Annotated in this window: 93 protein-coding genes, 11 pseudogenes and 1 other annotated feature (2 of these 105 running past the window's edge); of the genes and pseudogenes, 56 read left to right on the plus strand and 48 right to left on the minus strand. The window is 63.9% G+C overall.

Annotation, left to right across the window (positions count from 1 at the left end; all coding sequences use genetic code 11):
• From CBP34_RS09195 to CBP34_RS09205, 3 genes and pseudogenes are all read right to left on the minus strand, one after another.
• Positions 1-158: the 5' end (the start) of a chemotaxis protein CheW gene (locus tag CBP34_RS09195; RefSeq protein ID WP_086912353.1), read on the minus strand. The gene continues 2,407 nt to the left of window position 1, outside the view; 158 of the gene's 2,565 nt are visible here — the first part of the coding sequence; its start codon is at positions 156-158; the stop codon falls past the left edge of the window.
• A gap of 185 nt (positions 159-343) precedes the next feature.
• Complete coding sequence (locus CBP34_RS09200) at positions 344-895, minus strand: NUDIX hydrolase (protein ID WP_086912354.1); 552 nt, start codon at positions 893-895, stop codon at positions 344-346.
• 93 nt (positions 896-988) lie between these two features.
• Positions 989-1,683, minus strand: a pseudogene (locus CBP34_RS09205) (fumarylacetoacetate hydrolase family protein).
• 145 nt (positions 1,684-1,828) lie between these two features.
• Here CBP34_RS09205 and CBP34_RS09210 point away from each other — a divergent pair.
• From CBP34_RS09210 to pgeF, 3 genes are read left to right on the plus strand one after another with little or no spacing between them, the layout of a single operon-like run.
• A complete protein-coding gene (locus CBP34_RS09210) occupies positions 1,829-2,323 on the plus strand; it encodes a MarR family winged helix-turn-helix transcriptional regulator (protein WP_086914061.1) in 495 nt (164 codons plus the stop codon).
• Positions 2,320-2,988: a maleylacetoacetate isomerase gene (gene maiA, locus CBP34_RS09215; protein WP_094097838.1), complete on the plus strand. Its 669-nt coding sequence runs from the start codon at positions 2,320-2,322 to the stop codon at positions 2,986-2,988. Before CBP34_RS09210 ends, maiA begins: the two co-directional genes overlap by 4 nt.
• Positions 2,985-3,854 (plus strand): peptidoglycan editing factor PgeF, encoded by an 870-nt coding sequence (gene pgeF / locus CBP34_RS09220; RefSeq protein ID WP_094097839.1) that lies wholly within the window; start codon positions 2,985-2,987, stop codon positions 3,852-3,854. The genes maiA and pgeF overlap by 4 nt, the downstream gene beginning before the upstream one ends.
• On the opposite strand, the gene CBP34_RS09225 is transcribed toward pgeF, so the two are convergent.
• Complete coding sequence (locus tag CBP34_RS09225) at positions 3,762-4,121, minus strand: hypothetical protein (protein WP_094097840.1); 360 nt, start codon at positions 4,119-4,121, stop codon at positions 3,762-3,764. The two genes, pgeF and CBP34_RS09225, sit on opposite strands and share 93 nt — an antisense overlap.
• A gap of 107 nt (positions 4,122-4,228) precedes the next feature.
• Between CBP34_RS09225 and CBP34_RS09230 the strand changes: the two are divergent.
• From CBP34_RS09230 to phbB, 5 genes and pseudogenes are all read left to right on the plus strand, one after another.
• A pseudogene (locus CBP34_RS09230) lies at positions 4,229-5,928 on the plus strand (PHA/PHB synthase family protein).
• An 89-nt stretch (positions 5,929-6,017) separates the two neighbouring features.
• Positions 6,018-7,195: pseudogene (locus tag CBP34_RS09235) on the plus strand (acetyl-CoA C-acetyltransferase).
• A gap of 172 nt (positions 7,196-7,367) precedes the next feature.
• Positions 7,368-8,816, plus strand: coding sequence for a methyl-accepting chemotaxis protein (locus CBP34_RS20295; RefSeq protein WP_208616385.1), 1,449 nt, complete (start codon positions 7,368-7,370; stop codon positions 8,814-8,816).
• A 40-nt stretch (positions 8,817-8,856) separates the two neighbouring features.
• Complete coding sequence (locus CBP34_RS09245; RefSeq protein ID WP_094097841.1) at positions 8,857-9,639, plus strand: EAL domain-containing protein; 783 nt, start codon at positions 8,857-8,859, stop codon at positions 9,637-9,639.
• A 214-nt stretch (positions 9,640-9,853) separates the two neighbouring features.
• Positions 9,854-10,591 carry an acetoacetyl-CoA reductase gene (gene phbB, locus CBP34_RS09250; protein WP_094097842.1) on the plus strand — a complete coding sequence of 246 codons (738 nt, stop codon included), beginning with the start codon at positions 9,854-9,856 and terminating at the stop codon, positions 10,589-10,591.
• A 378-nt stretch (positions 10,592-10,969) separates the two neighbouring features.
• On the opposite strand, the gene CBP34_RS09255 is transcribed toward phbB, so the two are convergent.
• The 6 genes and pseudogenes from CBP34_RS09255 to dapC form a co-directional block, all read right to left on the minus strand.
• Complete coding sequence (locus CBP34_RS09255) at positions 10,970-13,039, minus strand: ABC-F family ATP-binding cassette domain-containing protein (protein WP_094097843.1); 2,070 nt, start codon at positions 13,037-13,039, stop codon at positions 10,970-10,972.
• Positions 13,039-13,968 (minus strand): 50S ribosomal protein L3 N(5)-glutamine methyltransferase, encoded by a 930-nt coding sequence (gene prmB / locus CBP34_RS09260; protein ID WP_094097844.1) that lies wholly within the window; start codon positions 13,966-13,968, stop codon positions 13,039-13,041. The genes CBP34_RS09255 and prmB overlap by 1 nt, the downstream gene beginning before the upstream one ends.
• Positions 13,965-15,170, minus strand: coding sequence for a succinyl-diaminopimelate desuccinylase (dapE, locus tag CBP34_RS09265; protein WP_094097845.1), 1,206 nt, complete (start codon positions 15,168-15,170; stop codon positions 13,965-13,967). Before dapE ends, prmB begins: the two co-directional genes overlap by 4 nt.
• Positions 15,171-15,193: 23 nt before the next feature.
• Entirely contained in the window at positions 15,194-16,354 is a 1,161-nt protein-coding gene (locus CBP34_RS09270; protein ID WP_086912366.1) for a PilT/PilU family type 4a pilus ATPase, read from the minus strand.
• Positions 16,355-16,420: 66 nt separating this feature from the next.
• The gene (gene dapD, locus CBP34_RS09275) at positions 16,421-17,254 is read right to left on the minus strand and encodes a 2,3,4,5-tetrahydropyridine-2,6-dicarboxylate N-succinyltransferase (protein WP_086912367.1); all 834 of its coding nucleotides are present in this window, start codon (positions 17,252-17,254) and stop codon (positions 16,421-16,423) included.
• A 4-nt stretch (positions 17,255-17,258) separates the two neighbouring features.
• Positions 17,259-18,463 (minus strand): annotated as a pseudogene (gene dapC, locus CBP34_RS09280) (succinyldiaminopimelate transaminase).
• A gap of 159 nt (positions 18,464-18,622) precedes the next feature.
• On the opposite strand from dapC, the gene CBP34_RS09285 reads away from it, so the two are divergent.
• Entirely contained in the window at positions 18,623-20,110 is a 1,488-nt protein-coding gene (locus CBP34_RS09285; protein WP_094097846.1) for a methyl-accepting chemotaxis protein, read from the plus strand.
• Between the two features lie 55 nt (positions 20,111-20,165).
• Here CBP34_RS09285 and rsxB read toward each other — a convergent pair whose 3' ends face one another.
• The 3 genes from rsxB to CBP34_RS09300 all read right to left on the minus strand — a co-directional run bounded on the left by rsxB (position 20,166) and on the right by CBP34_RS09300 (position 23,818).
• Entirely contained in the window at positions 20,166-20,861 is a 696-nt protein-coding gene (rsxB, locus tag CBP34_RS09290) for an electron transport complex subunit RsxB (protein WP_094097847.1), read from the minus strand.
• Positions 20,861-22,519 (minus strand): polyhydroxyalkanoate depolymerase, encoded by a 1,659-nt coding sequence (locus tag CBP34_RS09295; RefSeq protein ID WP_094097848.1) that lies wholly within the window; start codon positions 22,517-22,519, stop codon positions 20,861-20,863. The genes rsxB and CBP34_RS09295 overlap by 1 nt, the downstream gene beginning before the upstream one ends.
• Before the next feature lie 228 nt (positions 22,520-22,747).
• Positions 22,748-23,818 (minus strand): GTP pyrophosphokinase, encoded by a 1,071-nt coding sequence (locus tag CBP34_RS09300; protein ID WP_094097849.1) that lies wholly within the window; start codon positions 23,816-23,818, stop codon positions 22,748-22,750.
• A 255-nt stretch (positions 23,819-24,073) separates the two neighbouring features.
• On the opposite strand from CBP34_RS09300, the gene CBP34_RS09305 reads away from it, so the two are divergent.
• Positions 24,074-26,839, plus strand: coding sequence for a bifunctional diguanylate cyclase/phosphodiesterase (locus CBP34_RS09305; protein ID WP_094097850.1), 2,766 nt, complete (start codon positions 24,074-24,076; stop codon positions 26,837-26,839).
• 167 nt (positions 26,840-27,006) lie between these two features.
• Here the strand turns inward: CBP34_RS09305 and dusA are convergent.
• Both dusA and CBP34_RS09315 read right to left on the minus strand, forming a co-directional pair.
• A pseudogene (gene dusA / locus CBP34_RS09310) lies at positions 27,007-27,962 on the minus strand (tRNA dihydrouridine(20/20a) synthase DusA).
• A 223-nt stretch (positions 27,963-28,185) separates the two neighbouring features.
• Positions 28,186-30,048 carry an AMP-dependent synthetase/ligase gene (locus CBP34_RS09315; RefSeq protein ID WP_094097851.1) on the minus strand — a complete coding sequence of 621 codons (1,863 nt, stop codon included), beginning with the start codon at positions 30,046-30,048 and terminating at the stop codon, positions 28,186-28,188.
• 268 nt (positions 30,049-30,316) lie between these two features.
• Between CBP34_RS09315 and CBP34_RS09320 the strand changes: the two genes are divergently transcribed.
• Complete coding sequence (locus tag CBP34_RS09320; protein WP_094097852.1) at positions 30,317-31,651, plus strand: ferredoxin reductase family protein; 1,335 nt, start codon at positions 30,317-30,319, stop codon at positions 31,649-31,651.
• 32 nt (positions 31,652-31,683) lie between these two features.
• Here the strand turns inward: CBP34_RS09320 and CBP34_RS09325 are convergent, their stop codons facing one another.
• Positions 31,684-32,319: a GntR family transcriptional regulator gene (locus tag CBP34_RS09325; protein ID WP_086912376.1), complete on the minus strand. Its 636-nt coding sequence runs from the start codon at positions 32,317-32,319 to the stop codon at positions 31,684-31,686.
• 128 nt (positions 32,320-32,447) lie between these two features.
• Here CBP34_RS09325 and scpA point away from each other — a divergent pair, with 128 nt between their 5' ends.
• The 6 genes and pseudogenes from scpA to bioB all read left to right on the plus strand — a co-directional run bounded on the left by scpA (position 32,448) and on the right by bioB (position 41,390).
• A complete protein-coding gene (gene scpA, locus CBP34_RS09330; RefSeq protein ID WP_094097853.1) occupies positions 32,448-34,616 on the plus strand; it encodes a methylmalonyl-CoA mutase in 2,169 nt (722 codons plus the stop codon).
• Between the two features lie 23 nt (positions 34,617-34,639).
• Positions 34,640-35,641 (plus strand): methylmalonyl Co-A mutase-associated GTPase MeaB, encoded by a 1,002-nt coding sequence (gene meaB / locus CBP34_RS09335; RefSeq protein ID WP_418134721.1) that lies wholly within the window; start codon positions 34,640-34,642, stop codon positions 35,639-35,641.
• Positions 35,642-35,678: 37 nt separating this feature from the next.
• A pseudogene (locus CBP34_RS09340) lies at positions 35,679-37,210 on the plus strand (acyl-CoA carboxylase subunit beta).
• 149 nt (positions 37,211-37,359) lie between these two features.
• On the plus strand, positions 37,360-39,414 hold the full coding sequence (locus CBP34_RS09345) for an acetyl-CoA carboxylase biotin carboxylase subunit (RefSeq protein WP_094097855.1): 2,055 nt from the start codon (positions 37,360-37,362) through the stop codon (positions 39,412-39,414).
• A 71-nt stretch (positions 39,415-39,485) separates the two neighbouring features.
• The gene (locus CBP34_RS09350; protein ID WP_086912381.1) at positions 39,486-39,962 is read left to right on the plus strand and encodes a VOC family protein; all 477 of its coding nucleotides are present in this window, start codon (positions 39,486-39,488) and stop codon (positions 39,960-39,962) included.
• Between the two features lie 360 nt (positions 39,963-40,322).
• Positions 40,323-41,390: a biotin synthase BioB gene (gene bioB, locus CBP34_RS09360; protein WP_094097857.1), complete on the plus strand. Its 1,068-nt coding sequence runs from the start codon at positions 40,323-40,325 to the stop codon at positions 41,388-41,390.
• A gap of 157 nt (positions 41,391-41,547) precedes the next feature.
• On the opposite strand, the gene CBP34_RS09365 is transcribed toward bioB, so the two are convergent.
• The 9 genes from CBP34_RS09365 to CBP34_RS09405 form a co-directional block, all read right to left on the minus strand.
• Positions 41,548-41,904, minus strand: coding sequence for a carboxymuconolactone decarboxylase family protein (locus tag CBP34_RS09365; RefSeq protein WP_094097858.1), 357 nt, complete (start codon positions 41,902-41,904; stop codon positions 41,548-41,550).
• Between the two features lie 102 nt (positions 41,905-42,006).
• The gene (locus CBP34_RS09370; protein ID WP_086912385.1) at positions 42,007-42,198 is read right to left on the minus strand and encodes a YgaP family membrane protein; all 192 of its coding nucleotides are present in this window, start codon (positions 42,196-42,198) and stop codon (positions 42,007-42,009) included.
• Between the two features lie 87 nt (positions 42,199-42,285).
• A complete protein-coding gene (locus CBP34_RS09375; RefSeq protein ID WP_086928704.1) occupies positions 42,286-42,666 on the minus strand; it encodes a rhodanese-like domain-containing protein in 381 nt (126 codons plus the stop codon).
• 47 nt (positions 42,667-42,713) lie between these two features.
• Positions 42,714-43,013, minus strand: coding sequence for a rhodanese-like domain-containing protein (locus CBP34_RS09380; protein WP_086912387.1), 300 nt, complete (start codon positions 43,011-43,013; stop codon positions 42,714-42,716).
• 25 nt (positions 43,014-43,038) lie between these two features.
• Complete coding sequence (locus CBP34_RS09385; RefSeq protein ID WP_236748548.1) at positions 43,039-44,412, minus strand: TolC family protein; 1,374 nt, start codon at positions 44,410-44,412, stop codon at positions 43,039-43,041.
• A 14-nt stretch (positions 44,413-44,426) separates the two neighbouring features.
• On the minus strand, positions 44,427-44,636 hold the full coding sequence (locus CBP34_RS09390; RefSeq protein WP_086912389.1) for a YgaP family membrane protein: 210 nt from the start codon (positions 44,634-44,636) through the stop codon (positions 44,427-44,429).
• Between the two features lie 48 nt (positions 44,637-44,684).
• Positions 44,685-45,974: an NAD(P)/FAD-dependent oxidoreductase gene (locus CBP34_RS09395; RefSeq protein ID WP_094097860.1), complete on the minus strand. Its 1,290-nt coding sequence runs from the start codon at positions 45,972-45,974 to the stop codon at positions 44,685-44,687.
• Positions 45,975-46,024: 50 nt separating this feature from the next.
• Positions 46,025-49,321 carry an efflux RND transporter permease subunit gene (locus CBP34_RS09400; protein WP_418134710.1) on the minus strand — a complete coding sequence of 1,099 codons (3,297 nt, stop codon included), beginning with the start codon at positions 49,319-49,321 and terminating at the stop codon, positions 46,025-46,027.
• A gap of 10 nt (positions 49,322-49,331) precedes the next feature.
• Positions 49,332-50,375, minus strand: a complete 1,044-nt coding sequence (locus tag CBP34_RS09405; protein WP_472231558.1) for an efflux RND transporter periplasmic adaptor subunit — start codon at positions 50,373-50,375, stop codon at positions 49,332-49,334.
• Positions 50,376-50,529: 154 nt separating this feature from the next.
• On the opposite strand from CBP34_RS09405, the gene CBP34_RS09410 reads away from it, so the two are divergent.
• A complete protein-coding gene (locus CBP34_RS09410) occupies positions 50,530-50,877 on the plus strand; it encodes an ArsR/SmtB family transcription factor (protein ID WP_086912392.1) in 348 nt (115 codons plus the stop codon).
• A 217-nt stretch (positions 50,878-51,094) separates the two neighbouring features.
• Positions 51,095-51,448 (plus strand): annotated as a pseudogene (locus CBP34_RS09415) (SDR family NAD(P)-dependent oxidoreductase); the annotation flags it as partial.
• Between the two features lie 126 nt (positions 51,449-51,574).
• Here CBP34_RS09415 and CBP34_RS19415 read toward each other — a convergent pair.
• The 3 genes from CBP34_RS19415 to CBP34_RS09430 form a co-directional block, all read right to left on the minus strand.
• Positions 51,575-51,742 carry an antitoxin VbhA family protein gene (locus CBP34_RS19415; RefSeq protein WP_157896454.1) on the minus strand — a complete coding sequence of 56 codons (168 nt, stop codon included), beginning with the start codon at positions 51,740-51,742 and terminating at the stop codon, positions 51,575-51,577.
• A gap of 347 nt (positions 51,743-52,089) precedes the next feature.
• Complete coding sequence (locus tag CBP34_RS09420; protein ID WP_094097862.1) at positions 52,090-52,461, minus strand: hypothetical protein; 372 nt, start codon at positions 52,459-52,461, stop codon at positions 52,090-52,092.
• Positions 52,462-52,832: 371 nt separating this feature from the next.
• Entirely contained in the window at positions 52,833-53,879 is a 1,047-nt protein-coding gene (locus CBP34_RS09430) for a DNA-binding protein (RefSeq protein WP_094097863.1), read from the minus strand.
• A 115-nt stretch (positions 53,880-53,994) separates the two neighbouring features.
• Here CBP34_RS09430 and CBP34_RS09435 point away from each other — a divergent pair, with 115 nt between their 5' ends.
• The 11 genes and pseudogenes from CBP34_RS09435 to CBP34_RS09485 all read left to right on the plus strand — a co-directional run bounded on the left by CBP34_RS09435 (position 53,995) and on the right by CBP34_RS09485 (position 64,788).
• A complete protein-coding gene (locus tag CBP34_RS09435; protein ID WP_094097864.1) occupies positions 53,995-55,164 on the plus strand; it encodes a tyrosine-type recombinase/integrase in 1,170 nt (389 codons plus the stop codon).
• 127 nt (positions 55,165-55,291) lie between these two features.
• Positions 55,292-55,567 carry a metal-sensing transcriptional repressor gene (locus tag CBP34_RS09440; protein ID WP_094097865.1) on the plus strand — a complete coding sequence of 92 codons (276 nt, stop codon included), beginning with the start codon at positions 55,292-55,294 and terminating at the stop codon, positions 55,565-55,567.
• Entirely contained in the window at positions 55,564-56,052 is a 489-nt protein-coding gene (locus tag CBP34_RS09445) for a hypothetical protein (protein WP_094097866.1), read from the plus strand. Before CBP34_RS09440 ends, CBP34_RS09445 begins: the two co-directional genes overlap by 4 nt.
• A 253-nt stretch (positions 56,053-56,305) precedes the next feature.
• A pseudogene (locus tag CBP34_RS20470) lies at positions 56,306-56,731 on the plus strand (efflux RND transporter periplasmic adaptor subunit); the annotation flags it as partial.
• Positions 56,732-57,090: 359 nt separating this feature from the next.
• Positions 57,091-57,258, plus strand: coding sequence for a hypothetical protein (locus CBP34_RS20475; protein ID WP_472231559.1), 168 nt, complete (start codon positions 57,091-57,093; stop codon positions 57,256-57,258).
• A 1-nt stretch (position 57,259) separates the two neighbouring features.
• Positions 57,260-60,381 (plus strand): annotated as a pseudogene (locus CBP34_RS09455) (efflux RND transporter permease subunit).
• Positions 60,374-60,676: a DUF3240 family protein gene (locus CBP34_RS09460; protein ID WP_094097868.1), complete on the plus strand. Its 303-nt coding sequence runs from the start codon at positions 60,374-60,376 to the stop codon at positions 60,674-60,676. Before CBP34_RS09455 ends, CBP34_RS09460 begins: the two are co-directional and overlap by 8 nt.
• Positions 60,673-61,911 (plus strand): TolC family protein, encoded by a 1,239-nt coding sequence (locus CBP34_RS09465; RefSeq protein WP_094097869.1) that lies wholly within the window; start codon positions 60,673-60,675, stop codon positions 61,909-61,911. The genes CBP34_RS09460 and CBP34_RS09465 overlap by 4 nt, the downstream gene beginning before the upstream one ends.
• Before the next feature lie 74 nt (positions 61,912-61,985).
• Positions 61,986-62,786, plus strand: a complete 801-nt coding sequence (locus tag CBP34_RS09470; protein ID WP_094097870.1) for a HupE/UreJ family protein — start codon at positions 61,986-61,988, stop codon at positions 62,784-62,786.
• A 25-nt stretch (positions 62,787-62,811) separates the two neighbouring features.
• Complete coding sequence (locus tag CBP34_RS09475) at positions 62,812-63,162, plus strand: DUF6488 family protein (protein WP_094097871.1); 351 nt, start codon at positions 62,812-62,814, stop codon at positions 63,160-63,162.
• Positions 63,163-63,579: 417 nt separating this feature from the next.
• Positions 63,580-64,788 (plus strand): MFS transporter, encoded by a 1,209-nt coding sequence (locus CBP34_RS09485; RefSeq protein WP_094097873.1) that lies wholly within the window; start codon positions 63,580-63,582, stop codon positions 64,786-64,788.
• Between the two features lie 156 nt (positions 64,789-64,944).
• On the opposite strand, the gene istB is transcribed toward CBP34_RS09485, so the two are convergent.
• Both istB and istA read right to left on the minus strand, forming a co-directional pair.
• The gene (istB, locus tag CBP34_RS09495) at positions 64,945-65,766 is read right to left on the minus strand and encodes an IS21-like element helper ATPase IstB (RefSeq protein WP_087745763.1); all 822 of its coding nucleotides are present in this window, start codon (positions 65,764-65,766) and stop codon (positions 64,945-64,947) included.
• Entirely contained in the window at positions 65,756-67,300 is a 1,545-nt protein-coding gene (istA, locus tag CBP34_RS09500) for an IS21 family transposase (RefSeq protein WP_087748263.1), read from the minus strand. The genes istB and istA overlap by 11 nt, the downstream gene beginning before the upstream one ends.
• 199 nt (positions 67,301-67,499) lie before the next feature.
• Between istA and CBP34_RS09505 the strand changes: the two genes are divergently transcribed.
• The 11 genes and pseudogenes from CBP34_RS09505 to CBP34_RS09555 form a co-directional block, all read left to right on the plus strand.
• Positions 67,500-67,823, plus strand: a complete 324-nt coding sequence (locus CBP34_RS09505) for an ArsR/SmtB family transcription factor (RefSeq protein WP_094097874.1) — start codon at positions 67,500-67,502, stop codon at positions 67,821-67,823.
• A 10-nt stretch (positions 67,824-67,833) separates the two neighbouring features.
• On the plus strand, positions 67,834-68,313 hold the full coding sequence (locus CBP34_RS09510) for an ArsI/CadI family heavy metal resistance metalloenzyme (RefSeq protein ID WP_094097875.1): 480 nt from the start codon (positions 67,834-67,836) through the stop codon (positions 68,311-68,313).
• Between the two features lie 10 nt (positions 68,314-68,323).
• Entirely contained in the window at positions 68,324-68,827 is a 504-nt protein-coding gene (gene arsN2 / locus CBP34_RS09515) for an arsenic resistance N-acetyltransferase ArsN2 (RefSeq protein WP_094097876.1), read from the plus strand.
• Positions 68,820-69,329 (plus strand): arsenate reductase ArsC, encoded by a 510-nt coding sequence (locus CBP34_RS09520; protein WP_094097877.1) that lies wholly within the window; start codon positions 68,820-68,822, stop codon positions 69,327-69,329. The genes arsN2 and CBP34_RS09520 overlap by 8 nt, the downstream gene beginning before the upstream one ends.
• Positions 69,326-69,814 (plus strand): arsenate reductase ArsC, encoded by a 489-nt coding sequence (locus CBP34_RS09525; RefSeq protein ID WP_094097878.1) that lies wholly within the window; start codon positions 69,326-69,328, stop codon positions 69,812-69,814. Before CBP34_RS09520 ends, CBP34_RS09525 begins: the two co-directional genes overlap by 4 nt.
• A gap of 45 nt (positions 69,815-69,859) precedes the next feature.
• Complete coding sequence (arsB, locus tag CBP34_RS09530) at positions 69,860-70,876, plus strand: ACR3 family arsenite efflux transporter (protein ID WP_094099122.1); 1,017 nt, start codon at positions 69,860-69,862, stop codon at positions 70,874-70,876.
• Positions 70,866-71,579, plus strand: coding sequence for an arsenical resistance protein ArsH (arsH, locus tag CBP34_RS09535; RefSeq protein WP_094097879.1), 714 nt, complete (start codon positions 70,866-70,868; stop codon positions 71,577-71,579). Before arsB ends, arsH begins: the two co-directional genes overlap by 11 nt.
• 15 nt (positions 71,580-71,594) lie before the next feature.
• Positions 71,595-72,773 carry an MFS transporter gene (locus tag CBP34_RS09540; RefSeq protein WP_094097880.1) on the plus strand — a complete coding sequence of 393 codons (1,179 nt, stop codon included), beginning with the start codon at positions 71,595-71,597 and terminating at the stop codon, positions 72,771-72,773.
• 91 nt (positions 72,774-72,864) lie between these two features.
• Positions 72,865-75,891: a Tn3 family transposase gene (locus tag CBP34_RS09545; RefSeq protein WP_094097881.1), complete on the plus strand. Its 3,027-nt coding sequence runs from the start codon at positions 72,865-72,867 to the stop codon at positions 75,889-75,891.
• Complete coding sequence (gene tnpC, locus CBP34_RS09550; protein ID WP_094097882.1) at positions 75,888-76,238, plus strand: Tn3 family transposase post-transcriptional regulator TnpC; 351 nt, start codon at positions 75,888-75,890, stop codon at positions 76,236-76,238. Before CBP34_RS09545 ends, tnpC begins: the two co-directional genes overlap by 4 nt.
• 83 nt (positions 76,239-76,321) lie before the next feature.
• Positions 76,322-76,777: pseudogene (locus CBP34_RS09555) on the plus strand (SDR family NAD(P)-dependent oxidoreductase); the annotation flags it as partial.
• A gap of 82 nt (positions 76,778-76,859) precedes the next feature.
• Here the strand turns inward: CBP34_RS09555 and CBP34_RS09560 are convergent.
• The 3 genes from CBP34_RS09560 to CBP34_RS09570 all read right to left on the minus strand — a co-directional run bounded on the left by CBP34_RS09560 (position 76,860) and on the right by CBP34_RS09570 (position 79,937).
• Positions 76,860-77,888 carry an IS30 family transposase gene (locus CBP34_RS09560; protein ID WP_094097883.1) on the minus strand — a complete coding sequence of 343 codons (1,029 nt, stop codon included), beginning with the start codon at positions 77,886-77,888 and terminating at the stop codon, positions 76,860-76,862.
• Between the two features lie 73 nt (positions 77,889-77,961).
• A complete protein-coding gene (locus tag CBP34_RS09565) occupies positions 77,962-79,368 on the minus strand; it encodes an MATE family efflux transporter (protein WP_094097884.1) in 1,407 nt (468 codons plus the stop codon).
• A gap of 68 nt (positions 79,369-79,436) precedes the next feature.
• Positions 79,437-79,937: a MarR family winged helix-turn-helix transcriptional regulator gene (locus CBP34_RS09570; protein WP_094097885.1), complete on the minus strand. Its 501-nt coding sequence runs from the start codon at positions 79,935-79,937 to the stop codon at positions 79,437-79,439.
• Positions 79,938-80,010: 73 nt separating this feature from the next.
• On the opposite strand from CBP34_RS09570, the gene CBP34_RS09575 reads away from it, so the two are divergent.
• The gene (locus CBP34_RS09575) at positions 80,011-80,562 is read left to right on the plus strand and encodes a PaaI family thioesterase (protein WP_094097886.1); all 552 of its coding nucleotides are present in this window, start codon (positions 80,011-80,013) and stop codon (positions 80,560-80,562) included.
• On the plus strand, positions 80,559-80,972 hold the full coding sequence (gene gloA, locus CBP34_RS09580; RefSeq protein ID WP_086927243.1) for a lactoylglutathione lyase: 414 nt from the start codon (positions 80,559-80,561) through the stop codon (positions 80,970-80,972). Before CBP34_RS09575 ends, gloA begins: the two co-directional genes overlap by 4 nt.
• A 112-nt stretch (positions 80,973-81,084) precedes the next feature.
• On the opposite strand, the gene CBP34_RS09585 is transcribed toward gloA, so the two are convergent.
• Positions 81,085-81,621 carry an OmpA family protein gene (locus tag CBP34_RS09585; RefSeq protein WP_094097887.1) on the minus strand — a complete coding sequence of 179 codons (537 nt, stop codon included), beginning with the start codon at positions 81,619-81,621 and terminating at the stop codon, positions 81,085-81,087.
• Between the two features lie 59 nt (positions 81,622-81,680).
• On the opposite strand from CBP34_RS09585, the gene CBP34_RS09590 reads away from it, so the two are divergent.
• The 4 genes from CBP34_RS09590 to CBP34_RS09605 all read left to right on the plus strand — a co-directional run bounded on the left by CBP34_RS09590 (position 81,681) and on the right by CBP34_RS09605 (position 84,993).
• Positions 81,681-82,274 carry a gamma-glutamylcyclotransferase gene (locus CBP34_RS09590; RefSeq protein WP_094097888.1) on the plus strand — a complete coding sequence of 198 codons (594 nt, stop codon included), beginning with the start codon at positions 81,681-81,683 and terminating at the stop codon, positions 82,272-82,274.
• Positions 82,275-82,342: 68 nt separating this feature from the next.
• Positions 82,343-83,326, plus strand: coding sequence for a calcium/sodium antiporter (locus CBP34_RS09595; RefSeq protein WP_094099123.1), 984 nt, complete (start codon positions 82,343-82,345; stop codon positions 83,324-83,326).
• 91 nt (positions 83,327-83,417) lie between these two features.
• Complete coding sequence (locus CBP34_RS09600; RefSeq protein WP_094097889.1) at positions 83,418-84,302, plus strand: universal stress protein; 885 nt, start codon at positions 83,418-83,420, stop codon at positions 84,300-84,302.
• A gap of 169 nt (positions 84,303-84,471) precedes the next feature.
• Positions 84,472-84,993 (plus strand): superoxide dismutase family protein, encoded by a 522-nt coding sequence (locus CBP34_RS09605; protein WP_094097890.1) that lies wholly within the window; start codon positions 84,472-84,474, stop codon positions 84,991-84,993.
• Positions 84,994-85,005: 12 nt separating this feature from the next.
• Here CBP34_RS09605 and CBP34_RS09610 read toward each other — a convergent pair whose 3' ends face one another.
• The 3 genes from CBP34_RS09610 to CBP34_RS09620 are packed head-to-tail and all read right to left on the minus strand — an operon-like array spanning position 85,006 to position 88,333.
• Positions 85,006-85,578 (minus strand): nucleotidyltransferase family protein, encoded by a 573-nt coding sequence (locus tag CBP34_RS09610; RefSeq protein WP_094097891.1) that lies wholly within the window; start codon positions 85,576-85,578, stop codon positions 85,006-85,008.
• Positions 85,578-87,863 carry a xanthine dehydrogenase family protein molybdopterin-binding subunit gene (locus tag CBP34_RS09615; RefSeq protein WP_094097892.1) on the minus strand — a complete coding sequence of 762 codons (2,286 nt, stop codon included), beginning with the start codon at positions 87,861-87,863 and terminating at the stop codon, positions 85,578-85,580. Before CBP34_RS09615 ends, CBP34_RS09610 begins: the two co-directional genes overlap by 1 nt.
• Positions 87,864-87,874: 11 nt before the next feature.
• Positions 87,875-88,333 (minus strand): (2Fe-2S)-binding protein, encoded by a 459-nt coding sequence (locus CBP34_RS09620; protein ID WP_086912403.1) that lies wholly within the window; start codon positions 88,331-88,333, stop codon positions 87,875-87,877.
• Positions 88,334-88,509: 176 nt separating this feature from the next.
• Here CBP34_RS09620 and pdxH point away from each other — a divergent pair, with 176 nt between their 5' ends.
• The gene (pdxH, locus tag CBP34_RS09625; protein WP_094097893.1) at positions 88,510-89,148 is read left to right on the plus strand and encodes a pyridoxamine 5'-phosphate oxidase; all 639 of its coding nucleotides are present in this window, start codon (positions 88,510-88,512) and stop codon (positions 89,146-89,148) included.
• A 6-nt stretch (positions 89,149-89,154) separates the two neighbouring features.
• On the opposite strand, the gene CBP34_RS09630 is transcribed toward pdxH, so the two are convergent.
• From CBP34_RS09630 to CBP34_RS20275, 5 genes and pseudogenes are all read right to left on the minus strand, one after another.
• On the minus strand, positions 89,155-90,102 hold the full coding sequence (locus CBP34_RS09630; protein WP_094097894.1) for an AEC family transporter: 948 nt from the start codon (positions 90,100-90,102) through the stop codon (positions 89,155-89,157).
• A gap of 126 nt (positions 90,103-90,228) precedes the next feature.
• Positions 90,229-91,460: pseudogene (gene chrA, locus CBP34_RS09635) on the minus strand (chromate efflux transporter).
• Positions 91,461-91,477: 17 nt separating this feature from the next.
• Complete coding sequence (locus tag CBP34_RS09640; protein WP_094097895.1) at positions 91,478-92,425, minus strand: sensor domain-containing diguanylate cyclase; 948 nt, start codon at positions 92,423-92,425, stop codon at positions 91,478-91,480.
• An 81-nt stretch (positions 92,426-92,506) separates the two neighbouring features.
• Positions 92,507-93,388, minus strand: a complete 882-nt coding sequence (locus CBP34_RS09645; protein WP_094099124.1) for a hypothetical protein — start codon at positions 93,386-93,388, stop codon at positions 92,507-92,509.
• Between the two features lie 232 nt (positions 93,389-93,620).
• Positions 93,621-93,749, minus strand: a complete 129-nt coding sequence (locus tag CBP34_RS20275) for a hypothetical protein (protein ID WP_257789675.1) — start codon at positions 93,747-93,749, stop codon at positions 93,621-93,623.
• 251 nt (positions 93,750-94,000) lie between these two features.
• Between CBP34_RS20275 and CBP34_RS09650 the strand changes: the two genes are divergently transcribed.
• Positions 94,001-95,232, plus strand: a protein-coding gene (locus CBP34_RS09650; RefSeq protein ID WP_157896455.1) for an IS3 family transposase whose coding sequence is annotated in 2 segments (ribosomal slippage) — positions 94,001-94,292 and positions 94,292-95,232 — 1,233 coding nt in all. Because the reading frame shifts where the segments join, the coding sequence is not laid out codon by codon here.
• Positions 94,279-94,395 (plus strand) — a sequence feature (AL1L pseudoknot). It overlaps the preceding gene by 117 nt.
• A gap of 893 nt (positions 95,233-96,125) precedes the next feature.
• Here CBP34_RS09650 and CBP34_RS09655 read toward each other — a convergent pair.
• The gene (locus CBP34_RS09655) at positions 96,126-96,806 is read right to left on the minus strand and encodes a hypothetical protein (RefSeq protein ID WP_094097896.1); all 681 of its coding nucleotides are present in this window, start codon (positions 96,804-96,806) and stop codon (positions 96,126-96,128) included.
• Entirely contained in the window at positions 96,797-98,800 is a 2,004-nt protein-coding gene (locus CBP34_RS09660; RefSeq protein ID WP_094097897.1) for a M14 family zinc carboxypeptidase, read from the minus strand. The genes CBP34_RS09655 and CBP34_RS09660 overlap by 10 nt, the downstream gene beginning before the upstream one ends.
• 2 nt (positions 98,801-98,802) lie before the next feature.
• Between CBP34_RS09660 and CBP34_RS09665 the strand changes: the two genes are divergently transcribed.
• A complete protein-coding gene (locus tag CBP34_RS09665; protein WP_094097898.1) occupies positions 98,803-100,068 on the plus strand; it encodes an IS256 family transposase in 1,266 nt (421 codons plus the stop codon).
• 1,089 nt (positions 100,069-101,157) lie between these two features.
• On the opposite strand, the gene CBP34_RS09670 is transcribed toward CBP34_RS09665, so the two are convergent.
• The 4 genes from CBP34_RS09670 to msrA form a co-directional block, all read right to left on the minus strand.
• Complete coding sequence (locus CBP34_RS09670; protein WP_157896456.1) at positions 101,158-104,064, minus strand: alkaline phosphatase family protein; 2,907 nt, start codon at positions 104,062-104,064, stop codon at positions 101,158-101,160.
• A gap of 395 nt (positions 104,065-104,459) precedes the next feature.
• Complete coding sequence (locus tag CBP34_RS09675) at positions 104,460-106,556, minus strand: TonB-dependent receptor domain-containing protein (RefSeq protein ID WP_094097900.1); 2,097 nt, start codon at positions 106,554-106,556, stop codon at positions 104,460-104,462.
• Positions 106,557-106,771: 215 nt separating this feature from the next.
• Positions 106,772-107,167 carry a hypothetical protein gene (locus tag CBP34_RS09680; protein WP_236748392.1) on the minus strand — a complete coding sequence of 132 codons (396 nt, stop codon included), beginning with the start codon at positions 107,165-107,167 and terminating at the stop codon, positions 106,772-106,774.
• Between the two features lie 136 nt (positions 107,168-107,303).
• Positions 107,304-107,843 (minus strand): peptide-methionine (S)-S-oxide reductase MsrA, encoded by a 540-nt coding sequence (msrA, locus tag CBP34_RS09685; RefSeq protein ID WP_094097901.1) that lies wholly within the window; start codon positions 107,841-107,843, stop codon positions 107,304-107,306.
• Positions 107,844-107,938: 95 nt separating this feature from the next.
• Between msrA and CBP34_RS09690 the strand changes: the two genes are divergently transcribed.
• From CBP34_RS09690 to CBP34_RS09715, 6 genes are all read left to right on the plus strand, one after another.
• A complete protein-coding gene (locus tag CBP34_RS09690; protein ID WP_094097902.1) occupies positions 107,939-108,619 on the plus strand; it encodes a TetR/AcrR family transcriptional regulator in 681 nt (226 codons plus the stop codon).
• Between the two features lie 4 nt (positions 108,620-108,623).
• Positions 108,624-109,808 carry an efflux RND transporter periplasmic adaptor subunit gene (locus CBP34_RS09695; RefSeq protein WP_094097903.1) on the plus strand — a complete coding sequence of 395 codons (1,185 nt, stop codon included), beginning with the start codon at positions 108,624-108,626 and terminating at the stop codon, positions 109,806-109,808.
• Positions 109,809-109,814: 6 nt separating this feature from the next.
• Positions 109,815-113,042: an efflux RND transporter permease subunit gene (locus CBP34_RS09700; protein WP_094097904.1), complete on the plus strand. Its 3,228-nt coding sequence runs from the start codon at positions 109,815-109,817 to the stop codon at positions 113,040-113,042.
• 23 nt (positions 113,043-113,065) lie between these two features.
• Complete coding sequence (locus CBP34_RS09705) at positions 113,066-113,779, plus strand: protein-L-isoaspartate O-methyltransferase family protein (RefSeq protein WP_086927266.1); 714 nt, start codon at positions 113,066-113,068, stop codon at positions 113,777-113,779.
• A 21-nt stretch (positions 113,780-113,800) separates the two neighbouring features.
• On the plus strand, positions 113,801-114,142 hold the full coding sequence (locus CBP34_RS09710; RefSeq protein ID WP_086927267.1) for a rhodanese-like domain-containing protein: 342 nt from the start codon (positions 113,801-113,803) through the stop codon (positions 114,140-114,142).
• Positions 114,143-114,203: 61 nt separating this feature from the next.
• A protein-coding gene (locus CBP34_RS09715; RefSeq protein WP_094097905.1) for a TolC family outer membrane protein crosses the window boundary here: on the plus strand, positions 114,204-114,719 show its beginning. The gene runs 813 nt beyond the window's last position; the window shows 516 of its 1,329 coding nt (coding positions 1-516); it begins with the start codon at positions 114,204-114,206; its stop codon lies off the right edge, out of view.

Below are 114,719 nucleotides of genomic sequence, written 5' to 3' on the forward strand. Positions count from 1 at the left end.
ATGCTGTGGGCCTCCTCAGGACAGTTCATCTTGGCCGACGATTCAATCAGGCGCCACATCAGGTTGAGCTCACGCAGCGAGTTTTCGCAGCGCAGCACATCGCGCATGAAGGGCATGAACATATCGGTGTCGACGCTGGTGTTGGTTGCCACGCTCATTGTTATTCCTCCTTTGGGCACGAAACTGCAAGGTCAGGTCTTTGCCCTGGTTACTTGTTGATGCATTTCAAGCAATAACCAGGCCTGAGCGTTGCCGATCGGCAAGGAGTCATGGCCAATGAAAACGGCCGCTGTATGCACAGCGGCCGTTGACGCACCAGGAGGCGTTGCCTGGCGCGGCGGAACTACTCCACGTCGATGCAATGCAGCCCGAAGCTGCCACGGCGCCGGTCGGCAAAGTAGGCCTCAAGCGTTTCCTTCACGGTGCGAAACGCCAGCTCGTCCCAGGGCACGTCGGATTCGGTGAACAGGCGCGCCTCAATGGTTTCATAGCCGGGGTTGAACTGGTCGCTGAGCAGCGTGGCACGGTAAAACAGGTGCACCTGGCCCACACGGCGCACGTTCAGCAGGCTGAACAGCGGGCCCATCTCGATCTGGGCGCCGGCCTCTTCGTCGGTTTCGCGGGCCGCGCCCTGGGCCGTGGTTTCATCGAGCTCCATGAACCCGGCGGGCAGCGTCCACTTGCCCCAGCGCGGCTCGATGTTGCGCTTGCACAGGAGCACGCGGCCATCGGCGAACTCCGGCACGGTGCCCACCACGTTCAGGGGGTTTTCGTAGTGCACGGTGTGGCAGGCAGGGCACACGGCACGCTGCTTGGTGTCGCCGTCGTCGGGCAGGCGGTAAACCACGGCCGTGCCGCAGGCGCGGCAGTGTTTTATGGGGCTGCGCAAGGTCATGCAGTAAATATAGTTCAAAAAGGCCGCTGGAGCTTATGGGTAATGCGCTAGCAGCTATGAAAAGTGAAGTGAATGCGGGCGCTGTCTGGGCGGCTACACCACGCTCAGGCGCAGTGTGGGCAGGCCGTCCACGCCGCCTTCCAGGGTGTCGCCGCGCACCACGGCGCCCACGCCTTCGGGGTGCCGGTGTAGATCAGGTCGCCGGGGGCCAGCTCCCAGGCAGCAGACAGGTGCTCGATGGTTTCGCCAATGTTCCAGATGAGTTGGGACACGGTGCTGCGCTGGCGGTCGGCGCCGTTGACCTGCAGCCAGATGGCGGCCTGGGCGATGTCGCCTGCCTGCTCGGCCGGGGTGATGGGGCCGATGGGGGCGCTGGCATCAAAGCCCTTGCCGATGCACCACGGGCGACCCTGTTTCTTCATGTCGTTTTGCAGGTCGCGGCGCGTCATGTCCAGGCCCACGGCGTAGCCGTAGATGTGCTGCAGTGCGTCGGCGGCCTTGATGTTTTTGCCACCCTTGCCAATGGCTACCACCAGTTCGATCTCGTGGTGCAGGTTGCTTGTGAGGCTGGGGTAGGGCAGCAGGCCGGTTTCGCCGGCGTTGACCACCACGATGGCGTCGGCTGGCTTCAGGAAGAAGAACGGCGGCTCGCGGCCGGTGAAACCCATTTCCTTGGCGTGTTCTTCGTAGTTGCGGCCCACGCAATAGATGCGGTGCACCGGAAAACGGTCGCCAGAGCCCACAACGGGCACGCTGGCCACGGGCGCGGGAGAAAAAACATAGCTCATGTTTGGACTTTCTTCTACAGGATGGAGCAAGGGTGCAGGGGCGTTGGCGCGATGGCATGCGGTGTTGCCGCTGCGTTGTGGTTCGGCCCTGCCGCAGTGTGCCACGGGGCCGGCGCGTCTGCAGAGCGGCGCTACACTCGCGCCCATGGCACAGAGCTTCGATTTCCATCAGGCGCCAGGCCACCTTGTCCGGCGTGCGCACCAGCGCGCCGTGGCGCTTTTCATGGAAGAAACCGTCGGTTTTTACGTGACCCCGGTGCAGTTCGCCATCCTGAACGAATTGATCGACCAGCCCGGTGCAGACCAGGTCACGCTGGCAGCCTGCGTGGCACTGGATGCCGCCACATCGGGATCGGTGATCGGCCGCCTGGAGGCGCGTGGCTGGATCCGGCGGGTGCCCGACTCGCGCGACCGGCGGCGCAAGCTCATGTGGGTTACGCCGGCAGGCGAGGCGGCAGCGCTGCAGTTGCGCACTGCGGCCCAGCGGGTGCAGGAGCGCCTGATGGCGCCGCTGTCGCAAGCCGAGGTGACGCAGCTCAAGGCCTTGCTGGCCAAGCTGGTGTGCGGCCCGGCCGCGCCAGGCAACACCAGTGCTCCTCACCCGCCGTTTTCTGCTTTACCTTCGCTCTCCAGCCCATGAAACTCTTCAACTATTTCCGCTCGTCGGCCTCGTTTCGAGTGCGCATCGCGCTGCATTACAAGGGCCTCGATTACGACTACATCCCGGTGCACCTGGTGCGCGGCGAGCACCACGACCCGGCCTACACCGGCCGGGTGGGCGATGCGCTGGTGCCCACCTTGGTGACCGACGATGGCGTGGCGCTGTCCCAGTCCATGGCCATCATCGAATACCTCGATGAAACCCATCCCGCGCCGCCCTTGCTGCCCGCCGAGCCGCTGGCCCGCGCCCAGGTGCGGGCATTGGCGCAGATGGTGGCGTGCGAGATGCACCCGCTGAACAACCTGCGGGTGCTGAAATACCTGGTGCACGAGCTGAAGGTGGACGAAGCCGGCAAGAACGCCTGGTACATCCACTGGGCGCGCAGCGGGCTCGAGGCGTTCGAGCACCAGCTGGTGCTGCTGGCGCAGCAGCGCGCCACGCAGGGACTGGCGCCTTCGGTGTATTGCTGGGGTGATGCGCCCACGCTGGCCGATTGCTGCCTGGTGCCGCATGTCTTCAATTGCCAGCGCTTCAACGTCAACCTGGAAGGGGTGCCGCACACCATGGCGGCCTTTGCTGCCTGCATGGCGCTGCCCGCGTTCCAGCAGGCACAGCCATCGGCCTGCCCGGACCACCAGCCGTGAACCAGCCCCCGGGCATTGGCCACGCCGACTGGGTGCAGCCGCAATGGCCAGCGCCTGCCGGTGTGCGCGCCCTGTGCACCACGCGGGCCGGCGGTGTCAGCAGCGGCCCTTATGCCAGCCTGAACCTGGGCAGCCATGTGGGCGATGCGCCAGCGGCCGTGCAGGCCAATCGGCAGCGGCTGCAGGCGGTGGTGCAGGGCGCCACACCAGGCGCCCGGGCGGTGTTTCTGAACCAGGTGCATGGCACGGTGGTGGCCGATATCGGCCCTGCCACGCCCGATGGCACCGAGGCTGACGCCTGCGTGGCCACGCAGCCCGGCGCGGTCTGCACCATCATGGTGGCCGATTGCCTGCCCGTGCTGCTGGCGCATGGCTCGGGCGCCATGGTGGGCGCGGCCCACGCGGGCTGGCGCGGGCTGGCGGGGACGGACGGGATGGGCGTTCTGGAAGCAGTTATTGAGCAATTTAAGGCTCTAGCCCTTGCGGATAAAGCGCTATTAGCTATCGAAAAAGAAGCAAATGACGCCCTCGCCGCCAACACCATGGCCTGGCTGGGCCCCTGCATCGGCCCCACTGCCTTTGAGGTGGGGGCCGAAGTGCGCGAAGCGTTTTGTCAGCACCATCCGGCGGCCCAGGCCTGCTTTGCGCCGCAGGGCCAGGGCAAGTTTCTGGCCGATCTGGCAGGGTTGGCGCGGCTGCGGCTGCGCGCGCTGGGCGTCACGCAGATCTATGGCAACGACAGCACCGCGCCCTGGTGCACCGTGGGCAATGCCTCACGGTTCTTTTCGTACCGGCGCGACCAACGGGCCCTGGGTGGCAGCGGCCGCATGGCCGCCTGCATCTGGCGCGACGGAAGCAGCAGCTGACGCAGCTTCAGGCGATGGCTCCACTGGCGATGCCATAGGCGCGGGCGCCTGCTGCGCGTCATAGGCAGCTTGCTGCGCCTGCTCGCGCGCCTTGATGGCCCGCTTGCGGCCGGGCGTGCCCAGGATGTACGCCACGATGCCCATCGGCAGCAATCCATACAGCACAAACGTGACCAACGCACCGAGCAGGCTGCCGGTGCTGCTGGTGGCCTCGGCGACGGCCATCATGAGGGTGACATACAGCCAGGTGATGATTACGAGGTACATGAGCAAAAGAGAGAAAGATGCGGGTGAACGTTGCCATGCAGCACCTTGTGGGCAACAATGGTGCCAAAGCCCATGCAGTGCACCCGACCCACCATTGAGGAGACAACATGAATTCTGAAGCACTCTGGGCCCAAGGTGCCCAGCAATTCCAGCAGATTTTCGGTGAAAGCTGGACGAAGGCTTTGCAGTCTTTTCAGTACGCCGATGCGGCGGGTCGTGTGCCGGGGGTCGCCCCTGTGCAGTTTTCCTCGACCAAGCTGCAGGCGCTGCAGCAGCAGTATCTCCAGGATGCCAAGGAGCTGTGGGCCCAGGGCCTGCAGGCCGCACCCGAACTCAAGGACCGGCGTTTCTCGGGCGAGGGCTGGGCCGCCAACCCGGTGGCGGCTTTTTCGGCGGCAGCCTACCTGCTCAACGCACGCACCCTGATGGGTCTGGCGGAAGCGGTGGAGTCGGACGAAAAGACCAAGGCGCGCATCCGTTTTGGCGTGGAGCAATGGATGGCCGCCATGGCACCCAGCAACTTCCTGGCGTTCAACGCCGAAGCTCAGAAAAAGGCCATCGAGACCAAGGGCGAGAGCATTGCCTTGGGGCTCAAGAACCTGCTGCACGACATCACCCAGGGCCATGTGTCGATGACCGACGAAAGCCTGTTCGAGGTGGGCCGCAACGTGGCCACCACCGAAGGCGCCGTGGTGTTCGAAAACGAGCTGTTCCAGCTGCTCGAATACAAACCCCTGACCGCCAAGGTGTACGAGCGGCCCTTCCTGCTGGTGCCGCCCTGCATCAACAAGTTCTACATCCTCGATCTGCAGCCAGAAAATTCGCTGATCCGCTATGCCGTCGAACAAGGCCACCGCACCTTTGTGGTGAGTTGGCGCAACCCGGATGACAGCCTGGCCCACAAGACCTGGGACGACTATGTGGAAGATGGCGCCATGGCCGCCATCGATGTGGTGCAGAACATCACCGGCGCCGAGCAGATCAATGCCCTGGGTTTTTGCGTGGGCGGCACCATCCTGAGCAATGCCCTGGCGGTGCTGGCCGCACGCGGCGACGAGCCGGTGGCCAGTGCCACCTTTTTGACCACGCTGATCGACTTCACCGACACCGGCATCCTGGATGTGTTCATCGACGAAGGGATGGTGAAGTACCGCGAGATGCAGCTGGGCAAAGGCGGCCTCATGAAAGGGCAGGACCTGGCCTCGACCTTCAGCTTCTTGCGCCCCAATGACCTGATGTGGAACTACGTGGTGGGCAACTACCTCAAGGGCGAAACTCCGCCCCGTTCGACCTGCTTTACTGGAACAGCGACAGCACCAATCTGCCCGGGCCGTTCTATGCCTGGTACCTGCGCAACTTTTATCTTGAAAACAACCTGGTCAAGCCCGGCAAGCTCATCGTGTGCGGCGAGAAGATGGACCTCGCCAACCTCACGCTGCCGGTCTATATCTATGGCTCGCGCGAAGACCACATCGTGCCCATCAACGCCGCCTATGCCTCCACCCAGGTGCTGCCCGGCAAAAAACGCTTTGTGATGGGCGCCTCGGGCCATATCGCCGGTGTCATCAACCCGCCCGCCAAAGGCAAGCGCAGCCACTGGATTCGCGCCGACGGCAAGCTGCCCGCCACCCTCGAACAATGGCTGGAAGGCGCCACCGAGCATCCCGGCAGCTGGTGGACCGATTGGTCCGGCTGGCTCAAGGGCCATGCCGGCAAGCAGATTGCGGCGCCCAAGGCCTACGGCAAAGGCACCCGGTTCAAGGCCATCGAGCCGGCGCCGGGCCGCTACGTCAAGCAAAAGGTCTGACTGAAACGCTGCAGACGGCTGCGAGAATCTCAAAAAACCGCCGGGGCTCGAAACGGGCCCTGCACCGATCCACCTCGAAAGGACTTTCCATGGAAGACATCGTCATTGTTTCAGCCGCTCGCACCGCCGTGGGCAAATTTGGTGGCGCACTGGCCAAGACGCCGGCCACCGAACTGGGTTCCATCGTGATCCGCGAGGCCATCGCGCGCGCGGGGCTGGCCTCCGACCAGATTGGTGAAGTCATCATGGGCCAGGTGCTGGCAGCCGGCGTGGGCCAGAACCCGGCGCGCCAGGCCTCCATGAAGGCGGGCGTGGCCAAGGAAACACCGGCCCTCACCATCAATGCCGTGTGCGGCTCGGGCCTCAAGGCGGTGATGCTGGCGGCCCAGGCCGTGGCCTGGGGCGACAGCGAGATCGTGGTGGCCGGTGGCCAGGAAAACATGAGCCTGGCACCCCATGTGCTGAACGGCTCGCGTGACGGCCAGCGCATGGGCGACTGGAAGCTGATCGACTCGATGATCGTCGATGGCCTGTGGGACGTGTACAACCAGTACCACATGGGCATTACCGCCGAAAACGTGGCCAAGGCCTACGGCATCACCCGCGACATGCAGGACGCCCTGGCCTTGGGTAGCCAGCAAAAGGCCGCTGCTGCGCAAGACGCAGGCAAGTTTGCCGACGAGATCGTGGGTGTCAGCCTGGCCCAGAAGAAGGGCGACCCCATCCTGTTCAATGCCGACGAATACCTGAACCGCAAAACCAATGCCGAAGTGCTGGCGGGTCTGCGCCCGGCGTTCGACAAGGCCGGCACCGTGACGGCGGGCAATGCCTCGGGCATCAACGATGGCGCTGCCGCCGTAGTGGTGATGAGCGCAAAGAAGGCCGCTTCCCTGGGCCTCAAGCCCTGGCCCGCATTGCCGCTTTTGGCACCAGCGGTCTGGACCCGGCCACCATGGGCATGGGCCCCGTGCCTGCCTCGCGCAAGGCCCTGCAGCGCGCGGGCTGGAACGCCGCCGATGTGGACCTGTTCGAACTGAACGAGGCCTTTGCCGCGCAAGCCTGCGCCGTGAACAAGGAACTGGCCATCGACCCCGCCAAGGTCAACGTGAACGGCGGCGCGATTGCCATTGGTCACCCCATCGGCGCCTCGGGTTGCCGCATCCTGGTGACGCTGCTGCACGAAATGCAACGCCGTGATGCCAAGAAGGGCCTGGCTGCGCTGTGCATTGGTGGGGGCATGGGCGTGTCCCTGGCGCTGGAGCGTTAAAGGCTTCAACGAAGTCAGACACGTTCAAGACACCCGTGCGCTCGACAGGCGCCTCCCAAGAAAAAGCCGCATTTGATGCGGCTTTTTTTTCGGCGACGTCTTGATTGAACTCAATGGATGCATTGCTACCAAAGAGTTACAATAAAAACATATTGGTGCAATTCAGAAATCTATGCCGTATCTCTCCCACTCCCCACAGTCCGAAAAGCCCGTATCGCAGCGTCTGGACAGCGCCTTGCTGGGTGACCGCGTCATGCTGGTGGCCATTGCGCTGAGCGCCATTGCCGCGGTGGTGCTGGGGCTGCGGTTTGTGGATTCGGCGCTGGCTCTGGTGGCCTCGGGGGGGCTGGTGCTGATCGCTGGCGCTGCTTATGCCTTGGCGCGTGGCACGCTGGGGTCCCGTCTGGTGCTGGCGTTTGTGCAGGTGGGCCTGGTGGCCCTGCATATCCAGCTCGCGCAGGGCATGCTGGAGTTCCACTTCGGCGTGTTCGTCACACTGGCCTTGCTGCTGGTGTACCTGGACTGGCGCCCCATTGTGTGGGCGGCATTGCTGTTTGCCGTGCACCATGTGCTGTTCGACCGCCTGCAGGCGGCGGGCTTTGGTGTGTACTGCATGACCAGCCCTGACTTCGCCCGGGTGGTGCTGCACGCGGTGTATGTGGTGATCCAGACGGTGCTGGAAGTGATCCTTGCGGTGAACATGGGACGCACGGCCCGGGAGTCGCTGGAGTTGCAGCGCCTGTCGGCGGCCATGGTGCGCGGCGACCAGATTGCGCTGGACGTCACCCATATTGCCGTGGAGACGCCCGGTGGGATGGCCCTCAAGCAGGCGCTGGAGCGCATGCACGAAACCGTGGCCACTGTTCAGGAGGCGGCCACCAGCATGGCGCTGGCCTGCCAGGAGATCGCCATGGGAGCGCAAGACCTTTCGGTGCGCACCGAAGACACCGCCGGCAGCCTGCAGGCAACGTCCGCCAACATGGAGCAGCTCACCGGTACGGTGCGCCAGTCCGCCAATGCGTCCGAACAGGCCAATGCCCTGGCGGTATCGGCGGCAGACGTGGCCCGGCACGGCGGCGACGTGGTGGGGCGCGTGATCCACACCATGCGTGAGATCAACGAAGGTTCGGCCCGGATTGCCGACATCACGGGCGTGATCGACTCCATCGCCTTCCAGACCAACATTCTGGCGCTCAATGCTGCCGTGGAAGCGGCCCGTGCGGGTGAGCAGGGGCGCGGTTTTGCGGTGGTGGCTACCGAAGTGCGCAGCCTGGCCCAGCGCTCGGCCCAGGCGGCCCGCGAGATCAAGTCACTCATCGAAAGCTCGGTGCAAAAAGCCTCGGCCGGTGGCCAGCTGGCCGATGACGCCGGCCGCACCATGTCGGAGATCGTGGGCTCGGTGCAGCAGGTCAGTGCAATGATGGGCGAGATCCACGCGGCGGCGCGTGACCAATCGACCGGCATCGCGCAGATCAACCAGGCAGTCGGCCAGCTTGACCAGATGACGCAGCAGAACGCAGCGCTGGTGGAGCAATCCGCCGCTGCCGCAGGGACGGTGACGGAGCAGGCCCAGCGGTTGGCACAGGTGGTGGCTGTCTTTGCGCTGGCGCGCAACGCATGAGCGGGCACTGCCACGGGTGGGGCACCGATATCATTGCCCCATGAAACCAACTGTATTCGCCCAACCCTTTGAGCCCCTGGGTTGCGCTGCCTGCCGCAACAAGACGCAGCTTCCGTTCGACTTCACGATGGCGTTCCAGCCCATCATGGACCTGCAGACCGGACGCCCGTTTGCCTACGAAGCGCTGGTGCGGGGCGTCGACGGGCAGTCGGCAGCTACCGTGCTGTCGTGGGTGGATGAATCCCACCGCTACCGCTTTGACCAGGCTTGCCGGGTGAAAGCCATCGAACTGGCATCGCGCCTGGGGCTTGCCGCCTTGCCGGGGTGCCGCCTGAGTATCAACTTTCTGCCCAACGCCGTGTACCGGGCCGAGACCTGCATCCGGGCCACCATGGAAGCGGCCAAGGAATTTGCTTTTCCGCACGATCGAATCATGTTTGAGGTAACCGAAGGTGAGCAGGTGACCAACGGCGCACACCTCAAGTCCATCTTCAACGAATACCGCCGTCAGGGCCTGATCACGGCGATCGATGATTTTGGCGCGGGCTACGCCGGGCTGAACATGCTGGTCCAGTTCCAGCCCCATGTGCTGAAGATCGACATGGAATTGATCCGCAACATTGATCAGGATCCCGTGCGGCAGGCCATCGTGGCCGGCATTGCGCTGGTCTGTGATCGCCTGGGCATTGACATCGTGGCCGAAGGCATCGAGACGGCGCAAGAGTCCGAGCACCTGCGCTCGGCGGGGATTCATTACCAGCAAGGCTATCTTTTTGCCCGGCCGGGCTGGGAGACTTTGCCACTGGCCAGCGGCAGCGCCTGAAGCGGGCGGGCGTGTTGCGTCCGACCCCAACCCCTGGGCTCGGCTGCGGCGGATGGTCGCGCTCTGCGCTCGCTCAATACCGCGCGGTACACGCGGGTATGGGTTGACCGGGGCGGTCTTGCAGAAAAATGGCCGCTTCAGTGTTTTCCTTCACTGCGTTGCCTCAATTCTTGGGTAGAGTGGTGTGGAGCACTTTACAACCAGGAGAAATCACATGAGCAAGAAAGTAGCGTATGTCACCGGCGGCATGGGCGGCATCGGCACCGCCATCTGCCAGCGTTTGCACAAGGACGGGTTCACCGTCATCGCCGGCTGCGGCCCCACGCGCGACTTCACCAAGTGGCTCGACGAGCAGAAGGCCCTGGGCTACACCTTCCATGCGTCGGTGGGCAATGTGGGCGACTGGGACTCCACCGTGGAAGCTTTCACCAAGACCAAGGCTGAACACGGCCCCATCGATGTGCTGGTCAACAATGCCGGCATCACGCGCGACCGCATGTTCCTCAAGATGACCCGCGAGGACTGGGATCAGGTGATCGAGACCAACCTCAACAGCATGTTCAACGTCACCAAGCAGGTGGTGGCCGACATGGTGGAAAAGGGCTGGGGCCGCATCATCAACATCAGCAGCGTGAACGGCGAAAAGGGCCAGGCAGGGCAAACCAACTATTCCGCTGCCAAGGCCGGCATGCATGGCTTTTCAATGGCGCTGGCGCAGGAGCTGGCCACCAAGGGCGTGACCGTGAACACCGTGAGCCCGGGTTACATCGGCACCGACATGGTCAAGGCCATTCGCCCCGATGTACTGGAAAAGATCGTGGCCACCGTGCCGGTCAAGCGCCTGGGCGAGCCCAGCGAGATTGCCTCCATCATCGCCTGGCTGGCATCGGACGAGGGTGGTTACGCCACCGGCGCCGATTTTTCCGTCAATGGCGGCTTGCACATGGGTTGATACCGCCCGAAGCAGACAACAAAAAACCCCGCAATGCGGGGTTTTTTGTTGAGAGGAACATAGATGGATGAAGGGGCTGCCGCCGCCATTTGGTGTGGGCGGCTGCCGCGCCCTCAAAGGCGGGCCGGTGCGCGCTTGCGGTCGCGTTCGTCTTCGGGCCAGGCGGACAAGATTGCGGTGGTATTCATACTGGAAAACTCCTGTGATGTACCAACAACGCGCTCGCTTGGGGCTTGGTTGACGTCCAAACGCAAAAAAATGCAACCAAATCACCCGATATTCTTGCGAAAATTTTGCTTCAGAATTTATAGCAACCAGCGCTCGTTGCTATTGGCCAGAAGGCCAAAACAATCGCAAGGAATTACAAGATTTTACGTATCAGGCGCTAGCGCTCACGCCCATTTCTTCCAGCTCGGCAGAAATTTCCAGCCAGCGTTCTTCCAGCCGCGCAGTCTCGTCGTGGCCGGCTTTCAGGCGCCGGCCCAGGTCGGCGATGTCTGCCGGTGGCAGCGGCTGAGTAAGGCGCTGTTCCAGGTCGGTCCGTTCGGCCAGCAGGGCGGACAGGCGCTTGTCGATCTGTTCGAGTTCGCGTTTCAGGGGCCTGGTTCGCTCTGCCAGTTGCTGGCGTGCCTGGGCATCCTGCTTGCGCTGCTCCTTGGCGTCGACAGCAGGTTTGGCATCATTTTGGCCTTTTACGCTTGACTGGTCTGCGCTAGCAGCTATTGAAACAGGAGCGATAGTCGCGGCGGCTACGGTTGCGACGGGCGCCAGTGCTGCACCGGCCTTGAGCGCTGCGCTGTCGGCGGCGGCCTCCAGCTTGGCCAGTTCACGCTGGCGCTTGGCTTCTTCGAGCAAATAGCGCTGGTAGTCGTCGAGGTCGCCGTCAAACGGCCCCACGGCGCCGCGGCCCACCATCCAGAACTCGTCGCACACGGCGCGCAGCAGGGCGCGGTCGTGGCTGACCAGCATGACGGTGCCTTCAAACTCGTTGAGCGCCATCGACAGCGCCTCGCGCGTGGCCAGGTCCAGGTGGTTGGTGGGCTCGTCGAGCAGCAGCAGGTTGGGGCGCTGCCAGACGATCATGGCCAGCACCAGGCGGGCCTTTTCGCCACCGCTCATGCTGCCCACGCTCTGTTTGACCATGTCGCCGGTGAAATTGAACGTGCCCAGATAGCTGCGCAGGTCTTGCTCGCGGCTCGGCTCGCGGCTGTTGGGGCCCAGCTCGCGGGCCAGGCGGATCATGTGCTCCAGCGGGTTCTCGTGCGGGCGCAGCACGTCCAGTTCCTGCTGGGCAAAGTAGCCAATCGACAGGCCCTTGCCCTCGGTTACCGTGCCGGCCAGCGGCGCCATGGTGCGGGCAATGGTCTTGACCAGCGTGGATTTGCCCTGGCCGTTGGCGCCCAGAATGCCTATGCGCTGGCCGGCCAGCACGCTGCGGCTGACGTTTTCCAGAATGGTGGTTTGCGCACCGTCTTCCGAGCGGTAGCCGAACGCCGCATCGCTGATGGCGAGCATCGGGTTGGGCAGGTTCTGCGGCTCCTTGAATTCGAAGGTGAACTCGGCATCGGCCAGCACGGGCGCGATCTTTTCCATGCGGTCCAGCGCCTTGACCCGGCTTTGTGCCTGCTTGGCCTTGCTGGCCTTGGCCTTGAAGCGGTCGATGAACTTCTTGAGGTGGGCGATCTTTTCCTGCTGCTTGGAAAAGCTGGCCTGCTGCAATTCGAGTTGCTGGGCGCGCAGGTCCTCGAACTTGCTGTAGTTGCCGCCGTAGCGGGTGATCTGCGCGTTGTCGATGTGCATGGTGACGTTGGTCACGGCATCGAGGAACTCGCGGTCATGGCTGATGACAATCATCGTGCCTTCATAGCGCTTGAGCCAGGCTTCCAGCCAGACCAGGGCATCCAGGTCCAGGTGGTTGGTGGGCTCGTCGAGCAGCAGCAGATCCGAGGGGCACATCAGCGCGCGGGCCAGCTGCAGGCGCATGCGCCAGCCGCCCGAGAAGCTGTTGACGGGTTTGTCCAGCTCGGACACCTTGAAGCCCAGGCCCAGGATGAGGGCCTGCGCGCGGGGCTCGGCATCGTGCGCGCCGGCATCGGCCAGGTCGGTGTAGGCATGGGCGATGGCCATGCCGTCGTCCGCGGCCTCGGCTTTGGCCAGCTCGGCCTGCAGGTCGTTCAGCCGCGTGTCGCCAGCCACCACGAACGCGGTGGCGGGCTCGTCGGTTTCGGGCATGTTCTGTGCGACCTGCGCCATGCGCCACTGCGTGGGGATGTAAAAATCACCACCGTCTTCGTGCAGGGTGCCATTGAGCAGGGCAAACAGGCTGGATTTACCAGCGCCGTTACGCCCCACCAGGCCGACCTTCTCGCCGGGATTGATGGTGGCGTTGACGCCATTGAGCAGCACCTTGGCGCCGCGGCGCAAGGTGACATTTTTAAGAGTGATCATCAGGAAGAAAAATAGGCAACCAGGGCCTGGCGTGTGGCCAGAAGCACCTGGTCTTCGCCCGCGCTGGTGTCTATCCAGTACACGGGCAGCTGCCCGAAGGCGGCTTCAAAGTGGGAACGCTCGTTGCCGATTTCGAGCACGAGCACCGCATTTTCGCTCATGCGGGCGGGCGCGTCCTGGAGCAGCTGGCGAATGAAGTCCATGCCATCGGCACCGCCCGCCAGCGCAAGGGTGGGTTCAGCCCGGTATTCGGCAGGCAATTGCGCCATGCTGGCTGCATTGACATAGGGCGGATTGCAGAGAATCAGGTCCCAGGGGCCGGGCAGTTGGGCCAGGCCATCCGACAACTGCAGCGTAATGCGGTCTTGCAGGCCATGCCGGTCCACATTGATGCGGGCCACGGCCAGTGCATCGGGCGAGATGTCGGCGCCCGTGACTTCGATGTCGGGCCAGGCCATGGCCGCCAGCACGGCCAGGCTGCCGTTGCCGGTGCACAGGTCGAGCACGCGGTGCGTGTGCTCGCCCAGAAAATCATCGATGCTGCCATCGGCCAGCAATTCGGCGATGAAGCTGCGCGGCACGATGGCGCGTTCATCCACGTAGAACGGCACGCCTTGCAGCCAGGCCTCGCGGGTGAGGTAAGCGGCAGGCTTGCGGGTGCGAATGCGCTCATCAAAAAGTGCAGCTGCCTGCGCAAGCTCATCGGGCGCTACAGGCCGATTTGCCACGGAATCGGGGCCATCGCCCAGGTCACTGTCCAGGGGCAGCCCCAGGCGCCACAGCACCAGCCAGGCGGCTTCGTCATGGGCGTTGGTGGTGCCGTGACCGAACGCAACGCCCGCGGCGGTGAGCAGATCGGCGCCGGACTGCACCAGCGCGGCCACGGTGCCGCCCTGCAGGGCGGGCAGGGCGGTGACGGTGCCGGTCATGCTGCGGCTGCCTGCGTGGCCGCTGGTGTCTTGCTGGCCTGGCAGTGCAGGTTTTCGAGGGTGCGGCGGTAGATGTTTTTGAGGGGCTCGATGTCGGCCACCACCACATGCTCGTCGATCTTGTGGATGGTGGCGTTGGGCGGGCCCAGTTCAATGACCTGCGGGCAGATCTGCGCGATGAAGCGGCCGTCGCTGGTGCCGCCGGTGGTGGACAGCTCGGTGGTGATGCCGGTTTCGGCCAGGATGGCCTGCTGCACGGCCGTGACGAGCTCGCCCGGCGTGGTCAGGAAGGGCTGTCCGCCCAGCGTCCACTGCAGGTCGTATTCGAGACTGTGGCGGTCGAGCAGGCTGTAGACGCGCTGCTTGAGCTTTTCGGCGGTGGACTCGGTGGAAAAGCGGAAATTGAAGTCCACCACCACCTCGCCCGGAATCACGTTGGTGGCGCCGGTGCCGCCGTGCATGTTGCTGATCTGCCAGCTGGTGGGCGGAAAGAAGGCATTGCCCTGGTCCCACACGGTGGCCGCCATTTCGGCGAGTGCGGGCAGGGCCTGGTGAATGGGGTTGCGCGCCAGTTGCGGGTAGGCGATATGGCCCTGGATGCCGCGCACGGTGAGCTTGCCGCTGAGCGTGCCGCGCCGGCCGTTCTTGATCATGTCGCCCGTCTTTTCGACGGACGTGGGCTCGCCCACGATGCAGTAGTCCAGCGTCTCGCCGCGCGTGCGCAGCTGTTCCACCACCACCTTGGTGCCATCGACCGAGGGGCCTTCCTCGTCGCTGGTCAGCAGGAAGGCGATGGAAACCTGCGGATCGGGGTGGGCGGCCAGAAACTCTTCCACCGCCACGACGAAGGCGGCGATGGAGGTTTTCATGTCACTGGCGCCACGGCCAAAGAGCTTGCCGTCCTTGTGCGTGGGCGTGAACGGGTGGCTGCTCCACTGTGCCAGCGGGCCGGTGGGAACCACGTCGGTGTGCCCGGCAAATACTATGGTTTTTATAGCTTGCTGCGAAGGTGAAACAAGCGTTGCAGGCCGTTTTGCCCACAAATTGCTGACACGGAACCCGTCGGGCCCGCTGTCCAGGCGCTCGCAAATAAAACCCAGCGGGGCCAGGCGTGCCGCAAGCAGCTCGAGGCATCCTGCGTCCTCCGGCGTGATGGAGGGCAGGGAGATGAGCTGTTCGGCCAGGTGCAGGGTGCGGGACATCGGAAAGTTCAGGGGAAAACGGGTCAGGCGGCTTTGACGTCCAGCACGATTTCGGTAAAGGAAGGCTGGTCGTCGGGAGTGTCCCGCGCCTCTTTTTGGGCCTTGGCCGCGTTGGCTGCCAGGGCAAAGTCGTTTTGCAGGCGCCACATGAGGTTGGTGGGCGAGTCGGCATGGGCCAGGCCTTCCTTGCGTTCGACCTTGCCTTCCATGATGTGGTGGGCCAGGGCTTCCTCAAAGGTCTGCGAGCCTTCAGCCATGGATTTTTCCATGGCCTCCTTCACGCCCGAGAAGTCGCCTTTTTCCACCAGCTCGGAAACCAGCTTGGTGTTGAGCATTATTTCCACCGCTGGCACGCGGCCGCCGTCCACCGTGCGCACCAGGCGCTGGGACACCACGGCTTTGAGCGCCGATGCCAGGTCGCCCAGCATGGTCGGGCGCACCTCGACGGGATAGAAGCTCAGGATGCGGTTAAGCGCGTGGTAGCTGTTGTTGCCGTGCAGCGTGGCCAGACACAGGTGGCCCGACTGCGCGTAGGCAATGGCGGCCGACATGGTTTCGCGGTCGCGGATTTCGCCGATCAGGATCACATCCGGGGCCTGGCGCAGTGCATTCTTGAGCGCCGTCTGCAGCGACTGGGTGTCACTGCCGATCTCGCGCTGGTTCACGATCGATTTCTTGTTCTTGAACTGGTATTCGACCGGGTCTTCGATCGTGAGGATATGCCCTGTCAGCTGTTCGTTGCGGCTGTCGATCATCGATGCCAGCGTGGTGCTCTTGCCCGAGCCCGTGGCGCCCACCACCAGGATGAGGCCGCGCTTTTCCATGATCAACTCACGCAACACCGAAGGCAGGCCCAGCGAGTCGAGCTCCGGAATGTGCTGCGAGATGAAGCGGATCACCACGGCGTAACTGCCGCGCTGGCGCATGGCGCTGACCCGGAAGCGCCCCACACCACTGAGGGGCACGCCCATGTTGAGCTCGCCGGTTTCTTCCAGCTCTTCGATGCGGTCTGGTGGCACCACCTCGGACAGCAGGTTGCGCGGCGCGTCGGGTGGCAGGATCTGGTTGTTGATCTGCACGCATTCGCCGTTGATCTTGATCAGCGCGGGTGCGTTGGCCGACAGATAGACGTCGGAGGCCTTTTTCTCTGCCATCAGGCGAAGAATTCGTTCCATCGTGCTCATGGTGTTTCCCTCTCTTGTCCGTATCGGTTGCGGCGCTGACGTGCGGGCGTGGCTGGTCAGCCGCGCTCAGTCGCGCAGCAGGTCGTTGATACTGGTCTTGGAACGCGTCTGTGCATCCACCTGCTTGACGATGATGGCGGCGTACATGCTGTAGGGCGCGCCATTGGCGGCGGTCTTGGGCAGGTTGCCGCTGACCACCACCGAGCCCGATGGCACGCGGCCATAGCTGATCTCGCCCGTGGCGCGGTTGAAGATGGGGGTGCTTTGACCCAGATAAACGCCCATGCCCAGCACTGAGTTTTCTTCGACGATCACGCCTTCGACCACTTCGGAGCGGGCGCCGATGAAGCAGTTGTCTTCGATGATGGTGGGGTTGGCCTGCAGGGGCTCCAGCACGCCACCCAGGCCCACGCCGCCCGAGAGGTGCACGTTCTTGCCCACCTGCGCGCAGCTGCCCACGGTGGCCCAGGTGTCGACCATGGTGCCTTCATCGACATAGGCGCCGATGTTCACATAGCTGGGCATCAGGATCGCGCCCTTGGCGATGAAGCTGCCACGGCGGGCCACGGCGGGCGGCACCACGCGCACGCCGGTGGCGGCGAGTTCCTGAGGGCTCAGGTGGGCAAACTTGGTGGGCACCTTGTCATAAAAGCCCAGGTCGCCGGCCGACATGATTTCGTTGTCCTTCAGGCGGAACGACAGCAGCACGGCCTTCTTGATCCACTGGTGCACGGTCCATTGGCCCACGCCTTCGCGGGTGGCAACGCGCAGCTTGCCGTTGTTCAGTTCGGCAATCACATGTTCGACGGCGTCCAGGATTTCCTGGGGTGCGGCGGCAGGCGAGAGGTTGGCGCGGTTGTCCCAGGCGTTGTCGATGAGGGTCTGGAGTTGTTGGGTCATGGTGTCAGGCAGTACGGGATTGGATGAATTGGACGATGCGCAGCGCGGCTTCCACGCATTCTTCGGTGTCGGCCACCAGGGCCATGCGCACGCGCTGGGCGCCAGGGTTGCTGCCCTGAACCTCGCGGGCCAGGTAGCTGCCGGGCAGCACGGTGACATTGTATTGAGCCAGCAAGGCCCGGGCGAACTCGGTGTCGGTCAAGCCCAGGGCCTCGGGGACCTTGGCCCAAAGATAAAAGCCGGCGTCGGGCAACGAGACTTCCATCACGCCGGCAAGCAGTGGCGTGACCTGCGCGAACTTCTTGCGGTATAGCGTGCGGTTTTCCACCACATGCTGCTCATCGCCCCACGCAGCAATGCTGGCAGCCTGCACCACCGGGCCCATGGCGCTGCCATGGTAGGTGCGGTACAGCAAAAACGCCTTCATCAGCGCGGCATCACCGGCCACGAAACCGCTGCGCAGCCCTGGCACGTTGCTGCGCTTGGACAGGCTGGTGAACGACACCAGGTTCTTGAAATCGCTGCGCCCCAGTCGGGCGGCCGCCTGCAGACCACCCAGCGGTGGCTCATCGCGGAAGTAGATCTCGCTGTAGCACTCGTCGGAGGCGATGACGAAGCCATGGCGATCGCTCAGTTCAAACAGCTTTTTCCATTCAGACAGCGGCATCACGGCGCCCGTGGGGTTGCCGGGCGAGCAGACAAACAGCAGTTGGGTGCGCTGCCACACGGCATCAGGGACGGAATCCCAGTCCACCGCGAAGTTGCGGGCCGGATCGCTGGCAACGTAATGGGGCGTGGCGCCGGCCAGCATGGCCGCACCCTCGTAGATTTGGTAGAACGGGTTCGGGCAAACGACCAAGGGCTGCCCCCGGAGGGGTCGATCACGGTCTGGGCAAAGGCAAACAGTGCTTCGCGTGATCCGTTCACGGGCAAAACCTGGGTAGCGGCGTCCACGGCCAGGTCGTAACGTCTGGACAGCCAGGCCGAGAAAGCCTCGCGCAGGCGCAATTCGCCCGCCGTGGCTGGATAGCTGGCCAGGCCGCCCAGGTTGGCGCTGATGGCATCCTTGATGAATTGCGGCGTGGGATGGCGCGGCTCACCCATGCCCAGGCTGATGGGGCTGAAAGTCGCTGGGGGCGTGACCCCCGCAAAAAGTTGCCGCAGCCGCTCGAATGGGTAGGGCTGCAGGTGGGAAAGCAGGGGATTCATGGGGCTGCATTATGGGCGATGCCATGCCCGCGCCGGCCGGCCCACTGCGCTGCACAAACGATCGGCCCATGGAAAACCCTTGCAGGCCGCATTTGTCAATCCGGCGTAAGGGGCTATTCCTAGCATGGTTGTAACTATTTAAAACAGATCGGAGACACCATGTCTGGATTCTCGTTGCTGCGGCCTGGTCAGCGGCTCATGCGCTGGCTCCACCTGCCGGGCAAGCTGGTGATCCCCGGCGCCGTGTTGCTGGCCACCGTGGCGGCCGCCGGTGTTTCGGCGCCATGGTGGTTGGTGCTTGCGGGCGCTGCACTGGGTCTGTATCTGCTGCTGGCGCTGTATGCGAGCCTGTCGGCCGATATGGCGGGCCTGGCTCATGCCATGCAGCGCACCACGGGCGGGGATCTGTGTGCCCAGGCGGGTGTTTATGGCCAGGACGAGGTGGGCGGCATGGCCCAGTCGCTGGACCATATGGTGCTCACGCTGTCGTCCATGGTGGCTGATATACGTAGCAACGCCGCACTGGTGGCCCACGCCGGAAAGACATTGGCGCATGGCAACCGCGCGCTGGCGGACCGCACCGAGCAGCAGGCGGCCAACCTGGAGGAAACCGCGGCGAGTGTGGAGCAGTTGTCGGCGGCTGTGCAAAGCAATGCGCTGACCGCGCAAGGGGCCGACCAGCGTGCAGCGCAGGTTCGGCAGGCGGCCGATGCCGGTGCGCAGGCCATGGCGAGCGCCGTGCAATCGGTGCAGGCCATCCAGCAAGGCGCACGCCGCATGACCGAAATCATCGGTGTGATCGACAGCATTGCCTTTCAGACCAACATCCTGGCGCTCAACGCGGCCGTTGAAGCGGCCCGTGCCGGCGAACAGGGGCGCGGATTTGCCGTGGTGGCCGGGGAGGTGCGCACGCTGGCCAAGCGTTCGGCCGACGCAGCCCAGGAGATCCGGCAGCTGATCAACGCGTCGGTGAGCCAGGTGGAGGCGAGCGCAGGTCTGATCCGCACGGCCGGAGATGGGATCGCTGAAATGGCGGGCGGCATACGAAGCGTGGCCGCCAGCATGTCGGAGATATCCGGCTCCAGTGCCGAGCAGAGCACGGGGCTGCGCGAAGTCAGCGCCGCCGTGCAGCAGCTCGACCAGATCACCCAGCACAACGCCCAGATGGTGGGCCATGCCGTGCAGCAGGCAGAGGCCCTGCAAAGCCGTGCATCGACCCTGTCGCGTGCGGTGTCGGCCTTTCGGCTGCAGCAGGGCACGGCCGAGGAGGCGGTGACGCTGGTGAGCAAGGCCGTGGCGCTGCACAAGACCACCTCGCGGGATGCGTTCGTTCGAACCATCACCGACAAAAGCCAGCCGTTTCACGACCGCGACATGTATGTGTTTGCGCTCGATACGGCAGGCACCTATCGGGCATTTGGCGGCAATCCGGCCAAGGTGGGCACGCGGGTGCAGGACATTCCCGGCATAGCGGGGGACAAACTGGTCAGCGACATTGTTGCGCAGGCCGACCGTGCACCGGGCTGGGTTGAATACGACATCACCAACCCGGCCACCGGCGCGGTGCAGACCAAGATGTCGTTTGTGGCGCGGGTGGGCGATTTGTACCTGGGATGTGGCGTTTACAAGAGTCTGGCAGCCCGCTGAAGCGTTGCCGTTGCCCGCGCCCTGACGGAGGGCGACGCGGTGCGCAACGCACTACTTATTGTGAGGGCGGGTTGCGCCGCTGGCGGGCGCGGGCCATGGCAGCGGCGATAGCAGCCTGGCGCGCCTCATGGGCCGTTGAGGCGGGCGACGCCAGAGCGGTGCCGGCTGCAGGCCCAGTGCGCGCTTCGGTGCTGGGCGTGCCCGCATCGGAATCAGTCTCTGGCGTGTCGGCACGGTGCTTGGCCAGCCGTTGCTGGCGCGCGGCGTAGCGCTGTCGTGCATTGTTGGCCTGGGTCGGGGTCCAGGCGGCCCAGCCGGTAGCGCTGCCACTGGTGTTTACCAGCTCAATGCAGTCCACCGGGCACACCGGAATGCACAGCTCGCACCCCGTGCAATGGTCAGCCATCACGGTGTGCATGAGCTTGTTGGCCCCCACAATGGCGTCCGTCGGGCAAGCCTTGATGCACAGGGTGCAGCCAATGCACCAGTTTTCATCGATCACGGCCACCGTGCGAGGAGCTTCCAGCCCATGTGCAGGGTTCAGTGGCTGTACGGCCTGGCCCGTGATGGCGGCCAACCGGACCACCCCCTCCAGCCCGCCGGGTGGGCACTGGTTGATGGGCGCAAGCCCCTCGGCAATGGCCTGGGCATAGCTTGCGCAGTCGGGGTAGCCGCAGCGGGTGCACTGCGTCTGGGGCAGAGCGGCGTTGATGCGCTCTGCCAACCCGGTCCCGTGCAGCAAGCCTGGCATCAGGCCTTGCGTGCTGCGGGGCGCTTGGCGCCCGGTGTTGCCGGTGCCGTGCCACGCGCCGTACCGGTGGTTTTGGCCGCAGCCGCCGTGCTCGGGGCTGTGCTGGCGGCATCAGAGCCTGCGGTTTTCACCCATCGCGTTGCCACGCCAGTCGGTGCCGGGTTCGCGCGGGCTGGCTGCACGATCTTGGGCTTTGCCACGGCGGGCACAGCGGCCTTGGCAGTGCGCTTTGCCGGGCTGACGCTGGCGTTGGAGGTCTGCTGGACGACCGGGGCGGCTGCTTTGGCTGGTGCCGGGGCTGCAATCACGGGCGCTATTGGCGCTGGTGCTGCGCTGACAGCGGCCAGCGGTTCACTGGTGGCCGCGGCCGCAGTCGTGAAAGACCCGGCCGACGGTTTCTCGTGCTGCAGGATGAAGGCTCGCACCTTGGGATACACGATGTCGCGCCAGCGGCGGCCGCTGAAAATGCCGTAGTGGCCCGCGCCCTTGGCTTCGAGGTGATGCTGCTCCTTGCGCACGATACCCGTGCACAGGTCGTGCGCGGCCTCGGTCTGGCCCGAGCCCGAGATGTCGTCGAGTTCGCCTTCCACCGTGAACAGCGCGGTAGTGGTGATGTCCTGCGGGCGCACACGCTCGATCTTGCCCTCGGGCGAGCGCACATCCCAGGTGCCATGAACCAGTGCGTAGTCCTGGAACACGGTCTTGATGGTTTCCAGGTAGTAGTCCGCATCCATGTCCAGCACGGCGTTGTATTCGTCGTAGAACTTGCGGTGGGCTTCAGCGCTGGCGTCGTCTCCCTTGATCAGGTCCTTGAAGTAGTCGTAGTGGCTGCTGGCATGCCGGTCGGGGTTCATGGCCACAAAGCCGGTGTACTGCAGGAAACCGGGATACACCAGGCGGCCCGCACCCGGACAGTTGTCCGGCACGCGGAAAATCACATTGTTTTCAAACCACTCGTAGCTGCGGTTCGTGGCCAGGTTGTTCACCGTGGTGGGCGATTTGCGCGCGTCGATGGGGCCGCCCATCATGGTCATGGTGATGGGCGTGGTCTCGCCACGGCTGGCCATCAAGGACACCGCAGCCAGCACCGGCACGGTGGGCTGGCAGACGCTGATGACATGGCAGTTGCCATAGATGCCTTGCAGGTGGCGGATGAATTCCTGCACGTAGTTGACATAGTCATCGAGGTGGAACTCCCCCTCGGACAGCGGTACCAGGCGGGCATTGCGCCAATCGGTGATGTAGACCTTGTGGTCCTTGAGCATGGTGCGCACCGTGTCGCGCAGCAAGGTGGCGTAGTGGCCTGACAGCGGGGCCACGATCAGCACCACGGGCTGGCCCTTGAGCTTGGTCAGCGTGGCCGGATCGTCGGAAAAACGCTTGAAGCGGCGCAGTTCACAAAAGGGCTTGTTGATTTCGACGCGCTCATGGATGGCCACGCCGACGCCATCCACATCCACCGTCGGGATGTCGAAGGCGGGTTTTTCGTAGCCCTTGCCCAGGCGATACAGCAGGTCGTAGCCGGCGGAAACGCGTTGCGCGAGCGGAAGTTGGCTCAGGAGCGATGCGGAGTGGCTGTACAGCTTCGATGCGGCCAGAGCAAAGTCGGCAAAGGGCTCCATCAGGGAGCGTTGGGTTTCGTAGATCTGGTAGAGCATGGGGAGAAACTCCGTTATGTTGCAGTGCAATATAACAGCATCTGGTTACGAGCGTCTGGAGTGAAAACACCAATCAGAAGTCACCTGGGCGACAGACTGGTGACTTTGGTACCGGTCCGTTACCGCGTTCCGAATGCTATATAAATAATAGCTTTTAGCGCAATCCTGTAAGGGGCTAAATGCTTTTTTCATGCCCAAAATTTTTTCATGTACCGGCCTTGCCCTGGGTCACGTTCTGCCGTGTTCCTGCAGCCAGGCCTCAAAAGCTTCCCGTGCCACGTTGCGCAGGGCCGGGCGGAAGGCAATATTGTTACTGAGGTACAGGCAATGGCGGATCACGGTGTAGGGGTTGAAGCTGCCCTGCGGGTTCTGTTCCTCGAAATGCAGCTTGTAGCGCTTGACCACGGCAATGGTTTCGCGCAGCAGCGCATTGAAACGGGAGCGGGTCATGCCCGACGACCAGCTCTGGATGTCGTCCACAAAGCTGTCCACCTTGGAGGGTTCGAACTCAAAATCCTTGAAGAAGTGGTTGGCAATCTTGAGGAAGGTGAAGGCGTTGAGTTCGCTGCCTGCGGTGGGCGTCTTCTCCACCACCTGCACACCGGTTTCGGGCAGGGCTTCGGCGGTTTCGTCAGGGGCCTGCAGCAACTCGGCCTCGGTGGCGTCCCGGATCTGGCGGAACTCGCGGTCGGCCAGCTCGAACAAGGCCGAAAGCACGTTGATGCGGCGCTTGAGCTGGCCGGGAATCGACTTTTTGTACTTGATCTTGTGGTCCAGCACGCTCCACGAATCCTGGATGATGGTGCGCACCTGCAGCTCGAATGCATGGTCAGCGTACGCGGCATGCTCGGGCAGCGCGCGCTCGGTGGCGTTCAGCCGCAAGTCCAGGTGCAGGCCCTTGTAGCCGAACGATGCCTCGGTGTTCTCCACGGCGGCCACCTTGTCGGTGACGTCCATCACGTCAAAGTGCGAACGCACCAGGTGCGCAACTTTTTCGAGCTCGTCTTCATACAGGCAAACCACGCGCACCCCGATCAGGTCGGTGATGTAGGGGGCAATCTCGTAGGGCTCGTTGGCCTCCTCCAGCGCCGGCCGGTACTTGCGGGTGAACTTGCGAATGGACTCTTCCTTGTCCTTTACGCGCCCCTCCACCTTGGCCACATCCACCGGCCCCGATGGTGTCAGCAAGGCGGTGAGCAGGGCGATGAAGGATGCGCAAGCCTCCTGCAGGCGCGGCAGGTTCTGGTCGTGGAAGGCACGGAAACGGGCTTCCTCCCGTTCGAAGTCAAGCGATGGCATGGGGTAGTTCTCGAATGCACCTGTGGCCTGGATCGTAAGGCCTGCGCCGGCATGTGCAGTGAACGGACGGCGGGTGCAGGGCGCAATTTTGGTACTCCGTACCGCCAGTGCTGGGGGGAGCGGGGCCGCATAACTACTTAGGGCCGGTGGCCAGGACCTTGTCCATAATGGTGGCAGGCCGTCTTGGCGCTTGCGCGCCACCCGATTAGTTTAGACTGCCTGTCGCGACCCGCAACCATCCACTTTTGTGAACCCATGAGCCAAGCCTGCCCGCATGAGGAGCTGCCCGCCCCGGAAAGCCGCTGGCGCCCGCTTGCTCTGTTGGGCCCGGTGCTGGCCGTGTTCCTGCTGGGGCTGACCTTCCTGTTCTGGCAGGCTGCAGAGCGGGAGGCCGGTGCCAAAAGACGCCAGGAGTTCACCGCCTCGGCGGACCGCATCGTTGACAGCCTCAAGGACCGGATGGCCGCCTTCGAGCTGGTGCTGCGGGGCGTGAAGGGCTATCACGACGGCTCCGACAGCATTGATCGCAATGAGTTTCGGGCCTACGTGGAGGCGCTGCGCCTGCCGGAAACCCGGCCCGGGCTGCAGGGCGTGGCCTACGCGCTGAACCTGCCTGCCGACCAGCTGGACGCCCACATGGCGCAAATGCGCGAGCGGGGCTTTTCTTCCTACACCGTGCACCCTCCAGGGGTGCGCGCGCGTTACACGCCCATCACCCACATCGAGCCCCAGTCCACCGACAACCTCAAGGCACTGGGGTTTGATATCTCCACCGTGCCGGCCGCCCGTGAAGCGCTCGACCGCGCTCGCGACACCGGACAGCTGGCGCTGACCTCGCGGCTCCGGCTACAGCAGGACATCGGCCGCAATTCCGTCAGCGGGCTGGTGATGTACCTGCCGATCTATAAGAAGGATGCCGACCTTGACTCGCTCGAAGGCCGCCGCCGTGGCATGGTGGGCTGGGTGTCGGCGCCTTTTCGCATGCCTGATCTGCTGCAGGGAATGGCACAGCAGCTCGATGCCGACATCGACCTGGCCATTTATGACGGCAACCCGCAGGCGGGTGGCAGCCTGTTGCATGGCAACACCAACCTGCCCACCGCCCCGCAAGGCGCATCGCATGGCTTGCGCACCACGCAGCAAATGCATCTGGGCGGGCGCACCTGGACCCTGGTGATGCAGCCGCTGCCGGCATTCGAGCGGCGCTTTGACGACACCGACAACGGCCTGTTTGCCGCCATGGGCGCGGCCCTGAGCCTGCTGGTGGGCGGGCTGATCTGGGTGATGGCCACGGGCCGCGAGCGCGCCGTGGGCCTGACCCACCGCATGACGCAGGCGCTGCGCAGTACGCGGGACGATCTGGAAAGCACGCTCAATGCCATTCCGGACCTGTTGTTCGAGGTCGGTCTGGATGGGCGCATCTACCACTACCGCTCGGCGCGCTCGGAGCTGCTGGCCGCGCCGCCCGAGATGTTCCTGGGCCGGACGATGGATGAGTTCGTGCCGCCCGAATCGGTCGCCGGGTTGCGGGCCGCGCTGCAGGCGGCCCACGACACGGGCTATTCGATCGGCCACCAGTACCGCCTCGAACTGGGGCACCAGACCCACTGGTTCGAGTTGTCCATTGCCCGCAAGGAAAGCGCCACGCCGGGGCAGGAGCTGCGTTTCATTGCCTTGTCCCGCGACATCACCGAACGCAAGCTGGCCGAGGCCCGCACGCACCAGCTGGCCTACTTCGACGCGCTGACCGGCCTGCCCAACCGCCGCATGTTGCTGGACCGCCTGGAGCATGCCCTGGCCTCGGCGCACAACTCGGGGCAGGTGGGGGCGTTGTTGTACATCGATCTGGACAATTTCAAGCAGATCAATGACGCCCGCGGCCACCCGATCGGCGATGTGCTGCTCCAGCAGGTGGCGCAGCGCCTCTCGCAATTGCTGCGCCCCGGCGACACCGTCGCGCGCATTGGGGGCGACGAATTCGTGCTGCTCGTCAACGACATTGCCACCGACATGGAATCGGCCGGACGCAGAGCATTGCTGGCAGCCGAAGCCGTGCGCACGGCGCTGGAGGCGCCCTACACCATCGACACCCACCTGTACAGCAGCACCGGCAGCATCGGCATCACCCTTTTTCCCAAGCGCGGCGAAGCGGTGGAGGACCTGCTGCGCGAGGCCGACACCGCCATGTACCGCGCCAAGGACCTGGGGCGTAACCGCATCCGCTTTTACGAAGCTGACATGCAGGCCGATGTGCAGGAGCGCCTGGCGCTGGAGCAAGACCTCAAAAAGGCCGGCTCCGAGGGCCAGCTGCTTGCGTTCGTGCAGTCGCAGGTGGATGCGTCCGGAACCGTGATCGGCGGCGAACTGCTCATGCGCTGGAACCACCCGGTGCGCGGCAGCGTGCCGCCCAGCCGCTTCATTCCGGTGGCGGAATCGTCGGGCCTGATCCTGCGCATGGGCGACTGGATGATCCGCCAGGCCTGCGAGACGCTGGCACGCCTTCACGCAGCGGGGCAGGATCTGTCGATCTCGGTGAACGTGAGCGAGCGCCAGTTTCGCCAGGACGATTTTGTCGAACGCATACGCGACATGCTGACGCAGACGGGTGCGCCGGCGGCCCAGCTCATCCTCGAGGTCACCGAAAGCCTGCTGATCGAGAACCTGGACGACACCATCGCCCGCATGACCGAACTGCGGCAGATCGGTGTGCGCTTTTCGATCGACGACTTTGGCACCGGCTATTCCAGCCTGGCCTACCTCAAGCGGCTGCCGCTGTTTGAGCTGAAGATCGACAAGAGCTTTGTGCAGGACACGCCCGACGACCCCAGCGACACCGCCATCGTGCAGTCCATCATCTCGGTGGCCAGGCACCTCAAGCTGCGCGTGGTGGCCGAGGGCGTGGAAACACGCGCCCAGGCCGACTTCCTGGTGGAGAGTCAGTGCGACTGCCTGCAGGGCTATCTTTTTTCCAGGCCCGAGCCGTTGCAAGGCTGGGTGACGCGCCAGCTGGGTCAGGGGTGATGCAGGGCTGCGGAACGGGCTTCCAATCCCATTCAGGCTGTGAGCCCTTCAACCTCAGTGCGAACGGGGTTTACTTCAAGGCGAAAGGGCTTTTTTGCATCCCAAACGGGCCCTATTGGCCACATGGCCCAGATGCGTTGCCCCATCGGTTGGTCGGCGCATTCTGATCAGGCCTCGACCGGGCTGGCGTGCGCCAGGGTCATCACTTCATGGGGGGCAGGCCCTTGAGGCGGTGGTCGCTCCATACCTGGCGCCAGCGGCGTGAGCCCGCCAGCCCGTGGCGCAGGCCCAGCATGTGCCGCGCGATGCTGGCCCAGGGCGTGCCGTGTGCGGCGGCCTCGCGCGCCATGTAATCCACCATGGCGGCTTCCACGTTTTCGCGGGTGAGCGTGCTGGGTGGGGCGCCGTAATACAGCGCATCCCAGCGCGCCAGCCACCAGGGGTTGTGATAGGCCTCGCGGCCCACCATCACGCCATCGAGCCCGGCCAGCTGCTCCTGCACGGCCGCATCGGTGTTCAGGCCGCCGTTGATGGCAAAGGTCAGGTGCGGAAAATCAGCCTTGAGCTGGCGCACCACGTCGTAGCGCAGCGGTGGCACTTCGCGGTTTTCCTTGGGCGACAGGCCCTTGAGCCAGGCATTGCGCGCATGCACGATGAACACCGTGCAACCCGCATCGGCCACGGTGCCGACAAAGTCACGCACAAAGGCGTAGCTCTCGTCCTTGTCGATGCCAATGCGGTGCTTCACCGTGACGGGCACCTGCACCACATCCACCATGGCCTTCACGCAGTCGGCCACCAGCTGGGGCTCGTTCATCAGGCACGCGCCAAAGGCGCCGCGTTGCACGCGCTCGCTGGGGCAACCGCAATTGAGGTTGATCTCGTCATAGCCCCACTGCTCGCCCAGCCGCGCGCAATGCGCCAGATCGGCCGGTTCGCTGCCGCCCAGCTGCAGGGCCACCGGGTGCTCTTCGGCGTTGAAGCGCAGGTGGCGCTGCACATCGCCATGCACCAGCGCGCCCGTCGTCACCATCTCGGTGTAGAGCAGGGTGTGCCTGCTCAGCAGCCGGTGCAGGTAGCGGCAGTGGCGGTCGGTCCAGTCCATCATCGGGGCGACGGACATGCGCCAGGGGCTCAGGGTAGGTTCCACAGATAAACCAAGAAGCAGGATGGAGAGGTGGCCGCGGTGGTTGGCAAGAAAAAATCGCCGTCGCAACGCTGCAGCCGAAAGAAGGCCGCAATTATCCCACCGGTGCCATGCAGGTGTCCGACAGGGGATATATGCGAAAAATGCCGCCAGCGCTTATGTATCAAGCGCCAATAGCTATCAAAACAGAAGCATTGACTTAGCGTGCGCCCGATTTCAGGTACATGCCCTCGATGGCTTCTGAAAAATGCGCCGTCAGGTTATTGCGCTTGAGCTTGAGCGTGGGCGTCATGAAGGTGTTTTCAATCGTCCAGGGCGTGAGCGTCAGGTGCACCGCGCGCGGCACGGCGTAGCGGGGGAAGCTGGCGGTGTTTTTTTCCATGCGCGCCAGCACGGCCCGGTGCACGCTCGCGTGGTTCAGGCTGCCGGCCTCTTGCGGGTTCAGGCCCAGGTCGGCGGCAAGGCGCTGCCATTCGTCGTATTTCAGCACCGCCACGCAGGCGATGAAGGGGCGGTTTTCGCCCACCACAAACGCCTGCTCCAGTGCCGGGTCGGCCAGCAGCGCCAGCTCGAGATCGCCCGGGGGCACTTTTTCGCCGGTGGAGGTGACGATGATTTCCTTGATGCGTCCTCGGATATAGATGCGGCCATTGGCGATGTCGGCCTGGTCACCCGTGCCCAGCCAGCCGTCGGGGCTCAGGATTTTCGCGGTGTCCTCGGGGCGCTTCCAGTACCCCTTCATCACGATGGGGCCGCGCACCTGCAGTTCGCGGTTTTCGCCAATGCGCACCTCCACGCCGGGCAGGGCACGGCCCACGCTGGCGGGGTCGTTGTCGTCCAGCGAATTGACCGACACCACGGGTGCGGTTTCGGTCATGCCATAGCCCTGCACCAGTTGCAGGCCCAGGCCCAGAAAGCATTTCGCAATGGTCGGTGACAGCGGCGCGCCACCGCTGACGGCAACGCGCACACGGCCACCAAACTGCGCCAGCAGCGGCTTGCCCACCAGTGCCTGCAGCAGGGGCCAGGGCAGGGCGGCCATCCAGCCGGCAGCCTTGCTGCTGTCGTCCGGCGTGGGAGCAGGCAGACCCTGGGCGGCACAAAATCGTGCCCAGCCCTTGTTCTGTGCCGCTTCATACAGCTGCATCTTCCAGGGCGTGGGCGAGAGCTTTTCGAGCAGCTTGGCGTGGATGCGTTCGTAAATGCGCGGCACCGACACCAGCACCGTGGGGCGCACCGTTTTCAGGTCTTCGGCCAGCAGCGGCACCGAGCGTGCATAGGCCACGCAGCTGCCAGCGGCAATGGGCAGGTAGTAGCCGCCCGTTCGCTCGAACGTGTGCGACAGCGGCAGGAACGACAGGAACACGTCGTCCACCGTGGGCACGATGCGTTCGAGCACCGCCTTCACATCGCTGACCACGTTGCGGTGCGTGAGCATCACGCCCTTGGGCTTGCCGGTGGTGCCCGAGGTATAGACCAGGGCGGCCAGGTCGTCGGGGCCGGGCGGCGTGGGGGCGGCTGCCTGGCTGGCCTGGGCCGCGCCAGCCAGCCACTGCGAAAGGGTGCCCACAGCGGGGCCATCGCTGCTGGCAGCCGCAGACGGCGCCAAAGCGGCGTCTTCGTCGGTGATGACGACGGCGCGCAGCGCAGGAAACGGCGTGCCCACGGCCCGGATCTTCTCCCACTGCGCTGCCTGTCCCACGATGAGCATCGAGGCTTCGCAGTCGTCCAGGATGTAGGCAATGCTGCCGGGGTTGTCGATGGCGTGCAGCGGCACCGGCACGCAGCCCGTGGCCAGCGTGGACTGGTCGGCGCTCATGGCGTTCAGGCCGTTGGGCAGCAGGATGGCCACGCGCGCGGCGGTGGGCAGCTGCATGGCAGCCATGGCCCGCGACCATTGCGCCACACGCTGTGTGGTCTGCGCCCAGGTCAGGCTGATCCAGGCCTGCGTGGCGATGTCAAACGCACGGTAGGCTTCGGCGTCGGGGGTGCGGGCAGTGCGATAGGCGAGAAGCTGGGGCAGCGTTTCGACGCTGGCGAGGTCGGACGAAATAGAAGTCATCAAATGATGTGTTGGATCGCGGGTGTACCGCTTTGGTGCATGTCTGCGGGAAAACCCGGGCAATGATACCGACAGGGATTCGCGCACCGCGCAAGGGGGTGGGGCGCCACGGGGATGCGAATTCGGTGGTGGGGAATATGCCGCGACCGTCGCCCAAGGCTGCCGTTGCATGGCACCGTAGAGCATGCGCAATTACGGGGCAGATACGTTTGCGTCAATACTGCTTCACGCAGAACGCCTACAGTGAAAGCGTATACGGGGGAGCTCAATGCGCAACATCAAACGTTTTTTCTGGACCTTTCTCTGCCTCCTGACGGGGCTGTGGCTGATTAGCGATCTGATGAACTGGTCGGCGCCCGCCAACTTTTTTGCCTGGCGGTCGGTGCTGATGCAATACAGCGGGGTGCTGGGCATTGGCGTCATGAGCGTGGCCATGGTGCTGGCTGTGCGCCCGGTGGTGTTCGAGCCCTATCTGGGCGGGCTGGACAAGATGTACCGCCTGCACAAATGGCTGGGCATTTCGGGCCTGGTGATTTCGGTGGCCCACTGGCTGCTGGCCCAGGGCACCAAGTGGATGGTGGGCTGGGGCTGGCTGCAGCGCCCCGCGCGCGGCCCGCGGCCGCAATTGCTGGATGCGCCCATCCAGCAGTTCTTTTTGAACCAGCGCGGCCTGGCCGAGAGCATTGGCGAATGGGCCTTTTATGCTGCCGTGCTGCTGATGGTGCTGGCGCTGGTCAAACGGTTTCCCTACCGGTATTTCTTCAAGACGCACCGCCTGCTGGCCGTGGCCTATCTGGCGCTGGTGTGGCACTCGGTGGTCTTGCTGAAGTTTGATTACTGGAGCGGCGTGCTCGGCCCGGTGATGGCGGTGCTGATGGCTGTGGGCACGGTGGCTGCGCTGATGGTGCTTTTCCGGCGGGTGGCGGTGGGCCGCCAGGTGGTGGGCGAGGTGACCGGCATCCGGCGCCATGAATCGTTGGACGTGATCGCGGTGGACATCCAGTGCAAGGGCCGGTGGGCGGGGCACGAGTCGGGCCAGTTTGCCTTTGTCACGCTGCATGCCGACGAGGGGCCGCACCCCTACACCATTTCGTCCGCCTGGACGGGCGACGGGCGCATCACGTTCATCATCAAGGCGCTGGGCGACTACACCCGCACGCTCAGCGAGAGCGTGCACATTGGCGATGTGGTCAAGCTGGAAGGGCCTTACGGCCAGTTCACCTTCCAGGGCGCGCATCCGCGGCAGATCTGGGTGGGTGCAGGAATTGGCATCACGCCGTTCATTGCCCGCATGAAGGCGCTGGCGGCAGCGCCGGATGGCAAGACCATCGACCTGTTTCACCCCACCGCGGTTTACGACGAGCATGCCATCGGCCTGATGACCCGCGACGCCGAGGCCGCCGGTGTGCGTCTGCATGTACTCTGGAGCCAGCGCGACGGCCAGCTCAACGCGGCGCGACTGACGGGGCAGGTGCCCGACTGGCGCGATGCCGATATCTGGTTCTGCGGTCCGGCGCCCTTTGGCCAGTCGCTGAAAAAAGACCTCGTGGCGATGGGGCTGCCCGAAGGGCGCTTTCACCAGGAGTTGTTTCAAATGCGGTAATTCGCCGCGGCGGGTGTGGCGTTACTGCGGTGTCAGGCCGCCGCTTCCAGCCCCTGCGCAAAATGCGCCTGCATGGCCTTCACCGTGGCCTTGCCATCGCGCGCCACCATGGCCGCCAGGATGGCGCGGTGCTCGTTCAGTGAATCTTCGATGCGCCCCTGCTTGAGCAGCGAGTTGTGGCGGTTGAGCTTCATCACCTTGCGCAGGTCGGCCACCATCTGGCTGCGCCAGCGGTTGTCGGCCAGCTCCAGCAGCCGCATGTGAAAACGCTCGTTCACGGCAAAAAAGCGCTCGCGCTCGCTGGCGGCGGCTTCCAGCTCGTCATGCAGGTCCTGCAATTCTTTCAGTTGCGCTGGTGTGGCGGTGGTGGCCACCACGCCGGCCGCGTCGCTCTCCAGCAGGCTGAGCAGGTGGTAAACGTCGCGCAGGTCTTTGTCGCTCATCTCGGTCACATAGGCGCCACGGCGCACCTTCATCGTGACCAGGCCCTCGGCCGCCAGCACCTTGAGCGCTTCGCGCAGGGGGGTGCGGCTGATGCCGAATTCCTCTGCAATCTTCAATTCATCAATCCAGCTGCCGGGTTCGAGCTCGCGGCGGAAAATGCGCTGGCGCAACTGCTCGGCCACTTCAACATAGAGGGCGCGGGGCGTGAGGGTGAGGGCAGACATGGGGCAGATTGTAAGCCGGCAAGAATATTTTGAATGAATAATTATGAATGATGTAAACTCGCCGCCACATCGGGATCAGCCCTAGCGCCCTTTCACGTCCCAACGCCATCTTCGGAGAAGCCTTCGCCATGAGTGACAAGCCCCATAAAAATTCCCCCGAGTTCGCTGCCGCTTCGCTGGAAGCCTGGACCAAGGCCGCTGCCAAGTCGGCCCCCGGTGGCGATGTGAACGCCCTCAATTGGGTTACGCCCGACGGCATCACCGTCAAACCGCTGTACACCGCCGAGGACACGGCCAACCTGCCCTACGCCAACACCTTGCCCGGTTTCGAGCCCTACCTGCGCGGCCCCCAGGCCACCATGTACGCCGTGCGCCCCTGGACGATTCGTCAATACGCAGGCTTTTCCACCGCCGAAGAATCGAACGCTTTCTACCGCAAGGCGCTGGCCGCAGGCGGGCAGGGCGTGTCGGTGGCGTTCGACCTGGCCACGCACCGTGGCTACGACAGCGACCACCCGCGCGTGACCGGCGACGTGGGCAAGGCTGGCGTGGCGATTGATTCGGTCGAGGACATGAAGATCCTGTTCGACCAGATTCCGCTCGACAGGGTGAGCGTGTCCATGACCATGAACGGCGCCGTGCTGCCCGTGCTGGCGGGCTATGTGGTGGCGGCCGAGGAACAGGGCGTGAGCCAGGACAAGCTCTCCGGAACCATTCAGAACGACATTCTGAAAGAGTTCATGGTGCGCAACACCTATATCTACCCGCCCAAGCCCTCGATGCGCATCATCGGCGACATCATCGGCTACACGGCCAAAAACATGCCCAAGTTCAACTCGATCTCGATCTCGGGTTACCACATGCAGGAAGCCGGTGCCAACCAGGCACTCGAACTCGCCTTCACGCTGGCCGACGGCAAGGAGTACGTGAAGACGGCCATCGCCACGGGCCTCGATGTGGACGAATTCGCCGGGCGGCTGTCGTTCTTCTGGGCGATTGGTATGAACTTCTACCTGGAAGTCGCCAAGATGCGGGCTGCGCGCCTGCTGTGGTGCCGCATCATGAAGGAGACCGGCGCCAAGAACCCCAAGAGCCTGATGCTGCGCACGCACTGCCAGACTTCGGGCTGGTCGCTCACCGAGCAAGACCCGTACAACAACATCGTGCGCACCACCATCGAGGCCATGGCGGCGGTGTTTGGTGGCACGCAAAGCCTGCACACCAATGCGCTCGACGAAGCGATTGCGCTGCCCACCGAGTTCTCATCGCGCATCGCCCGCAATACGCAGCTCATCATCCAGGAAGAGACGCACATCACCAACGTGGTCGACCCCTGGGCCGGCAGCTACATGATGGAAAAGCTGACCCAGGAAATGATGGACGCCGCCTGGAAGATCATCGAAGAGGTCGAAGCCATGGGCGGCATGACCCAAGCCGTGGACAGCGGCTGGGCCAAGCTCAAGATCGAAGCGGCTGCCGCTGAGAAGCAGGCGCGCATCGATAGCGGCAAGGACGTGATCGTGGGCGTCAACAAATACAAGCTGGCCAAGGAAGACCCGGTCGATATCCTGCAGATCGACAACGTGATGGTGCGCGATGGGCAGATTGCCCGCTTGGAGAAAATCAAGGCAAATCGCGATAAGGCCAAGGTGCAGCAAGCGCTGGATGCTCTCACTTCTGCAGCAGAAGACGGCAGCGGCAACCTGCTGGACCTGTCCATCAAGGCCATGCGCCTGCGCGCCACGGTGGGCGAGGTGTCGGATGCGCTGGAAAAGGTTTATGGGCGCCACCGCGCCGATACGCAAAAGGTGACCGGTGTGTACGCTGCCGCTTATGACTCGGCCGAGGGCTGGGACAAACTCAAGACCGAGATCAACGAATTCGCCGAAACCCAGGGCCGCCGCCCCCGCGTGATGATCGCCAAGCTGGGTCAGGACGGCCACGACCGCGGCGCCAAGGTGGTGGCCACGGCCTTTGCCGACCTGGGCTTCGACGTGGACATGGGCCCGCTGTTCCAGACGCCCGAAGAATGCGCCCGCCAAGCGATTGAAAACGACGTGCACGCCGTGGGCGTGTCGACCTTGGCCGCCGGCCACAAGACGCTGGTGCCCGCCATCATCCAGTCGCTCAAGGACCAGGGCGCCGACGACATCATCGTGTTTGTCGGCGGCGTGATCCCGGTGCAGGACTATGAGCACCTGTACGAAGCGGGTGTGAAGGGCATCTACGGCCCAGGCACACCGATTCCCGCCAGCGCCAAGGATGTGCTGGAGCAGATTCGCAAGGCGGTGGCGTGAGCCCAGGCGCGTTGCTGGAGGGCATGTTGCATGGCAATGCTGCCGTGCAGCGCCGCGCCATGTCCAAAGCCATCACGCTGCTCGAATCGACCCGCGCCGACCACCGCGCGCAGGGCGACGAGCTGCTCACCCAACTCCTGCCCCACACCGGCAAGGCGTTTCGCTTAGGGATCAGCGGCGTGCCCGGTGTGGGCAAGTCCACCTTCATCGAAGCCCTGGGCCTGTACCTGATCGGCCAGGGCCACCGCGTGGCCGTGCTCACCATCGACCCGTCCAGCACCGTCTCGGGCGGCTCCATCCTGGGCGACAAGACGCGCATGGAACACCTGTCGATGCACGAAAAAGCCTATATCCGCCCCAGCCCGTCGAGTGGCACGCTGGGCGGCGTGGCCGAGAAAACGCGCGAGGCCATGCTGGTCTGCGAGGCCGCAGGCTACGACGTGGTCATCGTCGAAACCGTGGGCGTGGGCCAGAGCGAGATTGCCGTCAATGGCATGACCGACATGTTCGTTTTGCTGCAGCTGCCCAATGCGGGCGACGATCTGCAAGCCATCAAGAAGGGCGTGATGGAGATTGCCGACCTGGTGGTCATCAACAAGGCCGATATTGACAAGAACGCCGCCACGCGCGCCGAGGCGCAGATCACCTCAAGCCTGCGCATCCTGAGTCAGCATGGCAACCCCGAAAACGCCCACCACAACGAAACCCTGTGGCACCCCAAGGTGGTGCAGATCAGCGCGCTGCTGGGGCAGGGCGTGGACGCCTTCTGGGCCGCCGTCACGCAGTTTCGCCAGTTGCAAACCGCCAATGGCCGCCTGGCCTCGCGGCGCGAAAAGCAGGCGCTGGCCTGGATGTGGGAGCGCATCGACGCGGGCCTCAAGCTCGCGTTTCGCCAGCATCCACAGGTACGCCAATTGCTGCCGCAAATGCAGGCCGATGTGGCGGCGGGGCGCATCGCGGCCTCCACTGCAGCACGAAATCTGCTGCTGGCGCAATCCAGTCAAGCGCAAACAGCTATCAAATAAATAGTAAACAATAAACCGAATTCACCAAAGGACGACCATGCAAGACATCCTGGATCAACTGGAGAAAAAGCGTGCGCTGGCACGCCTGGGCGGCGGGCAAAAGCGCATTGATGCGCAGCACGCCAAGGGCAAGCTCACCGCGCGCGAGCGCATCGAGCTGCTGCTGGACGACGGCACGTTCGAAGAATGGGACATGTTCGTCGAGCACCGCTGCACCGACTTCGGCATGGAAGACAACAAGATCCCGGGCGACGGCGTGGTCACGGGCTACGGCATGATCAACGGCCGCCTGGTGTTTGTGTTCAGCCAGGATTTCACGGTGTTTGGCGGCGCCTTGAGCGAAACGCACGCCGAAAAGATCTGCAAGGTGATGGACCAGGCCATGAAGGTTGGCGCACCCGTGATTGGCCTCAACGACTCGGGCGGCGCGCGCATCCAGGAAGGCGTGGCATCGTTGGGCGGCTATGCCGACGTGTTCCAGAAGAACGTGCTGGCCAGCGGCGTGATTCCGCAGATCAGCATGATCATGGGCCCGAGCGCCGGGGCGCCGTGTACTCGCCTGCGATGACCGACTTCATCTTCATGGTCAAGGACAGCAGCTACATGTTCGTGACCGGCCCCGATGTGGTCAAGACCGTGACGCACGAAGAAGTCACGGCCGAAGAACTGGGCGGCGCCATCACCCACACCACCAAGAGCGGCGTGGCCGACCTGGCGTTCGAGAACGATGTGGAGGCGCTGATGATGCTGCGCCGCCTGTACAACTACCTGCCGCTCAACAACCGCGAAAAAGCCCCGGTGCGCCCGAGCAACGACCCGGCCGACCGCATGGATCGGAGCCTGGACACGCTGGTGCCCGAGAACCCCAACAAGCCCTACGACATGAAGGAGCTGATCCTCAAGACCGTGGACGACGGCGACTTCTTCGAGCTGCAGCCCGAGTACGCGAAGAACATCCTGATCGGCTTTGCCCGCATGGAAGGCCAGACGGTAGGCATCGTGGCCAACCAGCCGCTGGTGCTGGCAGGTTGCCTGGACATCAAGTCGAGCATCAAGGCCGCGCGCTTTGTGCGCTTTTGCGATGCCTTCAACATCCCCGTGATCACGTTTGTGGACGTTCCCGGCTTCATGCCTGGTACCTCGCAAGAATACGGCGGCATCATCAAGCACGGCGCCAAGCTGCTCTATGCGTATGCCGAGTGCACCGTGCCCAAGATCACCGTCATCACGCGCAAGGCCTACGGCGGCGCCTATGACGTGATGAGCTCCAAGCACCTGCGCGGTGATGTGAACCTGGCCTGGCCGAACGCCGAGATTGCGGTGATGGGCGCCAAGGGCGCGGTGGAAATCATCTTCCGCGAGGACAAGAACGACCCCGTCAAGCTGGCCGCCCGCGAGGCGGAATACAAGCAGCGCTTTGCCAACCCGTTCGTGGCCGGTGCACGCGGATTTATCGACGACGTGATCCTGCCGCACGAGACACGCAAGCGCATTTGCCGTTCGTTGGTCATGCTGCGGGACAAGAAACTCGAAAATCCGTGGCGCAAGCACGGGAACATTCCACTCTGAGCGGACGAGGAGAACAAGAACATGTTTACGAAGATTCTGATCGCCAACCGTGGCGAAAACGGCTGCGCAGCAGACGTTTCGACAAATTGCCTGCCGACGCCCGTACAGCGGGCAACTACACGCAACCCCAACGCCTAAGGAGTCAATGAATGTTTACCAAAATCCTGATCGCGAACCGGGGCGAGATTGCGTGTAGGGTCATCGCCACCGCCCGCAAGATGGGCATCGCCACCGTGGCCGTCTACTCCGATGCCGACAAGGAAGCGCGTCATGTCAAGCTGGCCGATGAAGCCGTGCACATTGGTGCTGCGCCTTCGCGCGAGTCGTATCTGCTGGCCGAAAAGATCATTGCCGCCTGCAAGCAGACCGGCGCCCAGGCCGTGCACCCCGGCTATGGCTTTCTGTCGGAAAACGAAGCCTTCGCCAAGCGCTGCGAAGACGAGGGCATTGCCTTCATCGGCCCCAAGGCGCATTCGATTGCGGCCATGGGCGACAAGATCGCGTCCAAAAAGCTGGCGAATGAAGCCAAGGTCAACACCATACCCGGCTACAACGACGCCATTGCGGGCCCCGAACAGGCCGTCGAGATTGCCAAGGGCATTGGCTACCCCGTGATGATCAAAGCATCGGCTGGCGGCGGCGGCAAGGGCTTGCGCGTGGCGTTCAACGACAAGGAAGCGTTTGAAGGCTTTGCCAGCTGCCAGAACGAAGCCCGCAACAGCTTTGGCGACGACCGCATCTTCATCGAGAAGTTTGTGCAGGAGCCGCGCCATATCGAGATCCAGGTGCTGGGCGACAGCCACGGCAACGTGATCTATCTGAACGAGCGCGAGTGCTCCATCCAGCGCCGCCACCAGAAGGTGATTGAAGAGGCGCCATCGCCCTTCATTTCGGACGCCACGCGCAAGGCCATGGGCGAGCAGGCCGTGCAGCTGGCCAAGGCCGTGAAGTACCAGAGCGCGGGCACGGTGGAGTTCGTGGTTGGCAAGGACCAGGACTTCTATTTTCTGGAGATGAACACCCGCCTGCAGGTGGAGCACCCGGTGACGGAATGCATCACCGGCCTGGACCTGGTGGAGCTGATGATCCGCGTGGCGGCGGGCGAGGCGCTGCCCCTCACGCAAGCCGACGTGAAGCGCGACGGCTGGGCCATCGAGTGCCGCATTAACGCTGAAGACCCGTTCCGCAATTTTTTGCCGTCCACCGGCCGTCTGGTGCGCTTTCAGCCACCGGAAGAGTCGATGTTCCAGTCCGACACGACCAAGAAGCTGGGCGTGCGCGTGGACACGGGCGTGTATGAAGGCGGCGAGATCCCCATGTATTACGACTCGATGATCGCCAAGCTCATCGTGCACGGCACCGACCGCAACGACGCCATCACCAAGATGCGCGCGGCGCTCAACGGCTTTGTGATTCGCGGCATCAGCAGCAATATCCCGTTCCAGGCGGCACTGCTGGCACACCCGAAGTTTGTGACCGGCGATTTCAACACCGGCTTCATCGCCGAAAACTACAGCAAGGGCTTTGCGGCCGAAGACGTGCCGCATGAAGACCCGCTGTTCCTGGTGGCGCTGGCCGCCTACATGAACCGCCGCTACCGTGCGCGCGCCTCGGGCATCAGCGGCCAGTTGGCCGGACACGAGGTGAGGGTGGGCGAAGAATTTGTGGTGGTCACGCTGGGTGCCGAGGGCAAGAATCAGCACCACGACGTGACGGTGACTGATTTCGAGATGGAAGGCAAACTGCGCTCCAGTGCAGTGGCCGTGGGCGGCAATAGCTATCAGATCAGCAGCACGGCCACGCTCGGCCAGATCCGCGTGCAGGGCGCCTGCAACGGCCAGGGCTTCACGGCCCAGGTGGAGCGCGGCGTGGGCAAGAACCCGCTGGCGCTGCGCATTGCCCACAACGGCACACAGATCGAGGCGCTGGTGTTGTCGCCGCTGGGCGCGCGCTTGCACAAGCTGATGCCCTTCAAGGCGCCGCCGGACCTGTCCAAGTTCCTGCTCTCGCCCATGCCTGGCTTGCTGGTCGACGTGGCGGTGCAGCCCGGCCAGAAGGTGCAGGCCGGCGAAAAGCTGGCCGTGATCGAAGCCATGAAGATGGAGAACATTTTGTTTGCCGCCCAGGATGGTGTGGTGGGCAAGATCACGGCAGGCAAGGGTGAATCGCTGGCGGTGGACCAGGTCATTCTGGAATTTCAATGAAATATGGCGCTAGCGCTTTATGGATAAGTGCTGGCAGCTATTGAAAAAAGAGTAATCGAGGACATTGCACCATGGCAAGCACGAACACACCACGCCCCTTCAAGGTGCTGGGCATCCAGCAGGTCGCCATTGGCGGCACCGACAAGCAGCGCATGAAGACCCTGTGGGTGGACATGCTGGGCCTTGAACAGACCGGCACGTTCCAGAGCGAGCGCGAAAACGTCGATGAGGACATCCTGGCCATGGGGCAGGGCGCTTTCAAGGTGGAGGTGGACATCATGCAGCCGCTCGACATCGACAAGAAACCTGCCGTGCACACCACGCCACTCAACCACATCGGCCTGTGGATCGACGACCTGGCCGCCGCAGTCGAGTGGTTGACCGCGCAGGGCGTACGCTTTGCGCCGGGCGGCGTGCGCAAGGGCGCAGCGGGTTACGACATCTGCTTTTTGCACCCCAAGAGCAACGATGAGTTTCCGATTGCGGGCGAGGGCGTGCTCATCGAACTGGTGCAGGCGCCGCAGGATGTCATTGCGGCTCTGGGCTGAGAGGCTCAGGCGCCGCCCGGCAGTGCTGCCGGGCGGTTGCGCCAGGGTTTGGGATACCCCTTTGGATGGATTGGGAAAATGGATCGACGTCAGAATACCGACCGACGCAGCGGACAAGACAGAAGGCAGCAAGAGCAAGGACCACCGGACCGCTATGAGCGGCGCCGCAGCATCGAGCCGCGCCAGCCGGAATTGACCGAGCTTGAGCTGAGTGACGAAGAGTTGAGAGCCTTGGGCTTCGTCCCAGATCAGCCCATCCAACCCGACCAGTCGAAAAAGCTTCGGTAAGGCCTTTGCGCACTGGCCGTCATTTTTTTCTTCTTCGCGCGCATTTCTTTGCACCCCTTGAGAGATCCATTCATGCCCTCATCCGCTACCCCCACTACCAGCCAGCCCCTGCATTTGCACCGCCGCGTTACCCCTGCTGTGGCCCAGGGCCCCTGGACGGTCGATGCTATTCAGGCACTGCTCGACAAGCCCTTGATGGACCTGCTGTTTGAAGCGCAGACCGTGCACCGCCAGCACTGGCCCGAAGGCGACATCGAGCTGGCCACGCTGCTTTCCGTCAAAACCGGTGGCTGCCCCGAAAACTGCGGCTACTGCCCGCAGTCGGCCGAGTTCGACACCGGCGTGAAGGCCGAAAAACTGATGGAGGTGGACGAAGTGGTGCGTGCCGCCCAGGCTGCCAAAGACGCGGGCGCTACCCGCTTTTGCATGGGCGCCGCCTGGCGCGCCCCCAAGGACCGCGACATTGAAAAGGTCAGCGCCCTGATTGGCGCCGTGAAAGGCCTGGGCCTGCAGACCTGCGCCACGCTGGGCATGCTCGAGTCGCACCAGGCGCAAGCGCTCAAGGACGCGGGGCTCGACTACTACAACCACAACCTGGACACTGCGCCCGAGTACTACACCGACGTGGTGAGCACCCGGGCCTACCAGGACCGGCTCGATACCCTGCAGCATGTGCGCAGCGCCGGGATCAGCGTGTGCTGCGGCGGCATTGTGGGCATGGGCGAGGCGCCGGTGCACCGTGCGGGCCTGATTGCCCAGCTGGCCAACCTGCAGCCTTACCCGGAATCGGTGCCCATCAACAGCCTGGTGCGCGTGCCTGGCACGCCGCTGGCCGACAGCGAGCCCGTGGATCCGTTTGACTTTGTGCGCGTGATTGCCGTGGCCCGCATCACCATGCCCAAGGCCCGCGTGCGCCTGTCAGCCGGGCGCCAGCAGATGGGTGAGGCGGTGCAGGCACTGTGCTTCATGGCCGGAGCCAACTCGATCTTTTATGGCGACAAGCTGCTGGTGACCGGCAACCCCGACGTGGAAGCCGATGTGCAGCTGCTGGCCAAGCTGGGCCTGAACGGCCACCGCACCACTACCACCGAAGCGGATAACCTGCATGCCCATGCGCAACCGCAAGGGGTATGCGCCTGATCCCTGCGCACCCCATGTGTGCAGACGGATGGCGGCGTTGGTGATGGATGGTTGCTATTCAATAAATAGCTGCTTGCGCTTTATCCATAAGCGCTAGCAGCTTTTTTATGCGACTTCAGTGAATTGTGCCTTGAGGGTGGCACTTTGGGTTTCAACGTCAGGCGACGTGGACCTCGGCCATGGTGTCCCAGGCTTTGAGGGCTTCGGCGGCGTACATCAACGATGGCCCGCCGCCCATGTACACGCTCACGGCCAGCATTTCTTCGAGCTCGGCGCGGGTGGCGCCCAGTTTCAGCAGCGCCTTGACATGAAAGCCGATGCAGCCCGAGCAGTGCTGGCTTACGCCAATGGCCAGGGCGATCAGTTCCTTGTGCTTGGCGCTGATGGCGCCTTCGGCCATGGACGCCTGGGCCAGCTGGGCAAATCCGCGCATGGCTTCGGGCTGGGCCTTGCGGAAAGTGGCCAGGCTTTCGTTGATGTTGTGGATCAGACCGACATGGTCAAAGGTGCTCATGACTGGATTTCCAAAAAAAGGGGCAATCGATAAAACCGATCAGAAAAAAGCTCCGCCAGGGCCGCGGGCTGGCGCGGCCCCAACCCACGGCATCAGCGCCAGTTACTTCTTCATGGGGCAGGTGTTGACGCCCAGCAAGGTGTAGGCCGGGCAGAAGCGAAACAGGCCGGTGGCCAATGGCACCACGCCCAGCCAGCCCCACCAGCCCACAGTGCCGGTGGCAGCCAGGGCGATCAGCACCAGACCGGCCACGATGCGCAATACACGGTCAATGGTTCCAACGTTGATGTTCATGGTTTTTCCTTTGTTTTGGGTGGTTTCAGCCCTTGTGCGGGCCGGGTTGCAAAATAGGCAGAGCGGCCCCGCGGCCGCTTCACCCGGTTACTCGAACGAGGGCGCCACGGGCTTGACCACGGGCTTGCCGGCGGCCTGCCAGGCATCAAACCCGCCGGCAATCGACTGCACCTGCAGATAGCCCATGTCCTGCATCGCGCACGCAGCCAGCGCGGCGCGACCACTGGTCTTGCAATAGAGAACCACCTTGAGGTCGCGCGATGTCAACGCCGGTGTGCTGCTGAGCTTGAACTCCAGCAGGCCGCGCGAGGCATGGATGGCGCCAGGCAGGTGGCCGGCCTGGTATTCGTCGGCCTCGCGCACATCGATCAGCACGTCGGCTTCGCGAATGGCCTGCTCGGCCTGGTCCACGGGGATTTCCTGGACCCGGGTCTTGGCAGCGGCCACCAGGTCGTGGGCGGTTTTCATGGCGATTCCTTGTGATGCGTGAAGATGGAAAGTGAAAACAAAAAATATCAACCGCGGCGTATGGGCCGCTGCAGTTGCAACGAAACGCTGCCCACCGAGCCACCATTGCTCACCTGCTGGTAGCCCTGCTGCCGCAGCCACTGCGCCGCCATGCCCGAGCGTGCACCCGAAAGGCAGCAGAGCACAAGCGGCATGGATTTGTCGGGCAAGGCCTGCGCGCATTCGGTGCCCAGGCGGTCCAGCGGCAGGTTGATGGCGCCGTCTACGTGGCCAGCCTCAAATTCGCCGGGCGAGCGCACATCGACCACCAGGGGCGCGGCGGGCTGTGGGAAGGTGGTGGGTTCCATGGTGTCTTGTGGGAGATGAATGGGGTTACTTTGCGGCCGGGGCATCCACGGTGGCCGTGTGCAAGGCGCGTTCGTCCAACTGGCCCGTCAGGGCCAGCAAGCGCAAACGCTCCAGCGTGAGGGTGGTGCGCAACTGCGCCAGGGCCAGCTCGGCTGCGGCCGCATCGTTCTGGGCATTGAGCAGATCCAGCGTGGTGCGATCGCCCACCTGGCGGCCCAGTTGCGTTGCGTCCAGGCGGGCCTGGCTGGCGCGCAGGGCGGCGTCCTGTGCCTCGGTGCGCGCTGCGCCGGCCTGCAAGCGCAGCCACGCAGCGCGGGTTTGCTGCGCCACCTGCTGGCGGGCGCGGTCGAGTTCTGCTTCGGCCTTGGCTTGCAGATGCAGCAGCTCTTGCTGGCGCGCGCTGCGCTGGCCACCGGTGTACAGCGGCACGGTGATCTGCACGCCCACCAGGTGCTGCCGGGCGGTGTTGCTGCCCTGGCCGTAGCGGCCCGAACCACTCAGGTGCTCGCGGCTGGCCTGTGCAACCAGGTCCACCGTTGTGCCTGCCCCGCGCGCGTATTGGGCGACGTCCTGGCGCGCCACCTCGACGGCCAGGGTTTGCTGGCGCAGGCCGGGGTTGGCCGCTGCCGCCTGGTCCAGCCACTGGGGCAGGGCAGGCAAGGGGGCAGTTGCCAACAAGGCAGGGGCCGGCGCCACCTGCAGCGCATCGGCCGGCCAGCCGGTGGTGTCGGCCAGGGCGCGCTGGGCAATCTGCAAATCCACTTCGGCTGCCAGCACCTGCGCATCGATGGCGCGGGCACGGGCGGCGGCTTCATGGGTGTCGGTCACCGGGGCGTCGCCCAGCGCAAAGCGGTCTTTCGCCTCCACCAGCGCCTTGTTCACCGCCGTTTGCTGGCGCTGCAGCAGGAGCAGTGCGTCCTGCGCAAGCGCCACGGCAAAGTAGCGCTCGGCGGTCTGCAGCATGAGGGCCTGTTCGGCGGCCTGCCACTGCACATCGGCCAGATCGGCGGACAGCGTGAGCTTGCGGCCCTGGGCTGTGCGTTCGGGGCTGTAGACGGGCATGCGGGCACCGATGCTCCAGCGCCCGCCCAGGCTGTTGTCCACCGAGGTGTTGAACCCGACATTGGTCGAGGTACCAAAGCCCGGCGCGGAAAACGACGCACCGGCAGTGGATGTCTGCGAGCCCATGGCCCCACCGGCAGCCGTGGCGGCCACCGTGGGACGCCACAGCGCGCTGGCCTGGTCCCGCCGCGTCTGGCCGGCCTGCAGCGCAGCCTGCGCCACGGCCATTTCGGGGTCGTGCTGGCGCGCGGCCTGCCAGGCTTGCAGCAAGTCGGCCGCGTGGGCGCCCGTGATGCCCAGCGCCAGCAGTGCGGCCCACAGGGGCTTCATTCGCATGGTGCGATCTCCGCTCAGTTGCCTGCCGCCGCACCCAGCTTGCGCATGATGGTCTCCATCAGGCACCACCGGGTGAAGCCGCTTTGCAGCAGGTTGGCGCCCACAAAGGCGGTGAACCACAGCCAGTTGGCGCTGTGAAAGATCGGGCTGCCCGCCACGCCAAGGGCCAGCGACAGCAGGATGAATGAGCCGCCGATGATGCGAACGAGTTGCCAAGAGGTCATGATGAAACTCCGAAGTTGAACGATGGAAAAAACAATAGATATGCAGGTTTACTTGGGCCCGGAGGGCTCTTGCAGGCGCTCGATGCCCAGGATCTTGAGCACGTATTTCTCGTAGATCGGGTCGGTGTTGCCGGATTTGATCTTGCCGAGGAAATATTTCTCGAATGCGATCTTGCCCAGGTGCACCCATTTGCCCTTCTTGAACCAGTTGACGTTGCGCGGCGGAATCTGCGGCAGCGCCACAAAGGCCGCGCCGGTGTCGCCCATGTCGGCCAGGCAGATGGCGTTCCAGGTGGCGGTGGCCGTGGCGGGGTGGCCCGCAAGGTCGGCCGCGATGTTGTGCACGATGGCCGAGACCATGGTTTCGATCATGTAGCCGGTCTTGGGGGCGCCGGTGGGCACAGGAGTCACCTCCACGGGCGGTATCGCCACGCACACGCCCGCGGCAAAGATGTTGGGGTAGGCCTTGCTGCGCTGGTGCTCGTCGATCTGCACAAAGCCACGCGGGTTGCACAGCTTGGGCACGGCCGCTACGGCGTCCACACCTTTGAAAGCGGGCAGCATCATCGAGAGCTTGAACGGCAACTCGTGCTGCTTGAGCAGGTTGCCCTGCTCGTCGAGCTGGTCCACCATCATCGTGCCGTCTTCCACGCGCGTGGTGCGGGCGTTGGTGATCCACTTGATGTCCTGGCCGCGCAGCTCGCTCTCGAGCATGCTCTTGCTGTCGCCCACGCCGCCGAGACCCAGGTGGCCGATGTAGGGCTCACTGGTGACGTAGGTGAGTGGCACCTTGTGGCGCAGCTTGCGCTTGCGCAGGTCGGCGGAAACGATGAAGGCGAACTCGTAGGCCGGGCCGAAACAGCTGGCGCCGGGCATGGCACCGATCACCATCGGGCCGGGGTTTTCAAGGAACTTTTCGTAATCTGCCCAGAAGCCCAGGGCATGGTCCACCGTGCAGATGGAGTGTGTGTGGCCATCGATCGGGCCTGCGCCCGGCACCTCCTCGAAGGCCAGGCGCGGGCCGGTGGTGATCACCAGATAGTCGTATGGCACGGTCTGACCGTTGGCCAGCGTGACGCTGTTACCAGGGGCGTCGATGGTCTGGACAGCGCTGGCAATGAAATCAATGCCCTTGCGCTGCAGCAGCGGGGCGATCTGCAGCACGATATCGTCGCGCTGGCGCCAGCCCACCGCAATCCAGGGATTCGAGGGCACGAACTGGAAGTAGTCCACCGCGCTGATCACGGTGACGCGATGCTGCGCAGGCAGCTTGCCGCGCAGCTCGTAGGCTGCGGGCATGCCGCCGATGCCGGCTCCGATAACGACGATATGGGCCATGGTTTGTCTCCTGTGGTGCCTGGTTGAAAATCAGTGCATAACTCAGTGAGTCAGTGCGGCGCAGCCTCTGTCGGGCCACTGCCAGCGGGGGAAACGGACGGCCCGGGTGCGGTCTGGGCGTCGCCGGGGTGGAGGTGTTGCTTGCGGTAGGCCGCGTAATACAGCGTGGGGATGACCACCAGCGTGAGCACGGTGGAGACAAAGATGCCAAAGATCAGCGAAATGGCCAGGCCATTGAAGATCGGGTCATCCAGGATGAAGAACGCGCCAATCATGGCCGCCAGCCCCGTCAGCACAATAGGCTGGGCCCGGGTAATGGCCGAGTGCACGATGGCGTCCTTGAGCGGCGAGCCCTCACGCACCTGCAGATTGATGAAATCCACCAGCAAGATGGAGTTGCGCACGATGATGCCGGCCAGCGCGATCATGCCGATCATGCTGGTGGCCGTGTACTGCGCGCCCAGCAAGGCGTGGCCCGGCATCACGCCGATGATGGTCAGCGGAATCGGCGCCATGATGATCAGCGGCGTGAGGTAGGAGCCAAATTGCGCCACCACCAGCAGGTAGATGAGGATCAGGCCCACGGCGTAGGCGGCGCCCATGTCGCGGAAGGTTTCGTAGGTGATCTGCCATTCGCCATCCCATTTGATGGCGTAGTCGCGCAACGCATCCGAGGGCTGGCGTACAAAATACTCCACCAGCGGGCCGCCGCCCGGCGTCTCGATCTGTGCGATGGCGCTGCGCATCTGGAACATGCCGTAGAGCGGACTGTCCACCTTGCCGGCCATGTCGGCCACCACAAAGTTCACCGGCAGCAGGTCCTTGTGATAGGCGGGCTGCTCGCGCACGGTATCGCTCACCGTGACCAACTCACTGATGGGCACCTGCTTGCCCGAGGCGCCGCGCACGGTCAGCTGCAGCAGCGCGGCCAGGTCGCCATGGCTTTCCTCGGGCAGCTGCAGCACCACGGGAGCGGGGTATTTGCTGGCATCGTGCAGGTAGGTGGTGGTTTCGCCCGCCAGGCCTGCGCGCAGCGTGCCCACGATGGCCTGCTGGGGTATGCCCAGCAGTGCGGCCTTGCGCCGGTCGATCAGCAGCAGCTTGCGCGGCGCGCTGGCAATGCTGCTGTCGTCCACATCCACCAGACCGGCGGTCTGGCTGAACACGGCGCGCACGGCCTTGGCCACCTGGCGGCGGCCCTCGGCTTCAGGGCCATAGATTTCGGCCACGATGGGCGACAGTACCGGCGGCCCTGGCGGCACTTCGACCACCTTCACATTGGCACCCATGCGCTGCCCGAGCTGCTGCAGGGCAGGGCGCACGCGCGTGGCAATGGCGTGGCTCTGGTCCTTGCGGTGCGATTTGTCCACCAGGTTCACCTGGATGTCGCCCACGTTGCCCCCGGCGCGCAGGTAGTACTGGCGCACCAGTCCGTTGAAATTGATGGGGGCGGCTGTGCCTGCGTAAGCCTGGTAGTCGGTGACCTCGGGCACCGTGGCCAGGTAGGCACCCAACTCATGCAGCACCGCAGCGGTCTGCTCCACCGGTGTGCCGGCCGGCATGTCCACCACCACCTGAAACTCCGACTTGTTGTCAAACGGCAGCATCTTGAGCAGCACCAGCCCCGTGGCGGGCAGGGCCACCGAAAGCGCAATCAGCACGGCCACGCCCAAGCCCAGTAGCCGGCGATTGCGGGGACCGCGCTGGTCGTCGAGCAACGGCGTGAAGATGCGCGTGAACAGGGGCGTTATGCGAGCCGCCATGCCAGTGGGCGCGACATGCGCCGCTTCGCCGCCATGGTGCGCCTTCATCCACAACCGCGCCAGCCAAGGCGTGACCACGAAGGCAATCGCCAGTGACAGAAGCATGCCCATGCTGGCGTTGATGGGGATCGGGCTCATGTAAGGGCCCATCAAACCCGACACAAAAGCCATGGGCAGCAGTGCGGCGATCACCGTGAACGTGGCCAGGATGGTGGGGCCGCCCACTTCGTCCACCGCGCCTGGGATGATCTGCGCGAGTGTCTTGCCCGGAAAGAGCTGCTGGTGGCGGTGGATGTTCTCGACGACCACGATGGCATCGTCCACCAGGATGCCGATGGAAAAAATCAACGCAAACAGCGATACGCGGTTGAGCGTGAACCCCCAGGCCCACGAGGCAAACAGCGTCACGGTGAGCGTCAGCACCACGGCTGTGCCCACAATGGCGGCCTCGCGCCGGCCCAGAGCAATGAACACCAGCGCCACCACCGAAGCCGTGGCAAACAGCAGTTTCTGGATGAGCTTTTGCGCCTTGTCGTTGGCCGTGGCACCGTAATTGCGCGTTTCGGCTACTTCAACGCCATCGGGAATGACGGTGTTGCGCAGCTGCTCCACCCGCTGCATGACGGCGTTGGCCACATCGATGGCGTTTTCACCCGGTTTTTTGGTGACAAACAAGGTGACAGCGGGGTATTCGCCGCCGCCGCTGGCTTCGGCTTTGCCATGCCACACATAGCGGCTGGGGGGCAGGGGGCCGTCGCTGACTTCGGCCACGTCTTTCAGGAAAAGCGGTTTGCCCCCACGCACCCCCACCATCACCTCAGCCACGTCGCTGGCCTGCGTGAGGAACGGGCCTGCCTCTACTGCCACCGACTGGTTGCCGGTAATGAGCTCGCCCACGGGCATGCCCATGTTGGCGGACTGCAGCGCGACACGCAGATCCTGCACGGTGGTGCCGGTGCTGGCCATGCGCGCCGGATCCAGGCGCACCATCACGGCCCGGCCGGGGCCGCCCACCGTCTGCACTTCGCGCGTGCCCGCCACGCGTTTGATTTCAGCTTCCATGCTGTGGGCCACGCGCTCCAGCGCAAATGCGCCGGTGTCTGCGTTCTTGCTGAAAAGTGTGAGGGTGACGATGGGAACATCGTCAATGCCCTTGGGCTTGATGATGGGCTCCAGCACCCCCAAGTCGCGCGGCAGCCAGTCGGCGTTGCTTCGCAGGGTGTCATGCAGACGCACCAGGGCTTCGGTGCGCTCCACGCCCACCTTGAACTGCACGGTGAGAACGGCCACGCCCGGGCGTGAAACCGACGTTACATGCTCTGTGCCTGCCATTTGCGAGAGCACCTGCTCAGCCGGCGTGGCCACCATCTGTTCCACATCGACCACCGAGGCTCCGGGAAACGGAATCAGCACATTGGCCATGGTCACGTTGATCTGCGGCTCTTCTTCGCGCGGCGTCACCATCACGGCAAACACGCCCAGCAAAAACGCCACCAGCGCCAGCAGGGGGGTGATCTGTGCACTCTGGAACAAGGCCGCAATGCGGCCCGAAATGCCCAGAGCTTTCGGGAGGGAGTTTTGCATGTCGGCCATCTCAACGCACCTTGGCGGCAGCCTGCGGATCGGTGGCCACCTTGTCACCCGGACGCAGGCCACTCAGCACCTCGACCTGTTCGCCGCTGCGACGGCCCAGTCGCACCTGGCGCAACAGGGGCCGGCCTTGCGCATCCAGCACATAGACCCCCGTCATTTCTGCACGTCGCACCACGGCACTGGCAGGAATCTGTATCCGCAGTTCGCCCGCTGCGAGGGCGGCTGCAGGCAGCCACAGCCGGGCAAACATGCCGGGTGTTGCGCCTTTGAGGTCGGGGGGCATTGCGACACGCAACTGCACTGTGTGCGTGGCGGCATCCACCGTGGGAAGCAACTGGATCTGGCCGGGCTGCACGGGGATATGCGACGTTGTCAGCCCGGGAATTTCGGCCTGCAGGTTCTGGTTGCCGAACAATGCAGTAGCCGCCATTTGCGGAACCATGGCGGTCACCCGCAAGGCAGAGGAGTCATACAGCCGCACCAGTGGGCGCCCCGGCATCGCCATGTCGCCCAGCGCCACGGGAACCTCGCTGATGACACCAGCGTAGGGTGCTTTCAGCACATAAAAACCCGATTGCGTGGTGGCGGCCCCTGCCTGCGCCTGGAGCGCCTGCACTTGGGCCTGGGTGGCCTGCAACTGCGCCTGGGCGCGGTCCAACGCCGCCTGGCTGATGTATTGTTTTTGAAAGAGCTGCTTCTGGCGCTCAAATTCCTTGCTGGCCACCTGCATGCTGGCGCGGGCGGCATCCACCTGCGCCACGCTGGCGGCGGCACTTTGCGAAGCCGCCCGGGCATCGAGACGCACCAGCTCTTGTCCGGCCTTGACTGTGTCGCCCACTTTCACCTGGAGTGAAACGATTGCGCCCTGTACCTGGGCCGAAAGCGTGGTGTCACGCACGGCCTCCACCACGCCATCGACACTGATTTGCCGGGTTGCGCCATTGGCCAGCACTTCATGCGTTTTGAGTGGTGTGGCTTCTACAGCCCAAACAGCTTGCACAGCCAACAGGCAGGTCAGCAGCGCGGCAGTGGCAAGTCGAGACATCAGCATCCGGTTCTCCATCCCCGAGGGTAGGGGTTCAGTATCAATTGATTTATTATTTAACTAAACAGCTAATTAGTCAATTGTTGTATGATGGCGAATGGCCTGATCTAAGACAGTGCTGGTATCTCCAGCCCTGAAGGCCCAGGAGTGACGTATGAAAGACATGCCTCAACAGGCGCTGGAAGAGGTTGCTGGTTACTTTCAGGTGCTGGCCGAGCCCACGCGCCTGCGCATCCTCAACATCTTGCGAGACGGAGAGCGCAACGTGGGTGATCTGGCGCAGATGTGTGGTTATACGGCTGCCAATGTGTCGCGGCATCTCTCCCTGATGACCAAACAAGGCCTTGTCTCGCGCGAAAGCCGGGGCACCAGCGTGTTCTACCGCTTTGCGGACGAGTCGGTTTACGCGCTGTGTGACCTGGTGTGTGACAACATCGCCCGCCAGCTGGAACGCTCGGCGGCCAGCCGGGCGATGTTCACGGTGTCATCTGATTCGGAATAGTTGCTTGCATCGGGAGTGGTTATGGCTGGCAAGGTTTTGCAGGTTCTTTGCAAGCCGTCAATTTGCGCTCCGCAAAGTGCCGATCGCAGTGGATCCCCACCCAAATTTCATCACAGGGAAGAAGAGAACAAAGAAATCAGCCGAGTCTGACTATATAATATTTAACATAATATACATCGTATCTAGTGCTGGGTGAGGATTGAAGCCGCTACCATCCATGCCCATGACTCTTTCAACCCCAGCCTTTCCCTCACCCTCCGTCACTTTCGGTCACCAAGGCCGTGTCTGCATCGTCACGGGTGGCGCGCAAGGCATTGGTGAGGCCTGTGTCCGCCGCTTTGCGGCTGAAGGCACCAAGCCGGTGATCGTTGATGTGGACGATATACGCGGGCAGGCCTTGGCGCAGGAGCTGGGCGCGCTGTATGTGCGCTGCGATGTGGGCGATAAAACTCAGGTGGATGCCCTGGTGCGCCAGGCACTGTCAGCCTACGGGCGCATCGACATGCTGGTGAACAATGCCGGCATCTTTCGTGCCGCGGACTTTCTGGATGTGACCGAGGCCGATTTTGAGGGCAAGCCAGGATACGGCCAGTTTTAGCTCATAAGCCTCTTAGTAATTAAAGGCGGCTTGCTTATGTGATAAGGTATATGCCGGCCACGCGGAATCGGCCCCCCTCGATAGCTCACGCGACCCGCTCTATGTCTCGGGGTGCTCTATCCCATCTTGATCGCTCGCCCTGGCCGCGCTGGCGCGAATGGCTTGGTCGTACGTCATCGTGCCCTCGACCACCGCCGCGACGTCCTCCAGAAATCGTGGTGTTGGTTCGTGGCCCGCAATGCGCGTGTTGGCAAGTGCTTGGAGCATGGCATCACAACGTTCTTGCGTCGTGCTCACGATTGCACCTCGACCCCAACGGGGGGCCAGGCCATCACCTCTCCACCGTGCAGCTGTGGATCGAACCGAGCAAGCAGGTTCTCCAGCGTGTGTCCATCCCGCCGCGGCTGGGAAGAAACGGCGCGCTCGCGGCAGCGAAGCTTGATGCGGAACCTTCTGTGGACTAGCCTTCTTGGTCATGCCCACGATTTTCCTCCTGGAACGGGTCGCGACGCTAGGCGCGCTGTCATTGCGACTTGACAGGCCGTGATGCAGCCTGGGAGCGGGATGCCGTGGTCAGAGAAGGCCTTGCCTAGACAACTGCACGAACTAGACCATCAGGATTGATCCCAGGCGTCGATGGTCAGTACCTGATCGGGCGGACAGGCTTCGATCTTGTCTTGATGGAAGATCACGTTGCCCTTCCAGTTCGCCGGCATGACGTAGTCGTCTCCGATGATCGGGGGACCTCGGTGTGCAGGCGGACCGCCGGCAAGCAGCGGCAGCACATTAGCCGCTTTGGCGGTGTAGCGGTTCGGGTAGCCGCTGAAGGACAACTGGCTGGCTCTGCCCGCTTTGACGAGTTGATGCAGCCACTCGATTCCGCCTGGTCCAACCTCCCAATTCGCCAGCACTGCCGGCTTGGTATCGATTGCCCGGTCGCGTTCCTCGGGCGTCTGAGCCGCCACAACTATCCACCAGCCGATCATTGCGTGCTTCCTCGTTATCGGTCTATCACACAGGCCCGATCGCTCTGACTCGACTTGTCAGATGCCGGTCCCGTATCGGATGATCCCAGCATTGCACTGCGTCACCAAGGAGAACGCTCTTCACCATTCAAAAGCCGCTACCACCGCCCACCGGGTACGCCAGTTGGCTCGACTACGCAGTCGAAGCGTTCAGCACCCGGCAGGCCTGGCTCGAAAGCCTCTGGGAAACCTGGGTCGACGACACCGCAGTCGAACTGGACCGGGAAGAAATCCGCGAATCTGCGCGCCTGGAACTGCGCGCCCTGCGCAAGGCGGCCGCTGCTGCCGATCCATGAGTTCGGGACGCTGCCGCGCACATAGCATTCACCGCGCTATCGTGCTTTTCGCGCGCCGCTCTTGACGGTCTTCGATGCCAGTGCGCCCCGCGGCGGCACCTGTTCTACCGGCGAGAGTCGCTCCAGCAGTGCACGCAGCGTCTGCGTTTCGGCTTTGAACTGCGTTGCTTCTTGTTGAGCCACGGCGAGCCGTTCGCGCGTCGCCTGAAGATCATCGACAAGGCCGCGATTGCTGGCCGTCAGTTCTCGTTGCGACACCTCGGCTGCATCGGCCTTGACCTGCAGCCGCGTGACGGCGTCGGCCTGCGCCAGCAAGCTCTCGCGATGGCGGCCTTCGGCCTGCGCCAATTGGCCACGCAGCGCCTCGAGTTGCTTGTCGGCCTTGATCCGGGCCTGACGTTCCTGGTCGATCTCCAGCAGCGCGCGCCGCTCGGCAGCATCCGAACGAGCGTTCGCCACGTCCACGGCCTCCCGTGCCTTGGCCAACTCGGCGCTGAAATCCGAGCGAACCCGCTCCAGCTGATTGCGCGCTTCCTCAAGATGGCGTTGCAACTCCTGCAGCCGGGCCACGGCGCCGGCATGGGCGCGCCTTTCCGCCTCCAGGTCCGTTTGCCGTTGCTGAAGCGATTCCTGCGCGGCGCTCAGCTGTGGACGCAGGGTTTCGGCGCTGGCCAGCGCCTCCGCCGCCGCCTGGCGAGCCTGTGTCTCCTCTCCCCGTGCCTGCTCGACCGCGGCCTGGTCCTCCAGGCGCAGCGCCGCGAGTTCGTGGCGCGCGGTCGCCGTGGCCTGCCGCCATAGATCGGCGATGGCGTCCGCTGCACTCGTCTTGATTTCGGGCGGCAGATCCGGATGGTCGATTTCGACGCGCGCCTTGCTGCGCAGGTCCTCCCAGAACTTGGCCAGCGCCTCGGCCGGCGCGCTCATCGAGCCCTTACGCACGAACTGGTACAGCTTGCTGGCCGTGGGAGTGATTCCATAGCGGAAGAACAGCAACGCGCAAACCTCGCGATAGAGGTCTTTCGTTTCCGTAAATCGCCCCCGGAGGGTTTCAATGTCGCTCTGGAGTTCAATTTCGGTGTTCATAAATAAATAATACAACGTAATACGTTAAATATATTGAATTAACTGCCTATCTATGGACATAATCCTTCTAATGTCCATACTCTTGGTGATGTTCTCCTTTTTTGCGTAGGTCCGCATGAATGCCCTCGTCAGCCTGGATCAAATGATGGTGCCGGCCCACCTGGACGGCAGCCGTGGCCGCAATCGCGCCAGTTCGCGATCACAGTTGGCCGCGGCCGATGACCGCTCGGCTGTTCTGGCTTGGCTGGCCCGCTACGCCGATTCACCCGCCACGCTCGCCAGCTATCGCAAGGAAGTCGAACGCCTCATGTTGTGGTGCGTCCTGCAGCGCGGCGCGGCCCTCTCAGACCTCACGCACGAGGATCTGCTGCTCTACCAGCGTTTCCTCGCTGATCCGCAGCCCGCCGAGCGCTGGGTCATGGAGCCGGGTCAGAAGCCGGGGCGCAACTCGTCACGCTGGCGACCGCTTGCCGGCCCGCTGGGGCCTTCGAGCCTGCGCCAGGCGCTGTCGATCCTCAACGCCATGTTCTCGTGGCTTGTGGAGGCCGGATACCTGGCAGGCAATCCGTTGGCGCTGAGCCGGCGCAAGCGCCGGCAGGCTGCACCTCGTGTGAGTCGCTTTCTGCCAGAAGAACACTGGAACCTGGTGAAGGCCGCGATCGAAGCGATGCCCGTGAGCAGTGAACGTGAAAAGCTACACGCATCGCGCTGTCGATGGCTGTTTTCATTGCTCTACATCGGCGGGCTGCGCGTGTCCGAGATCTGCGACGCCAGCATGGGCGGATTCTTCAGCCGGCGCGGCGCCGATGGACGCGAGCGCTGGTGGCTCGAAATCACTGGCAAAGGCAGCAAGACCCGCCTGGTGCCAGCCACGGGCGAATTGATGACCGAATTGATGCGCTACCGCAAGGTCCACGCTTTAAGCCCGCTCCCGCAGGAAGGCGAAGACACGCCATTGGTGATGACTCTGATTGCCCCGATCAGGCCGATGGCGCGAAGCGCCATTCACGAGCTCGTCAAGGGGGTGATGCACGCAGCTGCGGCCGCACTGCGGGGGCGTGGCCCCGACTTCGAGGCTGCAGCAACCCACCTCGAGCAGGCCTCTACGCACTGGATTCGGCACACCGCAGGAAGCCATCTGAGCGAAAAAGTTGACCTGAAAGTGGTCCGCGACAACTTGGGTCACGCCAACATCAGCACAACCAGTATCTATTTGCACACCGAAGACGATGCTCGTCACGATGCGACGGCGGCCGGGCATCGGGTTGACTGGCGCACGCCATGAAGTAGTCGGGACCGTGTGCGTCTTACTGGCAAGGGGTGATGCGAAGTGGTCTCTCGACGCGACCAATCCCCCTTCGCAACGCGTGCCTATTTCGACCGTTTCGTATCCCCCCTGATAGGATACGGTGGTGCACGGCGAACACCTCCACCAAAGTCACCCTGATCTCGTCAAGCGCCTGAAGCGCGCGGACGGGCACCTGCAAAACGTCATCGAGATGATGGTGAGCGGGCGCGACTGCGCAGACATCGCACAGCAGTTGCACGCGGTCGAAAAAGCAGTCAGCGCAGCCAAGAAACTGCTGATCCACGATCACCTAGACCACTGCCTCGAGGAAGTCGCAGCGTCGCCCCGCGACTTCGGGAAGGCCATCGCCGACTTCAAAGACATCACGAAGTACCTGTGAGCGCGAACACCGCCCAATTGTCGAGGTCGATCGCCCCCGCCAAGGCCAGGCTGATGCTGCTCGTGCGCTGGTTGCTGGTGCTGGTCATCGCCATGGACCTGATCAGTTCGCCATTCCACGCGCATCACCACGAAAGCGGCCCCGAGGGCTACTCGAGCCACGCCGGCCAGCTCGATGCGGGCCACTCGTCCTTCGAGCAAGCGCCTCAAGCCGATGAGCTTTCGCTGCATGTCGACTCGGACGATGCAGACCACGGGGGCGGGCACTCGTTGTCGGCGCTTCAAGGTGCCCCGATCCAGCTCGCCAGTCCGGACTCCGCGCCGAAGCTTCTGGCGCTTGTGCCGCTGTTCGTTTTGTTCGGGCTCATCACGCAGCCCGTGGCCGAAGCGCTCGCGCGCTGGCGCCCTGGTCGAGAGCGGGTGCCCATCCCGCTGTTCCGAACCGTTCCTCCTGACGGCCGCGCGCCGCCCCAACTCCACGGTTGAAGCCCTGGCGGCGCCATAGCGCGCTGCCTTCTCCTCGTCGCCCGACTGCGCGACGGGATCGCTTTCTCGTGGAGTTTCTATGTCCTATTTGCTCGCTCGCCGTGCGGTGCTCGGCTGCGTGTCCAGTTTTCTCATGGTGGCCAGCGCCGTTGCGGCGACGCCATCGAACGCCGAATTCCCGGTGTCCGCTGCACAGATGCAGGCACTCGGCATCACGCTTGCGCCGCTGGAAAAGCCATCGGCGATCAACGGCATGGCCTATCCCGCCCGCGTGGTGGTGCCCCCCAGCGGCAATCAGGTCATCAGTGCCCCGTTCGGTGGACGGGTCGAAGAACTCCTCGTCGACGAGCAGCAGCCCGTCAAGGCTGGTCAACCGCTGCTGCGCCTGAGCAGCCCGGAGTATGGCGACCTGCAGCTCAAGCTGCTGGAGGCGGCCAGCAAGGCCAGGCTGACCGGCCAGACGGCCGCACGCGAGCGACAGCTCTTCTCCGAGGGGATCATTCCGGAGCGGCGTGTCCAGGAAGCCAATGCCGCCAACCAGGAAGCCGCGGCCCGCCTGCGGTTTGCCGAAGCCTCCTTGCGCCTCGCCGGAGTCGATCCCGCAGCCATTCGGAAAATGGGCGACGCTGGCAACCTGCAGGATGGCCTCGTCGTGCGAGCGAAAAGCGCCGGGACGGTGGTCGGCCTTGATGTGAAAGCCGGGCAGCGTGTACAAGGCTCGGACTCCCTGCTGCGCCTGGTCAACACGGCGCAGCTCTGGCTCGAGGTCCAGATCCCATCCGACCGTCAGCAGCAGGCCCTCTCGAGCAAGACCGCCGGCTCGATCACGGTGGTCGGACGCGAAGCCAGTGCGACGCCGATGTCAGTCGGCGCCACGGTGAGCGACAACCAGACAGTCACGCTGCGCGCCCGGGTGGTGGGCGGCGGCGAGCTTCTGCGTCCGGGCGAAGTCGTGCAGGTCAAGGTGCCGTTCGCGGAGAACACCGCCGGCTGGGCGCTGCCCTGCCAGCGATTGCCCGCCAGGACGACAAGGCCTACGTGTTCGTCCGAACCGAAAAGGGCTTCGTCGCACAGCTGGTCAATGTCATCTCCAGCGCGGGCCAGTCGGTCCAGGTCACGGGCAACCTGCGCGCCGGCCAGCAGGTGGCGACCGGCTCCGTGATCGCACTGAAGGCAGCATGGCTCGGCAAGAGCGGAAGCAACTGACATGCTCAACCGCCTTGTTCAGTTCGCGCTGTCGCAGCGCCTGTTCGTGCTGCTCGCGACCGCTCTGCTTGCGGGCTTTGGCTGGTACGCCTTCCGCAACCTGCCGATCGATGCCTTCCCCGATGTGTCCAGCACGCAGGTGAAGGTGATCATGAAGGCCCCCGGCATGACGCCCGAAGAAATCGAAAGCCGCATCGCCGGTCCGATCGAGGTCGAAATGCTCGGCATTCCTCGCCAGCGCATGCTGCGCTCGGTGTCCAAGTACGGCCTGGTGGATGTCACTGTCGACTTCGAGGACGGCACCGACATCTATTGGGCCCGCCAGCAAGTGTCGGAGCGCCTGGCGAACATCGCGGGCGACCTGCCTTCCGGCATCAGCGGCGGCATGGCGCCTGTCACCACGCCGTTGGGCGAGATGTACATGTTCACGATCGAAGCGGACGGCATGACGCTCGAGGAGCGCCGTACTCTGCTCGACTGGGTCATCCGGCCGGCGCTGCGCGCGGTGCCGGGCGTGGCGGACGTGAACGCCTTGGGCGGCAAGGTCCACAGCTTCGAGGTGGTGCCGGACCCCGTCAAGCTCGCGGCGCTTGGCGTGTCTACGGCGCAGCTCAAGAGCGCCATCGAAGCCAACAACCGCAACGACGGCGCAGGCCGGCTCGGCGAAGGCGGCGAAGTGCTGCTCGTGCGCAGTGAAGGGAACATCAAGACCGCAGAAGACCTGCGCTCGATCGTGGTCAGCCGTAAGGACGGCAACTTGGCGCGGCTAGGCGACGTGGCGCAGGTGCGCGACGGCAGTGTCACGCGCTATGGCGTCGTGACCAAGGATGGCAAGGCCGAAGCGGTCGAGGGCCTGGTGCTCGGCCTGGCCGGCGCCAATGCCCAGAAAGTGGTCGAAGGCGTCACGCAGAAGCTCGAAGACCTGAAACCGACGCTGCCGGCGGGCGTGGAGATCAAGCCCTTCTACAACCGAGCCGAACTCGTGAAAAAGGCCGTCGGCACGGTGTCGACGGCACTCATCGAGGCAACCGTCATCGTGCTGGTATTGCTTGGCGCGTTCCTCGGCAACGTGCGCGCCGCCGTGGCGGTCGCCGTGATCCTGCCATTGTCCGCACTGAGCACATTCATCCTGATGCGTTCGGTCGGCATGTCAGCGAACCTCATGAGCCTCGGGGGCTGGCGATCGCGCTCGGCATGCTCGTCGACGCCGCCGTGGTGGTGGTCGAGAACATCGTCCAGCACCTGGAGCAGGAAGGCTCCAAGAAAAAACTACCGCGTCTGCACATCGTGCTGCGCGCGGTCCGCGAGGTGTCGGTTCCAGTGTCTGCGGGCATCCTGATCATCATCACGGTGTTCCTGCCACTACTTACCCTGCAGGGCCTGGAAGGCAAGTACTTCGTCCCGGTCGCGATGACCATCGTTTTCGCGCTGATCAGTTCACTGGTGCTGTCGCTCACGGTGATCCCGGTGCTGGCCTCCTTCCTTCTGAAGAAGGTGGCACACGAGGATCCCTGGCTGCCACGCAAGCTGCTCAAGGTCTACGAGCCGGTGCTCGCATGGGCCCTGAAGAAGCAACGCATTGTCTTTGTAGCGGCGGCGTTGCTTCTCGTGGCGGCGGCCGGCATCTACACCCAGGTGGGGAAGACCTTTCTCCCCGAAATGGACGAAGGCGACATCATCGTCGGCATCGAGAAGCTGCCGTCGGTCAGCCTGGAGGAGACGGCGGCGCTCGACCTGAAGATCCACCAGGCCCTCATGAGCCAAATCCCGGAGATCACCGGCGTGGTGGCGCGGGCCGGCTCCGACGAGATCGGGCTGGATCCGATGGGCCTGAACCAAACCGACACCTTCCTCGTGCTCAAGCCGCGCGAGGAATGGAAGCTGGCCAACAAGGAAGCATTGATCGCCCGGATCCGGGAGGTGCTCGACCAGATGCCGGGTATCAGCTACAGCTTCACCCAGCCGATCGACATGCGCGTGTCCGAGATGATCATCGGCGTGCGCGGCGACCTGGCCATCAAGATCTTCGGAACCGAACTCGGCAAGCTGAACGAACTCGCCGCCCAGATCGAGACGCTGATGAAGACGGTGCCGGGCAACCAGGACGTCTACACCGTCGAGAACGATGGCGTGCAATACCTGCGGGTGGTGGTGGACCGCCTGAGCGCAGGGCGCTACGGCCTATCGGTGGAAGACGTGCAGGATGCACTGCGCGCCCAGATCGAGGGACAACGAGCCGGCACCGTCATCGACGGCAACCGGCGTATCCCGATCGTGTTGCGGGGACCGGACAGCGTGAAGATCTCGCCGGCGGAGTTCGCAGCCCTGCGCATCACCACATCGGATGGCCAGAGCGTGCCGCTGGAAACACTGGCCACGCTGACGCGCGAGAGCGGCCCTGTGAAGATCGACCGCGAGATGGGCAGTCGCTACAGCGTGGTGATCGCCAACGTCACCGGGCGCGACTTGGTCGGCTTCGTCGAGGAGGCAAGGGCCAAGATCGCCGCCGAGGTCAAGCTGCCCACGGGCTATCGCATCAGTTGGGGCGGTCAGTTCGAGAACCAGCAACGTGCTGCGGCACGGCTCACCCTCGTGGTGCCGCTGGCGATCGGCTTCATCTTCCTGATCCTGTTCACGACCTTCGGCTCGGTGCGCCAGGCCCTGCTTGTGCTCAGCAACATTCCTTTCGCACTCGTGGGCGGCATCGTCGGGCTCTGGGTCACCGGGGAGTACCTGTCGGTGCCGGCCTCGGTCGGCTTCATCGCGCTGCTGGGCATCGCGGTGCTCAACGGCGTGGTGCTCGTGAGCTACTTCAACCAGCTGCGCGCCGAAGGGCATGACCTGGTCACCTGCGTCACACAGGGCGCCCGCCGGCGGCTGCGGCCGGTGCTGATGACGGCGGCGATCACCGCCTTCAGCCTGGTGCCGCTGCTCTTCACCAGCGGGCCGGGCTCCGAGATCCAGCGCCCGCTGGCGATCGTGGTGATCGGCGGCTTGATCACGGCCACAGCCCTGACCCTCATTCTCCTGCCGCTGCTGTACCTGCGCTTCGCGTACCCCCGCAGCGAGCACGAGGAAGGCGACAGGAAGAACGACCCGGAACCAGAGGTGAGCCATGTCTAAGTACTGCCTGAGCCTTGTGTGCCCGCCAACGGCCGCGGAAGCGCTCCTCGACTTGCTCCTGGAAAGCGAAGACAGCGACGTCTTCACCAGCAGCCACGTCCATAGTCACAGCGCAAGCCATGCGGGCTTGAGCACCCGGGAGCAGGTCATGGGCCGCAGCCAGGCCGTGCTGGTTCAAGTGCTGATGGGCGAGGACGCCTTGAGCGCACTGATCGAACGCATCCGCAAAAACTTTGCCGGTGTCGGCATTCGCTACTGGGCATCGCCCGTGGCCATCGATGGAGAAATCAAATGAAGTTGTGGACCGGGATCGCCCTGATCGCCTGGGCCCTGCCGGTGCTTGCCGAGAACAGGCAGACACCGCCCGACCTGCCACCGACCCCGCTGGCGCGGCAATGGATCGAGCAGGACCCCGCCGTGCAGGAAGCCCGCAGCGCGCTGCTCGCAGCGGGCCACGGCGCCAACATGCTCGCGGCGGGCTCGCATGAATGGTCGACGCGCGTAACCATGCAACGCCGCAGCTACGACACGGGCGGGCCGGCCTCCAAGGAGTGGAACGTTCAACTGGAGCGCCCATTCCGGATCAACGGCAAGGCCGACATCGACCAGAAGCTGGGTGAGAACGAAAAGACCACGGCGCAGGCCCGCGTCGGAGAGGCCATTCACGAGGCTGCACGGTCGTTGCTCGACCTCTGGATCGATGGACTGTCCGCGACCCAGGCGCAACGGCTCTACCAGGAGCAGCAATCGTTCGCGCAAGCCAATCTGCGTGCGGTGGAGAGCCGTAGGAAAGCCGGCGATGCCGCTGCGCTCGATGTCAACGTGGCGATGGCCGACGCTGCAGAAGTCGAACGCCAGGCGAGCCTGGCCTCGTCGAACCTGGCGAAGGCACTGGCGAAGTTGCGTGTTCGCTTCCCCGGCGCGCAGCTGCCGCCCCAATCACTGGGGGAACCGCAGCCGCCGTCTGAATCCGAGGCGCAATGGTTGCAACGTGTGACCGAGGCTTCTGACCCCCTTCGCATCGCGGAGGGCAACTTGCGCAAGGCCGAGTTGACCGCGTCGCGCGCCTCGGCTGATCGGGTACCCGATCCGACCGTCGGCGTGTTCGCGGCATCCGAGTCGTTCCGCCAGGAGCGCATCGTGGGGCTGAGCGTCACCATCCCGCTGAGCGGCACCTATCGCCACGAACGCATGCGTCAGGCGCTTCAGGAAGCAGAAGCGGCACGCGCGACGGTCGACCGACAGCGACGCGAACTGGAAACCGCTGTTGCGGAAACCTATGCGGATGCGACGGGCAATCTCGCTCGCTGGCGTATCGCCGAACAAGGCGCGAAGGCGACGGGCGACAGCGCCCGATTGACCCAGCGCGCGTACTCGCTCGGCGAAGCGGACCTGCAGGCCTTGCTGCTTGCGCGTCGCCAGTTTCTTGACGCCTCACGCGCCGCACTCGAAGCGCGCGCGGAAGCGCTGCGCGCTAACTATCGACTTCTCGTGGACTCGCATCTGATCTGGGACCTCTCGCTCGAATAGGTCAGGCGGTTTTCCCCCTGATCCAGTTCTGTCCATCTCATTCTTCCATTTCTTTTTTTGACGAAAGCCCTTTGATGTTTTCCCAGCGCAGATTCGTTCTACTGGCCCTCGCGGCCCTGGCCATTGCCATCGGCCTGCCTTTTGACGCCTTGGCCCACGGCATCTCCGAAGCGGACCGCCAGCGCATGCTCAGTGGCGGCTACCTGCAGTACGTCGGACTCGGCGTCACGCACATGCTCACGGGCTATGACCACCTGCTTTTCCTCTTCGGCGTGGTGTTCTTCCTGTCCAACTTCAAGGACGTCGCCAAGTTCGTCACAGTGTTCACGATCGGCCACTGCATCACGCTGGTATTCGCCACGTTCTTCAAGATCACCTGGAACTACTACCTGGTGGACGCCATCATCGCGATCAGCGTGATCTACAAGGGCTTCGACAACAACGGCGGCTTCCAGAAGTACTTCGACATGAAGTCGCCGAACCTGCTGGCTGCGGTCTTCGGCTTCGGCCTGTTGCACGGCTTTGGTCTGTCCACCCGGCTGCAGCAACTGCCGCTCGGCGACGACAGCACCTCGATGCTGATCCGCATCCTGAGCTTCAACCTCGGCGTGGAGATCGGTCAGATTGCGGCACTGGCCGTGATGGTCGCGCTGCTGTCGCTGTGGCGCCATCGCCCCTCGTTCAAGCGGTTCAGCTATGCCGCAAATCTTGGGTTGGTCTTCGCTGGCGTGCTGCTGCTGCTCATGCAGTTGCACGGCTACCAGCACGACTCCGACCCCAACAGTTTCCGTTTCCCTGCCGAAGAGCACAACCATGCGCACGAGGACATGGAGATTGGAAAGACTGCCGATCCTGGCAGGGATTCCCTCGACTAAATCTCATCACGAAAGGATGTAATCAATGAAGAAGTTTGCAATCGCCGCGGTCTCGCTGCTGGCTCTCGCTGCCGCCGGATCCGTCTCGGCCGCCGAAGGCTCGAGCTGCCACTTTCACGGCAACACGCCTGCCTCGGAGAAAGTGGTGGTCGACTGCGCATCCCAGCGCAAGGCTGCCTTGGTCAGCAGCGGAAAGCTGGAGAAGAGCTGGGAAGCGGCACAGGTCGACAAGACCGAACAGATCGACGGCAAGAAGGGCAAGGAGTGGAAGGTGAGCTTCAAGAACGCGTCTGTGACGGACGCCGCCAAGAACACGCTCTACGTCTTCATGAGCCTGCCGGGCAACTACATCGCCTCGAACTTCTCGGGCAAGTAAAGAGCCGAGCGAAGCACCATGCGGTCCGGACGCTCTTGCCCCCGCACCCCGATGCTTCTGGCAGTGGGACTTGCTGCAATGGTGTCTGGGGTGCGCCACCGTCTATGAAGGCAGGTATGCATTCAACGATGGCTGGCGCAAGGCTACCGTCGAGGAGGTCGACTCCGCTGCGCGTCTGCAAGGCACCGCGCTGAGCGACTGCCGGCGCGATGCGTCTGCCGTCCAGCTCCTGTCGGGGCAGTTCGCGCTGGTCTCCTATGCGGACTTCGGCCACCTGAGAAGGCGCATCGTGACCTTGCCCCCGCACCCTCGCTTTCATGCGGGGGACACTGTGTATATCCGATTCCGCAGCTGTTCCGGTGACGTTGCTCCGCGAGCTGCGTCAAGTCCATAAGCCGTTCAAGAAAGGAGTTTCTCATGCTCGATGTGCTCCGAAACACAACATACCGGCATCTCTTTTTCGCCCAGGTGATCGCGTTGCTCGGCACCGGCCTTGCGACAGTTGCGCTGGGCCTGCTTGCGTTCGATCTGGCTGGCGCCGAGGCGGGGGCGGTCCTCGGGACCGCGCTGGCCATCAAGATGGCGGCGTACATCGGCGTCGCGCCCATCGCATCGGCGTTCGCTGAGCGCCTTCCCCGCCGTGCCGTGCTTGTCGCGCTTGACCTCATCCGCGCGGGCGTCGCACTGACCCTGCCGTTCATCACGCAGATCTGGCAGATCTACATCCTGATCTTCGTGCTGCAGTCGGCCTCGGCCGCGTTCACACCCACGTTCCAGGCGACGATTCCGGATGTGCTGCCAGACGAGGACCAGTACACGCGTGCGCTGTCCTTGTCCCGGCTGGCGTATGACATGGAAAGCCTGGTCAGCCCGGCACTTGCGGCATTGCTCTTGAGCGTCGTGAGCTACCACGCCTTGTTCGGCGGCACAGTCGTAGGATTCGTTGCCTCGGCGGCGCTGGTCGTGTCCGCTGTCTTGCCAAAAGCCAAGATGCCTCCCAAGCGAGGAATCTACGAGCGCACGACACGCGGGCTGCGCATCTACCTTGCAACGCCACGGCTCAAAGGCCTGCTCGCGCTGAATCTGGCGGTGGCCTCGGCCAGCGCGATGGTCATCGTGAACACGGTTGTTCTGGTGCAGTCGGACTTTGGCCTCACGCAGACCGCCACAGCTGCTGCGCTGGCGATGTTCGGCGCGGGGTCCATGCTGGTCGCGCTTTTGCTGCCCAAGCTCCTCGAACGGCTTCCCGAACGGCCTGTGATGTTGAGCGGTGCGGCGCTGCTTGCCCTTGGCCTGTTTGTCGGGTTTATCGCTGCGAAATGGTTCGCTGCGCTCCTTCCCCTGTGGTTTGTTCTGGGTCTTGGGTACTCCTTGGCCCAAACGCCGTCCGGTCGCTTGCTTCGCAGGTCCGCACATTCGGAAGACCGGCCCGCGCTCTTCGCGGCGCAGTTTGCGCTCTCGCATGCGTGCTGGCTCATCACCTATCCGCTGGCTGGCTGGCTTGGCGCCAAGGCCGGGCTGACGGTGAGCTTCCTCGCGCTCGGTGCCCTTGCCGCTGTCTCCGTTGCACTCGCAGCCTACCTGTGTGTCGGCGCCGATCCAAATCTGAGCCACCGTGCCGACTGAATATTGAGCCAGGGGTGGAAGCCGACGTTTCAAGGGTCGGCTGTGGATAAGTGTAGGTGCTATCCTGGTTTGCTGATCTCCTTGCTGATGTGTTGAAGGCGCTGGGCAAGCCGCGAAGGGCGTAGCCCGTAGCGGCTTGCCCTGCGCGGTGCCTGCTCAGAATGGGTCGGGCTCAGCCTGCGTTGAGGCACTCTTTCGGTCCTGTTCCCGGGCCTTGATCCGCTTCTTCGCAGCGGCCGTGCTGCGGCTGAACCGGATCGACTCGTTGCCCGTCTCCACGATGTGGCAGTGGTGCGTGAGACGGTCCAGCAGCGCGGTGGTCATCTTCGCGTCGCCGAACACGCTGGACCATTCGGCGAAGTCCAGGTTGGTCGTGATCATCACGCTGGTGTGTTCGTACAGCTTGCTCAGCAGGTGGAACAGCAGCGCCCCGCCGGCCTGGCTGAACGGCAGATAACCCAGCTCGTCCAGGATGATCAGGTCCATGCGCAGCAAGCTGGTGGCGATGCGACCGGCCTTGCCCTGCGCCTTCTCCTGCTCCAGTGCGTTAACCAGATCGACCGTGGAGTAGAACCGCACCCGCTTGCCATGGCGGGTGATGCCCGAGACGCCGATGGCAGTGGCCAGATGGGTCTTGCCCGTGCCCGGGCCGCCCACCAGCACCACGTTGTGCGCCTCGTCGGTAAAGGCAGTGCCGGCCAGCGTGGTGACGAGCTTTCGGTCCACCGGCGAGACCGAGAAGTCAAAGCCCGCCATGTCCCGGTGCACCGGGAACTTCGCCGCGTGCATCTGGTGGCTGATCGAGCGCATCGCCCGGTCCGTGCCCTCGGCCTGCAGCAGGTGCTCGATCAGCCAGCGCGAGGTCTCGATGCCCAGGCCGCCGCCATCGCCACCGCCTTGCTCGACCAGATCAGCCCAGGCACCGGCCATGCCGTGCAGGCGCAGCGCCTTGAGTTCGACCAGCACATCAGTCTTCATGGCGGGCTCCTTCGGTGGTGGCGCCCACGGCACTGTCCGCGGTGTCGGCCCGAAGGCTGTCGTAGCGGGCCGTGTTTGCCAGCGGTGGCGTTGTCACCTTCAGCCGTGTGGCCGCCGTGGGAGGTGCCGGCTGCGCGTTGAGCCGGCTCAGCACGTTGACCACATGCTCCACGCTCACCTTGCCTGGCGCACCGCTCTCCAGCGCCAGCTCGATGGCCACCAGCACCGCGTCCAGACCGGCGCCAAGCACAATCGCCAGCACTTGCGCCATCACCCGGTCGCCTCCCGGGTTACGCAATAGCCCGCGGCGCAGCCGCTGCAGTGGCTCGGGCATGTCCGCAAAGGGCGCTCCGTTTCTCAGCGCCCCGGGCTTTCTCTGCAGCAGCGGGATGTAGTGCTGCCAGTCGTACCGGGTCTCGCCCGCGTTGCTCAGACGTTCGTGGCGGGCGATGACCTCATCATCGGCCACGATGACCACGCGGCCCGGGTACAGCCGCGTGCTCACCATCTGGCCCACGCGTTCGCACGGCACCGAATACCGGTTGCGCGCCACAGACACCAGGCAGGTGCTGGAAACCCGCGCGGGTTTCTCGACGTAGCCGTCGAAGGGCAGCGGCATGGGCATGAGGTGCGCCCGCTCGTGTTCGAGCATCTCCGACACGCTGAACTGCTTGTGCTCGGGGTGGCGTACCTCGTCCCACAACGCGCGGCAGCGCTGGCCCAGCCAGGCGTTGAGTTCGGTGAAGCTGCCGAACTTGATCTGCGCCGCGTCGATCCAGATGCGTCGGCGGCTGTCCTGCACGTTCTTCTCCACCACCCCTTTCTCCCAGCCGCTGGCCACGTTGCAGAAGTCCGGGTCATAGAGGTAGTGCGCGCACATGGTGGCAAAGCGCTCGTTGACGATGCGTCCCTTGCCCTTCTTGACCTTGTCTACAGCGGTCTTCATGTTGTCGTAGATGCCCCGGCGTGCCACGCCGCCCAGCGCGGCGAACGATCGGGTGTGGGCATCGAACAGCATCTCGTGACCCTGGCTGGGGTACGCCACCAGCCAGAAGGCCCGCGAAGCACACAGCTTCATATGCGAGACCTGCACCCGGTAGTAGATGCCGCCGATCACCATGCCTTCCTCGCTCCAGTCGAACTGGAAAGCCTCTCCCAGCTCGAAGGCCAGCGGCACGAAGGCATTGACGGCCGCCCCCTGACCCTCGCTCTGGCGCCACGCCCGGATGAAGTCGGTCACCCGCGTGTAACCCCCTTCGTAGCCCGCTTGCCTGATCTCGGCGTACAGCGCCTTGGCCGTGCGCCGCTCGTGTTTGGGCCGCCGTGCATCGGCCTTCAAGGCCAGCATGAGCGCGTCATGAAACGCCGTCAGTTTGTTGGGCTGTTCGCTGCGGCGGTACCTCGGTGGGCCGTCCACCTCGCCGTGCAGCCACTTCGCCACCGTGTTGCGCGATAGCCCTGTCATGCGCGATATCTCGCGCTCCGATTTGTTCTTGCGGGCATACAAATGCCGGATCCTGCCAATCATGTCCATGGTGATCACTCCTTGTCCTCTGCTGCACAAAAAAGCAGCAGATTAAGTTGTTCACCTGGCTCAGTTTTGGGTCGGCACTACCCTCAAAAGTGGCTCAGTTTTCGGTCGGCGCCAACACCCGTCTCTTTGAACTCCGGTAGGCAGCCGTGTTGATTCAAAATTCGTTGAACTCTTTCCATAATTCAATTATTATTGAAGCATGGAAGAAAAAAATGTCATTCAAGCCTTGGCCGCACTCGCGCAGCCCGTCCGCCTGCAGGTTTTTCGGGCGCTTGTCGTCGCTGGTCCGACCGGTCTCACGCCAGGCGTGCTGGTCGAGCAGCTTGGCGTGCCGTCGACCAGCCTCTCGTTCCACCTTAAGGAGTTGACGCACGCCAACCTGGTTAGCCAGGAGCGCGACGGCCGCAACCTGATCTATCGCGCGGTGTTCGAGCAGATGAATGCGCTACTCGGCTACCTCACGGCGAACTGCTGTCAGGGCGAGGCTTGCCTCGTCGACAGCTCCACTGCTTGCGAATGTTGAAGGAGAACCCATGAAGCGTTTCCATGTTCACTTGCACGTCGATGACCTGACCAAGAGCATCGCCTTCTATTCCAACCTGTTCGCATCGCCGCCGGCGCGTGTCGAGGCCGACTATGCGAAATGGATGCTCGACGATCCGCGCGTCAACTTCGCGATCTCCACGGTGGGGCATGGCAAAGGCGTTGACCACCTGGGCATCCAGGCAGAGGACGAGGCTGAACTCGCCGAGTTGAAGACCCGCGGCCTGGCCGCCGACCGGACCCTGCTCGATGAGGGTGAAACGGTGTGCTGCTACGCGCGCAGCGAAAAGCACTGGGTCACCGACCCGCAGGGCATCGCGTGGGAACACTTCCAGACTTTGGACAACGCGGTGACGGTCTACGGTCAACAGAAACCCGTGGCCAAGCCTGAGACGGCGTGCTGCGGCACCGGCGCGATTCGCGGCATCCCCGTGAACGCTACCGGCAAAGCCACTGGCGCCTGCTGCTGAGGGCTGCGCCATGTCCAAAGCGCCGTCTGAATCGTTGGTGAAATCCCTGTTCGTTCGCGCGGAGGCGGCCTTGTTGACGCCCGTCCGCTCCCTTCTTCGGGAGGCAGACCTACCCGAATCCGACCTGCAGGAACAGCACATGGAGGCCTTCTTCGTGAGCCGCGCTGGCGACGAAGGGATTCTTGCCTGCGTCGGCCTGGAACGGTTCGGCGAGACCGCGCTGCTGCGCTCGCTGGCCGTACGCGCCGACGCTCGGGGCAATGGTGTCGGCGACCAAGCCCTGCAGACCATGGAAGCCTTCGCTGCATCGAAAGGCGTGAATCGCCTCTGCATCTTGACCACCACGGCAGAGCCATTCTTCGAGACGCGAGGTTTCGAGCGCTGCGACCGCACGGCGTTGCCGGCTTCCGTCCAGGCCAGCAGCGAGTTCAAGAGCCTGTGCCCGTCCACGGCAGTTTGCATGTTCAAAGAAATCACTCCGACATCCCCAACCGAAATACACCGTCATGGCTGACAAAACCTACAACGTGCTCTTCATCTGCACGGGCAACTCTGCGCGCTCCATCATGGCCGAGGGCCTGCTCAACTACATGGGGGATGGGCGATTCAAGGCCTACTCGGCGGGCAGTCATCCGGCTGGCAAGGTCAACGCCCATGCGCTACGCACACTGGAAAGGCTGCGCCTGCCTGCAGAGGGCTACCGCAGCAAGAACTGGGACGAGTTCGCGAAGCCAGATTCACCCGCCTTGGATTTCGTGCTGACGGTGTGCGACAAGGCTGCCGGCGAGATGTGCCCGGTCTGGCCAGGACAGCCGATGACCGCACACTGGGGCGTGGCCGACCCTGCAGCCTTCGAAGGATCGGAAGAGGCCACCGAGCGCCAGTTCATGGACACGGCGCTCACGTTGAAGCGCCGGATCGAGTTGATGCTGGCATTGCCTCTGGCCCGGCTCGACTCGATGGCCATCCAGCGCGAGATCCGCGACATCGGCAAGGCTCAAAAGGCTGCGCAATGACGCTCAACGTTCTGATCCTCTGCACCCACAACTCCGCCCGCAGCGTGCTGGCCGAGGGCATGCTCAACCACTGGGCCCAGAAGCTCGGCAAGGACGTGAAGGCGTTCAGCGCCGGCAGCGCACCCAGCGGAAGAATCAACCCGTTCGCCATCGAGGTGCTGCAGGCGGCCGGCGTGAACACCGAGGGCTTTCGCAGCAAGAGCTGGGACGAATTCTCCACGCCGCCGATGCAGGTGGTCATCACGGTCTGCGACAGTGCGGCGCAGGAGACCTGCCCCTACTGGCCGGGCACGCGCGTCAAGATGCATTGGGGCTATCCGGACCCATCGAACACGGAAGGTGGCGACAACGCCAAACGCCAGGCTTTCGAGCTGACGCGCCAGGCGATTTCCTATCGCATGCTGCAGCTGCTCGCGCTGGACAATCCGGACGCGATGAGCGACGCCGAGCTGCAAGAGCGGCTGAGCAACATCTCTGCGAGCTGAACCGTGAGCGCAGTCATCGAAAGCCCGCGCGCCAGCGCGGCCCCCATGAGCGTGTTCGAGCGCTATCTGACGGTGTGGGTTTTCCTCTGCATCGTCGTCGGCATTGCGCTGGGGCAACTGTTCCCGGCGGCATTCCAGGCGGTGGGCCGCCTCGAGGTCGCCAAGGTCAACATCCCCGTGGGCGTGCTGATCTGGGTGATGATCATCCCGATGCTGCTGCGGGTCGACTTTGCGGCCCTCGCACAGGTGAAAAACCACTGGCGCGGCATCGGCGTGACGCTGTTCATCAACTGGGCGGTGAAGCCGTTCTCCATGGCCTTCCTGGCATGGTTCTTCGTGCGCCAGGTGTTCGCCGGTTCGCTACCGGCCGACCAACTCGACAGCTACGTGGCCGGCTTGATCCTGCTGGCTGCCGCACCCTGCACGGCGATGGTGTTCGTCTGGAGCCGTCTGACAGGCGGCGACCCTGTCTTCACGCTGTCGCAGGTCGCCTTGAACGACGCCATCATGGTGTTCGCCTTCGCCCCCATCGTCGGCTTGCTGCTGGGCCTGTCGGCCATCACGGTGCCGTGGGACACGCTCATCACGTCGGTGGTGCTCTACATCGTGCTGCCGGTGATCTTCGCGCAGCTGCTGAGGAAGCAACTGCTGAAGGCCGGGCCGGCCGCTTTCGAACGCGCCATGCATCGCATCGGCCCGTGGTCGATCGCGGCGCTCCTGCTGACGCTCGTTCTCCTGTTCGCATTCCAGGGCGAAGCCATCATCAAGCAGCCGCTGGTGATCGCCATGCTCGCGGTGCCGATCCTGATCCAGGTGGTGCTGAATTCCGGTCTGGCCTACTGGCTCAACCGAAAGCTCGGCGAGAAGCACAGCATCGCCTGCCCGTCTGCGTTGATCGGTGCGTCCAATTTCTTCGAGCTGGCAGTGGCCGCGGCCATCAGCCTGTTCGGCTTTCACTCGGGCGCGGCCCTGGCCACCGTGGTCGGCGTGCTGATTGAGGTGCCGATCATGCTGGCAGTGGTGAAGGTCGTGAACTCGTCGCGGGGTTGGTATGAGTCGTGAACTGCCGAACGTCGATCCTGAACTCTTTGAAAAACCCGATGCGGATCTGCTGCTGTCGGTAAAGCGCGCAAGCCATGCGCCGCGCATCCTGTTGCTGTATGGGTCGGTTCGCGAGCGGTCCTACAGCCGGTTGCTGACCGAGGAGGCAGCGCGACTGCTTCGCGCGCTCGGCGCCGAGACGCGGATCTTTGATCCTCGCGGCTTGCCGTTGCCGGACGCCGAACCCGACGACCATCCCAAGGTAGTGGAGCTACGCGAGCTCGCTCAGTGGGCGGAGGGAATGGTCTGGACCTCGCCCGAACGTCACGGCGCCATGACCGGGATCATGAAAGCCCAGATCGATTGGATTCCGCTGGCAATGGGCTCCGTTCGGCCCACGCAGGGCAAGACGCTCGCGGTCATGGAGGTGTCGGGCGGCTCGCAGTCCTTCAACGCGGTGAACCAGCTGCGCGTGCTCGGCCGCTGGATGCGCATGATCACGATCCCCAACCAGTCGTCGGTGGCCAAGGCCTTCCTCGAATTCGAGGAGAACGGCCGCATGAAACCCTCACCGTACTACGAGCGCGTGGTCGACGTCATGGAAGAGCTGGTGAAGTTCACGCTGCTCACGCGCGATTGCGCTCAGTACCTGGTCGACCGCTACAGCGAGCGCCGCGAGAGTGCGGAAGCCCTGTCGAAGCGAGTCAACCTGCGCAGTATCTAGTTTGGCCACTGTCGCATGACAACGGTAAGGCTGGGCGTGACCCAGACCTTGGCTTGGGCGTCCTCGTACTACCTTCTCGCGGTGCTGGCAGGCGCTGTGGGCCGAGATGTCGGCATATCGACCTCCATGGTCTTCGGTGCCTTTTCGGTAGCGCTTCTTGTCGCCGCGGGCGTGGGGCCGTATGCCGGTCGAATCATCGATCGGTTCGGCGGACGCCCCGTGTTGATTGCCAGCAATCTGATCTTCGCGGCCGGGCTGGCGGGCTTGAGCCAGGCAACGCAGGCGGCTCACGTTTTCATCGCGTGGGCTGTCATCGGCGTTGCCATGGGCGGCGGACTTTACGAAGCGGCGTTCGCGACGGCGGTGCGGTTGCACGGCCGCGACGCGCGGCGAACAATCACTGGCATCACCCTGTTCGCCGGCTTTGCAAGCACGATCGGATGGCCCTTGTCTGCCTATCTGGAGGGAACGGTTGGCTGGCGTGGGGCGTGCGTCTCATGGGCGACCTTGCACTTGCTCATCGGCATCCCGCTCAATGCCCTGCTGCCGCGCGCCGGCAATTCCGAGGCTTCCACGCAGGCAGCCGCCGGCAAGGAAGAAGGACTTGGTCTTTCCGTGTCGCAACAGCGCCGCGCCGCCGTCCTGATGGCTTACGTCTTCGCCGTGACTTGGTTCATCAGCACCTCAATGGCTGCGCATTTGCCGCAGCTGCTGCTGGCCAGCGGCGCCACACTCGCCGCAGCGGTGGGTATCGCCGCCCTGGTCGGACCGGCCCAAGTAGTGGGCCGGGTCATCGAGTTCACCTTTCTCAAGCGCGCGCATCCGCTGTTGTCGGCCCGTTTAGCCACGCTGGCTCATCCGCTGGGCGCGCTCTGCATCGGCCTGTTCGGTACTTCGGCCGCCGCCGGCTTCGCTGTGCTGCACGGCTTGGGCAACGGTATCCTGACCATCGCAATCGGGACGCTTCCGCTCTTGATCTTCGGCGCCAATGGCTACGGGCAGCGCCAAGGTTTTCTGATGGTGCCGGCGCGCATCGTGCAAGCCAGTGCGCCATTCCTTTTCGGCATCGCCGTGGAACGGTGGGGCGCTGGAGCGTTGTGGTTCTCCGCCATTCTGGGTTTGTCAGCCTGCCTCGCGCTGGTGGTCATGACTGCCGATATGAGAAAGGCCCCGCGCGCGGCTGAGGCGAATTGAGAGAAGGGCGACACCGAGGCGCAGTGCGCGGTAACCGCCATCGGCTACGCTGCGTGTCCAGATCGACCCTGCCTTGTGGGAGTTTTGCGCCATGGCGAGCATTGAACGTACTGCTTACCCTCGATTTCCTAGAACGCTGACGCTCAAGGATTTGCAGTCGTCGTTCACGCCGAGGCCCCAGGAGATCGAATGGGCCCACCAGCATTCGCGGACGCAGGAACGTCGTCTGGCCTTGCTCGTGCTGCTCAAATGCTTCGAGTTCCTGCGTCACTTTCCGGCGCTCGAAGTCATTCCTGTCGAGCTCGTCGAGCATGTTTCCGCCACCCTGGGCATGGCGCCGATCGAGAAGATCGAGTTCGCGTCCTTGGCCACGCTGTATCGCCACCACAAGGCGATACGCGAACTGCTCGGTGTCAAGCCCTACACCGATGAACAAACAAGGAAGCTGACGAGCCGGATCGCCCAAGACGCCGCCGGCATCGTGGAGACCCGCGCGGACATCATCAACATCACGATCGAGGAGTTGGTGCGACTGGGCTACGAGCTGCCGGTGTTTCGAACACTCGACGAAATAGCCGAGCAGGCGCATTCAACCGCCGAGGCTGCCTTGCACAAGCGGATCACCCAACGCCTGACCCTGGCCCAGCGAAACTGGCTTGATCGGCTGCTGATGGCCGAACTTCCAGCCCGACGCACGCTGTACAACCAGATCAAGAAGTCTGCGAAAAAAGCCTCGCGCAAGCATCTGGAATTGCTGCTGGACCAGTTGACCTGGCTGGAGTCCTTGCCCGACAGCGACACGCTGCTCGACGGCGTGCCGGCGACCAAGCTCAAGCACATGGCCGACATGGCATCCGCGCTCGATGCGGGCGACATGAAGGATTTGCTGCCCGCCAAGCGCTACACGCTGATCCTGGCACTGGTTCGTCAGATGCGCGTGAGAGCCCGCGACGACGTGGCAGAGATGTTCATTCGCCGCATCGGCGCCATTCACAAAACTGCCAAGGAGGAACTGCAGGTGATCCAGGCGCGCCAGCGCGAACTGAGCGAGGAGCTGGTGGCCACGCTGGAGCAGGTGCTGGAGATCCTCGCCGAAAACCTGGATGACGCCAGTACCGGGCAACGCGTGCGCGAACTGCTTGCGCCGCACGGCAACCTCGGTCAGCTGAGGACGGACTGCGAGGCAATTCGCGTGTGGAGCGGCGGCAACCACCTGCCGTTGATCTGGAAGGCCTTTAGCAGCTGGCGCGCGGCGATGTTCCGGATGGCGAAGGCGCTGCGTTTCGAGGCAGCCACCCAGGACCGCAATCTGCTCGATGCCCTGGAAGTCGTGCTGGCCAATGAACACCGCAAGGTCGAGTGGATCACAGACGACTTGACGCTGTCGTTCGCCTCCGAGCGCTGGCGCAAGCTGGTGCGCCGTTCGCATGGCCTGGGCCCTCCGACGAACCGGCGCTACCTGGAGGTGTGCGTGTTCAGTTATCTGAGCGGCGATCTTCGCTCCGGCGATGTGTGCATCGAAGGCTCGGAATCCTTTGCCGACTATCGCGCGCAGCTGTTGCCATGGAAGGAGTGCGAAGCGCTTCTGCCGACTTACTGCGACCGGATCGGCATACCAGCCACCGCGGGTGACTTCGTCGACGGTCTCAAGCAACTGCTCACCGAGACGGCCGAAAAAGTCGATGAAGAGTTTCCGCAGCATGCAGGCGACGTGGTGATCGGCAGCACTGGCGAGCCGACCTTGCGGCGTGTCGTTGCGCGCGAAGTGCCGGCGTCAGCCATCGCTTTGCACGCCGCTATCGAAAATCGCACGGTGCCGCGCAACCTGCTGGATGTTCTGGCCAACATCGAGCACTGGACCGGATTTACGCGGAATTTCGGTCCGCAGTCAGGCGACGATCCCAAACTTCGCAACGGACGCGAGCGCTACTTGCTGACCGTGTTCGCGATGGGCTGCAACCTCGGGCCCAACCAGGCAGCGCGCCACCTGTCCAATGGAGTGACACCGCACCAGCTGTCCTATGCCAACCAGCGGCACATGAGCCTGGACCAGTTGGACAACGCCTGCCGGGATCTGACCGAGCTTTACCTGCGGCTCGAGTTGCCCAAGCTATGGGGCGAGGGCAAGAGGGTGGCGGCCGATGGCACGCAGTACGATTTCTACGACCAGAATCTGCTGGTAGGCATGCATTTCCGGTACCGGCGCATGGGGGCAGTGGCTTATCGGCATGTGGCCGACAACTACATCGCGGTGTTCCGCCATTTCATACCACCAGGGGTGCTCGAAGCGGTCTATGTCATCGAGGGTCTGATGAAGGCGGGCCTGAGCGTGCAGGCCGACACGGTGTATTCGGACACCCATGGTCAGTCGGAAACGGTCTTCGCCTTCACGCACTTGGCAGGCATCCAGTTGATGCCTCGCATCCGGAACTGGAAGGACCTGCGTTTCTATCGGCCAGAGAGAGGTACGCGCTACCGTCATGTTGACCGTTTGTTCACCGACGTGGTGGACTGGAAGCTGATTCGCGACCATTGGCGCGATCTCATGCAGGTGTCCATCTCGATCCAGGCCGGACGGATCGCCTCGCCGATGCTGCTGCGCAAGCTCAGCCAGGAAGGGCGGCACAACCGGCTGTTTGCTGCGGCTCGCGAGCTCGGCCGCGTGCTGCGCACCGTCTATCTGTTGCGCTGGATCTCCAGCAAAGAGATGCGCCAGGAGGTCAGTGCCACGACGAACAAGATCGAGTCGTACCACGCATTCACGAAGTGGCTGGACTTCGGGGGCGACGTGATCAACGAGAACGATCCCAACGAGCAGCAGAAGCGGGTGCGCTTCATCGACCTGGTGGCGTCGTCGGTGATCCTGCAGAACACGGTGGACATGATGCGGGTTTTGCAGGAGATGTACGCCGACGGGGAGCCGGTGTCTGCGGCCGATGTCGAATACCTGAGTCCGTACATGACCTCGGGCATCAAGCGTTTCGGCAACTATCACCTCGACCTGAAACGGCCGCCGGAGCCCTGGGTCAAGGAGTCGCAGTTTCGGGAGGCGGCCAAGCGCGCGCGAGCTGCGGCCGCGGAGGCGCAGCGCGCCGGGCAAAAAGGAGCAGGGACATGAGAGATCCAGACGCCACCATCGTCACGGCCCACGGCCGGCTCGACCGGGCTGCGCTGGCGCGTGCGCAAAGCAGCTACGACACCACAGCGCTGCTGAGCGCGGTCGAGGAGCTGGACAGGATTGTTGGGCGTGCGCGAGGGCAGGATGGCCTCCGGGACATCCTGATGCGGCTGCACGGCATGGCCCACGCCGTGATCAACGGCGCAGGGCTGTCGGTCTCAACGAGCCAGGGGAGTCTGCCGGAGCTAGCCTTCGATGCGACTGCGGAGATTCTGCAAACGATCTCTACGTTGCAAAGGTGGGTGGAACTGATCCAACCATTGGGGAGCCTTCAGCCTCGCGATTGAGCGACGGAATCGCATTAAAGGTTTTGACTAAATAACCTTAGGGCTTATGAGTCAAAACTGGCCTTATCCCGGCTTGCCCTCATTTTGACGCCGTGCTGCGGGTCAACCTCAAGGGCTCGTTCCTCGTCGGCCAGGCGGTGGCGCGGGCCATGGTGGCGTCGGGCGGCGGCGCCATCGTCAATATGAGCTCGGTCAACGGCGTGTTGGCCATTCCCAACATCTCCAGCTACAACGTGAGCAAAGGCGGCGTGAACCAGCTCACGCGGGTGATGGCCCTGGCGCTGGCCGACAAGAACATCCGAGTGAACGCTGTTGCGCCTGGGACCATTGCGACCGAGCTGGCCGCCAAAGCGGTGCTGACCAGCGATGAAGCCAAGAACAAGATCATGAGCCGCACTCCCATGAAGCGGCTGGGCGAGCCGTCGGAGATTGCCGATGTGGTGGCCTGGCTGGCCAGCGATGCGGCCAGTTATGTGACCGGCGAGATCGTGACCGTGGATGGCGGGCGGATGACGCTGAACTACACCGTTCCGGTCTGATCCAGTGAATAACTATAAAAGTGATAGCTGCAAGCGCTTTATGGATAAGGGCGGATTCAAGTCCAAGTGCAACAAATATTCATTAATGCACTGAATCAGGCTGTTGTGTCAGCCGGGCCAAATGTTCGGCATAAACCTCAATGGGCTTGCTCCACCCCAGAGTCATCCTGGGGCGCCCATTGAGCTCATCGGCTACGGCATCCAGATACTCCTGGCTATAGCCGCTCAGATCAGTCCCCTTGGGGAAGTACTGCCGCAGCAATCCATTGGTGTTTTCGTTGGAGCCCCGCTGCCAGGGGCTGTAGGGGTCACAGAAGTACACCTTCATGCCCGTGTTCTCGGTGAGCTTGGCATGCTCTGCCATCTCACTGCCACGGTCATAGGTCAGGCTCTGGCGCATCGGGCTGGCAATGCCATTGAGCTTGTCGCTGAAGGCCTGCAGTACATGTGCCGCTGTCGCCGGGTTGGGGTGCGGCAGCTTGACCAGCACCACCAGGCGGGTCGTGCGCTCGACCAGCGTGCCAATGGCACTGGCATTGCCTTTGCCCTTGATGAGGTCGCCCTCCCAGTGCCCGGGCAACTGACGATCCTCAATCTCGGGTGGGCGCACATGGATGCTCAGCAGGTCGGTGATTTGCCCACGCCGATCCTCGCCTTTGGAGCGCGGCCAGCGCTTGGCGCGGGCCATGCGCAAGCAGGCCACCAGCTCCTTCTTGAGCTCTCCGCGGGGCTGGGCGTAGATGCAGGTGTAGATGCTCTCGTGGGACACTTGTTTGCGCTTGTTGTCAGGGTGCAGTTTCTTCAACTGCCCAGCGATTTGCTGGGGAGACCAGTGCCGGAGCAGATAGTCGCGAACGATCTTGAACAAAGGTCCATCGCGGTGCAGTTTGGGCTGGGGACGGGCAAAGCATCTGCGCCTGTCGCTGCGTTGCTGGGCGAACTTGGAGGTGTAGGCCTTGGCGCCCGCATTGCGTTGGCATTCCCGGCTGATGGTGCTCTTGCAGCGCCCCAAGGCCCGCGCTATGGCGCTGAGGCTTTGCTTTTGCTGAAGCCCCAAGGCGATCGCATGGCGTTCGCTCTCGCTCAACTGCTGGTAATTCTTCTTTGTCATCTTGACCTCAATTCTCGGTGTTGCACTTCGGAATTGAGGCCGCCAAGCGTTAGCGGTAATTTTGATTCAATTTTCATGTTTGTGGCATGCGCCGCAGCAGGCCCGCCGTGCTGCGCGGCCAGCCCACCGGGCCAAACCAGGCACCACCCGCAATCGCCCAGGCGTTGACCAGGCCGTATGACACCAGCGCCACACCTTGGGCGGCAAACACCGCTGCCAAACCGCCGCCCCAGCGCAGCGCCAGCCAGCCGCCGGTGACTGCCACCGCCAGGCGCACGATGTTGCCGATCACCGGCCAGAGCAGGCGTCCTGCCCCTTGGGAGGCAAAGTACAGCACCAAGCCGAGGCCGAAAAAGCCGTACACGGGGCCGACGGTGCGCAGATACAGCGCACCCGCTTCCAGCATGGCGGGGTCGCTGTTGAACAGGGACAGCCATGCGTTGGGAAAGGCTGCCGCCCACAGGCCAATCGCCTCGGCCATCAAAAACGCCATGGCCGCGCCGATCCAGGTGGCGCGCAAGGCACGCTCGCGCTGGCCCGCGCCAATACAGGTGCCCACCATGGCCACCAGCGGTGCGCCCAGGCCGAAAACCAGCGGCACCAACAGATACTCCAGCCGCGACGCCGTGCCGTAGCCCGCGATGGCCGCCGTACCAAAACCGCCCACCAGCGCGGTGGTCACGCCAATCGAGAGATTGGTGGCGACCGTAGAGACCGTGCCCACCAGCCCGACCCGCAAGATGTCTTTGAACAACATCCAGCGAAACCGGATGTGGGTAAACGACGGCTGCAGCAGGCTGCGCGGCGACCACAGATACGCCGCCAGCACCAGGCTGCCGACTAGGTAGTACGCCATCAGCGCAATTGCCCCGCCCGCAATGCCCAGGCCGGGCACCGGCCCCCAGCCAAAGATGAGCAGCGGCGACAGCGGCACCAGCACCAGCGCGCCCAGCACCGTGACGTAGGCCGGCACGGCCATGTTGCCCGTGCCCCGGATCACGGCCGACAGTGTGTTGAACAGCCACACCAGAAACGCACCCGCAAACACCCAGTTGGAATAAACCAGCGCCGCGGACAGCGCGCCGCCGGTGCCGCCCATGCGGGTGTAAAGCCAGCGCCCTCCTCCCACCACGCCCGCGGTAAAGACGAGCGAGAACACCGCTGCGATGGCCAGCGCATGCAGCACCAGCGCATCGGCATCGTCCCGGCGCCGGGCGCCTAAAGCACGGGCAATGGCCGAAGCAATGCCGCCCCCCATGGCGCCGGCGGAAGTCATTTGCATCAGCATGACCACCGGGAACACCAGCGCCATGCCCGCCAGCGCATCGGTGCCCAACTGGCCGACAAAGTAGGTCTCGATGAGTCCGACGCCCGCCTGCGCCAGCATCACCAGCACATTGGGCGCCGCCAGCCGCAGCAGCGTGGGCGCGATGGGCGTCTCCAGCAGCATGCGGGTGCGGGGGTTGAGGCCGTCAGCCATGGGCCGCTCCTGCGCGGGCTACAGGCTTGCACTGCAACCCATGTCCGGGGCACAGGGTTGGCGGGGCGTCATTCGTCATGGCCAGCCTCCTGTGCTGGCAGCGCCGCCAGCAGGGCCAGCGAATCGTCCACCAGGGCATGCAGCGCCATCACGCGCTCAACGCCCAGCGTTTCGTTCAGCCCCAGTTGCGCGGCCTTCCAGTGGCGCTGCGCTTGCGCACGTTTGTCGCGGCCCGCGTCGGTGATGTGCACGAGGCGGCTGCGGGCATCGGCGCCCGCCTCCAGCGTCACCCAGCCCGCATCGACCAGGGGGCGCAGGTTGCGGGTGAGCGTGGAGGCATCCATCTTCATGGCCACCGCCAGGTCGCCTGGTCGGATCGGCCCCAGCTTGAGCACATGCGACAGCAATGAATACTGCGTGGTCTTGAGCCCGCACTGCGCCATTTCGGCGTCGTAATGGGTCGCCACGCGGCGCATCAGCTGGCGCAACTTGAAGTTGGTGCAGCCTTGCGGCCGCGCCTGAGGAACGGGCGGTTCCTCAGTGTCCATGGTGGAGGTGTTGGCTTGCATGGAGTTAATTGTATCTGCAACAATTGCACATGCAACTCATACGTTTCAACCACACCACCAACCCGGAAACCCCATGACGCAACACAACCACCTTGAACACTGGCTTGCGCAGGAGCGCGACATCCTTGCGCGGCTGGATGCTGGCCCCGGCCCGGGCGTAGCCCAGCGTGATCAGATCGCCCACCTGAACGGCCTGCAGCAAATGCAAGCCATGCTGCGCGGCGAGCTGCCTTATGCCGCCATCGCCAGAACGCTGGATTTTTTGATCGTGGAAGTGGATGAAGGACGGGCCACGTTCCAGGGCACGCCCCGCCTCGAACACTTGAACCCCATGGGCACCGTGCATGGTGGCTGGTTTGCCACCCTGCTCGACTCGGCCCTGGGCTGCGCCGTGCATACGCGCATGGAGCCGGGTCGCGGCTACACCACGGCCGAGCTGGGCATCACCCTGGTCAAGGCCATCACGCCGAAGGTGCAGCGCGTGCGCGCCGAGGGCCGCGTGATCCACAGCGGGCGTCAGCTGGCCACGGCCGAGGCGCGCCTGGTGGGGCCCGACGGCACGCTGTATGCCCACGCCACCACCACCTGCCTGGTTTTCGACTTGCCGGCACAATCGACGACATGAAATTCCTCCACACGATGCTGCGCGTTGGCAACCTTCAACGCTCGATTGATTTCTACACCCAGGTGCTGGGCATGCAACTGCTGCGCCAGTCCGAAAACCCCGAGTACAAATACTCGCTGGCGTTTCTGGGGTTTGATGGCGGCAACCCCGGCCAGGCCGAGATCGAGCTGACCTACAACTGGGGCACCGAGAGCTACGACCACGGCAATGCTTACGGCCACATTGCGCTGGGCGTGCCCGATGCCTACGCGGCGTGCGAAAAAATCAAGGCCGCTGGCGGCAACGTGACGCGCGAAGCAGGCCCCGTCAAAGGCGGCACCACGGTGATCGCGTTTGTGACGGACCCCGATGGCTACAAGATTGAATTGATCCAGCGCGCCGAGGGGACTGGCGGCGCGGGTCTGCGCTAATCAATCACTATGAAATAGATAGCTGCCAGCGCTTTATGGGTAAACGCTGGCAGCATATTCAATCAAAAAAAACCCGGCAATGCCGGGTTTTTTTATCAAGGAAGACCCGCGATCACTGGGCGCTCAAAGCCACTTCCACGCGGCGGGCTTCGGCGTTGCTGCCGCTGGCGGTGGTTTCTTCGGGCTTCTTGAGCTCGATCTTGTCTTCGGCCACGCCCAGCGCCTTGAGGGCATCGCGCACGGCAAAGGCGCGCTGCTTGGCCAGTTCGGCGTTCAGTGCGGCATCGCCGGTGGCGTCATGGAAGCCAGAGATCACGGCGTTCTTGCCTTCGGCCACGCCCTTGACCACATCGGCCAGGGCTTCGTTGGCGCCCGCTGCCAGGTCGGCCTTGGCGCTGGCAAAGTAGAACTTCACCACGCCGTTTTCCACGCGCACGCTGGCGCCGTCGGTGGCCACGGCGTCAGCGGCGGGTGCTGCTGGCGCGCTGCTCGCTACAGCGGTTGCAGCCGTCTTGGGCGCTGCCGAGCCGCGCACCTGCTTGACCACCACGGTGCCCACGACCACAGAGATCAACAGCGCAATCAGCGCGATCAGGAAACCGAGGGCAAAACGTTGCTGGCTGTCGTCGTCCGAGCTGTTGAAAGACATGGTGCAGAACTCCGTAAATAATGGTTTGCTGGATTAACCCGCGATTCTAAAGTGTTGCCATGACGATGCTCCCCGCACCCCACCGTGACCCGGCAACCATGCTCGAGCGCGCCCTGCACGAATGGGGCGGCCGCAGCGACCTGTGGGTGTTCGGCTACGCCTCGCTGATCTGGCGGCCCGATTTCGAGTTTGCCGAGCGCAGGGACGCGCGCGTGCATGGCTGGCATCGGGCGCTCAAGATGTGGAGCCGCATCAATCGGGGTACGCCCGAGTGCCCTGGCCTGGTGTTTGGCATGCTGTCGGGCGGCAGCTGCCGGGGGGTGGTGTTCCGTGTGGAGCAGGCCCATGTGCCGCAGGTGATGGAGACGCTCTGGCAGCGTGAGATGCCCTTGGCGACCTATGACCCGCGCTGGCTGACCTGCCACACGCCCCGCGGCACGGTGCAGGCACTGGCCTTCACCTTGTCACGCCGCAGTCCCAGCCACACGGGGGAACTGCACGAGGACGAATACCGGCGCATCTTCCTGCAGGCCCGTGGGCGCTATGGCACCACGCACGACTATGCGCAAGCCACCTTTGATGAGTTGCGCCGGCAGGGCATCCACGACCGGGCGCTGGCCCGGTTGCTTGCGTTGTCCGGCTCAAAAAGCTGAGCCCTTTGCCCATTGCACGCGGTGCGTCGTCTCACGGATGGCCGGTACCGCCTCCCATAATGGAGCCCATGGATTGGATTCCCCTCACCTCTTTTATTGCAGGCCTTGTTGTCGTCATCGTGGGTGCAGAACTCATCGTTCGCGGCGGATCGCGGGTAGGAGCCTTGCTGGGGGTGTCACCCATGATCTTGGGCCTGACAGTGGTGGCCATCGGCACCAGCACGCCCGAGCTGGCCGTGGGGTTGACGGCCGCAGCCGAAGGCAACGGTGGGCTTGCGGTGGGCAATATTGCGGGCACCAACATCGTCAACATCCTTCTCATTCTTGGGTTAAGCGCGTGGATCATGCCGCTCAAGGTGCAGCTGCTCAGCCTGAAACTGGATTTGCCCGTGATGGTGGGCTCCGCTCTTGCTCTGCTGTGGATGGCTTGGGACGGCGTGCTCAGCCGCCAGGAGGGCGCATGGATGGTGGGGGCATCAGTGCTCTACACCATCGCCATGGTGCGCGTGAGCCGGCGAGAGAGCCTGCCCATCCAGCAAGAATTTTCCCGCGAATACAGCGCCAAAAATATCCTGCCCCGTGTGGCCACGCTGCAGGGCACGGTAAGCGTGCTGATGCTGCTTGCTGGCATCGTGGTGGTGGTTGTGGGTGCAGAGCTGCTGGTGTCGGGGGCCGTAGAAATCGCCCAATCGCTGGGTGTTTCGGACGCCGTGGTGGGCCTCACCATTGTGGCCATCGGAACCTCGGCCCCCGAGCTGGCCACCACCATCATGGGCACGCTGAAAAACGAGCGCGACATTGCCATTGGCAACCTGATCGGCAGCAGCACCTACAACATCCTTTTCATCCTTGGTGTCACCTGTCTCGCGTCGCCCGGCGGGGTGCCGGTGGAGGCCTCGCTGCTGCATTTTGACCTGCCGCTGGCGGCCCTGGTGGCGCTGCTGTGTGTGCCGGTGTTTGCAACCGACCGCCTTATTTCACGCAAGGAGGGGGCTTTCTTTGTGGCCGCCTATGCGGTTTACCTGTGCACGCTGATTTTCTTGCGTGCGTAAGTGACGCAGCCGGCGGCGCAGTTGGCGCCGCATCCAAACCATCGTGGAGAATTGCCGCCATCAGCCCTCGATTGCCCAGCGGAGAATCACCATGGTCCCCTTGCACCGGCTTGTCGCCGCCACCGATCTTTCCGCACCCGCGCGCCACGCGGTGGAGCGCGCTGCCAGCGTAGCGCTAGCTACCGGGGCACAGCTCGATGTGGTCCACGTCGCTACGCCTGCACCGATCGAAAGGCTGCGGCGGCTGGCCGGTCAGATCCCGTCGGATCTGGAAAAGCTCATGCTGGAGGCCCCACGCAACGCCATGCAGGAGCTGGCCAGCGCGCTGGCGCAGCGCCATGGCGTCACGGCGCAGGTGCATGTGGCCAGTGGTTCATTGCTGACGGAGTTGCGCCAGCACACCGAAACGATCAACGCCGACCTGGTGGTGCTGGGTGCGCGGGGCGCCAGTTTCATGCGGCACATGCTGCTGGGCTCTACCGCCGACCGCATGGTGAGCCGGGCTACACGCCCCATGCTGGTGGTCAAGCAGGCGCCCCATGAGCCCTACAAGACGGTGCTGGTGCCCGTGGATTTTTCAGAGCGATCCCTGCGCTCCATCCGCCTGGCACAGGCGGTTGCGCCGAGGGCCGCGCTCATCTTGCTGCATGCCTATGACGTGCCGTTCGAAGGAATGATGGAATATGCCGGTGTGCACGCCGATGAAATCCAGCGCTACCGCGCCAGTGCGCGGCAGGAGGCCCAGCAAAGCATGGTGGCGTTGTGCGAGGCGGCGGGCCTGAACCCGGCGTTGACCCCCACGCTGGTGATGCACGGCGACCCCTCCCTGCTGCTGGTTCAGCAAGAGCAGGAGCTCGACTGCGACCTCCTCGTGATGGGCAAGCAAGGGGACAACGCGGTGGAAGACATGCTTTTGGGCAGCGTCACGCGCTATGCCCTGGCCCAGTCGCAGTGCGATGTGCTGATAGCGGTGTAACCCGCCGGCACGGCGACTGCGCCGAACGCCGTTGGCGGCAGTTGTGGTTCCGGGTTGTCGGATGGAGAATGGGCGCAGTCACCAAGGCGCCCTCCGGCAGCGCCTGGGGCAAGCCCCCATCTCCGTGAATGCCGGTGGTTCCCGTCAATCTACTTCAGGAGTCTCAGACATGTCCTTGCACACCGTTTTCCTGTCCGCCGCCGTGGTGGTCACACTGGCGGGCTGCGCCGCGTATTCGTCGGGCCCCAGCGCCACGGCCAAACTGGAGCCCACGCGCGGCAACGCCGCTGCGGGCACGGTCACATTTGTGCAGTCGGGCGAGGTGGTGAAGGTGTCGGGCTCCATCACCGGCCTCAAGCCGGGCGCCGAGCACGGTTTTCACATCCACGAGAAAGGCGATTGCTCCAGCGGCGACGGCCTGAGCGCCGGCGGCCACTTCAACCTCGGTGGCAAGCCGCATGGCCACCATGGCATGGGCGAGCACCACACGGGCGACCTGCCCAGCCTCAAGGCTGATGCCAACGGCGTGGCTGCATTCAACTTTGAATCGCGCACCATCCGTGTGGGCGGCAGCGCCAATGACATCGTTGGCAAAGGCCTGATCGTGCACCGCGACCCGGACGACTACCAGACCCAGCCTACCGGCAATGCAGGCCCGCGCCTGGCCTGCGCCGTCATCACGGCCAGATAACAACCGCCTGGGTTAGCCGCGCGCCGCCAGCCACTGCGCGGCGCGTTCCAGGTCCTGCACGGTGTCCACATCGGTCACCGTGCCCGCATCGTCCACATCCACAAGCCGCACCCTGCCCTGCTCGGCCTGCCCGCGCACCACACTGGCAGCGCCCTGCTCGCCAGTCAGGGCCAGCAAGCCCTGCTGGCATTGCGCCGCAAAACCGACCGGGTGACCGCGCTCGCCGTGGTGCACCGGCACCGCCACGGAGCAGTCCGCCAGCGCGGCGGCGATGGTGCGCAGGGTTTCGGGCTGGACCAGCGGCAGATCACCGGGCAGCACCAGCCAGCCGGGGGCATTTGCGGTGGCGCGCACCGCAGCAGCGATCGACTCGCCCATGCCCGGGTGGCTTGCATCTTCCAGGTGCCAGGGCAAACCGCTGGCACGCACGGCGGCCAGCGTGTGCTGCAGCACGGTTTTTCCGCTGAGCAACGCACTCAGTTTATGCACCGTGCCGCCCGACGCCGCAAAGCGCTCGCCCCTGCCAGAAGCCAGCACCAGCACCACCGGCTGGGCGGATGCGTTGGCGTGGTCGCTTGCTGCCATCAGGCCAGCTTGAACGGCAGCTCGCGCGGCGTTTTGCCCGTGATCTGGGCGATGGCGTTGGCAAAAGCCGGTGCCAGCGGTGGCAGGCCCGGCTCGCCCATGCCCTTGGGTGGGTCGGCGCTGGGCACGATGTGCACCGTCACCTGCGGCATGTCGGTGATGCGTGGCACGGCGTAGTCGCCAAAGTTGCTTTGCTCCACCACCCCGTCCTTGAGCGTGATGGCGGCGCCCGGCAGGCACATGCCCAGGCCCATCAGCGCGGCGCCCTGCACCTGGGCTTCCACGCTTTTGGGGTTGATCACCAGGTTGCAGTGCACGCCTGCGGTGATGCTGTGCAGCTTGGGCGTGCCATCCTTGACAGACGCCTCGACCACATAGGCCACCACCGACTCGAACGACTCATGCACCGCCACGCCCCAGGCGCGTCCGGCCGCCAGCTTCTTCTTGCCATAGCCCGACTGGGCCACGGCCAGCTGCAGCGCCGCCTTGTGGCGCGGGTGCTTGTCGCCTATCAGGGCCATGCGGTAGGCCACGGGGTCTTGCTTGCTGGCACGGGCCACTTCATCGATGAGGGTTTCCATCACGTAGGCCGTGTGGGTAGAGCCCACACTGCGCCACCACAGCACCGGCACATTCACGTCGGGGTGATGCACCGACAGCTTCATGGGCACGTTGTACGGCTCCCCCATGCCTTCGGTGGTCGTGGCGTCAATGCCGTTCTTGACCATGAAGGCCTCGAACGGTGAGCCCTTGGTGATGGACTGGCCCACGATGGTGTGGTCCCACGCCAGGATCTTGCCCTGTGCGTCAAACCCTATCTCGGCGCGGTGCACATGCATGGGGCGGTAATAGCCGCCCTTGATGTCGTCCTCGCGGCTCCAGAGTATGCGCACCGGGGCCGTGATGCCTGCCGTGCGCGCCGCCTTGGCCACGCCGCAGGCCTCCACCACGTAGTCGCTGGTGGGAATGGCGCGGCGGCCAAAGCCGCCACCGGCCATCTGGGTGTGCACCTTAATGTTCTGCGGCTGCAGACCCAGCGTCTTGGCGGCTGCCATGGCGTCCAGGCCCGGCATCTGCGTGCCCATCCAGAGTTCGGCCTTGTCCCCGTCCAGCTTGACGGTGCAGTTCAGCGGCTCCATGGGCGCGTGCGCCAGGTACGGGAAGACGAACTCGGCACTGATCTTGTGGGGTGCGCCCGCCAGCGGCGCCATGTCGGCCTGCATGGCCACGTTGCCCGGCTTGGCGGCCAGTTCGCGGTACTGCGCCAGCAGCGCTGTGGAATCTGGCTTGGCCACCGCGCTGGTGTCCCATTCCACCTTCAGTGCATCGCGCCCCTGCTTGGCGGTCCAGTAACCATCGGCCACGATGGCCACGCCCTCGCCGCCCCGGTCGGTGGGCACGCGCAGCACGGCTTTCACGCCCTTGATGGCTTTGGCCGCGCTATCGTCCAGCGACTTTACCTTGGCGCCAAACACCGGCGGGCGTGCCACCACGGCCGTGAGCATGCCGGGCAGGCGCACGTCGATGCCAAAGGCCTGCTGGCCGCTCGACTTGGCCTTGGCATCCAGTCGCCCGGTGGGCTTGCCGATCAGGCGGAACTGCTTGGGGTCCTTGAGGGCGACCTTTTCGGGCACGGGCTGCTTCATGGCGGCTTCGGCCAGCGCGCCGTAGCCCAGCTTCTTGCCGCCAGGGCCGACCACAAATCCATTGCTGGTGCGCAGCGCCGAAGCGTCCACGCCCCACTGCGAGGCCGCCGCCCACACCAGCATGGCCCGGGTGCGAGCGCCCAGTTCGCGGTACTGGGTGTACGAGTTCTTGATGGAGTTGGAGCCGCCCGTGAGGTGCATGCCAAACGCCGGGTCGGCATAGGCCGGGCTGGCATCGCCGTGCACGCTGCGCACCTTGCTCCAGTCGGCATCCAGCTCTTCGGCCAGGATCATGGGCAGGCCCGTTTGCACGCCCTGGCCAAATTCCAGCCGGTTGATGGTGACGGTGACCGTGCCATCGGCGTCAATGCGGACAAAGGCCGACGGTTGCTCAAACGGCTTGAGGCCCGCAGGCGCGTTGGATGCAGCAGCGCCCTGCGCGCCCGCCACCAGCGGGAACGCGCCGAGCGCAAAGCCCGAGGCCGCAGACAGCTTGAGGAAGGTGCGGCGCGCCACGCCTTCGGGTGCATCGAATGCTCCTGAATCCGTAGCGCCTTGCGCTTTCTCCATAAGCGCTTGAAGGTGTTTTGGCATGAAACGGTGCGCATGGCCCTGCAGGGCATGGGAATCGAAGTGCATGGTGTTCTCCTTTACGCCAGGGTTTTGGCCGCGTCATGGATGGCCGCGCGGATGCGCACATAGGTGCCGCAGCGGCACACATTGCCCGCCATGGCGGCGTCGATGTCGGCGTCGCTGGGTTTCTTCTTGCCCTTGAGCAAGGCGGTGGCGCTCATGATCTGGCCGCTTTGGCAGTAGCCGCATTGCGCCACATCGTGCTTCACCCAGGCGGCCTGCACGGCCTGGCCCACCTTGTCCTGGCCCACGGCCTCGATGGTGGTGATCTTCTGGCCCGCAGCCGCCGAGATGGGCGTGATGCACGAGCGCACCGGCGCACCGTTCAGATGCACCGTGCAGGCCCCGCACAAGGCCTGGCCACAGCCAAACTTGGTGCCGGTCATGCCCAGCGTGTCGCGCAGGGCCCAAAGAATGGGGGTGGATTCATCGGCATCCACAGCCGTGTCTTTGCCATTGATGTTGAGGGTCGGCATCGTGGGTTCTCCTGGGGAAAGCGGAAATTCGGGGGGCGCGCTCAGGGCCGCGCAATCAACCAGCCCGGCACGTTACGCCTTTCGTGCATCCCTGCGCCCGCAAAAGGTTACTTGGCGCATCGGATGGGCCGTCTGGCTGCACCTGTGCACGCACATGGGCGTGCACAATCGTGCCCATGACCACCTCCATCGCCGACCTTCGCAAGAGCTACGAGCGCGCCGAACTCAACGAAGACGCCTCGCACGCCGCACCCCTGCAGCAGTTTGACCAGTGGCTGAAAGAAGCCATCGCCTCGGAAGTGCCCGAGCCCAACGCCATGACCGTGGCCACCGTGGGCAGCGACATGCGCCCCAGCACCCGCGTGGTGCTGATCAAGGGTTATGACGAGCGCGGCATTGTCTGGTTTACCAATTACGACAGCCGCAAGGGCCGCCAGATTGCCGGCAACCCCTATGCGGCGCTGCAGTTCCATTGGGTGGAGCTGGAACGCGTGGTGCGCATCGAAGGCATCGTTGAAAAGGTCAGCGACGCCGAGAGCGACGAATACTTTGCCAGCCGCCCGCTCGACTCGCGCATCGGCGCCTGGGCCAGCCCGCAAAGCCAGGTGATCTCGGGCCGCGGCGTGCTGGTGGCCAATGCGGCCAAATACGGCGCGCAGTTCATGCTCAAGCCGCCCCGTCCACCGCACTGGGGCGGCTACCGCCTGCAACCCGACCAGTGGGAGTTCTGGCAGGGCCGCAAGAGCCGCCTGCATGACCGCCTGCGTTACCGCCAGGAAGGGGGCGCCTGGGTGCGCGAGCGCCTGGCGCCCTGAGCCAACTTACAGCCGGGCCGCCAGCAACAGCGCCACCGGTACCGTGACCAGCGCCAGCGTGGTGGACACGGCAATGCTGGCCGTGACCTCATCCTGTGCCACCCCGTAGCACTGGGCGAACAGGAACACATTGGCGCCCACCGGCAGCGCCGCAGTGGCCACCATCACGGCCAGCGACAACCCCGACAAGCCCAGCGCCCAGCCCAATGCGCCCAACAGCAGAGGGTGCACGATGTTCTTGACCAGGGCAATGCGCAGCGCGGCCTTGAAATGCGTGCCCACGGTGCTGAAGGCCAGCGTCACCCCCACCAGCAGCAGCGCCAGCGGCCCCAGCGCCTGCCCCAGCAGTTGCAGCGGCTTGCCAATGACATCGGGCACCACCAGCCCGGTCTGGGCGAACAACAAACCCACAATGATGGGCAGCGGCACCGGGTGCACGATGCCGTTGCCAATGGCCTGCAGCACCGTGCGCAGCATCGAATGCTGCGGGCCTTCGCCCGATCGCGCACGCTCGCGCGCCTGCGCCAGCTCGAACACCACCGTGGCGGCGGTCAGCAAAATCAGCGAATGCACCGAAATCAGCGTGAACAGCGTGACCAGCCCTGCCTGGCCAAACACCAGGCCCACCAGCGGCACGCCGATCATGATGGTGTTGCTGAAGGTATTGGCCAGCCCGCGCGCTGCCGCCAGGCTGCCAAAGCCCTGCACCACCAGCGTGACCGCAAAGATCAGCCCGGCGGCGGCGAAGTAGACGGCCACGGGGCCAAAGTCGAGGTCTTGCACCCGCACCGTGCTCATGGTGCGAAAAAGCAGCGCAGGCGTGAGGACCATGAACACCAGGTTGGACAGGTCCTTGACCGAGGTGGCCCGGATCCAGCCGCGCCGCCCCACAAAAAAGCCCAGCGCAATGAACAAAATGACAGGAACCAGGGACGCAAAGACGGGAGAGTTCACGGTGTGGCGGGCGCGGTGCGCTGAAAACGAGAGGATTAGCCCGGCAACCTGCGTATGCCGCAACTACATTTTTGATAGCTGGTAGCGCTTGTCCATCAAGCGCCAGCGGCTATTTTGGCTTAAAAATCACAGCCACGCGGCCAACACGGCGCCGCCCACGCCGCAGGCCAGCACCACCGCCCAGGGCGGCGCGCGCCAGAACACCAGCGCTACAAAGGCGGCCAGCGCCAGGCCAAAATCGGCGCCGCTGTGGATGGCGCTGGTCCACACCGGGTTGTAGAGCGCCGCCAGCAGCAGGCCCACCACCGCCGCATTCACGCCCGCCAGTGCCGCCTGCGCATGCGGGCTGCGCCGCAGGGGCGCCCAAAACGGCAAAGCCCCGGCCACCAGCAGAAACGACGGCACAAAAATCGCCACCAGGCACACCACCGCCCCCAGCCAACCGCCCGGCCAGACCTGCATGGACGCACCCAGAAACGCCGCAAAGGTGAACAGCGGCCCCGGCACCGCCTGCGTGGCCCCATAGCCGGCCAAAAACGCATCGGCCGACACCCAGCCCGGCCCCACCACCTCGGCCTGCAGCAGCGGCAGCACCACATGGCCGCCGCCAAACACCAGCGCGCCCACGCGGTAGAACGCATCCACCATGGCCAGCAGCGAACCGGGCCACAGACGCACGGCCAGCGGCAGCAGCACCAGCAAGGCCACAAACACGACAAGCAGCACCCCCCCTGTGCGCCGACGCAGCGGCACATGCAAGCCATCGGGTGCGTCGATGGGCGCTTGGGGCGCCGCCGCCCTGCCCCGCCCAAAAAGCCACCGACCGGCCACGCCCGCGGCCAGCATCACGCCCACCTGGCCCACACACCGGGCACCAGCAACACCGCGCAGCACGCCAGCACCATCAGCGTGACCCGCGCCCGCCCCACGCACAGGCTGCGCGCCATGCCCCACACCGCCTGCGCCACCACGGCCACCGCCACCACCTTGAGCCCATGGATGGCGCCCGCCGGCAGCACCGCATGCCCGCCCGCCAGCCCCAGGCCGAACAAGGCCAGCACCAGTGCCGACGGCAGCGTGAACCCCAGCCACGCAGCCAGTGCCCCAGGCATGCCGGCCCGCATCAACCCCAGCGCCATGCCCACCTGGCTGCTGGCGGGGCCGGGCAAAAACTGGCACAGCGCCACCAGGTCGGCATAACTGTGCTCGGTCAGCCACCGGCGGCGCTGCACGAATTCATCGCGAAAGTAGCCCAGGTGCGCCACCGGACCGCCAAACGACGTGAGGCCCAGGCGCAAAAAAATCCCGAATACCTGCCATGCAGAGGTGGGGCCACCGCCAGCGCTGTGTTGCGGCATGGGCGGGGCCGGCGCGTTCAAGGCGCTACCTGGACCGTCTCGATGCGGTTTCTGCCGTTTTTCTTGGCCGCATAGAGTTGCTGGTCTACGGCCTCGATGAAGCTGGAGGGTTTCATGTGGGCGCCCGGCGTGACGGTGCCAACACCGATGCTGACGGTGATGCGCTGATCCAGCGGTGAATGCGCATGCGTTATCGCCTGCTTCTGAATCAGCCGCTGGCAGCGTTCGGCGACTTTCAGCGCCACCGAGGCGTCGGCTTGCGGCAACAGCACAACAAACTCTTCGCCGCCAAAACGCGCAACCAGGTCGCGCGGACCATCCAGCGCCAGGCTCAGCGTTTGCGCAATTTCGATCAGGGCATTGTCGCCCCGCACATGCCCGTAAAGATCGTTGTATTGCTTGAAAAAATCGATATCGAACAAGAGGATGGACAGCGGCTGCCCGGTGCTGCCTGCGCTTTCCCATTCCACTTCAAGACTGGCATCAAACCGGCGCCGGTTGGCGATGTTCGTCAACCCGTCCTTGAATGAAAGCGCCTCCAGCTCTTTTTGCAGAACCAGCAACTTTTCTTCGGTTTTCTTGCGTTCGCTGATGTCGAACATGAAGCCAATCAGCGCCTCGGGTTCGCCATTGTCCTTGCGCACCACATGCACCACATCACGCAGCCACACATAGCCGTTGTCCTTGGTCAGCGCGCGATAGTCGGCTTCATGATCGATCCCGGCCTGGGACTGCGCGACACAGAAATTCACCACATATTCGCGGTCCTCGGGGTGCATGCGCATCGCCCAGTCTTCCACGGTCATCCAGCTTTCCGGGCTCCAGCCCAGCAGCGCTTCAATCTGGGGGCCGATGTAGGCAAACTTCTTGGTAGCCCAGTCGATCTTCCACGGGATGGCCTTGGTCGATTCCAGAAGTGTTCTGTAAACCGCGTCGTCGTTTCGGAGGTCACTCACGTCGGACATGCTCAATCCCTTCGGGGCCAATGGGCTGAAATTATTGTTTACCGTTGTGACAGCATCGTACAACTTCTGCTGCGGCCGATTTCAGGGATGCAAGGGACTGGCCCCCAGCCACATGCCGCTGCGCAGCCCCTCTGGCCGCTCGCGCGACCACACCTGCGCGCTGGCCTCCCAGGTCTGCTGCTGCACATTCAGCCCGGCATATACGCCATAGCCCGGGCCCGCGCATATCTCGCCGCCCGCGCACAGGCTTTCGCCGGCCTTGATCGCGCCCTGTGTGTGAATGCTCTCGCCCGCCTTGATGCCCCAGCCCGCCTCCAGGTGCGCCACGCCGGCAATGGCCCCGCCCACCACAATGCCCTGCCCCACCCGCAGGCTCTCGGCTCCCGTCAGGTGGCCGCTCACGCGCAGGCCCTTGTCGCACTCCACCGGGCCATGCACGATGAGGTCTTGCCCCACAAAAGCACCGCCTTTAAGTTGCAACTTGCCGTGGCAGACCACATCCCAGGCCGCGCGCAGGTCGCCTGCGCAGGTAATGTCGCCCTCTACCTCCACGCCCCAATCGGCGCGCACATCGCCGCCCGCCTGTAGCGTGCCCTGGCTGACGATGATGCTGCCCGCCACGCGAATGCCCTCCCCCGCCACAATGCCGCTGCCCGCCCGCAGACCGCCGCCCGCGCGAATAGACCGGCCGGCCTGGATCACCGTGGCCACGTCGATGGAGCCACGCACCTCCACCGTGCCGGCAAACACAATGGCCTCGGCCTCCAGCGCATCCACCGCCAGCACTGCATTGGTCGGCCCAAACTGCGCGAGCAGCCAGCACGCATCCTCCACCCGCCCGGCGTTGACCAGCGTATCCAGCGCCTCCTGGTAGCCGGTGCCGTCCTCCACATGGCGGCTGAACCAGCGAAAGCCGTCTGCGCACGGGCTTTTTGCCCGCAAAAACTTCTTGGTGAATTCCATCGCCATCACTCCGTGCGCAGCGCGGCGACAGCGGCGGCTACAAAACGCTGGGAAGAAATGGTGAACGAGGCGCAGATGGACGTGGTGCCACCGGCAAGGTTTTGGGGGTACATGAGCACGCATCTCCTGAAGGAGCGGCCCGGCGTGCGCTACCACAAAGTCACCGGCCGCCATCGCGCTGGGCGGGTGCCCGGCGATGGATGTTCTGCGCAGATGAGGGGGAAAAGAAGGTTTATCGCCGGGCGGAGGAATGTGCGACCGGCTTGTAGGGCCAGATCTCACGCACCACGGCGCCCCCGCCCACGCACAGGCAGCCGCGCAGCGGGCCTGGGTAGAACAAGGTGGGGGACTGGAAAGTCATGGGGGCGGATGGTATCAGTGCGGGGGTACCGCACTGAAATGGATGGGTTTGTGGCTGAGCGGGCGGCGCGCCATCTGGGATTCGGAGTACTTGGCAGTTACGGAACGGCTGGAATCGGCCAAGAGCGGTCATCGATTTAGAGTCCTGTTTGAAGCTATGACATTGCATCTGTCACACTCCATTGTGCAGAAGCAATCACTTTGAACCGCCCCGGTTTTTGAGGAGGCTCTTTTCTCTGAGAGGATTGAGCCATGAAGAAGTCAAACAAGTTCTCACCCGAAGTCCGTGAACGTGCGGTGAGATTAGTGCAGGAGCACCGGGGGGAGTACCCATCGTTATGGGCTGCCATTGAATCCATCGCCCCCAAGATTGGCTGCGTGCCGCAAACGCAGCATGAATGGGTCAAGCGTGTCGAAGTCGATACTGGCGTGCGCGAAGGCGTCACCACTAGCGAGGCGCAGCGGGTCAAGGATCTGGAGCGCGAGGTCAAGGAGTTGCGCCGGGCCAACGAGATACTGAAGCTGGCCAGCGCGTTTTTCGCCCAGGCGGAGCTCGACCGCCGACTCAAGTCCTGAAGGACTTCATTGACAAGCATCGCGATACCTTCGGGGTCGAGCCGCTCTGCAAGGTCTTGCAGATTGCCCCGTCGGCTTATCGAAGACATGCTGCGCTGCTGCGCGAGCCCCACAGGCGTTGTGAGCGGGCTCTGCGCGATGAGCAGTTAGTGCCGCAGATTCAACGCGTTTGGCAGGCCAACATGCAGGTCTACGGCGCTGACAAGGTGTGGCGCCAACTGGGGCGCGAAGGTGTTGTCGTGGCTCGCTGCACGGTCGAGCGATTGATGCGCAAGCTGGGGCTGCGCGGCGTGATGCGTGGCAAGGTCGTGCGCACAACTGTCGGTGATGCCAAGGCGCCATGCCCGCTGGACCGGGTCAACCGGCAGTTCCGGGCCGAGCGGCCGAACCAGTTATGGGTCAGCGACTTCACCTATGTCTCGACCTGGCAGGGCTGGCTGTACGTGGCCTTCGTCATCGACGTGTTTGCCCGTCGCATCGTTGGTTGGCGAGTCAGCAGTTCGATGCGAACGGACTTCGTGCTCGATGCGCTGGAGCAGGCGTTGTACGCACGCCAACCCGAGCAGGGCAGCAGCCTGGTCCATCACTCGGATCGCGGCTCGCAATACGTCAGCATCCGGTACAGCGAACGCCTGGCCGAGGCAGGCATAGAGCCCTCGGTGGGCAGCAAGGGTGACAGCTATGACAACGCGCTGGCCGAGACGATCAACGGGCTCTACAAGGCCGAGCTGATACATCGCCGCGCCCCCTGGAAGACCAAGGAGGCCGTGGAGCTGGCCACGCTGGAATGGGTGGCCTGGTTCAACCATCACAGGCTGCTCGAACCCATCGGGTACATCCCGCCTGTAGAAGCTGAGGCAAACTACTACCGGCAACTCGCCAGTCAGACTGCCATGATGGTGGCCTGACTTAAACCAACTGGCCTCCACGAAAACCGGGGCGGTTCAGTCACGACACGGTTGTACGGCTTACTCAACTCTCGAGGTATTAAAGCTGACATCGTCATTGGTTCTGTCAGCACCGAGCAAAGCCAATTTTTCCATTGCGATGTGCCGTACCTGCGTGCCATAGCAACACAACCGGTTGATGAAGCAGCGCCTATCGACCTGCATGCATGGATAACGCTTGGCGGGGATTCTGTTATCGACTTCGCATTGCCATCCAAACTGGCTAGGAATCATGGCGCCCCCACAGACCTAATGAATGAAGGCTTTTGCGCTGATGCAACAGGCATGGCGAAACATATGGGGCTGTACTACGAACCAATGCTTGTAGGCAGTCAATACCTTGCATTGGTGAACTCGGCAGACCCTCACGACCTACTCCTGTAACTGCTCGGAAAATAGCCATTCACCTGTGTTCATGCCATTGAGCGAAGGTATCTAAACGACTGCGTTGGGTCGAAGGCTCCAGTTCAGGTCATGGGGAAGCGGTCGGTGGTGCGGCGCCAACCTGCTCGCGAAAACCCTATGACCGCAGTACCTCGTAAAGCCGCCATTCAGGTCGCCTCGGGTCGTTGAATCCAACGGCCCCTTCCTGGCAGTCAGCGTAAGTACGTCGGGCTGCGCTCACCGGCAGCAATCGCTGCATACAGGTCATCGGATTTTCGCGAGCTGACGGACCGTTGCTCTGCCCAGTAGCGGTCCGGCAAAGCAAGATTGCCCTGAACTGAGCCTGCCGCAGAAAACCATTCACGGCTTCGAGCACACGGATACACCAATGCCCCCAACCCCAGGCAAGGGCGGGGTAAAGGGCAAACGGCCGAACAAGAAAGGCAAGCTGCGCGCGGAAGTAGCGGCCCTCAAGGCAGATAAATCGACAGCGGTGTGATTTGTTGCGCCAGCTCGCGCGCCAAATCAGCCGCAAACGGATGCTCCTCGCCGGACAGTCCCTCACGGTTGGCGATCACGAACACCGTACGCTCCTTCTTGGTGGACTCCTTGAACTCGGCGCCATAGCGCTGCAGCATCGCTCGGGTCAGGTCAGCGTCGGCAGGAGACACCACGATACGAATGGCTTTGCCGGTATCAGGCAAAGACTTGAGCGCACGGGTTGCGATATCGAGGGCGCTTGCACGCTCCTTGGATGACGCAGACACTGACACCGTCGGGTTGGGCCCATACAAGACGTTCCACAAGAGACGCTGCGTGCCCTCGGTCCAGCCCCGGAAATTGGGGTCGAACGAAAACACTACGCTGCGACCACTTCCGACCGCCTCATCCACCAGGGCGGCGGTATTCGCCAACTCGTCCACGCCAATAGCCAGCCCCGAGGTGTGATAGTCGGGATCGCCAATAGCCGGGAAACGAGCCACCACCTTGCCCAGACCAGGTTCCATCACAGCATCGTTGACGTACATCACCCAAGGGTTGGTCATTCCTGCTGCCAGCGGGCTGGCGGGGTCCATGCGCACACGGATTAACGCGCCAGGCGCCGCAGTGTGTGACTGCTTGAGCACCGCCGTGGAAATGCCTACGCCCACGGCGAGTTCGGTGCCGCCCAGGTAGCCAACATAGCGCCCCCCGCCTCGACCCAGGCCGCCAACGCCTTCTGCCCCTTGTTGCCCAGGGCCTGCAAGCCGCCGTTGACATAACCGTCAGGTACCAGCAGTACGTCAATACCAGGCAGGCCAGACACGATGTCGGCCACGGTGACCGGGGTATACGCCACACCCCATACGCGCTCAAAGAGGTGGCGCACCGAGCCGGCCGACTCCGAACTGGAGGTGCTGCCGGGCATCTCGAACAAGCCAATTCGAAGCGCCCCAGACGGCGCACCCAGGGGCGCCAGTTCAAGCACAGGTGCTGCCACCTGAGCCTCGGGACTCAATGCCGCTGACGACGAACCACCGGCCACATTGAGCAAGAGCGGATTGCTCCACGCCGACACGTCATAGCTCACGCTGAGTGGGCTGTAGGGCTGCTCGTGCAACATTGCCTGAATCCAATGTTTGCGGGCTTGGTTCATGGGCACCCAGTAGCTTCCGGCCGGCAAAGTGACCGCACCCTGCGCACCGCCATAGGGCCGGAAGTCGGGCACGGTCAGCGGCGCGCTGAGCTGCATCACCTTCACGTCCATGCGCTGCAAGCGGCGCACCAATTGCGCGAGCTCGCGCGCACGGGTCGGATCGGCGGGGAAGAAATAGTGTCGCACCTGCAGGTTGGCCACCTGTTGGTAAAGGCGCTTGCCATCAAAGTAGAGACCATTGGGCTCAAGCACGCCCTGACTGCCCTGGTCGCGGGCTGCCACGTGCGACTGGTGCCAGTCAGTCAACAAGCGTTGCTTGTCGCTGGCGCCGGCATAGAGCGACGCCCACATGGCCAAGTAATGCTCTCGGGTGCGCTGCGTGATGGTGGAGCCGCTATGCTTCTCAAAGGTCATGCCAGCAGCATGAAAGCCCACCGTGCTGACGCTGTCGCCGTATTCAATTGCGTACAGGTCGTATGGCGCACCGTGAAAGTAAGGAATCTTCTGACGGTCAAACTCAGCACTGATGGCCGGCGAAAACAGCCGATTGACCCAGGACTGCGTGACGTCGGGTACCTCGTGGTAGGTCGGATCGGCGGTGGGAGGGAAAAAAAAGTTTTTGCTGCCCATCTCATGGGCATCGATGAACAGCTGGGGTGGGTACTGCCGCATCAACTCAAGCTTGCCGTCGGTTTCGGGCTGGGTTCTGGCAAACCAGTCGCGGTTGAGATCGAACCCGAAGGCGTTGCGGCGGGTGCCAGCAGCACGGCCGTCGGGATTCTGTATGGGCAAGACCACCACGACGCTGTTGTCACGAATTCGCTGAGCCGCACAGTCCTCACGCGCCGCCAATTCGTACAGCACGCGCAGGCTGGCGTCTGCGCCACTTTCTTCGTTGCCGTGCACGTTGCCCCCCAACCAAAGCACTGCAGGCAGTGACGCAGCGAGGGCCTGCCCCTGCGCTAGCGTGGTCTCCGGATCCATAAGTTGTCGGATCGCACGGCTTAAATCCTCAAGCCCCGGCGCTGAGACCTGTGACTCCTTGCCTACGATGGCGTAGTACAGTGGCTTGCCAGCCACCGAATTGCCCGCTGTTCCGACGAACACCCGACGACTGTCCACCGCCAAGGCGGCCATGAACTCGCCGGCCTGGGCATGCGTCACCTCGCGGCTACCCAAATCAAAACCTAACACGGCCAGCGGCGACCGCACTTGCGGGTTGTACGTCGGCGTGCCGCCAAAAGCAGAGCAGGCGTCAACACCTTTGACAGCCAAGGCCAGAGGTGACGTTTTCACTGCGGTATCGCCACCGCCGCAACTGCCCAGCAGCAGAGCCGTAAAAATGCCCGAGAGAAGGGCAAAAGAACGCTGCACGGCAGTTGTGCGGCATGGAAAGTGAGCGGTTTGGGACATGGGCTCCTCCAGGCGACGAGAGTTCATTATGTGCCACTTGCAGAGGAGCCTGTCAGAAACTTTGTGTGTGAGGCATAGCATGTCAACAAGGAGCATGAATGCCACGCAAGACGAAGACAACCGCTGCGGCGGACAAGGCGGCGCAGCCGCAATTCTCAGCCGAGCTGCTGGAGCAACTCATCCCCGGGCCGGTAACGCCGGCCGAGCTCGAAGGCATCTTCCAGCAGTTCAAGAAGTCGGTTCTTGAGCGCGCCCTGGGCGCCGAGATGAGCCATCATCTGGGCTACACGCCCGGCCAGGCCAAGCCCGAAGGGGCTGGCGCCAATCACCGCAACGGCAAGAGCGCCAAGACGGTGCTGACCGATGCGGGAGCGCTGCGCATCGACGTTCCCCGCGACCGCGAGGGCACTTTCGAGCCACAACTCATCGGCAAGCACGAACGGCGCTTCACCGGCTTCGATGACAAGATCATCGCCATGTACGCCCGGGGCATGACGGTGCGCGAGATCCAGGGCTTCCTGGCCGAGATGTACTCGGTGGACGTCTCGCCCGACCTCATCAGCAGTGTCACCGACGCCGTGATGAGCGAGGTCACGGCCTGGCAGACGCGCCCGCTGGAGGCGATGTACCCGGTGGTGTTCTTTGACGCGCTGCGGGTCAAGATCCGCGAGGATGGCGTGGTGCGCGCCAAGGCCGTGTACCTGGCGCTGGGTGTGCTGCCCGATGGCAGCCGCGACATCCTGGGCATCTGGATCGAGAACACCGAGGGTGCCAAGTTCTGGATGAAGGTGTTCAACGATCTGAGGACACGCGGCGTCCATGACATCCTGATCGCCGTCACCGACGGGCTCAAGGGTATGCCAGAGGCGCTGGGCGCGGTGTTCCCGGCCACGACGCTGCAGACCTGCATCGTGCACCTGATCCGCAATAGCCTGGACTTCGCAAGCTGGAAGGACCGCAAGAGCCTGGCGGCGGCCATCAAACCCATCTACACAGCAGTGAGCGCCGAAGCGGCCCAGACTGAGCTCGATGCGTTTGAAAAGGGGCCCTGGGGCCAGAAATTTCCCACGGTCGTGGGCGCCTGGCGCAGGGCCTGGGACAAGGTGATCCCATTCTTCGCCTTCCCGCCCGAGGTGCGACGCGTGATCTACACGACCAATGCGATTGAAAGCGTGAATGCGCGGCTGCGCAAGATCATCAAGACCAGAGGACACTTCCCCAGCGACGATGCGGCCACCAAGCTGATCTGGCTGGCCCTGCGCAACATCACCGAGGACTGGGGGCGAGCAGCCAACCATTGGAAATCAGCGATGAACCAGTTTGCAATCCTCTACGAAGAACGATTCATGAAACCGAGCACGTAAGATATCCAACCAGCTTCACGAAATCGGTGAAGGTTCAATGAGCCTCACACACGGAAATTCGGACACGCCCCTTGCAGAGTTTTGGGCACGGCTTCATCGAGGCAACCATGGCCTATTCATATGCCAGAAAGTCGTCTATTGCCACCGGCTGGAACTGCCCTAGATATCCAGTTCGTCTCTGCGTCCCAAAGCTGACATCGATCGCGACCACCCAAACCCAATGGTGTTTTCAACAAAGCCAAGAATTCCGTTTCACAGCGGGCAATCACCCGCCACATGGCCGGCTTCATTGGCCCATCATCAATCGTGTTTTGCAGCGTCCGGCCAGTTGGAGTACGAAATGGACGCAGCAGTCACTACGCCCAGCCGGTGCCCGTCTTTGCGATGCGTACCGCGGTCTGTTGTCGGGCGTGAGATCGCATTCAGAATTCGACTCCAACACGCAGCGATCCAGTGCAGCGATTTCATGGGGCAGTCCTTGATTAAAAAACGGTATATACAGTTTATGCCGTTAATGTGATGATTTGTTTACCGGAAAACCCCTACTGGTAGCGAAAGTTGAATCTGCGCGGTGGCACGGGAGGCGGTGTTGCTGGCTCGTCGGCGGCTCGTGGTTGCATCGCTCGCTTTGCGTAAGACTTACGGCGGTAGCGAAACGGAGGAGGCCGTGAGGTCGCCCAGCCTGAACCAGTCATTCAACATGTATAAGTGACAGGCAACTCCTGGCTGGCAGTGTGATTACGAGGCCGTGCCAAGCGGCTGAAACTCGATGCATAGCCCCATTCGGACACGGTCAGCTTGCGTCAACCTCGGGGGAACAGTCGTTACCGTCCAGGAGCCGACTTTGGACCCGGCGCGACGGCTAACCGCCTCAAACCAAGAACCGGCAGACGAGATTGCGTTACAGAGCGGTCTGCCAGCCGAAATTACCAAGTCGACGCCCGCAACGGAATCTTTCTGGAGCCGGCCGCACCGGACATCTGGGGCGATTGATGCGCCGAAACCCAGGCGCCCCAAACCTTTTAGGGGATGCTGTTGGGCTTTCGGAGGGTATTGGAAACTACCAAGTCCGGTCATTCGCCGTAAACGCTACTGCCTCCCGCGGCCCGTCATGGATGTGGCCTGCGCTACCAGCGCATGGAAATCCTCGAGCCCTGGATCGGGCTTGCGTCTAACGGTCGGCGGCACACCTTGCAGCGCCACGGTGGGCCAGAGCGCGACGGCGCTCACCTCCGTTTTCAGCGCGGTGAAGTCTCCGCGTGCTGTGTCCAGCGTAAGCAGATGGCGTACGTCGGCGGCTTCGTTGGTGCGCGGGCCCATGTCGGGCAAGCGCTGGCTACAGAAGCGGCGCAGGATGGTTGCGGTGATCGAGGTGTGATCGTAGACCGTGTGGTCCACATTCGGGTCGCCGTTCGGCGTGGCCGCGATCAGCGGTGAAACGATGATGGCAGGCACGCGCACACCCAGCCGGCGTTCACTGTTCGACAGTGGTGCGATGTTGCGCGTCAACTCCGTCGGGCCGCTACCAGTGGTGATCTCGAAGGGCAGCGGCACATGGTCGTAGAAGCCGCCGTGTTCGTCGTAGGTGATGATCAGCAGCGTCTTCTCCCACTGTCCATTCTCGATCAGCGCCTTGATGATGTTCGCCACGAGGATCTGCCCGTTGACCATATCCGCGGGTGCGTGGTCGTCGTTTCCGCCGGGCGCTTCGATGTAGTCCGGTTCGATAAAGCTCACCGACGGCAATGCATCTGCGGCGCACATCGCCGCAAACCCACGCAGCGAGTCGTTGAACCCCACAATTCGAGACTCGTCGAAGGTGTATTTGCGGAACATGCGCAGCGTCGAGTAGTTGTGCTCGAACAGCGTCCACGACACGTTCTGGTCAGTAAGGTGGTCGAAGAACGTCGTTGCTTCCAGCGGCGCAAACTTGTTGCCCAAGTCCGGGTTCTCGACTTCCGGGCTCCCGTAGACGTCTTCGCTCAGATCGCCGGTGAGGTTTACGAAGCGATTGGGCAGCGTGCCACCGATGTGAGAGCAATGCCACCGGTCGCAGATCGCGAACTCGCGCGCAAGCGCGCCGAAGATAGGCAGCTCGATGTCTGTCATGTAGTTCATGACCAGCTGGTACTCGCCGGGGCCCGTGCCGGGCTTGCGCGCGTAGTCGGCGACGAAGCCCTTCATGTTGTCGGCGATTTGCCGCTCGACGCACGCGTGCCCGTGGCAGGGATTGTCGATGTTGAAGCCGGGCCAGGCGCTGGTGTTCGCGCGCTGGCTGCGATAGAACGGCGCGCCGGGCTCGTCGGGGAAGCGTATGGCATCGCGATCGTTTGTGCCGGGCAGTAGCCCCTCGACGATGTGTTGTGCAATCGGTGCTTCCCGTTGCGTGTTCGGATTGCGCGAGAGCAACGCGGTGCGCGGGACGCGACCATCGCGCGTCAGGTAGCCGAACACCTGGTCAAACGAACGGTTCTCCTGCATCAGCACGACGATATGGTCGATCTTGCTCAGCGCACCGGCGTCGTGCACAGGCAGGTACTTTGGTCCGGCTTCCGGCGGCAGCGGCATCTCGTACGGCGTGTCGAACAGACGCGGCCACGCCGGTTGCGGCGTCGTCTGCGGGCCGCCGGAGTCCAGCAGCGTGGCGCGCGTGCCCAGCACGTCGCCGCGGCCATCGATGATCTGCTTTGGCCGCTTGGGCGGGCGCTGGCGGCCGACGTACGTGAAGACCATTTCCCCCGTGCCGCGGTCGTATGCCGTGCCCAAGATCTCGTAGCGGCCCACCAGCCAGCGGCCGAGCGCGTCGAGCACGCGCCGCGGCATCGCGGGTTTTCCGTCCGTGTCCGGTGGCGCGGACTGGAGTTGGTACAGTGCGTTTTCCAGGGCCTCCTTGACTTCCTGCTTGACGTTGATCGTCTCGATGCCAGAACTGGGAGACGGATAGCTCACATCGAAGTCGAGCGCGTCCAGCAACGGCGATTCGACTTCGACGTAGTAGCTCAGCCGCCCCGCGCTCCAAGCGGCCAGGTAAAAGCGCACCATCAGATACATCGGATCGGGCAGCGTCACGGACGGGTTAGGCCCGGGAATGTCGACTTCGACGTTGCGCGAGCCCTCGTATGTGCAATCGATGCGCAAGGCGAAGTACGGTATGTCGCGTCGGACTTCGCCTTCGATCACCGGCGGAATAGGATCGGGGCGACCACCGGCCTCCAGCGTCAGCCCGATCTTATTGATCGTGGGGAACTTAATGAAGTCGACGCCGAGCGGGATGTACTGGTTGTCGGTGGGGAGGCCATGGAGGTTGGCGAAATCGGGTTGCCACTGATAGCCGAGGATGTTGTCGCGCAGCTGGAACCACAGAAGGTACGGGCTGTCTTCGTTGTTGACCCGATCATTCCAGTTCGCGTTGAACCCGTTATTGAGGAACGCGATCGGAACGCGCCGCGTCTCCAGCGGGAGCACGCTGGGATACACCACATGCAGGCGGTAGCGGCGACGGTCGAGCGATCCGTCCACCTTGCGCGTGACCTTCACCGCCCAGATGTCGCCGCTGTTCGGCGTCTCATGGAAGATGTGGTTGAAGCCGCTATCAACGGTGGTGCCGGCACGCACCAGCTCCAGCGCGAGTTCCATCGTCGGTCCATAGCTGCCGCCGACGTCCACTACTTCCAGATCGCCGCCGAAGCCACCTGGCTGCCACGGACGGTTATCGCGCGCGATGACGCCGGGGCTGGTGCCGGTGACAACGGGGCCAATATCCGTCGCGGCAACACCAGCCACGACACCGCGATCCGTCGCGGCGCCCCGTCCAGCGCCGAGCGGATTTACGCGCGCGGAACGCGCACTCGTTCCCGTACCCGACCACCCTGGTGGCATCGCATAGAAGGATTGCAGACGGATCAAACCCGGCGTCATCGGGGGGAGCTGCCAGATGCCGACGTCGCCCGGGTTGAGTTCGATGAACGCATCGCGCTCGCGGTAGGAGTATTCCATGTCGCCGCTCCTGGAGAGGGGGAACGCAAAGAGTATGCGCCTTGCTGTGCGAAAGCAAGCCTGCGGTTCAACCAACTCCAGCCGCCTGACGGCAGCTGTCAAAGCGCAGTTCAGCGCCGAACACAGCCTTCTCCGGCGCGCCGCCTGCAATCTCGCATGTAGAACCGCCTGGCTCGCGTCAGCGCTACTACCGACCAGTACGAGCCAAGGAGCTATGCGCGCAGAGCCTCGGAGCATGGCGCCTGCCGAACGACAGCAACCAAGCACACCAATGGTTGCAACGGGTCGTAAGCCGCCGCTCCAAACTCCAAAAGTTGCCTAGAAAATTGCGACCGCGCCAACAGTCATCCCCTGTCAGCCCGGTCGCGCCAGATCACTTCAAGTCATCACCGGCCTCAAAACGCCACCCTCACCCCCACCGTCACATTGCGCCCCATCAGCGGCGCCGCGTTCTTGATGAATGAGGTGTGCGCATACGCCAGGCGATCCGTCAGGTTGGTGGCCTTCAAATACAGCTGCCACGGCGTGCCTTCATTGAAACGGCCGTTGTAGCTCACCCCCAGGTTCAGCATGCCGTATCCGGGCGTGGCACTTTCAAACTCTGCCACGCGGCTCTGGCGGGCGACTTGCACCCATTCGACCAGGCCTTCCCAGGCATTCCAGTGGGTGTCCAGCCGAATACCGGCGCGGGTAGCGGGGATGCGCGGCAGCAGGCCGCCGCCGTTGTTGAGCTTGGCGCGCACGGTGTCGCCAAACAGAGTGACGCCCAGGTTACGCGCGATGCGCTGGCGCACCTGGCCTTCGATGCCGGTAAAGGTGGCGTCGGCCTGGCTGTACTGCAGCAGTTGCAGGCCATCCACTTCATCGAGCGTGCGGCCGTAGATGTAGTTGCTGATGCGGTTCTTGAACACGCTGACGCCAAAGGTGGTGTCGCCACTCGTCTTGCGCAGGCTGACGTCGATGTTCTGCGAGGTTTCGGAGCGCAGGTCGGAGTTGCCGCGTTCATACGTGCTGGTGGCCATGTGCAGGCCCTGGGCGTACAGCTCTTCGGCCGACGGGGCGCGGCTGGCGCGGGTGAACGAGGTGCCCACCTGGTAGCCGGGCGTGAACTTCCACACTGCGCCCAGCGATGCGGAGGTGCCGTTGTGGCTGCGTTCGACGCCACTGGCCGAACCTGACGCGATGGCCTCGGCCGTCTGACGGTCGTGGCGCAGGGCGGCTTCAAAGCGCCAGTCGTTCCAGCGGAATTCCTCCAGCACAAACAGCCCTGTCTTGCGGGTGATGGTGGGCTGCACATAGGCCTCTTCGCCTTCTGCGCTGAACTTGCGTTGCGATGTTTGCAGGCCGATCACGCCCTTGAACCCGGCTATTGCGGAGTGCTGCAGCTCAATGCGGGTGTCGTAGGCCTTGTTCTTGAAGGTGGTGCTGACGGCGCCTTCTTCGATCTCGTCGTGCCGGTAGTCGGTGATACCCGCGCGCAGGCGCAGGGCCGAGAAGCCTGCAAACGGGTCGCGCAGCTCGCCACGGATATCGAGGCGCTCGCTGCGCAGGTCGACCACGGGCACATCGCCATGCTCTTCTGCGCCGTGGTCGTGGCCGTCGTCCTCTCCTTCGTGGGCACCGCAATGCAGGTGGCTGCCGTGGGGGTGGCAGCCCTCAAAGCTGTGGTTGTGGCCCGGCAGGCCGTATTTGGCGGTCTGGCGGGTGTAGGCCGCGCCCAGATAACCCCGGTCGCCCACCCACGACAGGCCCACGCTGCCGGTGTCGGTGCGGTTGAAGCTGCCCGGCACCTTGTTGCCACCCGTCCAGCCTTTGCCCACGCGGTAGTCGCCCGCGTCGCGCGCCACGCCTTCTACATGCACGGCGAGGTTGCCTGTGCCGCCGGTCAGCGAAAAGGCCCCTGCCCGCTCGGCCGCGCCGGTGTTGGCGCGCAACTCGGCGCTGCCTTCAACGCCTTTTTGCGGGATGGCGGTGGGCACCTTGCCGTCGAGCACATTGACCACGCCGCCCACGGCGCCGTTGCCATAGACCAGGGCCGAGGGGCCGCGCAACACCTCGATCTGCGTGGCCAGCATGGGCTCGGAGACCACGGCGTGGTCAGGGCTGATGGTGGATGCGTCGTGCAGCTCGGCACCGTCGCTCAGCACCTTGACGCGCGGGCCGTCCATCCCGCGAATGATGGGGCGGCTGGCGCCGGCGCCGAAGTGGCTGCTGGTGATGCCGGGCTCGCTGCTCAGCGTTTCGCCCAAGGTGGCCTCGCGGCGGCGCACCAGTTCGTCGCCCTCCAGCACGGTGACGGGCGTGGTCATGTCATTGGCGCCTAATTGCAGGCCGCTGGCAGACACGGTAACGGGGGGCAGGCTGGCGGCCGGTGCGGCCACGGGGCCGGCGTCTGCAGCATGGGCCAGGCTGCTGCCAGCCAGGGCCAGCCAGGTGGCAAGGGCCACGGGGTGACGTGAGTAAAGGTGGAGGGATGCAGAAATAGCAGTCATGGTTTATGTGTCTCAAGGCATGGCGCCACCCGCTTGGCAGGCATGGGGCGCTGCATACCGTTTTGCGCACAGGGCGCAGGATATGAATGAAAAGTGCCCTTAGCGCTTTATAGTTAAGCGCTAGCAGCTATGAAATCAGGAGTAATTGGCGCGTTGGGCACGCGCAGTGCGCCGCCCACGCAGCAGCAGGCGTCGGCGTGCAGTGGCGCGCCGGATCAGCCCACCAGGGCCGGTGGCCCCCGGGCCTGGAACAGCGCGACATGCCGCACCGCCCAGCGCTCGGGCGCGGGTGCGCTGGGCGCCACGGCCGGGGCAGCCGCAGGCAGCACCGGCGCACTGCAGGGCAATGCCGTGCCCAGGGCCAGCTGGTCGAGCAAGAGGCAATCGATGGGCGCATGGCCCGAGAACAGCGCTGCCAGCAGGCTGGGTGCGTGGGCGGCTGCGGTGGCGTGGGCAGAGACGCGCGCCCCGCCGTCATCGTGCAGCGCGACAACGGCCGACGGCGGGGTGGCGTGCAACACCTGGTGCCAGCGGCCCAGCGCGGGCGCGAGCACCAGGGCCAGCAGCAGGCCCCACACCGCAGCGCGGCGCAATGCGGCAGGCAGAGTCACGGAGGTGTTGTTTGGGGTGGAAGGTGCGGGCTGCATGGCGTGGGGGCAGCGCAGAGCACTGCAAAAGTGCCCCTGTCGATAGAGGGCTGCATTGTGCCTTGCAAAACTGCGCGTTGCAGCAACGCCGGGCGTTGAATCAATCGGGCTTCAGGTAACGCGCAAAGGTTTTGCGAAACTTCTCCACCTTGGGGCCCACCACAAATGCGCAGTAACCCGCGTGGGGGTTGTTCGCAAAGTAATCCTGGTGGTAGGCCTCGGCGGCGCTGTAGTTGGCTAGCGGTTTCACCTCGGTGGTGATGGGCGCGCCAAACAGCTTGTCTTGCGACATCTGGCGAATCATGTCGTTGGCGATGTCGCCATGCTCGGGGTTCTCAAAATAGATGCCGCTGCGGTATTGCGTGCCTACGTCGTTGCCCTGGCGGTTGAGGGTGGTCGGGTCGTGGGTGTGGAAGAAGATTTCCAGAATCTCCTGCAGGCTGATTTCGTCGGCATCGAAGGTCAGGCGCACGACCTCGGCGTGGCCGGTGTCGCCCTGGCAGATTTGCTCGTAGCTGGGGTTCAGCGTGTGGCCGTTGGTGTAGCCGCTTTCCACATCGGTGATGCCGCGCACGCGGTCAAACACCGCTTCGGTGCACCAGAAGCAGCCGCCTCCCAGGGTGATGGTTTGCTGTGTCATGGACGTTTCCTAGCCAGTGTGGATGTGCAGCGCCGCATTATGAATTGACGCGGCGGAAGGCGCTCGCTACATTACTAACCAGTCAGTCATTAAAAATGCACACCCCAACCTCCCCATCTCCCACCACTGCGGTCAAGCGCGAACGGCGCAAGGAGGCGCGCCCCGGCGAACTCATCGAAGCGGCGCTGGAGTTGTTTGTCGAGAAGGGCTTTGCGGCCACCAGGGTGGATGAAGTTGCAGCGCGTGCGGGGGTGTCCAAAGGCACGCTGTTTCTGTACTTCTCCAGCAAGGAAGAACTGTTCAAGGCCGTGGTGCGCGAAAACATCGCGGGCCGCTTTGCCGAATGGACGCTGGAGCTGGACGCTTTTGAGGGCAACACCGACGATCTGCTGCGCTATTGCTACAAGGTGTGGTGGGAGCGCATTGGCAACACCAAGGCCTCGGGCATCACCAAGCTCATGCTGAGCGAAGCGCACCACTTCCCCGAAATCACCCAGTTCTACCAGCGCGAAGTGATGGGCCCCGGCCAGGCGCTGATCCGCCGCATCCTGCAGCGGGGTGTGGACCGCAAGGAGATTCGCCCCCTCGACATGGACTACGCGGTGTATCTGGTGCTCGCCCCGATGATGTTTCTGATGCTGTGGAAACACTCCATGGGCGCCTGCGTGCCGGACGCCCTGGATCTGGACCCCGAAAAATACCTGGCCATGCAAGCCGACAACATCCTGCACGGTCTGTACACAGCAGCGCCCGCCTCTGTCACCCCATCGGCCTGACACCATGAAACGCTGGATTCTCTGGGTAGCCATCGCCATCGCCGTCGCGCTGGTGGGCGGCGGCGTCTGGCGCGCGCTGGCAGCGCGGCAGGCGCAGCAAAAAGCCCTGGCGGAATCCAGTGCGCAACGCAAGGAAGCCACGCTGGACCTGGCGCCGGGTGAGCTGGTTACCGTGCAGCGGCACCGCCTTGCCTTGGCCGTGCCGGTGTCTGGCGCACTGCGCGCAGTCGAATCGGCCATGGTCAAGGCCCGCGCTGCCGGAGAACTGCAGGGCCTGACCCTGCGCGAGGGCGACAGTGTGCGCGCCGGGCAAGAAATCGCCCGCATCGACAGCACCGAGGCGCGTGCCCGCCTGCGCCAGGCCCAGCAGCAGGCCGATGCGGCAAAGGCCCAGGTGGACATCAGCCAGCGCCAGTTCACCAACAACCGCGCGCTGGTGGACCAGGGGTTCATCTCTGCCACGGCGCTGGCCACCTCGCAGGCCAGCCTGGAGGCCGCGCAATCGACCTATCAGGCGGCACTGGCCGCTGCCGATGTGGCGCGCAAGTCGCTGGACGACACCGTGCTGCGCAGCCCCTTGACCGGCCAGGTGTCGCAGCGGCTGGCGCAACCCGGCGAGCGTGTGGGGGTGGACAGCCGCATCATTGAGGTGGTGGACCTGTCCCGGCTGGAACTCGAAGCCTTGCTGAGCCCGGCCGATTCCCTGGCCGTGCGGGTGGGGCAAAAGGCCAGCCTGCGGATCGAAGGCGTGGCTACGCCCATCGAGGCCACCGTGGCCCGCATCAACCCGAGTGCCCAGGCCGGCAGCCGCACCGTGCCGGTGTACCTTGTCATCGAGCAAGGCGCAGCGGCACCAGTGCTGCGCCAGGGCCTGTTTGTGCAAGGCACGCTCGACACCGGCCACGCCGAAGTACTGGCCTTGCCGCTGGATGCCGTGCGCACCGACAGGCCTGCGCCCTATGTGCAGGCGGTGCACAGTGGCCGCGTGGTGTATCTGCCGGTGAAAACAGGCGCCCGTGCCGTGGTGGGCGGGGACACGATGGTGGCGATTGAGGGCGCTCCCGAAGGCACACCGGTGGTGGCCGGGCGCATGGGTTCGCTGCGCGAGGGCACGCCGGTGCGCATCCAGGAAAGCGCGCAAGCCAATCCTGCAGCTGCCGCAACCCCTGCATCGCGCGCCGCACCGTAACCGGCCATGTGGTTCACCAAGGTCAGTCTGAAAAACCCGGTGTTCGCCACCATGGTGATGCTCGCCATCGTGGTGCTGGGCCTGTTTTCATACCAGCGCCTGAAGGTAGACCAGTTTCCGGACATCGACTTTCCGGTGGTGGTGGTCACGGTGGACTATCCCGGCGCTTCGCCGGAAATCGTTGAAAGCGAAGTTACCAAGAAGATCGAGGAAGGCGTCAACTCGATTGCCGGCATCAACGCCCTCACCTCGCGCAGCTACGAAGGCACGGCCGTCGTCATCATCGAGTTTCAGTTGCACATTGACGGGCGCAAGGCGGCCGAAGACGTGCGCGAGAAGGTGGCCATTGTTCGCCCCACGTTGCGCACCGAGGTGAAAGAGCCGCGCGTGCTGCGCTTTGACCCGGCCAGCCGTGCTGTGTGGTCGCTGGCGGTGCTGCCGGATGAAAAAACCGGCGGGACGGTGCGTAGCGCGGTGGAGTTGACCACCTGGGCCGAGCAGATTCTCAAGAAACGCCTGGAAAACGTGCGCGGCGTGGGCGCCGTCAACCTGGTGGGCGCCACCAAGCGCGAAATCAATATCTACCTGAACCCGCAGGCGCTGGAAGCCTTTGGCGTAACCCCCGACCAGGTGGTCGCGGCCGTGCGCAACGAAAACCAGGATTTGCCCGTGGGCGCCATCCGCTCGCTGGCGCAGGAGCGCGTGGTGCAGATCGACGCGCGCATGCAGCGGCCCGAAGACTTTGGCCGCATCATCGTTACGCGCAAAGGCACAGGAACCGCCGGCCAGGCCAGTGGGGGCGCCCCGGTGCGGGTTGAGCAGGTGGCCCGCGTACAGGACGGCGCGCAAGAGGTTGAGAGCCTGGCGCTGTACAACGGCGAACGCACGCTGCTGCTGTCGGTGCAAAAGTCGCAGGGCGAAAACACCATTGAGGTGGTGGATGGGCTCAACGCGGCAGTCATCGAGCTGCGCAACCAGTTGCCACCCGGTGTGCGCCTGGAGACCATTGGCGACAGTGCCCGCCCCATTCGCGTGGCCGTCAACAACGTGCGCCAGACCCTCATCGAGGGTGCGTTGCTCACGGTGCTGATTGTCTTTTTGTTTCTGAACTCGTGGCGCTCCACTGTCATCACGGGCCTCACGCTGCCCATTGCGCTGATCGGCACGTTCTTGTTCATGAACATGTTCGGCTTCACCATCAACATGATCACGCTGATGGCGCTCTCCTTGTGCGTGGGCCTCCTGATTGACGACGCCATCGTGGTGCGCGAGAACATCGTGCGCCATGTGCAGATGGGCAAAGGCGCCTACCAGGCGGCCATGGATGGCACGCAGGAAATTGGCCTGGCCGTGCTGGCCACCACGCTGTCGATCGTGGCGGTGTTCATGCCGATTGGTTTCATGGGCGGCATCATCGGCAAGTTTTTCCACGAGTTCGGCATCACCATCGTGGCGGCGGTGCTGATCTCGATGTTCGTCAGCTTCACGCTCGACCCCATGCTGTCGAGCATCTGGCATGACCCCAGCATCCATGCGCACGGCAAGCAGCACGAGCCAGTCACTTTTTATGACAAGACCATCGGCCGCGTCACCGGCTGGTTTGACCGCGCCACCGATGCCCTGGCCGAGGCCTACCAGGGCATTTTGCGCTGGTCGCTGGTGCACAAGCTGGCCACCTTGGGCATTGCGCTGGCGATTTTTGTGCTGAGCGTGTTCATGGTGCCGCTGCTGGGCACCGAGTTCGTGCCCAAGGCCGATTTTTCTGAAACCACGGTCAACTTCTACACGCCTGTGGGTTCGTCGCTGGAAGCCACCGAGGCCAAGGCGCGCCAGGTGGAAGGCATCCTGCGCGAGTTTCCCGAGGTGCGCTACACGCTGTCCACCATCAACACCGGCAACGCGCAGGGCAAGATGTACGCCAGTATTTATGTGCGGCTGGTGGACCGCAAGGACCGCAGCCGCAGCGTGGATGCCATGTCGGGCGTGCTGCGCGAGCGCCTCAAGCAGGTGCCGGGCATCACCGTCACCCATGTCGGCCTGCTCGACCCGGTGGGTGGCCAAAAGCAGGTGGAGTTTTCACTGCAAGGGCCTGATCTGCAGGAACTGGAGCGCCTGACCAAAACGGTTTCCGAAAAAATTCACGGCATCCCGGGCCTGGTGGACTTGGACACCAGCGCCAAACCCGACAAGCCCGTGATTGCGCTAGATGTGCAGCGCGATGCGGCGTCGGACCTTGGGGTTTCGGTGGCACAACTGGCTGCCTCGCTGCGCACGCTGGTGGCCGGCACCACGGTGGGCAACTGGCGCGCGCCCGATGACCAGACCTACGATGTGAATGTGCGCCTGGCCCCGGAAGCCCGCACCACCCCGCAAGACCTGGAGCGCCTGCCCTTTGCCCTGGCGGCGGCCGATGGCAGCACCCGCATCGTGCGCCTGAACCAGGTGGCCCGCGTGACGGAATCCACCGGCGCCAACCAGATCAACCGCCGCGACCTCACGCGCGAGGTGGCCGTCACGGCCAACGTTGCCGACCGTTCGGCGGGCGAGGTGTCGAGCGACATCCAAAAGGTCCTTGCCGATGTGGCCTTTCCACCCGGTTACCGCTACCAGTTTGGTGGTTCCACCAAGAACATGGCCGAGTCGTTTGGCTACGCCATCTCGGCGCTGGTGCTGGCCATCGTGTTTATCTACATGATCCTGGCCAGCCAATTCAAGAGTTTTTTGCAACCGCTGGCGCTGATGACCTCGCTGCCGCTCACGCTGATCGGCGTGGTGCTGGCGCTGTTGATGTTCCGCTCCACGCTGTCGATGTTTTCCATCATCGGCGTGGTGATGCTGATGGGCCTGGTCACCAAGAATGCCATTTTGCTGGTGGACTTTGCCATCCGCGCCCGTGAGGAACACATCGACGAGGCCGGTCACACCGTGCCCGGCCTGCCCCGCGCCGAAGCCCTGCTGCTGGCCGCCCGCGTGCGGCTGCGCCCTATCTTGATGACCACGCTGGCCATGATCTTTGGCATGGTGCCGCTGGCGTTTGCGCTGTCCGAGGGTTCGGAGCAGCGCGCGCCCATGGGCCAGGCGGTGATTGGCGGCGTCATCACCTCGTCGCTTTTGACGCTGGTGGTGGTTCCGGTGGTCTATTGCTACATGGACGATCTGGCCCGCTGGGCACTTGCCCGCATGGGCCGCGGCCAGCCTGCCCCCGTGCCCCCTAAAATCAAGGGTTTGTCCTGACCCGCCTTCCCCGGAGAGATTCCATGAACATGCCCCTGAACACGTCTGCCAACATCAGCGACCCCGTTGAACAGGCCCGCTACAACATGATCGAGCAGCAGATCCGCCCCTGGAATGTGCTGGATGCCGACGTGCTGGACCTGCTGGCTGTCGTGCGCCGCGAAGACTTTGTGCCCCCAGCCTGCCGCAGCATGGCGTTCATGGACATCGAGATCCCCCTGCTGGGCAAAGATGCCGAAGAGGCCGTGCGCCTGGGCCACAGCATGCTGCAGCCCCGCGTAGAGGCCCGCATGCTGCAAGACGTGAAAGTTTTGCCGACCGATCGCGTGCTGGAGATCGGCGCGGGCTCGGGCTACATGGCTGCGCTGCTGGCCCACCGCGCACAAAGCGTGGTCTCGCTCGAAATCGTGCCGGCCCTGGCCGACATGGCGCGCGACAACCTCCAGCGTGCCGGCATCACCAACGCCCATGTGCGCGTGTCGGACGGTTCCCGCGATGCCGTGCCCGAAGGCCCGTTCGACGTGATCGTGCTCAGCGGCTCCGTGGCTGAAATTCCGAAAAACCTTTTGTCGATGCTGCGCGAAGGCGGCCGCCTGGCTGCCATCGTGGGCCAGGAACCCGTCATGCGCTTCACGGTGGTGCGCCGCACCGGCGACCGTTTTGAAACCACCCAGCCCTGGGACACCATGGCACCGCGTCTGGTCGGTTTTGCCGAACCCTCGGGCTTTTCCTTCTGATCCGGTTCCGAGGAGTTCTGCATGATCGACCACGTCCGCCCCGCACAGCTGTCCGACTGGTTTGCGCAGGCCTTGGCCGAGGGCCAGCCCCTGGTGCTGGACGTGCGCGAGCCCTGGGAGCTGCAGACCGCCAGCGTGCGCACGGACGGGTTTGAGCTGGTCGCGATTCCCATGGGCGAGCTTCCGGGCAGGCTGACCGAGCTGGACCCGTCACGACCCCTGGCGTGTCTGTGCCACCACGGCGCCCGCAGCCTGCGCGTGGCCGCTTTCCTTGCGCAGCAGGGTTTTGGAACGCTGGCCAACATCACCGGCGGCATCGATGCCTGGTCCCGCGAACACGACAGCAGCGTGCCGCGGTACTGAACGGCCGTCAACCGCCGTGTTCCTTTCATCCCCTGCGCACAGTACTTCCTGAAGGACCACCATGACCCCGCTTCGGCTTCTTCCCCTGACCCTGGCACTCACGGCCGCCCTCTGCACGCCGGCGCAGGCCCAGAGCCTTTCGCAACTGGTGGAAGCAGCGCGTGGCTACGACACGGTCTGGCAGGCGGCCAAGCTCCAGCTGGATGCAGCGTCCAGCCGCGCCGAGCAGGCCCGCGCAGGGCTGCTGCCCAGTGCCGGGCTGAACGCCGGCGTGTCCCGCGCCAACACCGAAGTGACCCGTCCCAAGGTGGACTTCAACGGCAACACGCAGAACGTGGGCGTAAGTGCCTCGCAGCCGCTGTACCGCCCGGCCAACCGCATCAATTTTCAACAAGGCCAGCGTGGCATCGACGTGGCCCGCGCCCAGCTGGACGCCGCCACGCAAGACCTGCTGGTGCGCGTCAGCCAGGCTTACTTTGACGTGCTGGCAGCCCAGGACACGCTCAGCGTTGTGCAGGCGCAAAAGACGGCGGTCTCCGAGCAGCTGGCCTTTGCCAAGCGCAATTTCGAGGTGGGC

This window comes from Acidovorax carolinensis (assembly GCF_002157145.1).
Classification (GTDB): Bacteria; Pseudomonadota; Gammaproteobacteria; order Burkholderiales; family Burkholderiaceae_C; genus Acidovorax; species Acidovorax carolinensis.

Excerpts from the sequence above, each read along its gene's own strand:
- bioB (WP_094097857.1), top strand. The coding sequence starts at position 40,323 with ATGCCCTCATCCGCTACCCCCACTACCAGCCAGCCCCTGCATTTGCAC.
- CBP34_RS20295 (WP_208616385.1), top strand. The coding sequence starts at position 7,368 with ATGCCGTATCTCTCCCACTCCCCACAGTCCGAAAAGCCCGTATCGCAG.
- CBP34_RS09295 (WP_094097848.1), bottom strand. The coding sequence starts at position 22,519 with ATGCTCTACCAGATCTACGAAACCCAACGCTCCCTGATGGAGCCCTTT.
- CBP34_RS09400 (WP_418134710.1), bottom strand. The coding sequence starts at position 49,321 with ATGCAAAACTCCCTCCCGAAAGCTCTGGGCATTTCGGGCCGCATTGCG.
- dapD (WP_086912367.1), bottom strand. The coding sequence starts at position 17,254 with ATGACCCAACAACTCCAGACCCTCATCGACAACGCCTGGGACAACCGC.
- tnpC (WP_094097882.1), top strand. The coding sequence starts at position 75,888 with ATGAGAGATCCAGACGCCACCATCGTCACGGCCCACGGCCGGCTCGAC.
- arsH (WP_094097879.1), top strand. The coding sequence starts at position 70,866 with ATGAGTCGTGAACTGCCGAACGTCGATCCTGAACTCTTTGAAAAACCC.
- CBP34_RS09345 (WP_094097855.1), top strand. The coding sequence starts at position 37,360 with ATGTTTACCAAAATCCTGATCGCGAACCGGGGCGAGATTGCGTGTAGG.
- rsxB (WP_094097847.1), bottom strand. The coding sequence starts at position 20,861 with ATGCCAGGCTTGCTGCACGGGACCGGGTTGGCAGAGCGCATCAACGCC.
- istA (WP_087748263.1), bottom strand. The coding sequence starts at position 67,300 with ATGGACATGATTGGCAGGATCCGGCATTTGTATGCCCGCAAGAACAAA.
- CBP34_RS09410 (WP_086912392.1), top strand. The coding sequence starts at position 50,530 with ATGAAAGACATGCCTCAACAGGCGCTGGAAGAGGTTGCTGGTTACTTT.
- CBP34_RS09505 (WP_094097874.1), top strand. The coding sequence starts at position 67,500 with ATGGAAGAAAAAAATGTCATTCAAGCCTTGGCCGCACTCGCGCAGCCC.
- CBP34_RS09470 (WP_094097870.1), top strand. The coding sequence starts at position 61,986 with ATGTTTTCCCAGCGCAGATTCGTTCTACTGGCCCTCGCGGCCCTGGCC.
- CBP34_RS09585 (WP_094097887.1), bottom strand. The coding sequence starts at position 81,621 with ATGTCTTTCAACAGCTCGGACGACGACAGCCAGCAACGTTTTGCCCTC.
- CBP34_RS09245 (WP_094097841.1), top strand. The coding sequence starts at position 8,857 with ATGAAACCAACTGTATTCGCCCAACCCTTTGAGCCCCTGGGTTGCGCT.
- CBP34_RS09475 (WP_094097871.1), top strand. The coding sequence starts at position 62,812 with ATGAAGAAGTTTGCAATCGCCGCGGTCTCGCTGCTGGCTCTCGCTGCC.
- CBP34_RS09285 (WP_094097846.1), top strand. The coding sequence starts at position 18,623 with ATGTCTGGATTCTCGTTGCTGCGGCCTGGTCAGCGGCTCATGCGCTGG.
- CBP34_RS09675 (WP_094097900.1), bottom strand. The coding sequence starts at position 106,556 with ATGACTGCTATTTCTGCATCCCTCCACCTTTACTCACGTCACCCCGTG.
- CBP34_RS19415 (WP_157896454.1), bottom strand. The coding sequence starts at position 51,742 with ATGCTCCAAGCACTTGCCAACACGCGCATTGCGGGCCACGAACCAACA.
- CBP34_RS09520 (WP_094097877.1), top strand. The coding sequence starts at position 68,820 with ATGGCTGACAAAACCTACAACGTGCTCTTCATCTGCACGGGCAACTCT.
- arsN2 (WP_094097876.1), top strand. The coding sequence starts at position 68,324 with ATGTCCAAAGCGCCGTCTGAATCGTTGGTGAAATCCCTGTTCGTTCGC.
- CBP34_RS09645 (WP_094099124.1), bottom strand. The coding sequence starts at position 93,388 with ATGGAATTCACCAAGAAGTTTTTGCGGGCAAAAAGCCCGTGCGCAGAC.
- CBP34_RS09380 (WP_086912387.1), bottom strand. The coding sequence starts at position 43,013 with ATGGAACCCACCACCTTCCCACAGCCCGCCGCGCCCCTGGTGGTCGAT.
- CBP34_RS09420 (WP_094097862.1), bottom strand. The coding sequence starts at position 52,461 with ATGATCGGCTGGTGGATAGTTGTGGCGGCTCAGACGCCCGAGGAACGC.
- CBP34_RS09365 (WP_094097858.1), bottom strand. The coding sequence starts at position 41,904 with ATGAGCACCTTTGACCATGTCGGTCTGATCCACAACATCAACGAAAGC.
- CBP34_RS09605 (WP_094097890.1), top strand. The coding sequence starts at position 84,472 with ATGTCCTTGCACACCGTTTTCCTGTCCGCCGCCGTGGTGGTCACACTG.
- gloA (WP_086927243.1), top strand. The coding sequence starts at position 80,559 with ATGAAATTCCTCCACACGATGCTGCGCGTTGGCAACCTTCAACGCTCG.
- CBP34_RS09660 (WP_094097897.1), bottom strand. The coding sequence starts at position 98,800 with ATGCTCCTTGTTGACATGCTATGCCTCACACACAAAGTTTCTGACAGG.
- CBP34_RS09395 (WP_094097860.1), bottom strand. The coding sequence starts at position 45,974 with ATGGCCCATATCGTCGTTATCGGAGCCGGCATCGGCGGCATGCCCGCA.
- CBP34_RS09305 (WP_094097850.1), top strand. The coding sequence starts at position 24,074 with ATGAGCCAAGCCTGCCCGCATGAGGAGCTGCCCGCCCCGGAAAGCCGC.
- CBP34_RS09710 (WP_086927267.1), top strand. The coding sequence starts at position 113,801 with ATGATCGACCACGTCCGCCCCGCACAGCTGTCCGACTGGTTTGCGCAG.
- CBP34_RS09700 (WP_094097904.1), top strand. The coding sequence starts at position 109,815 with ATGTGGTTCACCAAGGTCAGTCTGAAAAACCCGGTGTTCGCCACCATG.
- CBP34_RS09405 (WP_472231558.1), bottom strand. The coding sequence starts at position 50,375 with ATGTCTCGACTTGCCACTGCCGCGCTGCTGACCTGCCTGTTGGCTGTG.
- maiA (WP_094097838.1), top strand. The coding sequence starts at position 2,320 with ATGAAACTCTTCAACTATTTCCGCTCGTCGGCCTCGTTTCGAGTGCGC.
- CBP34_RS09560 (WP_094097883.1), bottom strand. The coding sequence starts at position 77,888 with ATGACAAAGAAGAATTACCAGCAGTTGAGCGAGAGCGAACGCCATGCG.
- CBP34_RS09390 (WP_086912389.1), bottom strand. The coding sequence starts at position 44,636 with ATGACCTCTTGGCAACTCGTTCGCATCATCGGCGGCTCATTCATCCTG.
- CBP34_RS09350 (WP_086912381.1), top strand. The coding sequence starts at position 39,486 with ATGGCAAGCACGAACACACCACGCCCCTTCAAGGTGCTGGGCATCCAG.
- CBP34_RS09670 (WP_157896456.1), bottom strand. The coding sequence starts at position 104,064 with ATGGAATACTCCTACCGCGAGCGCGATGCGTTCATCGAACTCAACCCG.
- CBP34_RS09270 (WP_086912366.1), bottom strand. The coding sequence starts at position 16,354 with ATGAGCACGATGGAACGAATTCTTCGCCTGATGGCAGAGAAAAAGGCC.
- CBP34_RS09595 (WP_094099123.1), top strand. The coding sequence starts at position 82,343 with ATGGATTGGATTCCCCTCACCTCTTTTATTGCAGGCCTTGTTGTCGTC.
- dapE (WP_094097845.1), bottom strand. The coding sequence starts at position 15,170 with ATGTCCCGCACCCTGCACCTGGCCGAACAGCTCATCTCCCTGCCCTCC.
- CBP34_RS09575 (WP_094097886.1), top strand. The coding sequence starts at position 80,011 with ATGACGCAACACAACCACCTTGAACACTGGCTTGCGCAGGAGCGCGAC.
- CBP34_RS20275 (WP_257789675.1), bottom strand. The coding sequence starts at position 93,749 with ATGACTTTCCAGTCCCCCACCTTGTTCTACCCAGGCCCGCTGCGCGGC.
- pdxH (WP_094097893.1), top strand. The coding sequence starts at position 88,510 with ATGACCACCTCCATCGCCGACCTTCGCAAGAGCTACGAGCGCGCCGAA.
- CBP34_RS09255 (WP_094097843.1), bottom strand. The coding sequence starts at position 13,039 with ATGATCACTCTTAAAAATGTCACCTTGCGCCGCGGCGCCAAGGTGCTG.
- CBP34_RS09600 (WP_094097889.1), top strand. The coding sequence starts at position 83,418 with ATGGTCCCCTTGCACCGGCTTGTCGCCGCCACCGATCTTTCCGCACCC.
- CBP34_RS09375 (WP_086928704.1), bottom strand. The coding sequence starts at position 42,666 with ATGAAAACCGCCCACGACCTGGTGGCCGCTGCCAAGACCCGGGTCCAG.
- meaB (WP_418134721.1), top strand. The coding sequence starts at position 34,640 with ATGTTGCATGGCAATGCTGCCGTGCAGCGCCGCGCCATGTCCAAAGCC.
- CBP34_RS09545 (WP_094097881.1), top strand. The coding sequence starts at position 72,865 with ATGGCGAGCATTGAACGTACTGCTTACCCTCGATTTCCTAGAACGCTG.
- CBP34_RS09300 (WP_094097849.1), bottom strand. The coding sequence starts at position 23,818 with ATGCCATCGCTTGACTTCGAACGGGAGGAAGCCCGTTTCCGTGCCTTC.
- scpA (WP_094097853.1), top strand. The coding sequence starts at position 32,448 with ATGAGTGACAAGCCCCATAAAAATTCCCCCGAGTTCGCTGCCGCTTCG.
- CBP34_RS09705 (WP_086927266.1), top strand. The coding sequence starts at position 113,066 with ATGAACATGCCCCTGAACACGTCTGCCAACATCAGCGACCCCGTTGAA.
- CBP34_RS09200 (WP_086912354.1), bottom strand. The coding sequence starts at position 895 with ATGACCTTGCGCAGCCCCATAAAACACTGCCGCGCCTGCGGCACGGCC.
- CBP34_RS09570 (WP_094097885.1), bottom strand. The coding sequence starts at position 79,937 with ATGCAAGCCAACACCTCCACCATGGACACTGAGGAACCGCCCGTTCCT.
- CBP34_RS09690 (WP_094097902.1), top strand. The coding sequence starts at position 107,939 with ATGCACACCCCAACCTCCCCATCTCCCACCACTGCGGTCAAGCGCGAA.
- CBP34_RS09435 (WP_094097864.1), top strand. The coding sequence starts at position 53,995 with ATGAATGCCCTCGTCAGCCTGGATCAAATGATGGTGCCGGCCCACCTG.
- CBP34_RS09620 (WP_086912403.1), bottom strand. The coding sequence starts at position 88,333 with ATGCCGACCCTCAACATCAATGGCAAAGACACGGCTGTGGATGCCGAT.
- CBP34_RS09590 (WP_094097888.1), top strand. The coding sequence starts at position 81,681 with ATGACGATGCTCCCCGCACCCCACCGTGACCCGGCAACCATGCTCGAG.
- msrA (WP_094097901.1), bottom strand. The coding sequence starts at position 107,843 with ATGACACAGCAAACCATCACCCTGGGAGGCGGCTGCTTCTGGTGCACC.
- CBP34_RS09315 (WP_094097851.1), bottom strand. The coding sequence starts at position 30,048 with ATGACTTCTATTTCGTCCGACCTCGCCAGCGTCGAAACGCTGCCCCAG.
- phbB (WP_094097842.1), top strand. The coding sequence starts at position 9,854 with ATGAGCAAGAAAGTAGCGTATGTCACCGGCGGCATGGGCGGCATCGGC.
- CBP34_RS09615 (WP_094097892.1), bottom strand. The coding sequence starts at position 87,863 with ATGCACTTCGATTCCCATGCCCTGCAGGGCCATGCGCACCGTTTCATG.
- CBP34_RS09225 (WP_094097840.1), bottom strand. The coding sequence starts at position 4,121 with ATGTACCTCGTAATCATCACCTGGCTGTATGTCACCCTCATGATGGCC.
- CBP34_RS09695 (WP_094097903.1), top strand. The coding sequence starts at position 108,624 with ATGAAACGCTGGATTCTCTGGGTAGCCATCGCCATCGCCGTCGCGCTG.
- CBP34_RS09325 (WP_086912376.1), bottom strand. The coding sequence starts at position 32,319 with ATGTCTGCCCTCACCCTCACGCCCCGCGCCCTCTATGTTGAAGTGGCC.
- CBP34_RS09460 (WP_094097868.1), top strand. The coding sequence starts at position 60,374 with ATGTCTAAGTACTGCCTGAGCCTTGTGTGCCCGCCAACGGCCGCGGAA.
- CBP34_RS09320 (WP_094097852.1), top strand. The coding sequence starts at position 30,317 with ATGCGCAACATCAAACGTTTTTTCTGGACCTTTCTCTGCCTCCTGACG.
- CBP34_RS09640 (WP_094097895.1), bottom strand. The coding sequence starts at position 92,425 with ATGTCCGACGTGAGTGACCTCCGAAACGACGACGCGGTTTACAGAACA.
- CBP34_RS09565 (WP_094097884.1), bottom strand. The coding sequence starts at position 79,368 with ATGGCTGACGGCCTCAACCCCCGCACCCGCATGCTGCTGGAGACGCCC.
- CBP34_RS09385 (WP_236748548.1), bottom strand. The coding sequence starts at position 44,412 with ATGCGAATGAAGCCCCTGTGGGCCGCACTGCTGGCGCTGGGCATCACG.
- CBP34_RS09210 (WP_086914061.1), top strand. The coding sequence starts at position 1,829 with ATGGCACAGAGCTTCGATTTCCATCAGGCGCCAGGCCACCTTGTCCGG.
- CBP34_RS09525 (WP_094097878.1), top strand. The coding sequence starts at position 69,326 with ATGACGCTCAACGTTCTGATCCTCTGCACCCACAACTCCGCCCGCAGC.
- arsB (WP_094099122.1), top strand. The coding sequence starts at position 69,860 with ATGAGCGTGTTCGAGCGCTATCTGACGGTGTGGGTTTTCCTCTGCATC.
- CBP34_RS09370 (WP_086912385.1), bottom strand. The coding sequence starts at position 42,198 with ATGAACATCAACGTTGGAACCATTGACCGTGTATTGCGCATCGTGGCC.
- prmB (WP_094097844.1), bottom strand. The coding sequence starts at position 13,968 with ATGACCGGCACCGTCACCGCCCTGCCCGCCCTGCAGGGCGGCACCGTG.
- CBP34_RS09465 (WP_094097869.1), top strand. The coding sequence starts at position 60,673 with ATGAAGTTGTGGACCGGGATCGCCCTGATCGCCTGGGCCCTGCCGGTG.
- CBP34_RS09610 (WP_094097891.1), bottom strand. The coding sequence starts at position 85,578 with ATGGCAGCAAGCGACCACGCCAACGCATCCGCCCAGCCGGTGGTGCTG.
- CBP34_RS09665 (WP_094097898.1), top strand. The coding sequence starts at position 98,803 with ATGCCACGCAAGACGAAGACAACCGCTGCGGCGGACAAGGCGGCGCAG.
- CBP34_RS09540 (WP_094097880.1), top strand. The coding sequence starts at position 71,595 with ATGACAACGGTAAGGCTGGGCGTGACCCAGACCTTGGCTTGGGCGTCC.
- istB (WP_087745763.1), bottom strand. The coding sequence starts at position 65,766 with ATGAAGACTGATGTGCTGGTCGAACTCAAGGCGCTGCGCCTGCACGGC.
- CBP34_RS09430 (WP_094097863.1), bottom strand. The coding sequence starts at position 53,879 with ATGAACACCGAAATTGAACTCCAGAGCGACATTGAAACCCTCCGGGGG.
- CBP34_RS09510 (WP_094097875.1), top strand. The coding sequence starts at position 67,834 with ATGAAGCGTTTCCATGTTCACTTGCACGTCGATGACCTGACCAAGAGC.
- CBP34_RS09485 (WP_094097873.1), top strand. The coding sequence starts at position 63,580 with ATGCTCGATGTGCTCCGAAACACAACATACCGGCATCTCTTTTTCGCC.